Annotated in this window: 95 protein-coding genes and 2 tRNA genes (1 of these 97 running past the window's edge); 31 read left to right on the forward strand and 66 right to left on the reverse strand. The window is 52.8% G+C overall.

The window, feature by feature from the left end:
* The first annotated feature begins 263 nt into the window (after nucleotides 1-263).
* From Q0418_RS09905 to Q0418_RS09930, 6 genes are all read left to right on the forward strand, one after another.
* A complete protein-coding gene (locus tag Q0418_RS09905) occupies nucleotides 264-449 on the forward strand; it encodes a hypothetical protein (protein WP_298483975.1) in 186 nt (61 codons plus the stop codon).
* Nucleotides 385-1,200, forward strand: a complete 816-nt coding sequence (recO, locus tag Q0418_RS09910) for a DNA repair protein RecO (RefSeq protein WP_298483976.1) — start codon at nucleotides 385-387, stop codon at nucleotides 1,198-1,200. Before Q0418_RS09905 ends, recO begins: the two co-directional genes overlap by 65 nt.
* Nucleotides 1,166-3,550, forward strand: coding sequence for an endonuclease MutS2 (locus Q0418_RS09915; RefSeq protein ID WP_298483977.1), 2,385 nt, complete (start codon nucleotides 1,166-1,168; stop codon nucleotides 3,548-3,550). The genes recO and Q0418_RS09915 overlap by 35 nt, the downstream gene beginning before the upstream one ends.
* Before the next feature lie 292 nt (nucleotides 3,551-3,842).
* Complete coding sequence (locus tag Q0418_RS09920; protein ID WP_298483978.1) at nucleotides 3,843-4,313, forward strand: pyridoxamine 5'-phosphate oxidase family protein; 471 nt, start codon at nucleotides 3,843-3,845, stop codon at nucleotides 4,311-4,313.
* Nucleotides 4,310-4,678 carry an MmcQ/YjbR family DNA-binding protein gene (locus Q0418_RS09925; RefSeq protein WP_298483979.1) on the forward strand — a complete coding sequence of 123 codons (369 nt, stop codon included), beginning with the start codon at nucleotides 4,310-4,312 and terminating at the stop codon, nucleotides 4,676-4,678. The genes Q0418_RS09920 and Q0418_RS09925 overlap by 4 nt, the downstream gene beginning before the upstream one ends.
* A 279-nt stretch (nucleotides 4,679-4,957) precedes the next feature.
* The gene (locus Q0418_RS09930) at nucleotides 4,958-6,109 is read left to right on the forward strand and encodes an amidohydrolase (RefSeq protein WP_298483980.1); all 1,152 of its coding nucleotides are present in this window, start codon (nucleotides 4,958-4,960) and stop codon (nucleotides 6,107-6,109) included.
* A 386-nt stretch (nucleotides 6,110-6,495) separates the two neighbouring features.
* Here the strand turns inward: Q0418_RS09930 and Q0418_RS09935 are convergent, their stop codons facing one another.
* The 7 genes from Q0418_RS09935 to rplU all read right to left on the reverse strand — a co-directional run bounded on the left by Q0418_RS09935 (nucleotide 6,496) and on the right by rplU (nucleotide 12,553).
* The gene (locus Q0418_RS09935) at nucleotides 6,496-8,217 is read right to left on the reverse strand and encodes a DEAD/DEAH box helicase (RefSeq protein WP_298483981.1); all 1,722 of its coding nucleotides are present in this window, start codon (nucleotides 8,215-8,217) and stop codon (nucleotides 6,496-6,498) included.
* A gap of 469 nt (nucleotides 8,218-8,686) precedes the next feature.
* Nucleotides 8,687-9,424: a YebC/PmpR family DNA-binding transcriptional regulator gene (locus tag Q0418_RS09940; RefSeq protein ID WP_298483982.1), complete on the reverse strand. Its 738-nt coding sequence runs from the start codon at nucleotides 9,422-9,424 to the stop codon at nucleotides 8,687-8,689.
* A 234-nt stretch (nucleotides 9,425-9,658) separates the two neighbouring features.
* The gene (locus Q0418_RS09945) at nucleotides 9,659-10,060 is read right to left on the reverse strand and encodes a Mini-ribonuclease 3 (RefSeq protein ID WP_298483983.1); all 402 of its coding nucleotides are present in this window, start codon (nucleotides 10,058-10,060) and stop codon (nucleotides 9,659-9,661) included.
* A gap of 15 nt (nucleotides 10,061-10,075) precedes the next feature.
* A complete protein-coding gene (obgE, locus tag Q0418_RS09950; protein WP_298483984.1) occupies nucleotides 10,076-11,347 on the reverse strand; it encodes a GTPase ObgE in 1,272 nt (423 codons plus the stop codon).
* A 282-nt stretch (nucleotides 11,348-11,629) separates the two neighbouring features.
* A complete protein-coding gene (gene rpmA, locus Q0418_RS09955) occupies nucleotides 11,630-11,911 on the reverse strand; it encodes a 50S ribosomal protein L27 (RefSeq protein ID WP_298483985.1) in 282 nt (93 codons plus the stop codon).
* Between the two features lie 4 nt (nucleotides 11,912-11,915).
* Nucleotides 11,916-12,242, reverse strand: coding sequence for a ribosomal-processing cysteine protease Prp (locus Q0418_RS09960; protein WP_298483986.1), 327 nt, complete (start codon nucleotides 12,240-12,242; stop codon nucleotides 11,916-11,918).
* Entirely contained in the window at nucleotides 12,242-12,553 is a 312-nt protein-coding gene (gene rplU, locus Q0418_RS09965; RefSeq protein ID WP_298483987.1) for a 50S ribosomal protein L21, read from the reverse strand. The genes Q0418_RS09960 and rplU overlap by 1 nt, the downstream gene beginning before the upstream one ends.
* 294 nt (nucleotides 12,554-12,847) lie before the next feature.
* Between rplU and Q0418_RS09970 the strand changes: the two genes are divergently transcribed.
* On the forward strand, nucleotides 12,848-14,539 hold the full coding sequence (locus tag Q0418_RS09970; protein ID WP_298483988.1) for a hypothetical protein: 1,692 nt from the start codon (nucleotides 12,848-12,850) through the stop codon (nucleotides 14,537-14,539).
* 221 nt (nucleotides 14,540-14,760) lie between these two features.
* Here the strand turns inward: Q0418_RS09970 and Q0418_RS09975 are convergent, their stop codons facing one another.
* Nucleotides 14,761-15,801, reverse strand: coding sequence for an RING finger protein (locus Q0418_RS09975; protein ID WP_298483989.1), 1,041 nt, complete (start codon nucleotides 15,799-15,801; stop codon nucleotides 14,761-14,763).
* Nucleotides 15,802-16,213: 412 nt separating this feature from the next.
* Between Q0418_RS09975 and prfB the strand changes: the two genes are divergently transcribed.
* A complete protein-coding gene (gene prfB / locus Q0418_RS09980; protein WP_298483990.1) occupies nucleotides 16,214-17,332 on the forward strand; it encodes a peptide chain release factor 2 in 1,119 nt (372 codons plus the stop codon).
* 522 nt (nucleotides 17,333-17,854) lie between these two features.
* On the opposite strand, the gene Q0418_RS09985 is transcribed toward prfB, so the two are convergent.
* From Q0418_RS09985 to Q0418_RS10040, 12 genes are all read right to left on the reverse strand, one after another.
* On the reverse strand, nucleotides 17,855-18,913 hold the full coding sequence (locus Q0418_RS09985) for a hypothetical protein (protein WP_298483991.1): 1,059 nt from the start codon (nucleotides 18,911-18,913) through the stop codon (nucleotides 17,855-17,857).
* Nucleotides 18,861-19,391 carry an RNA polymerase sigma factor gene (locus Q0418_RS09990; RefSeq protein ID WP_298483992.1) on the reverse strand — a complete coding sequence of 177 codons (531 nt, stop codon included), beginning with the start codon at nucleotides 19,389-19,391 and terminating at the stop codon, nucleotides 18,861-18,863. The genes Q0418_RS09985 and Q0418_RS09990 overlap by 53 nt, the downstream gene beginning before the upstream one ends.
* 252 nt (nucleotides 19,392-19,643) lie before the next feature.
* Complete coding sequence (locus Q0418_RS09995) at nucleotides 19,644-20,816, reverse strand: sugar MFS transporter (RefSeq protein WP_298483993.1); 1,173 nt, start codon at nucleotides 20,814-20,816, stop codon at nucleotides 19,644-19,646.
* Nucleotides 20,817-20,933: 117 nt separating this feature from the next.
* Complete coding sequence (locus Q0418_RS10000) at nucleotides 20,934-21,827, reverse strand: LysR family transcriptional regulator (RefSeq protein WP_298483994.1); 894 nt, start codon at nucleotides 21,825-21,827, stop codon at nucleotides 20,934-20,936.
* Nucleotides 21,828-21,969: 142 nt separating this feature from the next.
* On the reverse strand, nucleotides 21,970-22,971 hold the full coding sequence (locus Q0418_RS10005) for an NAD(P)H-dependent glycerol-3-phosphate dehydrogenase (RefSeq protein WP_298483995.1): 1,002 nt from the start codon (nucleotides 22,969-22,971) through the stop codon (nucleotides 21,970-21,972).
* Between the two features lie 16 nt (nucleotides 22,972-22,987).
* Nucleotides 22,988-23,665 carry a glycerol-3-phosphate 1-O-acyltransferase PlsY gene (plsY, locus tag Q0418_RS10010; RefSeq protein ID WP_298483996.1) on the reverse strand — a complete coding sequence of 226 codons (678 nt, stop codon included), beginning with the start codon at nucleotides 23,663-23,665 and terminating at the stop codon, nucleotides 22,988-22,990.
* Nucleotides 23,666-23,679: 14 nt separating this feature from the next.
* On the reverse strand, nucleotides 23,680-25,008 hold the full coding sequence (gene der, locus Q0418_RS10015; RefSeq protein ID WP_298483997.1) for a ribosome biogenesis GTPase Der: 1,329 nt from the start codon (nucleotides 25,006-25,008) through the stop codon (nucleotides 23,680-23,682).
* A 217-nt stretch (nucleotides 25,009-25,225) separates the two neighbouring features.
* Nucleotides 25,226-25,414, reverse strand: coding sequence for a 50S ribosomal protein L32 (rpmF, locus tag Q0418_RS10020; protein WP_295215703.1), 189 nt, complete (start codon nucleotides 25,412-25,414; stop codon nucleotides 25,226-25,228).
* Between the two features lie 16 nt (nucleotides 25,415-25,430).
* Nucleotides 25,431-25,886, reverse strand: a complete 456-nt coding sequence (locus Q0418_RS10025; protein WP_298483998.1) for a DUF177 domain-containing protein — start codon at nucleotides 25,884-25,886, stop codon at nucleotides 25,431-25,433.
* A gap of 104 nt (nucleotides 25,887-25,990) precedes the next feature.
* A complete protein-coding gene (locus Q0418_RS10030) occupies nucleotides 25,991-26,398 on the reverse strand; it encodes a hypothetical protein (RefSeq protein ID WP_298483999.1) in 408 nt (135 codons plus the stop codon).
* 213 nt (nucleotides 26,399-26,611) lie between these two features.
* Nucleotides 26,612-27,949, reverse strand: a complete 1,338-nt coding sequence (locus tag Q0418_RS10035; protein ID WP_298484084.1) for a glucose-6-phosphate isomerase — start codon at nucleotides 27,947-27,949, stop codon at nucleotides 26,612-26,614.
* A gap of 164 nt (nucleotides 27,950-28,113) precedes the next feature.
* On the reverse strand, nucleotides 28,114-29,253 hold the full coding sequence (locus Q0418_RS10040; RefSeq protein WP_298484000.1) for a D-alanyl-D-alanine carboxypeptidase family protein: 1,140 nt from the start codon (nucleotides 29,251-29,253) through the stop codon (nucleotides 28,114-28,116).
* A gap of 581 nt (nucleotides 29,254-29,834) precedes the next feature.
* Between Q0418_RS10040 and Q0418_RS10045 the strand changes: the two genes are divergently transcribed.
* The 7 genes from Q0418_RS10045 to Q0418_RS10075 all read left to right on the forward strand — a co-directional run bounded on the left by Q0418_RS10045 (nucleotide 29,835) and on the right by Q0418_RS10075 (nucleotide 39,933).
* Nucleotides 29,835-31,364 (forward strand): sialate O-acetylesterase, encoded by a 1,530-nt coding sequence (locus tag Q0418_RS10045; protein WP_298484001.1) that lies wholly within the window; start codon nucleotides 29,835-29,837, stop codon nucleotides 31,362-31,364.
* A 262-nt stretch (nucleotides 31,365-31,626) separates the two neighbouring features.
* Entirely contained in the window at nucleotides 31,627-31,875 is a 249-nt protein-coding gene (locus Q0418_RS10050) for a hypothetical protein (RefSeq protein ID WP_295216813.1), read from the forward strand.
* Between the two features lie 177 nt (nucleotides 31,876-32,052).
* Complete coding sequence (gene rlmB, locus Q0418_RS10055) at nucleotides 32,053-32,841, forward strand: 23S rRNA (guanosine(2251)-2'-O)-methyltransferase RlmB (RefSeq protein WP_298484002.1); 789 nt, start codon at nucleotides 32,053-32,055, stop codon at nucleotides 32,839-32,841.
* 44 nt (nucleotides 32,842-32,885) lie between these two features.
* Nucleotides 32,886-35,363, forward strand: a complete 2,478-nt coding sequence (locus tag Q0418_RS10060; protein ID WP_298484003.1) for a hypothetical protein — start codon at nucleotides 32,886-32,888, stop codon at nucleotides 35,361-35,363.
* A 69-nt stretch (nucleotides 35,364-35,432) separates the two neighbouring features.
* Nucleotides 35,433-36,977 carry an LCP family protein gene (locus Q0418_RS10065; protein ID WP_298484004.1) on the forward strand — a complete coding sequence of 515 codons (1,545 nt, stop codon included), beginning with the start codon at nucleotides 35,433-35,435 and terminating at the stop codon, nucleotides 36,975-36,977.
* 141 nt (nucleotides 36,978-37,118) lie between these two features.
* Complete coding sequence (gene trkA / locus Q0418_RS10070; RefSeq protein WP_298484005.1) at nucleotides 37,119-38,477, forward strand: Trk system potassium transporter TrkA; 1,359 nt, start codon at nucleotides 37,119-37,121, stop codon at nucleotides 38,475-38,477.
* A 10-nt stretch (nucleotides 38,478-38,487) separates the two neighbouring features.
* On the forward strand, nucleotides 38,488-39,933 hold the full coding sequence (locus tag Q0418_RS10075) for a TrkH family potassium uptake protein (RefSeq protein ID WP_298484006.1): 1,446 nt from the start codon (nucleotides 38,488-38,490) through the stop codon (nucleotides 39,931-39,933).
* Nucleotides 39,934-40,062: 129 nt separating this feature from the next.
* Here the strand turns inward: Q0418_RS10075 and Q0418_RS10080 are convergent, their stop codons facing one another.
* Both Q0418_RS10080 and mtaB read right to left on the reverse strand, forming a co-directional pair.
* Nucleotides 40,063-43,767 carry a phosphoribosylformylglycinamidine synthase gene (locus Q0418_RS10080; protein WP_298484007.1) on the reverse strand — a complete coding sequence of 1,235 codons (3,705 nt, stop codon included), beginning with the start codon at nucleotides 43,765-43,767 and terminating at the stop codon, nucleotides 40,063-40,065.
* 16 nt (nucleotides 43,768-43,783) lie between these two features.
* Nucleotides 43,784-45,100 (reverse strand): tRNA (N(6)-L-threonylcarbamoyladenosine(37)-C(2))-methylthiotransferase MtaB, encoded by a 1,317-nt coding sequence (gene mtaB / locus Q0418_RS10085; protein ID WP_298484008.1) that lies wholly within the window; start codon nucleotides 45,098-45,100, stop codon nucleotides 43,784-43,786.
* Between the two features lie 310 nt (nucleotides 45,101-45,410).
* Here mtaB and Q0418_RS10090 point away from each other — a divergent pair, with 310 nt between their 5' ends.
* The 11 genes from Q0418_RS10090 to Q0418_RS10140 all read left to right on the forward strand — a co-directional run bounded on the left by Q0418_RS10090 (nucleotide 45,411) and on the right by Q0418_RS10140 (nucleotide 58,422).
* Entirely contained in the window at nucleotides 45,411-45,641 is a 231-nt protein-coding gene (locus Q0418_RS10090) for an HPr family phosphocarrier protein (RefSeq protein WP_298484009.1), read from the forward strand.
* A gap of 352 nt (nucleotides 45,642-45,993) precedes the next feature.
* Nucleotides 45,994-46,590 carry a flavin reductase family protein gene (locus Q0418_RS10095; RefSeq protein WP_298484010.1) on the forward strand — a complete coding sequence of 199 codons (597 nt, stop codon included), beginning with the start codon at nucleotides 45,994-45,996 and terminating at the stop codon, nucleotides 46,588-46,590.
* Between the two features lie 526 nt (nucleotides 46,591-47,116).
* Nucleotides 47,117-47,854, forward strand: a complete 738-nt coding sequence (locus tag Q0418_RS10100; RefSeq protein ID WP_298484011.1) for a ClpP family protease — start codon at nucleotides 47,117-47,119, stop codon at nucleotides 47,852-47,854.
* A gap of 28 nt (nucleotides 47,855-47,882) precedes the next feature.
* Nucleotides 47,883-50,444: a DNA translocase FtsK gene (locus tag Q0418_RS10105; RefSeq protein WP_298484012.1), complete on the forward strand. Its 2,562-nt coding sequence runs from the start codon at nucleotides 47,883-47,885 to the stop codon at nucleotides 50,442-50,444.
* Nucleotides 50,445-50,506: 62 nt separating this feature from the next.
* The gene (locus tag Q0418_RS10110; protein ID WP_298484013.1) at nucleotides 50,507-52,393 is read left to right on the forward strand and encodes a YgiQ family radical SAM protein; all 1,887 of its coding nucleotides are present in this window, start codon (nucleotides 50,507-50,509) and stop codon (nucleotides 52,391-52,393) included.
* A gap of 56 nt (nucleotides 52,394-52,449) precedes the next feature.
* Nucleotides 52,450-53,292, forward strand: a complete 843-nt coding sequence (locus tag Q0418_RS10115; RefSeq protein WP_298484014.1) for a ComEC/Rec2 family competence protein — start codon at nucleotides 52,450-52,452, stop codon at nucleotides 53,290-53,292.
* A gap of 8 nt (nucleotides 53,293-53,300) precedes the next feature.
* Nucleotides 53,301-53,510: a DUF3006 domain-containing protein gene (locus Q0418_RS10120; RefSeq protein ID WP_298484015.1), complete on the forward strand. Its 210-nt coding sequence runs from the start codon at nucleotides 53,301-53,303 to the stop codon at nucleotides 53,508-53,510.
* Between the two features lie 6 nt (nucleotides 53,511-53,516).
* A complete protein-coding gene (locus Q0418_RS10125) occupies nucleotides 53,517-54,764 on the forward strand; it encodes an NAD(P)/FAD-dependent oxidoreductase (protein ID WP_298484016.1) in 1,248 nt (415 codons plus the stop codon).
* Between the two features lie 67 nt (nucleotides 54,765-54,831).
* Nucleotides 54,832-55,500, forward strand: coding sequence for a (d)CMP kinase (gene cmk / locus Q0418_RS10130; protein ID WP_298484017.1), 669 nt, complete (start codon nucleotides 54,832-54,834; stop codon nucleotides 55,498-55,500).
* A gap of 216 nt (nucleotides 55,501-55,716) precedes the next feature.
* The gene (locus tag Q0418_RS10135; protein WP_298484018.1) at nucleotides 55,717-56,466 is read left to right on the forward strand and encodes a 1-acyl-sn-glycerol-3-phosphate acyltransferase; all 750 of its coding nucleotides are present in this window, start codon (nucleotides 55,717-55,719) and stop codon (nucleotides 56,464-56,466) included.
* A 3-nt stretch (nucleotides 56,467-56,469) separates the two neighbouring features.
* The gene (locus Q0418_RS10140; RefSeq protein WP_298484019.1) at nucleotides 56,470-58,422 is read left to right on the forward strand and encodes a bifunctional 4-hydroxy-3-methylbut-2-enyl diphosphate reductase/30S ribosomal protein S1; all 1,953 of its coding nucleotides are present in this window, start codon (nucleotides 56,470-56,472) and stop codon (nucleotides 58,420-58,422) included.
* A gap of 141 nt (nucleotides 58,423-58,563) precedes the next feature.
* On the opposite strand, the gene Q0418_RS10145 is transcribed toward Q0418_RS10140, so the two are convergent.
* The 33 genes from Q0418_RS10145 to Q0418_RS10305 all read right to left on the reverse strand — a co-directional run bounded on the left by Q0418_RS10145 (nucleotide 58,564) and on the right by Q0418_RS10305 (nucleotide 95,982).
* Entirely contained in the window at nucleotides 58,564-59,088 is a 525-nt protein-coding gene (locus Q0418_RS10145) for a DNA-3-methyladenine glycosylase (protein WP_298484020.1), read from the reverse strand.
* Nucleotides 59,089-59,295: 207 nt separating this feature from the next.
* Nucleotides 59,296-61,032: an NFACT family protein gene (locus tag Q0418_RS10150; RefSeq protein WP_298484021.1), complete on the reverse strand. Its 1,737-nt coding sequence runs from the start codon at nucleotides 61,030-61,032 to the stop codon at nucleotides 59,296-59,298.
* Between the two features lie 41 nt (nucleotides 61,033-61,073).
* Entirely contained in the window at nucleotides 61,074-61,463 is a 390-nt protein-coding gene (locus tag Q0418_RS10155) for an HI0074 family nucleotidyltransferase substrate-binding subunit (protein WP_298484022.1), read from the reverse strand.
* A 45-nt stretch (nucleotides 61,464-61,508) separates the two neighbouring features.
* Nucleotides 61,509-62,342, reverse strand: a complete 834-nt coding sequence (locus Q0418_RS10160) for a putative RNA methyltransferase (RefSeq protein WP_298484023.1) — start codon at nucleotides 62,340-62,342, stop codon at nucleotides 61,509-61,511.
* Complete coding sequence (locus Q0418_RS10165) at nucleotides 62,339-63,139, reverse strand: Nif3-like dinuclear metal center hexameric protein (protein WP_298484024.1); 801 nt, start codon at nucleotides 63,137-63,139, stop codon at nucleotides 62,339-62,341. Before Q0418_RS10165 ends, Q0418_RS10160 begins: the two co-directional genes overlap by 4 nt.
* Nucleotides 63,133-63,810: a class I SAM-dependent methyltransferase gene (locus Q0418_RS10170; protein WP_298484025.1), complete on the reverse strand. Its 678-nt coding sequence runs from the start codon at nucleotides 63,808-63,810 to the stop codon at nucleotides 63,133-63,135. The genes Q0418_RS10165 and Q0418_RS10170 overlap by 7 nt, the downstream gene beginning before the upstream one ends.
* Nucleotides 63,811-63,974: 164 nt before the next feature.
* Nucleotides 63,975-64,187, reverse strand: a complete 213-nt coding sequence (locus Q0418_RS10175) for a DUF1858 domain-containing protein (RefSeq protein ID WP_295216757.1) — start codon at nucleotides 64,185-64,187, stop codon at nucleotides 63,975-63,977.
* Nucleotides 64,188-64,340: 153 nt separating this feature from the next.
* Nucleotides 64,341-64,622 carry a zinc-ribbon domain containing protein gene (locus Q0418_RS10180; protein WP_295216754.1) on the reverse strand — a complete coding sequence of 94 codons (282 nt, stop codon included), beginning with the start codon at nucleotides 64,620-64,622 and terminating at the stop codon, nucleotides 64,341-64,343.
* 94 nt (nucleotides 64,623-64,716) lie between these two features.
* Nucleotides 64,717-65,289 carry a sigma-70 family RNA polymerase sigma factor gene (locus tag Q0418_RS10185; protein ID WP_298484026.1) on the reverse strand — a complete coding sequence of 191 codons (573 nt, stop codon included), beginning with the start codon at nucleotides 65,287-65,289 and terminating at the stop codon, nucleotides 64,717-64,719.
* A 286-nt stretch (nucleotides 65,290-65,575) separates the two neighbouring features.
* A complete protein-coding gene (gene ftsZ / locus Q0418_RS10190) occupies nucleotides 65,576-66,706 on the reverse strand; it encodes a cell division protein FtsZ (RefSeq protein WP_298484027.1) in 1,131 nt (376 codons plus the stop codon).
* Nucleotides 66,707-66,958: 252 nt separating this feature from the next.
* A complete protein-coding gene (locus tag Q0418_RS10195; protein WP_298484028.1) occupies nucleotides 66,959-67,876 on the reverse strand; it encodes a cell division protein FtsQ/DivIB in 918 nt (305 codons plus the stop codon).
* A gap of 56 nt (nucleotides 67,877-67,932) precedes the next feature.
* Complete coding sequence (gene murA, locus Q0418_RS10200) at nucleotides 67,933-69,198, reverse strand: UDP-N-acetylglucosamine 1-carboxyvinyltransferase (protein WP_298484029.1); 1,266 nt, start codon at nucleotides 69,196-69,198, stop codon at nucleotides 67,933-67,935.
* 394 nt (nucleotides 69,199-69,592) lie between these two features.
* A complete protein-coding gene (murG, locus tag Q0418_RS10205; protein ID WP_298484030.1) occupies nucleotides 69,593-70,720 on the reverse strand; it encodes an undecaprenyldiphospho-muramoylpentapeptide beta-N-acetylglucosaminyltransferase in 1,128 nt (375 codons plus the stop codon).
* On the reverse strand, nucleotides 70,717-71,967 hold the full coding sequence (gene ftsW, locus Q0418_RS10210; protein ID WP_298484031.1) for a putative lipid II flippase FtsW: 1,251 nt from the start codon (nucleotides 71,965-71,967) through the stop codon (nucleotides 70,717-70,719). Before ftsW ends, murG begins: the two co-directional genes overlap by 4 nt.
* A 35-nt stretch (nucleotides 71,968-72,002) precedes the next feature.
* On the reverse strand, nucleotides 72,003-73,031 hold the full coding sequence (mraY, locus tag Q0418_RS10215) for a phospho-N-acetylmuramoyl-pentapeptide-transferase (RefSeq protein WP_298484032.1): 1,029 nt from the start codon (nucleotides 73,029-73,031) through the stop codon (nucleotides 72,003-72,005).
* The gene (murF, locus tag Q0418_RS10220) at nucleotides 73,015-74,397 is read right to left on the reverse strand and encodes a UDP-N-acetylmuramoyl-tripeptide--D-alanyl-D-alanine ligase (protein ID WP_298484033.1); all 1,383 of its coding nucleotides are present in this window, start codon (nucleotides 74,395-74,397) and stop codon (nucleotides 73,015-73,017) included. Before murF ends, mraY begins: the two co-directional genes overlap by 17 nt.
* A 37-nt stretch (nucleotides 74,398-74,434) precedes the next feature.
* On the reverse strand, nucleotides 74,435-75,877 hold the full coding sequence (locus Q0418_RS10225) for a UDP-N-acetylmuramoyl-L-alanyl-D-glutamate--2,6-diaminopimelate ligase (protein ID WP_298484034.1): 1,443 nt from the start codon (nucleotides 75,875-75,877) through the stop codon (nucleotides 74,435-74,437).
* A 32-nt stretch (nucleotides 75,878-75,909) separates the two neighbouring features.
* The gene (locus tag Q0418_RS10230) at nucleotides 75,910-78,261 is read right to left on the reverse strand and encodes a penicillin-binding transpeptidase domain-containing protein (protein WP_298484035.1); all 2,352 of its coding nucleotides are present in this window, start codon (nucleotides 78,259-78,261) and stop codon (nucleotides 75,910-75,912) included.
* A gap of 481 nt (nucleotides 78,262-78,742) precedes the next feature.
* Nucleotides 78,743-79,204: a hypothetical protein gene (locus tag Q0418_RS10235; RefSeq protein ID WP_298484036.1), complete on the reverse strand. Its 462-nt coding sequence runs from the start codon at nucleotides 79,202-79,204 to the stop codon at nucleotides 78,743-78,745.
* 6 nt (nucleotides 79,205-79,210) lie between these two features.
* On the reverse strand, nucleotides 79,211-80,137 hold the full coding sequence (gene rsmH, locus Q0418_RS10240; RefSeq protein ID WP_298484037.1) for a 16S rRNA (cytosine(1402)-N(4))-methyltransferase RsmH: 927 nt from the start codon (nucleotides 80,135-80,137) through the stop codon (nucleotides 79,211-79,213).
* 12 nt (nucleotides 80,138-80,149) lie between these two features.
* The gene (gene mraZ / locus Q0418_RS10245) at nucleotides 80,150-80,578 is read right to left on the reverse strand and encodes a division/cell wall cluster transcriptional repressor MraZ (RefSeq protein WP_298484038.1); all 429 of its coding nucleotides are present in this window, start codon (nucleotides 80,576-80,578) and stop codon (nucleotides 80,150-80,152) included.
* A 270-nt stretch (nucleotides 80,579-80,848) separates the two neighbouring features.
* Nucleotides 80,849-82,048 carry an elongation factor Tu gene (tuf, locus tag Q0418_RS10250; protein WP_298484039.1) on the reverse strand — a complete coding sequence of 400 codons (1,200 nt, stop codon included), beginning with the start codon at nucleotides 82,046-82,048 and terminating at the stop codon, nucleotides 80,849-80,851.
* A gap of 131 nt (nucleotides 82,049-82,179) precedes the next feature.
* A complete protein-coding gene (gene fusA / locus Q0418_RS10255; RefSeq protein WP_298484040.1) occupies nucleotides 82,180-84,255 on the reverse strand; it encodes an elongation factor G in 2,076 nt (691 codons plus the stop codon).
* Nucleotides 84,256-84,288: 33 nt separating this feature from the next.
* Entirely contained in the window at nucleotides 84,289-84,759 is a 471-nt protein-coding gene (gene rpsG, locus Q0418_RS10260) for a 30S ribosomal protein S7 (protein ID WP_298484041.1), read from the reverse strand.
* A gap of 221 nt (nucleotides 84,760-84,980) precedes the next feature.
* A complete protein-coding gene (gene rpsL / locus Q0418_RS10265) occupies nucleotides 84,981-85,403 on the reverse strand; it encodes a 30S ribosomal protein S12 (protein WP_295216697.1) in 423 nt (140 codons plus the stop codon).
* Between the two features lie 169 nt (nucleotides 85,404-85,572).
* Complete coding sequence (locus Q0418_RS10270) at nucleotides 85,573-88,323, reverse strand: leucine-rich repeat protein (RefSeq protein ID WP_298484042.1); 2,751 nt, start codon at nucleotides 88,321-88,323, stop codon at nucleotides 85,573-85,575.
* Nucleotides 88,324-88,590: 267 nt separating this feature from the next.
* The gene (locus Q0418_RS10275) at nucleotides 88,591-89,928 is read right to left on the reverse strand and encodes a leucine-rich repeat protein (RefSeq protein ID WP_298484043.1); all 1,338 of its coding nucleotides are present in this window, start codon (nucleotides 89,926-89,928) and stop codon (nucleotides 88,591-88,593) included.
* A 489-nt stretch (nucleotides 89,929-90,417) separates the two neighbouring features.
* Nucleotides 90,418-91,125, reverse strand: coding sequence for a sugar transferase (locus Q0418_RS10280; protein ID WP_298484044.1), 708 nt, complete (start codon nucleotides 91,123-91,125; stop codon nucleotides 90,418-90,420).
* 416 nt (nucleotides 91,126-91,541) lie between these two features.
* Nucleotides 91,542-91,784, reverse strand: coding sequence for an RNA-binding S4 domain-containing protein (locus tag Q0418_RS10285; protein ID WP_298484045.1), 243 nt, complete (start codon nucleotides 91,782-91,784; stop codon nucleotides 91,542-91,544).
* Complete coding sequence (mazG, locus tag Q0418_RS10290) at nucleotides 91,771-92,595, reverse strand: nucleoside triphosphate pyrophosphohydrolase (protein WP_298484046.1); 825 nt, start codon at nucleotides 92,593-92,595, stop codon at nucleotides 91,771-91,773. Before mazG ends, Q0418_RS10285 begins: the two co-directional genes overlap by 14 nt.
* Nucleotides 92,596-92,969: 374 nt before the next feature.
* Complete coding sequence (gene trpS, locus Q0418_RS10295) at nucleotides 92,970-93,977, reverse strand: tryptophan--tRNA ligase (protein ID WP_298484047.1); 1,008 nt, start codon at nucleotides 93,975-93,977, stop codon at nucleotides 92,970-92,972.
* A gap of 87 nt (nucleotides 93,978-94,064) precedes the next feature.
* Nucleotides 94,065-94,595 carry a hypothetical protein gene (locus tag Q0418_RS10300; RefSeq protein WP_298484048.1) on the reverse strand — a complete coding sequence of 177 codons (531 nt, stop codon included), beginning with the start codon at nucleotides 94,593-94,595 and terminating at the stop codon, nucleotides 94,065-94,067.
* 193 nt (nucleotides 94,596-94,788) lie between these two features.
* The gene (locus Q0418_RS10305) at nucleotides 94,789-95,982 is read right to left on the reverse strand and encodes a PLP-dependent aminotransferase family protein (RefSeq protein ID WP_298484049.1); all 1,194 of its coding nucleotides are present in this window, start codon (nucleotides 95,980-95,982) and stop codon (nucleotides 94,789-94,791) included.
* Between the two features lie 356 nt (nucleotides 95,983-96,338).
* On the opposite strand from Q0418_RS10305, the gene Q0418_RS10310 reads away from it, so the two are divergent.
* Together Q0418_RS10310 and Q0418_RS10315 are read left to right on the forward strand one after the other, a co-directional pair.
* Nucleotides 96,339-97,952, forward strand: coding sequence for a polysaccharide biosynthesis C-terminal domain-containing protein (locus tag Q0418_RS10310; RefSeq protein WP_298484050.1), 1,614 nt, complete (start codon nucleotides 96,339-96,341; stop codon nucleotides 97,950-97,952).
* Nucleotides 97,953-98,078: 126 nt separating this feature from the next.
* Nucleotides 98,079-98,154 (forward strand) — tRNA-Gln (locus Q0418_RS10315).
* Between the two features lie 195 nt (nucleotides 98,155-98,349).
* On the opposite strand, the gene Q0418_RS10320 is transcribed toward Q0418_RS10315, so the two are convergent.
* On the reverse strand, nucleotides 98,350-101,487 hold the full coding sequence (locus tag Q0418_RS10320) for a YfhO family protein (RefSeq protein WP_298484051.1): 3,138 nt from the start codon (nucleotides 101,485-101,487) through the stop codon (nucleotides 98,350-98,352).
* A 376-nt stretch (nucleotides 101,488-101,863) separates the two neighbouring features.
* Nucleotides 101,864-102,583 (reverse strand): 16S rRNA (uracil(1498)-N(3))-methyltransferase, encoded by a 720-nt coding sequence (locus Q0418_RS10325; protein ID WP_298484052.1) that lies wholly within the window; start codon nucleotides 102,581-102,583, stop codon nucleotides 101,864-101,866.
* Nucleotides 102,584-102,861: 278 nt separating this feature from the next.
* Between Q0418_RS10325 and Q0418_RS10330 the strand changes: the two genes are divergently transcribed.
* Entirely contained in the window at nucleotides 102,862-103,515 is a 654-nt protein-coding gene (locus tag Q0418_RS10330) for a hypothetical protein (protein WP_298484053.1), read from the forward strand.
* A gap of 9 nt (nucleotides 103,516-103,524) precedes the next feature.
* On the opposite strand, the gene Q0418_RS10335 is transcribed toward Q0418_RS10330, so the two are convergent.
* Nucleotides 103,525-103,716 carry a hypothetical protein gene (locus Q0418_RS10335; protein WP_298484054.1) on the reverse strand — a complete coding sequence of 64 codons (192 nt, stop codon included), beginning with the start codon at nucleotides 103,714-103,716 and terminating at the stop codon, nucleotides 103,525-103,527.
* Between the two features lie 581 nt (nucleotides 103,717-104,297).
* Here Q0418_RS10335 and Q0418_RS10340 point away from each other — a divergent pair.
* Together Q0418_RS10340 and Q0418_RS10345 are read left to right on the forward strand one after the other, a co-directional pair.
* Nucleotides 104,298-104,666 carry a hypothetical protein gene (locus Q0418_RS10340; protein ID WP_298484055.1) on the forward strand — a complete coding sequence of 123 codons (369 nt, stop codon included), beginning with the start codon at nucleotides 104,298-104,300 and terminating at the stop codon, nucleotides 104,664-104,666.
* A gap of 78 nt (nucleotides 104,667-104,744) precedes the next feature.
* Nucleotides 104,745-104,820 (forward strand) — tRNA-Ala (locus Q0418_RS10345).
* Between the two features lie 145 nt (nucleotides 104,821-104,965).
* On the opposite strand, the gene Q0418_RS10350 is transcribed toward Q0418_RS10345, so the two are convergent.
* From Q0418_RS10350 to secG, 8 genes are all read right to left on the reverse strand, one after another.
* Nucleotides 104,966-105,418, reverse strand: coding sequence for an N-acetyltransferase (locus Q0418_RS10350; RefSeq protein ID WP_298484056.1), 453 nt, complete (start codon nucleotides 105,416-105,418; stop codon nucleotides 104,966-104,968).
* Complete coding sequence (locus tag Q0418_RS10355; RefSeq protein ID WP_298484057.1) at nucleotides 105,415-106,329, reverse strand: hypothetical protein; 915 nt, start codon at nucleotides 106,327-106,329, stop codon at nucleotides 105,415-105,417. Before Q0418_RS10355 ends, Q0418_RS10350 begins: the two co-directional genes overlap by 4 nt.
* Complete coding sequence (locus Q0418_RS10360) at nucleotides 106,326-107,411, reverse strand: hypothetical protein (protein WP_298484058.1); 1,086 nt, start codon at nucleotides 107,409-107,411, stop codon at nucleotides 106,326-106,328. Before Q0418_RS10360 ends, Q0418_RS10355 begins: the two co-directional genes overlap by 4 nt.
* 286 nt (nucleotides 107,412-107,697) lie before the next feature.
* Nucleotides 107,698-108,969, reverse strand: a complete 1,272-nt coding sequence (locus Q0418_RS10365) for an SPFH domain-containing protein (protein ID WP_298484059.1) — start codon at nucleotides 108,967-108,969, stop codon at nucleotides 107,698-107,700.
* Nucleotides 108,970-109,201: 232 nt separating this feature from the next.
* Nucleotides 109,202-109,705: a hypothetical protein gene (locus Q0418_RS10370; RefSeq protein ID WP_298484060.1), complete on the reverse strand. Its 504-nt coding sequence runs from the start codon at nucleotides 109,703-109,705 to the stop codon at nucleotides 109,202-109,204.
* A 177-nt stretch (nucleotides 109,706-109,882) separates the two neighbouring features.
* Complete coding sequence (locus Q0418_RS10375; protein WP_298484061.1) at nucleotides 109,883-112,279, reverse strand: GH36-type glycosyl hydrolase domain-containing protein; 2,397 nt, start codon at nucleotides 112,277-112,279, stop codon at nucleotides 109,883-109,885.
* A 441-nt stretch (nucleotides 112,280-112,720) separates the two neighbouring features.
* A complete protein-coding gene (rnr, locus tag Q0418_RS10380) occupies nucleotides 112,721-114,877 on the reverse strand; it encodes a ribonuclease R (protein ID WP_298484062.1) in 2,157 nt (718 codons plus the stop codon).
* A gap of 334 nt (nucleotides 114,878-115,211) precedes the next feature.
* Nucleotides 115,212-115,343, reverse strand: the 3' portion of a protein-coding gene (secG, locus tag Q0418_RS10385) for a preprotein translocase subunit SecG (protein ID WP_298484063.1). It continues 126 nt past the right edge of the window; 132 of the gene's 258 nt are visible here — the last part of the coding sequence; the start codon falls outside the window, past its right edge; its stop codon occupies nucleotides 115,212-115,214.

The following is a 115,343-nucleotide window of genomic DNA, read 5'->3' on the forward strand; positions in this document are numbered from 1 at the left end:
GGATGATATCCGCCCCTACAAAGGGTTCTCCTTAGGTTCTTTGGGAACGGCGGGAGCAAGCCCCCGCCTTACGCTTCTGGTTTCCAGACAAGAAGTAAAATTTTAAGCGTTACAATGTACTACGGGCGAACACAGTTCGCCCCTACAGAAAAATCCACCCTGTGTTCGGACATAACATTACACATCACCCCAATCATTTCCACCCATAAATCAACCCATCCGGCGCATCCTAATCCTATCCCCAAAACAGGAGGTATGACACAATGGATGCTTGGGATATTTTTTGTCTGACCGGACACGTGGACGACTATCTGCACTATCGTCAGGCACAGGGACTGGCACAGCCGCATGCCGATCCGGCGACAACAAAGGAGAAAAAACCGCATGGAAACATACCGAGGACTGGTGCTGGCACAGCGGACAGCGGGCGACCGTGGGAAGTTCATTGATATCCTCACCGAAAAAAACACCTTGCAGGAGGTCTATGTGCGTGGTGCCAAAAAAGCCTCTGCTTCGGGCACTTCCACTACCCAGCTGTTTTCCTATGCCACTTTCAGTGTGCAGCAGCGGCAGAACCGGTTCTATCTGGACAGCGCCGAGCCCATTCGTATTTTCTACCGGCTCCGGGAATCCCTGTCCCGGCTGAGCCTTGCCATGTATTTCAGCGAACTGCTGCGGCAGAGTGTCCGGGAACATCAAAACCCCGGCGAGAACTGCGAGGTCATGCGTCTGGCACTCAACACCCTGCACTATCTGGAAAACGGTCAGCGGGAGGAAGGCTTTCTGAAGCCCGTTTTTGAACTGCGCCTTATGACAGAGCTGGGTATGATGCCCGATCTGCTCATGTGCCGCTGCTGCGGCGAATTTTTACCAAAACGGCTCTATTTCTCCGTGGAAGAGGGCTGTTTTTCTTGTCAGGACTGCGGAGCACCCAAAACGGCATATGCACCCATCCTGCTCCGTGCACCGGCTTTGCAGGCAATGCGGCATATGGTGTTCGCCGATTTCACCCGGCTGTACAACTTCCGCCTGGGTGCGGAAAACCTTGCCGCCGTCCAGCTGTGCGCCGAACGCTTCGTGCGCTATCATCTGGATGTGCGGCTGGATACATTGGAATTTTACCACAAGATCACAACACCACCTCAGCTTATGGAGGAAACAACTCATGAACCAACATTATCAGATACTGGAATTTCATAAAATACTGGATATGCTGGCGAACCTGTCCGCCAACGATATCACACGGGAAAAAGTCAGGGCAATCACCCCTACCTCTGATCTTGCAGAAGCACGTGCCGAAATGGAGAAAACCAGTGATGCACTGGGTCTCTCCATTCAGTTCGGCGCACCGCCTTTCCACGCCTTTCAGGATATGCGCATGGGACTGCGGCGTGCCAAATCCGGCGCACGGCTCTCACTGAAAGATCTGCTGGAAATTGCCACTGTCCTGCGGCAGGTGCAGTCCCTCAGTGACTGGTATGACCGCTGTGCCGGGGTGGAATCTTCCCTGGACGACTTGTTCACCCAGCTGGCACCAGTTCCCTTTCTGCTGGAAAAATTAGACCGCTCTATTCTCTCCGAAGAGGAAATTGCCGATGCCGCAAGTCCGGCGCTGGCGGAGATTCGCCGGAAGATCGGACGTTCCCGGCAGAAACTCCGGGACACCCTGGACAATATGATGCGGCGGCAGGAGATTCAGGAATGCTTACAGGACAACCGTGTCACACTCCGTGACGGCAGATTTGTATTGCCTGTCCGTGCGGAACACCGGGGGAAAATTCCCGGACTGGTACATGACACCTCGGCAACGGGGCAGACCTTATTTATTGAACCCATCGCCGTGGTAGACGCCAACAACGACATCCGTCTGCTGGAAATCCAGGAGACAGAGGAAATCGAGCGCATTATTGAGGAACTGTGCACCGAATGCGGCACCTGGGCAGACGCCATAATCCGTGACCACGAGGTCTGTGCAGAGCTGAATCTGTACTTTGCAAAGGCACGGCTGGCGGAACAGATGCACGCCTTTGCACCGACGCTGACAGATGACGGCGTGATCATCCTGAAAAAGGCACGCCATCCCCTGATCCCCTATAAAAAAGCTGTCCCCATCAGCTTCACTCTGGGTGACCCTTACCGTGCGCTTATTATCACCGGTCCCAATACCGGCGGTAAGACCGTTGCCCTGAAAACCTGCGGTCTGCTGACCCTTATGGCAATGAGCGGTATGCTGATTCCGGCGGCTGAGGGAAGTCAGATTTCCGTCTTTGATCATGTGCTGGCGGATATCGGCGATACCCAGAGCATTGAGCAGAATCTTTCCACGTTCTCGGCGCATATGAGCAGTGTTATCCGCATTCTGGAACAGGCGGACGAACATTCCCTGGTACTGCTGGACGAACTGGGTTCGGGCACTGACCCTGTAGAAGGTGCGGCTCTGGCGGAGGCAATCATTGCCCGGCTGAAAGACAACGGCGCAAAGCTTATGGTTTCCACCCACTATCAGGAATTGAAGCTCTATGCCACCCAGCAGCCAGACGTGGAAAATGCATCCTGTGAGTTTGACATTGAAACACTCCGTCCCACCTATCGGCTCATTCTCGGTTCCCCCGGGAAGTCCAACGCTTTTGCCATCAGCGAGGGGCTGGGTATGGCAAAAGAGATCATTACCCAGGCAGAAACGTTGGTCAGCGAGGAAAATACCCGGTTTGAACAGGCTGTGGCAAAGCTGGAGGAGACCCGGAAAGAACTGGAGCACGACCGGGATGCCCTGCGGTTATCCCTACAGCAGGCGGAGGAAAATGAGGCTAAGCTCCGGGAGGAACTGGAGCGTACCCAAAAAGACCGGGAAAATATTATGGAACAGGCTCGACTGGAGGCAATGCGTATTGTGGAAACCACAAAGGCACAGTCCAACGAAATGCTGACGGAACTGGAACAGCTGCGCAAGGAAAAAGAAAAAGCATCCTTTGCGGAGGATGTGATCGGCGCAAAGGGACATGTGAAGCGTGGATTCCGGAAGATGTACGAAACGGCGAATCCGGTGACGGATACGGCAGATGAGGACTATGTACTCCCCAGAGAATTACAGGTGGGCGACACAGTGCTTATGGCGGATACAAAGCAAAAGGCAGTCGTCGCCGGAAAGCCCGACAAAAACGGCATGGTATTCCTGCAAATGGGCGCTATGCGCACCAAGGCACCAGTAGGCAAGCTGCGTTTGGTTGCCGGCGTAGAAGAAAAGCAGAAAAGTCAGCAGAAACAGCGCAGCTCCGCCGGACGTGTTTCCGCACAGGCGGCACGGCGTGGTACCATGGAACTGGATATCCGGGGCTGCACCTGTGACGAAGGTGTTTATCAGATGGACGCTTTTCTTGACCGGGCAGTGATGTCCCATATTGCCACAGTGACGATCATTCACGGCAAGGGCACGGGACAGCTGCGCAAAGCCATTCACCAGCGGCTGAAACAGCTGAAATATGTGAAATCCTTCCGACTGGGCACATTCGGCGAGGGTGAGGACGGCGTGACAATTGTCAGCCTGGAATAAGAATAATTCCCGATAGCAAAGAAAAATCCTTTTGACATGAAAAACCGGACATACGCAGTCCAGGGCGCGTTTAGCCCTGGCAGAGTCCAGGGACAGCGTCCCTGGTCGCCGCCCGCAGGCGGCGAAACACCCTGCGCCGTACTTTCGGCGCGCGGAGAGGGTGGTGAGAAAAAGCGACAGCTTTTTCGAGGCGGGGCGAACAAGACCGCCCCGCCTTGTGAAACCGTACAAGCAAAGGAACGCCTTGCAAACTTCCCGGTGGGACGTTTGCAACAAAACAAGGAGGCACACCATGCGCAGAACCGACCGGGAAATCACTGCATTTCCAGAACTGATCGCAATCCTGAAAAAATGCGACGTATGCCGTCTGGCATTCCACGACGAGCCATACCCCTACATCCTGCCCCTGAATTTCGGTATGACTGTGGATGGCACGCAGCTGACACTGTATTTTCACGGGGCAACCGAGGGTAAAAAATACGACCTCATGGCAAAAAATTCCCTGGTCAGCTTCGAAGCAGACTGTAGTCACCAGCTAATCATCAACGAACAGGCATGCAGCTGTACCATGGCATATGAAAGCGTCATCGGACAGGGCAAAGTTGAAATTGTTTCAGATGAGGAAAAACTTGACGCACTGATAGAAATTATGCGGCACTATCACCGGGAGGACTTTGCATTCAACCGGGATGTCATACCGCATACAACTGTTTTCAAGCTGGTTGTCACTGCAATGACCGGAAAACGGAGGAATGCAAAATGACACCCGACCTGCATTTGCGAAAGTTTCTGTTCCAATATGCAATGGATACTTACGGCACGCAGCCGGAATACCTATGGGAAAAATCACCGGACAACGCCATCCTGCGGCATAAAGAAAACGGCAAGTGGTACGCAGTCGTTCTGGATGTCCATGAAAAAAAGCTGGGACTGCCCGGCGACGGAACAGTGGATGTGCTGAATGTCAAATGTGATCCTCTGGAAATCGGATCACTGCTGCGGAAAAAGGGATTTTTCCCGGCATATCACATGAATAAGAATCACTGGATCTCCATTTTGCTGGACGGGTCTGTGCCGGAAGAGGAAATCTTGTATTTTCTGGATGAGAGTTATGGGCTGACGGGATGAGGGCAATAGGATTCCTCAAATACTATTCAGGATAACCCCTCCACCATTGCGCCGCAGATGACGGGTGAGCGGGTTTTTAGAGGTGACCTTGTGTTTCCCCGGCGAAAATCACTTGACACAGCCCATGAAATCTGCTATAATAAAAAAAGAAAGAGCATACCGGTAAGACGGTCGCTCCCAATGTAAAAGGATTCTAACGAAGTAGTCGCCTTATGTGGAAGTGGGGCGGCTATTTCCGTTTGTACTCTATATGGATATAGAAAAGAAAGAGGTATCCCCATGAAGATCTGGAACGCAGCCATACACACGCAGACCGCAGCCGGTATCATTGAAAACGGCTATGTCTCCGTGGAAAACGGCAAAATCACAGAAGTATCATCTGGTACGCCAGAAACCATTACACCAGAGGACATTGACGCCGGGGGTTCGATGCTCCTGCCGGGCTTTATTGACGCCCACACCCATCTGGGGATTATCGAAAACGGCATTGCCTTTGAGGGAGATGACTGCAACGAAGCCACCGATCCCTTTACACCCCATCTGCGTGTCATTGACGGCGTGAATCCTCTGGATCGCTGCTTTGAGGAGGCACGTGCTGCCGGCGTGACCACAGTCATGACTTCTCCGGGCAGTGCTAACACCTGCGGCGGCACCATGGCAATTCTCAAGACAGCCGGGCGTATGACAGACCGGATGCTGATCGGTACGGGCATGAAATTTGCTCTGGGAGAGAATCCCAAAAGCGTCTACAATGACCGGGACGAAACGCCCATCACACGCATGGCAACAGCGGCGATGATCCGGGAGGGACTGTCCAAAGCCCAGCGATATCAGCAGGAACTGGACTTTGCAGAAAGCGATCCGGACGAGCATATGCCGGACTATGATGCCAAATCCGAGGCATTGCTGCCTGTGCTGGAACGGGATGTGAAAGCCCATTTCCACTGCCATCGGGCGGATGATATTTGCACAGCCATCCGCATTGCAAAGGAATTCCACCTGGATTATGTCATTGTGCACGGCACAGAGGGCTATGAGATCGCAGACATTCTGGCGGAGGAACAGGTGCCTGTGATTGCCGGGCCGACCCTCTGCGACCGGTGCAAGCCGGAGATGCAGAAGCTTACTATTCAGAACCCGGCACTGCTGCATAATGCCGGCGTAAAAGTGGCACTTTGCACAGACCACCCGGTGATACCAATCCAGTATCTGTCCACCACGGCGGCGCTTGCGGTGAAAGGCGGCATGTCCCGGGAGGACGCCATCTATGCCATTACCGCCGGTGCTGCGGAAATTCTCGGCGTAGAGGAGCGTGTGGGCAGCATTGCCGTGGGCATGGATGCGGATTTGCAGCTGTACCGGGGCGATCCCCTGGATCTCCTGTGCGACCCCTGGCTGGTCATGATTGACGGAAAGATTTGCGTGCAATAAACGGAATCAGATATGGAAAACCGGCTTTCTCCTGTTTCGGGGGAAGCCGGTTTTGGTTTGACATCTGTCAGAATTTGTGATAAAATAGAATGCAGAGAGCATACCATACAGCGGTAGGCGGTCAATCCACGCTCCCGGAAGGGAGTGATTGTTATGACATGGATGGAGTTTCTCACTCTGTTGATGGTCGTTTGTCAAGTCATTGTGATTTTTCAAAACAGCAATAAAAGGAAATAACCGCCCCAGCTTGCCAACGTGAGCGGTTATTTCTAAACTACTTAACTTGGGAGCGACCGCCTATCGGTGTGCTCTCTTCTCTTATAGTATAGCTGATTTTGATGGGGTTGTCAAGTGGTTATCATAGTTTTTCATGGATATCCTTCAGCTTACCCCTTCCGCCGCTTCCGGTTATACCCACCGTTCCAGGGACTCTGGGTATATCCATGCCGGGACGAACGCCGCTGACCGCCATTTCTGCCCCGGTTCCGGGAATCCTCCCGGCGATAACCATAGCCGCTGTCACGTTCCTCATACTTCCGCACAGCCACCTGCTTGCCGTTGATCTTCTCATTTTGCATGGCATCCACTACAAAGTCCAATTCTGCCTCAGGCACTTCCACCGTGGTGAACTGATCGTGAATGTCGATTTTCCCGAACTCGTTGCCTGCCATACCTGTAGCTTCCACCAGTGCGCCCAGGATAAAATTGGGCGCCATCCGGTCTTTTCGTCCGGCATTGATGTGCACACGCACAGTCTTTGCTCCGGCACGCTTACCCTTGCGGATGGGCTTCGGCACATCGAAAGTGGGCAGATTTTTCGTTGCCTCTTCCAGGCGCTGCTGTACCATTGCCGCCAGAATATGCTTTGCGGAATCCCCCTGCTCCAGCAGTGTTTCCGTCAATGCCATAGCCTCTTCGGAAACCTCCGTCTCCGACAATGCCAGCAGTCTCTCCCGTTCTGAATCCACTGCCAGCGCCCGCAGTTCCTTGGAAGTGGGCACGGCAATTTCCGTGATATCCGCCTTGGTATAGCGGGAAATGTCACGCAGTTCCATCTCCTGCTTACGACCACTGAGAATATTGTACGCCGTACCAGTCTTTCCGGCACGTCCCGTTCTGCCGATGCGGTGGATATAGTACTCGTGATCCTGGGGCAGGTCGTAGTTGAACACGGCATCTACGCCCTTGACATCAATACCACGTGCTGCCACATCCGTTGCGATCAGAATGGTACTTCTGCCACTTTTGAAACCGTTCATGACCTGGGTACGCTGGAGCTGTTTCATATCCCCATGGAGTCCCACCGCCGGAAATCCCCGGAGACACAGGGCTTCTGTCAGCTCGTCCACAGTCTTTTTCGTATTGCAGAAAATCATGGTGGAATTGGGCTGCTTCGCCAGCAGGAGCAGCTGTAAGGCATCGGTTTTGCGTCCCATAGGTACGCTGACATAGTACTGGGCGATGGCATCCACCGTCCGGTGTGCACTCTGGATCTGTACCAGCACCGGGTCTTTCTGGTATTGTTTGGTGATTGCCAGAATCGCCGGGGGCATGGTTGCGGAAAACAGCACCGTCTGGCGCTGCTCGGGAACCTGCGCCAGTACCGCTTCGATATCCTCCCGGAAACCCATGTTCAGCATTTCGTCCGCCTCGTCCAGCACGATGGTTTGCAGCTGATCCAGCTTCAGTGTACGGCGGCGGAGGTGATCCAGCACACGTCCCGGCGTACCCACTACCAGATTTGCACCGTTTTTCAACTGGTGAATCTGTCTGTCCATACTGGCACCGCCATAGACGGCAACCGGGCGCACGTGCTTTTTGAACCGGGCAAATTTCCGGATCTCATCACACGCCTGCATGGCAAGTTCTCTGGTGGGACAGAGAATCAGAGCGCAGACATGATCGCAGTCCTTCGGCTGCATCTGCTCCAGAATGGGAATGCTGAATGCGGCGGTTTTCCCGGTACCGGTGTTGGATTTGCCGATGACATCCTTGCCCTCCAGCAGCAGCGGGATGGTTTTTTCCTGAATCTCTGTCATTTCTGTAAAGTCCAGCTGCGCCACTGCCTCCAGCAGCGGTGCGGATAGGTTTAGTTCTTGAAATTGCATGTTACTCCCTTTCTACGATTTCTTCCTCGTCAAATAACAGCTCTTGTGTTCTGCTATAACGTCATACTTTTCTCTATTGCTTTTCTTTTTATTTTTGTTTCACCCAGTAGTGGATACTGCCTTCGTCCGCAGATTTTCGAAAATCATCTAACCGGCGAACACAGTTCGCCCCTACAATTTCCTTGAAAACAGAAGTTTTTCATCTGAACCCCAATAGGTCACCTCTAAAAACCCGCTCACCCGTCATCTGCGGCACATTTTTACGCCATCTTCCCTTGCGAAAAAACTTGAAATACATCGAGTATTCCTGCGTTTTTTCGAAAGGGAATCTGTCGCAAATCTGCACCACATCTGACGGATTCGGGGTTTTTAGAGATGCCCAATATTCAAAAAATATCTCCCGACAAAAAAGCGCACCCAGCGCCGCCCGTGGCGAAACCGGATACGCCCATCCCACTGTCAGATGCCATTAGTCCTCTTCCGGCATATTCCAGTTATGATATACATTCTGTACGTCGTCATTGTCCTCCAGCTGTTCCAGCAGAAGGTTCATCTTCTTGATGGCATCCTCATCCTCCAGGGTGGTATACGTTGCCGGAATCTGCATGACTTCCGCAGAAAGCACATTGTAGCCCTTTGCAGTCAGACCCTCACGCAGTCCGCTCAGTGCAGAGGGTGCGCAGGATACCTCGATCACGTCCTCGTCCTCCATAGAGAAATCGTCTGCATCAAACTCGAAGCAGTCCTCCATGACCTGATCCTCGTCCAGACCGGTATTTTCCAGTACTACCATACCTTTTTCGCTGAACATGAAAGATACGCAGCCCGGTGTGCCCAGATTGCCGCCGAACTTGTCGAAATAATGGCGTACATCGCCGGCAGTCCGGTTCTTGTTGTCGGTCAGGCACTCTACGATCACAGCCACGCCGCTGGGACCATATCCCTCATAGACGATGGTTTCGTAGTTGTTCTTGTCACCCTCGCCTGCCGCTTTCTTGATGACACGCTCAATGTTGTCGTTGGGCACATTGTTGGACTTTGCCTTTGCAATGAGATCCCGCAGCTTGGAATTGGTGTTGGGATCCGGGCCGCCCTCTTTCACGCAGACGGTGATCTCTCTGCCGATCTTTGTGAAGATCTTTCCCTTTGCGGCATCGGTCGCCTCTTTTTTCCGCTTGATATTATTCCACTTCGAATGTCCTGACATATTGCAAACACTCCTCTTTTTCAGTTACATCCATATCGTTTCTTTCAACAAGATAACTTGCAATAACGGGCGAACACGGTTCGCACCTACTACGCAGTCTCAACTAAAACTTTATATTGTTATAAACTGGAGGTTTCAGATAAATCCGGCGGGAGCAAGCCCCCGCCCTACGTTTCTGATTTCCAGACAGAAAGTAAAGCTTTAGGCGTGACAATGCACTACATTGCGCTTTCCTTATATGGATGACATCGCATCTTCTATACACACAGCAAACAGTTCCGCAAGCCGCTGCTCTGCGCCCATCAGGTGCAGATAACCGAACAGTGCTTCCAGTCCTGTTGCCTTATGATAATCCTGCGCCGCTGTATGGCGCGGAACCGTATTGTTGGCATTTCTGCCTCGCTTGTACACCCCAAGCTCATCCTCCGTCAGCCGGGACAGAATACGGTCGGCTGCCTGCGCCTGGAATTCCGCACAGACCAGCTGCACCTTTTTCACGTGCAGCTTTGCCGCCGGCTGGTTCGCCTCCAGCAAGAGCCGTTCCCGCACCATGACCTCATAGACGCTGTCCCCCAGAAACGCCAATGCCAGGGGACTGTATTGTCTCGCCTGAGACGCTGTGATACCAGGCTGCATCAATGTTCAGCCTCCTTACGGCACAAAGTCGAATTCGAATCCCAGGATATCGACGCCATCGCCCTCCTGGATTCCCTTTTCCTCCAGCGCATCAATGATACCGCTGCTGCGGAGTACACGCTGGAAGTACTGCAAAGACGAATAGTCGTCCATGTTGACTGTCCGCAGAATGGGTTCCAGCCAGGGCGCATGGACATAGTACACACCGTCTTCCACTTCAATCTCGAACTGACCGTGGGCATTTTCCGCCAGTTCCTCCTGGGTGGGCGCCTCCGGTTCGTATTGCAGAATAGGCGGCAGCGTTTGCAGCATTGCTGCCGTTGCCTGTACCAGTTCTGCTGTACCGGCTGTAGTCGCCGCAGAGATCTCATAGAAGGGCAGTCCCTTTTCCTCAATATAGCTGCGGAACCGTTCGATCTGTTCCGGCTCTGCCATATCGCACTTATTCGCCACCACGATCTGGGGACGCTCTGCCAGTTCCGTCCGGAACTGTTCCAGTTCACCCTGAATGGTCTCGTAATCCTGGATGGGGTCACGTCCCTCAGAGCCGGAGACATCCACCACATGCAGAATCAGCCGGCAGCGCTCCACATGGCGCAGGAAATCGTGTCCCAGTCCTACACCGTCGCTGGCGCCCTCGATCAGACCGGGGATATCCGCCATGACAAAAGACTGCTCCTCCGCCACACGCACCATGCCCAATACCGGAGTCAGGGTGGTGAAGTGATAGTTGGCAATCTTGGGTTTTGCAGCACTGACGACAGAAATCAGCGTGGATTTTCCCACATTGGGGAAGCCCACCAGTCCCACGTCTGCCAAGAGCTTTAGTTCCAGGGTCACGTCAAAGCTTTCGCCCGGAAAGCCCGGCTTTGCGAACCGTGGGATCTGCCGTGTGGAAGTGGCAAAGTGAATATTGCCCTTGCCGCCTCTGCCGCCCTTGGCGAGGATCTGGGGTTCATCGGTGGAGAGATCCGCCATGATGCGGCCGGTCTTTGTTTCACGTACCACAGTACCCCGGGGCACACGGATAATGAGATCCGGTGCGCTTTTTCCGGTGCAGTTGCGTGCGCCGCCGTTTTCGCCGCGCTGGGCGGTATACTTCCGCTTATAGCGAAAATCAATCAGCGTAGAGAAGTTATCGTCCACCTGAAAGACGATATCGCCGCCCTTTCCGCCGTCACCGCCGTCGGGGCCGCCGGCTGCCACATATTTTTCCCGGTGAAACGATACGGCACCGTCACCGCCGTCACCTGCTTTGATGGTAATGCGAGCCTGATCCACAAACATAGCTTTTCGTCTCCTTCCTGTTTTCGGCATTCATAAAATTCTGGGCATCTCTGAAAAACCCCGAATCCGTCAGATGCGGTGCAGATTCGCGACAGATCCCCTTGTGAAAAAACGCAGGAATACTCGATGTATTTCAAGTTTTTTCGCAAGGAAAGATGGCGTAAAGATGCGCCGCAGATGACGGGTGAGCGGGTTTTTAGAGGTGACCTTCTATCAAAAAATCCCAAGCGTGCGGCTCGGGATTTCCTGTCGTTCTTCACGTAAAACAGCAAAAGCTGTCAGTTACTGAGCAGCGTATACGCTGACCTTCTTGCGGTCACGGCCAACACGCTCAAACTTTACGGTACCATCTACCATAGCGAACAGTGTGTCATCAGAACCGATGCCAACGCCCTCACCCGGATGAATGTGGGTACCTCTCTGGCGAACCAGAATGTTGCCAGCCTTTACAAACTGACCGTCTGCACGCTTTACGCCCAGACGCTTGGACTCAGAATCACGGCCGTTCTTAGTAGAACCGGAACCTTTCTTATGTGCAAAAAACTGCATACTAATGCGCAACATAACTTTACACCTCCATGTGTTTCAATTGGATATACGCGGGATAAGCCTCTGCAAGCAGCTGGAACTGTAATTCCAGTCCAGCAAAGAGCCGGTCTGCATTTCCGGAAACATCCGGTTTGTCCAGCCGGAGTACAATTGCCGCTGTTTTCTCCTCTTCCTCTGCGGAAACCGGGAGATGATATATCTCCGTCATGAGATTGGCAACTGTCTGCACTGCGGAAGAAACGCTTGCACAGACAATGTCTGCACCTTCTTCTGCATAGCCCGCATGTCCCTCAACGGAACAGCCCGTGCAGTGCTCCCCTGCATAGAAAAAACGTGCGGAAATCATTATGCCTCGATGGCTTCGATCTGCACCTGGGTATAGGGCTGTCTGTGACCCTGCTTCTTCTTCTCGCCCTTCTTCGGCTTGTAGGTCATAACTGTGATCTTCTTTGCCTTGCCATTCTTGATGACCTTGGCACGAACAGAAGCACCGTCTACATACGGATTACCGATCTTCAGACCGTCCTCGCCGCCAACTGCAACAACCTTGTCAAATACAATGCTGTCCTCTGCCTCTACGTTCAGCTTTTCGATAAAGAGCGTGTCGTTTGCCTTTACCTGATACTGCTTTCCGCCGGTTTCAATTACTGCGTACATGATATCTGGCACCTGCCTTTTACAAAAACTCGCTGCGATGGGTGCATCAAAATGCTTTTTGACCCGGACGCATGCGGCTTTTTTATTGTATCATATTTCCGGTGGCTTGTCAAGATTTTTCTGAAAAAATTTTTTCGTGTCAGGACGTTTTTTCTTTGGCAGTCTGTACAAAAGCCTGGGATAGTTCTTGTGCATCACTCTGAATTTCTGAAAGAATTGCAACATTTCTGCCGTCTCCATTGTATCCTTTATAAAGAGACATTTTTCCAAACCAATTCAAAGGAGGTAATTCTTATGAAAAAACTGATATCCATCTCACTTGCACTGAGTCTGCTCCTGGGCAGTACTGCTGTGAGCCTGCCGACTTCGGCGGAGGAAAGCATTCCCATCATCCTGACAGCAAACCGGTATGAATTTCTTCAGATCGATTCCTACCCCGGTTCGGATGCGCTAATCCTTCGGGTGGAAACCGACCAGAAACCAGATGAAATTATGCTTATGGACGGCGACACCGGCGAACAGATCGGCGTTCTGCGTGATGACGGTGCCTACACCAACAGCGGCGACAATCTCGCCGGAGACGGCATCTATTCCTATCGCACTGTCATTTCAACAACAGAACCTGCGGTATACTCTTATTATGTCATTGCAGACGGCGTACAATCCAACACAGTGCGTATTCTCGTTGCTGATGATTATACGAACGACGAACTGAACGAGATCAGCGAAGTCAATATGCAAATTGATACACTCCTGGATGACAGCACATATCAGGCAAAAGACACTGCTGCACGAAAAGAAGCCATTTTTGCTCTGCTGAACGATCTGGCTGAAAATGGGACTGCGGATTTTCCCTACAGCCTGATTGATCCGGATTCTATTGTTTTTGACGAAACGACTCAGACATTTTTCTTTGTTTATCGCTGCGGCGAATGGAGCAACGGCTATTTTGGTGCTTTCTATGATCTTGATCAGTGGAACGAAGTCCCCATTGCCTCTGTCAGCATGGAATCCAGGTATCATTTTGACAATTTCACACGCTTTATCATGGAATTGCCGGAACGACAGGATATTCTCGCTGTGCCAAGTTCATACAATCCCAACAGGATCCTCGCATTGGATCACCAGGGGTATGATGAAATTTATATTACTGCAAACCGCTATCGCATTACCCTGGAAGAGGGTTATACCATTGATGACAGTGTATATGAACAGCTGTCCGGTCTCATCACCCAAAAAAAGAACAACGCCGCAGCAACGGTGGAAAAGAATCCGAATTTCGACACCATGTATTATTATTATGCCGGATCAGCCTATCTGATCCAGGATAAAGAAGCCGAGGGAAACACCTGGCTGTTCGCTTGCGGCGAAGCACTCAATTATGATGAAGAAGCGGTTTTGCAGATACTCCATGCACTGCCGGGATTTCAGCATATCGACTACGCCAAAGCCGGCTATTTTATTTCGGAATCTCCCAACCTGCTCACCCTGACAAATTTGACTGTCACCTGCCCTACTCCAGAAGGCAGTGCGCTGACCAAAGAGGACTTCGCACCCTACCTGGAATTAAATTCCCTGAAACAGTCCACAGATGATCCGACCTCATATACCATCAGCCTGAATGGCAATTCCGTAAACTGGTATGATTCCATTCGCACCCTGATGGAACACGGACTGGTGCAGTCCGTGGACAATTACTCGTACATGATAACAGAGCTTGCCTATGATGAAACAGTTCTCATCCATGACGACCCCATCCGCTATCTCCAGAACGGTGATGTCAACAACGACAGCATCATCAACGCCGACGATGCATACGAGACATTGACCTCTTATGCAAGCTGTTCCGTAGGAAAAGAGGATCCGCTCCAGCCGGTACAGCGTGTGGCTGCGGACTATGATCTGAATGGGCAGGTAGACGCCAACGATGCCTATGAGATGCTTCTGACTTATGCAAGCAATTCCGTAGGAAAAGAAACGGATTAAACTTCAGGCAGCACCGCACAAAAGGGTTGCTGCAAGGACAGCAAAATCCTGATTCACGGGTCGATGTGGGCATCGACCCCTACAAAACGTTACGAAATTCGTGGTGATTGTAGGGTGCGATACCCACATCGCACCGTTTTCTTGTTGGATTTTGATGCTTGTCAGCCTCTAGGAAAGCATATCAACGAAAATAAGGGACTGCTGCAGACAGTCCCTTATTTTTACATCATTAGAATTGCAAATAAAACCAAAAACAGCACGCCAGTGAGAAGATACTGCAAAGCGACCATGCCCACAATGAGCCAGCCATTTGTACCGCCCTGGGCACGCAGCCGGTGACGGCGCATTTCTTTGGACAGATCTTCCTGTGCGATCTGGTGTACCTGGCGCAGCACAAAACGGTAGTACAGCCAGTTTCCGAAAAGTCCCAGAACAATGGTCATGCCAACTTCCAGGTAGTTGCAGATCACCGCTGCATTATACACAAGGGTCTCACAGTTTTCCAGCCGTTCCAGCATCCCCTGCATCACCTGCTGTATGTTGGGATACATTTCTGCCAGCGCACTTCCCTCAGAACTCTTTATCATCTGGAGCATATCCGGCAGTGACGTTTGCAGCATCATTGCCATCTGAGGCAGATGGAGCAGCGTCAGAACGGCAATCAATATAATAGAAAACAGCCACATTTTCCGGTTTGCAAAATAAAACTGGGGAAAAATCAGGCAGGGAAAATTCAGGGAGATCCTATGTCCCTCATGGAACCGCCGGAATTTCGGCAGATAGTACAGAGTGTTGTTGCCCACGAAATCCGCCACATCCTCCAGGCGTTCTCCGCCGATAACATCGTCCCGGTTCATGCCGCAGCAGGGATCGTCCATTCCCATCATCTCTGCTGTCCTGCGCATCCGTTCCCGGAAGGAATCCCGTTGGGGCGGCACATCGCTGTCCCCGTTTTCCTCCCAGGACGGCATCTGCGGCGGTTCTGCCATAGATGCACCGCAGTTCTGACACCGCTGGGCTGCCTGATCATTGGCAGTGCCGCAATTGGGGCAGATCTGCTCCGGCTTCTGCTCTTCCTCTTTTTGTCGTTCTGATTTCCAGGTCTCCCCGGACTGATGCAGTTCTATATTGATGCACTTGTTGTTCTTTGTCCAGCATTCCCGATGATAGGGTGTGCCGCACTCCGGGCAGACTACCACATCATCCTTTTCCTGCAATTTCTTTCCGCAGCCGAAGCACGGGTCTCCTGTATGCAGCCCCATATGCCATCCCTCTTTCCTTTGGGTACTTTCGTCAACACCGCACAAAGAGCGCCTGACGGCTTTGCGCGGTATTGCCTTTCTTCTTATTATACCACATGGGAAAAATTTTTTCAATATCCAAAGAAAATATTTGCATCTCAGACGATTTTGTAGTATAATAAGAAAGATACGAGGAATCACAGGAAGTTTCAAGGCAATACCGCGCAAAGATTGTGCGGCAGATGCGCCGTCAGATTTTTCGTCAGATGAAACAAAAAGCGCAGTGAATACTCTATGTATTCACGAGCATTTTTGTGAAATATGACGGAAAATATGCAAGCATATGACGTGCAAAGCCGGCAGGCGCTCTTTGTGCGGTGTTGCCTCAACTATTTTGATCCTGAAAATCACTACGACATAAAGGAGAATACCCATGATTTTATTAGATGAACTGCGCGTCACCATGAGCGACTACCGAAAGGAACTGGAAGAACTGTATGAGGTTCTGGGCATTGAAGCCGCACAGGCACGCTATGACGAACTGCAAAAGCAGGTAGCCGAACCGGGCTTCTGGGATGATCTGGAGAATTCCCAGAAGGTACTCCAGGAATCCAAGGCACTGGAGAACAAGATCAACAAGTACAAGAAAATGGAAGAGTCCCTGGAGGACATCCTGACGCTCATTGAACTGACCATGGAAGAGGGCGAGGAGGAATCCAACGCCGAACTGAACGAAGAGGCAGACAACTTTGTGAAGGAACTGGAATCCCTGAAGCTGGCATCCCTGCTGACCGGCGAGTATGACAGTTCCAACGCCATCCTCACATTCCACGCCGGTGCCGGCGGTACTGAGGCGCAGGACTGGGCGGAAATGCTCTATCGTATGTACAACCGCTGGGCAGAGCGCCACAACTACAAAGTAGAACTGCTGGACTATCTGGACGGTGACGAAGCCGGCATGAAGAGTGCGTCCATTCTGATCTCCGGCGACAATGCTTACGGCTTTTTGAAGTCAGAATCCGGTGTACACCGTCTGGTGCGTGTATCGCCCTTTGACTCCTCCGGACGCCGCCACACCTCCTTTGCGGCGCTGGAAGTGATGCCGGAAATCGACGACTCCATGGAAGTAGACATCCGTCCTGAGGACATCAAAATGGACGTATTCCGTTCCAGCGGTGCCGGCGGTCAGCATATCAACAAGACAAGCTCCGCTGTCCGTCTGACCCACCTGCCCACAGGCATTGTGGTATCTTGCCAGACCCAGCGCAGCCAGTTCCAGAACAAGGACTACGCCATGAAAATGCTCCGTGCAAAGCTGGTAGAAATCAAGGAACGAGAGCATCTGGACAAGATCGCTGACATCAAGGGCGTCCAGAAGGAGATCGCATGGGGTGCACAGATCCGTTCCTATGTGTTCATGCCCTATACCCTGGCGAAGGATCACCGCACTGGCTTTGAAAACGGCAATATCCAGGCAGTCATGGACGGCGATCTGGACGGCTTCATCAATGCCTATTTGAAAGCACTTTCCAGCGGCACTCTGCAAAAGTAATATGTTCCATTCAAACGAAAAATAGAACAGAAAAAAACAGCGTTATCCCTTTTGTGGGTAACGCTGTTTCTGTATAACGCTGACTTGCAGTTTCTTCATAAAACGGAAATAGCCGCCTGACTTCCACATAAGGCGGCTATTTCTATTGTAGGGGCGACCATTGGTCGCCCGTTGCGGTTTGCCTGGGGCAACACCGCACAAAGAGCGCCTGACGGCTTTGCACGTCATATGCTTGCATATTTTCCGTCATATTTCACAAAAATGCTCGTGAATACACAAAGTATTCACTCCGCTTTTTGTTTCATCTGACGAAAAATCTGACGGCGCATCTGACGCACAATCTTTGTGCGGTATTACCCTGGATTTTTGGCGGGCGACCAATGGTCGCCCCTACATAAAATGATTCATTTTACAGCATATAATTTTAAAATTGATTTGCGTGCGCAAAAGCAAAACCGGATGCAGCTATGTGAATCGCTGCACCCGGTTTTTTGGAGAGTTGTATGTGAAAACGGGAAATGGTTAATTGAGAGGAACCATATTGTCACCCAGCTGCACGGAAACCACATCCGCCGGGTCAATGGGCTTTTCCAGACGGCATTCGAAATCCCAGTCTCCGCCATCGTGATAATACGAAGCACCTATGACAATACCGGACAGTGTGCTGCCGTCTGTCAGAGTCAGAACCACCGGCGTCAAAGCATATTCAGGACTCTGCGGACTTCCCTGACTTGTGCCGGAAGCTGTCAGCGTAAATCCTTGCATCCCCAGCTGTTCCAGATATGCTGTTCCGCTGATGGATTCGATGCATACTGGCTCCTTAAAAGTATACGAACGTGCTTCCAACGGTTCTCCCAGATGCAGGGTTGCTGAGATCATCCCCAGCAGTTCCATTTGTCCGGATTCGATATAACCGTCCTGTTCTTTCAGCAAGTCCGTAACATCCGACAGTGCGATCTCCACATCCAGCGTATCTGCATCAAAGGGTTCCTGGAATTTCAGCTCATATTCAAATTGATATGAGCCATCCCCTAGTGCGGTCAGTTCTGGGCCTCGTCCGCCTCCTGCCAATGCAAAAGGTTCGCCATCTTCTTTCCAGCCGCTTTCGCCGTTGATTTTCGGATATTGCAGTCCATTCTGAGATGGTACCCTATATTCCATGAGCATCCTGTTTTCCAGATCGATGCCCTCATCCGGCACCACATCGAAAAGCAGATAAATGGTTCTGGCATCATGCACAACTGCTGACGGTGTAATGGTCATGCCCTCCATGCCTGTCACCGTGAAATTCTCCATGGTGCCATACAGGTTCACAGCGGATTCCGGTACTTCTTCCACTGTCATTTCCGGGAAGAGCAATTGCAGCACGCTGACATGCTGTGCCGCTGCCACAGAGCAGACGCTAACCACACTGACACACGCCGCTGCCGCAATGGCAATGGCAGCTTTCTTTTTCCATGTTACACGGGGCTTTGCGGAAACAGGCTGTTCCCCCTTCTGCACTGCCGCCAGGATCTTCTGCTCGCAGTCATCCGACATGCGAATCTGTTCCATAACTCGTTTGTATTGCCGTTTGTCCATAGTGAAACCCACCTTTCTGTTCCAACAGTGCCTTCAATTTCTTTCGGGCACGCTCCAGCTGCGTCTGAATGGTCGAGGGATTCCGCCCGGTGATCTGAGAGATCTCCTTCACGGAATATTCCTCATAGTAATACAACAGGATCACTACCCGATACTTCTCCGGCAGAGAAAATACCGCTGCATACAGGGCATTTTCTGACGGCTCTGCAAAGGCATCCGCCAACTCGTCCGGCAGTTCTGCCCGGTTTTTGTGCCACGCCGAACGGCACAGATCGTGACAGGCGTTGATGGTAACCCGAATGAGCCATGCCTTTTCCATTCCCTCGTCCGGAAATGGTTCTTTGTGCATAAAGAATTTCAGGAATGTCTCCTGCGCCACGTCCTCTGCATCCGCCTTGTTCCGGAGATAGGTATAAGCGATCCGGTAAACTGTGTCTTTGTATTGTTTCAGCTTCTGCTGAAATTCCAGTTCTTCCATTCAGTCCACCTCCTTCGGCATTTCTTTTTGAAGCGCTTCACCCCTATAACGATCGGGATGGGCAAAATATCTCACTTCTCAAAAATTTTTCACCGTGAAACAGAAAAACTTCCGCACGAAAATGCGGAAGGGACATAAAGATATGACCCGGGAAGAATGGATAGCCTTCCCGGATCATTTTTCGGTTACTTCCATTGTGTCCATCCAGAGCAGAAAGGACAATGCCGTACTTTTCCTGCACACCGCCACAGATTATACCGCAATTTTATCGGGATTCGTATGGCATGCCTTTTCGGTTTTTGCAATCATAACAAGCAGAAGAATCATAAAAAATGCAAGATACACGGGCATGAGTTTCAAGCTTATGTGATTTGCGATGAGACCAAAAATGGGCGGCATAAAGGTTGAACCAACATAGGCGCTTGCCATCTGAATGCCGATAATGCCCTGTGAATGCTCTGCGCCGAAGTTTTTGGGCGTGGAATGAATAATACACGGATAAACCGGCGCACGCCCCAGACCGATTATGATAAATCCTATCACAGATGTGATTTTGAACGGGAGTGTGATAAAGCACACACCAAATAATGCAATGCCTGTGCCAAGGCGGATCATTCTATTGTCTCCCAATTTATCCGACAAAAAGCCTGATAAAAATCTTCCCACTGTGATTCCGATAAAGAACAGCGAACCGAATGCAGCAGCTTCTTCCTTTGCTGCACCTCTCGTCCCCTCCAGATAACTGCTTGCCCAGAGCATGGCTGTGGCTTCTGCCGCACAATAGGACAAAAAACCCACCAGAAGATACGGCACGCCTTCGATTTTCAGAGCACCTTTTATGCCAAGAATTTCAGTGTTATTTTCTTTCACAGCGGCGGACTTGTTGACTTTCCACAAGGGCAGCGTAAACAACAGCACCGCAGCAATACCGAATTGCAAGTAAGAAACCATGCGATAGCCGTTTGTCCATGCAGCATGCGTAAGGGCATAACTCATAATATAGGGACTGATGATCGTTCCCACGCCCCAGAAACAGTGCAGCCAGCTCATGTGTCTGGAGTTATAATGCAGCGCAACATAGTTATTCAATGCTGCATCGATGGCACCTGCGCCAAATCCATAGGGTATGCCCCATAAACACATCTGATAGAACTCTGTTGCAGTAGAGAATCCCCACAAAGCGACTGCGGTGAGAAAAACGCTCACGATCGTCACAGCTCTTGTTCCAAATTTTTTTGTAAGTCGTTCTGACATCAGCCCGGAAATAATGGTGCCGCCTGAAATGATCATAGAGATCCATCCCATGTAGGACAACGGCACTCCAAATTCCGTCCGGATGGTAGGCCATGCGGAACCCAGCAGCGAATCCGGCAATCCGAGACTGATAAATGCAAGATATATAACCGCCAATAACAGTAAATACATTTTTATCCCTCTTTCATACTCGTCATAGGAGAAATCCAAGCATTGGTACTGCCAAAGTCAAGGCATGAACAAAACACGAATCCGCTTTTGATACATAGCATCGAAAAGCGGATCATTTTACTTCTGTGGCAATACCGCAGCGGCAAGGGCATCACGAAGCCGTACAAGGGGTTCCTGTTCCAGCCGTTCCCGCATGGAAACAAAATATATTGTGCCGTACATGGACGGCGTGTCAATATAGATGCGCTTCAGGTCATGCTCTGCCCGTTCTCTTGCCACGGTGGACTCAAACAGAAATGCAATGCCGTCTCCCTGGCGCAGCTGTTCCTTGAGGATGGTGAACGAATCCACCTCCAGCACATCCGCAAAGTCATAGAGGGAAATCCCCCGGCTGCTCAGATTCTGTTGTACCAATGTCCGCAGACCGCAGCCCGATTCCATGAGGATCAGGGGCTGGTGCATGAGCTGTTGCCAGGTACAGCCATAGAGCTGTTCTGCCAGGGCAGGACAGGTGGCGGCAATGATTTTCTCCCGGTGGAGCTCTGTCGCCTCTACCAGCATGTCGGGGATATCCCCTTCCACGATCACAGCATCCAGCATACCGTTCTGCATCCGCCGCAGCAGCTGGCGTGTGTCTGCCACATGAAGTTTCACTCTGGGATCAGCAGCCGTGTGCATATAAGGGCACAGGGGCTTCAGCAACGGCGAAAATGCCACCGTGGGCGTCAGCCCGATGTCAAGGGGCACGTCTTCCTCCAGGCGATTCAGACGTTTCCGGATCTCCGCATCCCGGGCACGCTGGAGAATCATCTTGTCTTGCAGATACTGTCCGGCTTCTGTCAGTTCCACCCGTCTGCCGTCGTAGCGAAACAGCTGGCACTGATAAAATTGCTCCAGATACTTGATATGCTGTGTCACCGATGGCTGGGTCAGATGCAGACACTCTGCTGTCCGGGTATAGCTTTTTGTCTCACAAAGGGAGAGAAACGTATCCATTCGATAATCCAGCATATAGCTTCCTCCTTGCAATTATTTCGCAGCTGCCATAACATAACAGCAAAAATCATTCCCTTCCCCTTTTCCACAAGTAAAACCTTGTAAACGTCCCGGTGGGACGTTTACAACAAAACCAACTTTCAAACAACACTCTCAATCAGGACAAAATATCCTCATATTCCCGCTTTTTCGGACGGTTCATGAGATTCTGCACTGCCTGGGCTGCACTTGCGCCGTCAAACAGCACATGGTACAGCTGTTCCGTAATGGGCATACTCACATGGTGCACCTGTGCAAGCTTCCACGCCGCATGACAGCAATAGTAGCCTTCCACCGTGCCCACCTGCTTTACCGCCTCTTCAGGCGAAACGCCCTCGCCGATGAGGATACCTGCACGGCGGTTGCGGCTGTGCATACTGCAACAGGTGACGATGAGATCGCCGATACCGGACAGACCGCTGAACGTTTCCGGCTTTCCGCCCATTTTCACGCCCAGATTGGTGATCTCATGAATACCGCGCGTCATCAGGGCAGCCTTGGTATTATCGCCGCATTTCAACCCGTCACAGACGCCTGCTGCCAGTGCAATGATATTTTTCAGCGCACCGCCGATCTCACAGCCCACCGGATCAGTATTGATGTAAATCCGCAGGGTGTGACTGGAGAACATATCCTGTATCATTGCCGCAGCCGCTTCGTTTTTCGACGCTGCAACTACCGTGGTGGGAACGCCCCGCCCCACTTCCTCGGCATGGGACGGCCCGGTGATCACGCCTACCGCATTGTCGGGATATTCCGACTGAATCACCTGGCTCATTGTCAAAAAGGTGTCTTCTTCCAGTCCCTTGCTGGCATTGACCAGCACCATCTGAGGCGTAATATAGGGCTTCAGCCGCTGTGCCACAGAGCGAATGAACTGGGACGGCACAACGAATACAATGAGATCGCTGCCCTCCATGCACTGGGGATCGCAGGTGAACCCGATCTCTTTCGGAATCGGTACGCCGGGCAGCTTTGTCTTATGCTCCCCGTCCCGGAGAATTGCCTGGACAATCTCCTCTGAAATATCCCAGACCGTCACCGCATGGTGGTTCTGATTTGCAATGATCGCAAGACTTACGCCGAATCCCCCGGCACCAATGATGGTTACTTTTGCCATAATTACCCTCCTTCTGTCACTCGTGGGTCTTGGATGAATGGAATGAGAATTTATTTTCGTTTCCGGCTCTCAGCCGCTGGATATTGCTTCGGTGCATCCAGATGACCCATGCCGCCATCAGGGCAGAGAGTCCGGTGTTCAGCCAGATATACCACATGGGAAGATCGCCCCGCTGCCACATCTGAAACAGGAATGTGATCACCGGGCAAAAAGCCGAAGCGATGATAGAACCCAGGGAAACGTATCGGGAAATTGCCAGAACAACAATAAAAATCAGGATCAGGCACAAAAAGACTTTCCAGTCGATGCCCAGAAATACTGATACGCCCACCAGAACACCCTTTCCGCCTTTGAAATGATAATAAATGGGGAACACATGCCCCAGAATGGCGAAGATGCCGGCGATATAGCCGATAAAATGCACATCCTGCTGGGCTGTCAGCCCAGTATCCAGGAGCACACAGATGCCCCGGCTCAGCCACACGGCAATAATGCCCTTCGCCAGATCGCCCAGCAAGGTCAAAGCAGCGCAGCCCTTTCCGAAACAGCGCAGGGTATTGGTCAGACCGGCGTTATGGCTGCCATAGTCCCGGATATCCTTGTGTTTCAGCAGACGCACCACCAGTATGGCACTGTTGAAGCTGCCCAGCAAGTAGGACAGCACTGCCGATAAAACAATTGCCAAAATCAGCATAACTGCAACCTCCGTTATTTCTCATCTCTGGCACGTTCCCGTACCACAAACCGCACAGGCGTTCCCGTCAGCCCGAAGGTGGAGCGAATCTGGTTTTCAATATACCGCTGATAGGAGAAGTGGAACAAGTCGGCACGGTTCACGAAAATGACAAACGTAGGCGGCTTGGTGCTCGCCTGGGTCATATAATAAATCTTCAGGCGGCGTCCCTTATCCGACGGCGGCTGGACACGAGTGGTGGCATATGCCAGCACATCGTTGAGCATACCTGTGGAGATGCGCATGCTGTTCTGCATGTGGACTTCCTGAATCTTCTCGAACAGCTTCTGTACACGCTGTCCTGTCTTTGCGGAAATGAACATGAACGGCGCATAGGACATGAAGCTGAAATCATTTTTCAGCTTTTCCTCATATTCCTTCATGGTGTTCCCGTCTTTTTCGATGAGATCCCACTTGTTCACCACAATGATGGACGCCTTGCCCTGTTCGTGGGCATAGCCGGCAACCTTGGAATCCTGTTCCGTAAAGCCCTCTGCCGCATCAATGAGAATCAGACACACGTCCGCACGATCTACCGCCATATAGGCACGCAGTACGCTGTAATGCTCAATTCGCTCGGTAACACGTGCTTTTTTCCGTATACCGGCAGTGTCGATGAGGACAAACTTACCATTTTCATTTTCCACCGTGGTGTCCGTTGCGTCACGAGTCGTTCCAGCAACGTTGGACACAATGGCACGGTCTTCTCCGGCAATGCGGTTCACCAGAGAGGATTTTCCCACATTTGGCTTGCCGATAATGGCGACCTTGATGGCATCCTCGTCCTCTTCCAGTGCATCCTCCGGCGGCAGAAGATCATACACTGCATCCAGCATATCACCGGTGCCGTGACCGTGCGCCGCAGAGATGGGATAGGGATCGCCAATGCCCAGATTGTAGAACTCGTACAGTTCCAGGGGCGGTTCGCCGATGGAATCGCATTTATTGACAGCCAGCACCACAGGCTTGCCGCTTTTCTGGAGCATACTTGCCACAGCGCTGTCGTCAGCCGTGACACCACAGCGCACATCTGTGACCAGAACGATCACATCGGCACGCTCAATGGCAAGCTCCGCCTGGCGGCGCATCTGTTTCAGGATCACGTCATCGGTGACTGTTTCGATGCCGCCGGTATCCACCAGCATAAACTGCCGGTTTCGCCATTCGCCCTTGGCATAGATCCGGTCACGTGTTACGCCCGGCGTGTCCTCGACAATGGACAGCCGCTGACCGATCAGCTTATTAAACAGGGTAGATTTTCCCACATTGGGACGCCCTACCACCGCAACAACTGGTAATGCCATAAATTTGTCATCTCCTTTTTTGTTATTTATCCTGTTTTTGCGTTATATATCCTGTTTTTACGTTTCGTTGTGCACGGGCGAACACAGTTCGCCCCTACAATATTGCGCCATATCATAGAAAACATCCAGAATTCCCCGCAATTCTACAGCAAACAAAAAAGAGAGACGGCACAGGCCGCCTCTCCTCCTCGTACAAAATACTACATTTTGTCAGCGCTTATTCTGCATCGTCCATCTTCAGAACAGCAACGCCCTTGTAAAATCCGCAGTTCTTGCAAACCTTGTGCGGAGCCTTAAATGCGCCGCAGTTGTCGCATGTGCTCATTGCAGGTGCATCGAGCTTCCAAACAGCAGAACGTCTCTTGTCACGTCTTGCCTTGGAGACCTTATTCTTCGGTACAGCCATGTTTTGGCACCTCCTTCTACTTTCGACAGTCGCAGGTGCCCTCGTTCAGATCGCACCCACAGATATCGCACAGACCCTTACAGTCCTCCCGGCAAAGCATCTTTGTCGGCAGCATCAGCAAAAGATCTGAGATTGCTGTCTCATTCATATCAATGCTGTCGTGTTGTGCCACCAGGTATGTGTCATACACGTCCCCTTCGCTTTGCAGCGACTGTACAACTGTGTGAGAAAAGTCATACGAATAGTCACGCGTCAGCTCTTTGAGGCAGCGGTCACAGACCACATGCAGCGTACAGGAGACGGTGTAATCCAGTGTCACAATGCCGGCACGGTTCCGAATGGAACCCGATACCGTCACTGGTGCATCAAACTGATATCCACGTACATCGGCAAGCTCCTCCGGTGTGATCTCATACTCCACCGGCATCCGCATACCCTCAATCTGAAAAAGCTCCCGCAGCTGTAAAACCATACCTGCTTCCTTTCACGCATTGCATTCCCTATTATAGCAAATTTTTGCCCGGCTTGTCAAGCCCTTTTTCAAAAAATCCGAAAAAGTGCTGGTTTCAGCCTTTCTTAGTCCATGTACTTTGTCACAGAAGCCGGCAGTTCAGCGGCATCTGCAGAAACGGTGAAAGTCACGGAAGAATCGTCGCCGGTCAGCTTGTCCAGCTTTTCCAGCATACGGCCCAGTGCCTCGAAATCAGCACCAGCGATCTTCAGGATACCGTCAACATAGATCTCCTTGATGTCATAGTTGCCAGCCAGCATACCTGCAACGAAGCCATAGAATGCGTCGAAGCTGTCGATGTTGAACTGCTCTGCATCACACCATCTTACCTTGTAGCTGATAGAACGGCGCAGGGTCTCACCTTTTTCGATGCAAACGAGACAGCCGTTGGTATCCTTGACTGCTGCGTTGATTTTATCGATAATGATCTTGGTCTTTCCGGTGCCTTTTTTTCCTGTAATCAGTTGAATCATAATTTTACTCCTTTCGTGCCGGAATCCGGCATGGCTTTTAGAACCTGCCGAAACAGATTCTTATGGCAATATCGTACAAAAACTGCACGATACTGCCTTATCAGTTACAGCCGCTTTGCAGCTGTGAAACTCATCAGGGCATCTCTAAAACCCCCGAATCCGTCAAATGCGCCGCAGATGACGGGTGAGCGGGTTTTTAGAGGTGACCATCATTTACTTGGCGAGCAGTGCCTCCAGAGCTGCCTTCTGATCCTCATAGCCCGGCTTGCCCAGCAGTGCGAACATGTTGCGCTTGTAGCTTTCCACGCCCGGCTGGTTGAAGGGATTGACACCCAGCAGATAACCGGAAACTGCACATGCCTTTTCGAAGAAATAGATCAGATAGCCCAGGCTCTTCTCCGAAACATCCTCGACTTCCAGGATCATATTCGGAACGCCGCCGTCGGTGTGTGCCAGGATAACGCCTTCCAGTGCCTTGCGGTTTACAACAGACATATTCTGACCAGTCAGGAAGTTCAGACCGTCCAGATTCTCTGCGTCCGGCTCCAGATAGAAGTCCTGCTTCGGCTGCTTGATATCCACAACAGTCTCAAACAGAATGCGGCTGCCTTCCTGGATATACTGCCCCATGGAGTGCAGATCGGTGGAGAATACGCCGGATGCCGGGAAAATGCCCTTGTTATCCTTGCCCTCGCTCTCGCCGAACAGCTGCTTGTACCACTCGGACATCATAACGAAGCTGGGATCATAGGAAACCAGCATTTCCACGCTCTTGCCTTTGCGGTAGAGAATATTCCGCAGCGCTGCATACTTGTAGCAGTCGTTGTTGTCGAAATCTGCTGTCAGATCTTTCTGTGCCTGTGCAGCACCTTCCATCAGTGCGGCAATATCGCAGCCTGCCACAGCAATCGGCAGCAGACCTACTGCGGTCAGTACAGAGAAACGTCCGCCTACATCATCCGGTACCACAAAGGTCTCATAGCCCTCTGCATCGGATAGTTCCTTCAGCGTACCCTTTGCCTTGTCGGTAGTTGCAAAGATATGATCCTTTGCGCCATCCTTGCCGTACTTCTTTTCCACCAGCTGCTTGAACACACGGAATGCAAGCGCCGGCTCAGTTGTTGTACCGGACTTGGAAATGACATTCACAGAGAAATCTCTGCCCTCACAGATGGAGATCACTTCGTTCAGATAGGTGGGGTTGATGTTGTTTCCCACATAGTAGATGTCCGGTGTATCCTTCTTCAGATTATTATAGAACGGCGATTTCAGAAATTCGATAGCAGCACGTGCGCCCAGATAGGAGCCGCCGATACCGATCACAACCAGAACCTCAGAGTTGCTCTGGATCTTCTTTGCAGCCGCCTGGATGCGTGCGAATTCTTCCTTGTCGTAATCCGTCGGCAGGGTCAGCCAGCCCAGATAATCCGAGCCCAGACCGGTCTTGTTGTGCAGCATTTCCGCAGACGCCTCTACCTGATGACGAATTCCGTTCAGCTCATCATCGCCAACAAAATTTGCCAGATATTTTGTATTCAGCTTGACAGACATAATACGATTCCCTCCACTTTCTAAAAGGCTATAGCAGCCATACAGCGCACCGTTTTCGGAGCGCAGGGTATTGCTCAACCACTTTACCATATCTATCATACTATATTCTGCGCCCGATTGCAAGGGGAATCCAGATTCTTGTATAATCTGTACAACTTAAACAATTATAATTTTAGCATTTTGACGGTGATTTTTTGTAACGCATCCCAGAAATTTCGTGCCCGGACGGATTCTGCGGCGACAACTGTCGTTTCAAAGAGCAAGGTATCACCCTGGTAGAAAGCAGCATCTCCCAGCTTTTGTCCCCGGCGCACAGGCGCTTCCACATACCGGGGCAGAACCAGCACAGTTTCCAGTTCACTACATGATTTCGGCACCACAAGCCCCTGCAATTCCCCCGGTTCCACCAGAACTGCCTGATCCACACCGCCACGGACTTTTACCGGGTAGAGGAATTCTGCGGAAAAGCCCGGCTGCACCACTTTCCACCCGGCAAAGCCCCGGCGCAGGAGCAATTTCGCCAGAGCAAATCGGTCGTCATCCGTCTGACAGCCCAGCACTACGGCAATGCACTTCATATGCTGCCGTTCCGCTCCGGCGGCAATGCTCCAGCCGTCTGTCTCCGTGTGGCATGCCTTGAAGCCGATGCTGGTATCATCTGTCCGTGCCAGCACGTTTTCATTGACCAACTCTGTGGCTTCGCCCCGGAGAAAATCACGCCACGTCTGGAAATACGGCGTCAGCACATCGTATCGGGACAGGGCTGCACACAACAGGGCAAGGTCTCTCGCCGTGGTATACTGTCCCTCTTCATGATTTCCCTGAGGGCTGTTGAAACGTGTATTGTGCATCCCCAGATCAAAGGCACGGGCATTCATGTCCATGACAAAGCTTTCCGTATCGCCGCTGACGCCCACTGCCAGTGCAACGGCGGCATCGTTGGCGTTGCCGATAATCAGACCTTTCAGCAGGTCGCCCACTGTCATGGTCTCTCCCGGCACCAGCCAGATGACGGCACCCTTGATGCCGCTGACGGCTTCATTGGCAGTCAGCTCTGTTTCCAGTGTCCAGCGTCCCGACTCCAGCTGTTCCGCCGTCAGGAGTGCTGTCATAAGCTTCGCCATCATGCCGCAGGAAAGCTGTGTATCTGCACCCGATTCCAGCAGAACCGTACCCGTCTCCGCCTCCATGAGTACATACGCCGCCGCTGCTATTTCCGGTTCCTCCGCAGCAAGTACACCATTGCGTCCCAGCAGGATGAAACTGCAAAGCACTGCCAGCATCGCCGCCATCATCCGTTTCATGGCATTCACCTCCGAAACAGTTTATGCGGCGGTCTGTGAAAATATCAGTCCTGTTTGTCGCCGCCGTATTTCCGTTTCAGCTTGCGGAATGGGTGTTCCAATGCCCGGTGCATCTCTGCATACCCGATCTTGCTGGGATATTCCGTCCACAGATGTTCGTAGCATGCACATGTGCAGTATGTTTCTTTCTTATGTTTCTTTTTATTGTTTCTTTCTTGGTCAACCGTATGGGAGATACTGATCTCTCCTGCATGGGATACACCTGTATCTGCTGTAGAGGAAATACACCGTACAGGAGATACCCAACGCTGCCAATCTTTTTATGCGGTGTTGCCCCAGGCAAACCGAAACAGGCGACAGCCTGCCTGCGGACGTTTTCCTTGATCAGCGAATGCCTGTCGGCGTATCTTTTCATGGAACTGATCAGAGATTAGTACAAGGGGAGCGGGGGAAAAAGAAAACCGTAGCAAAAAAATCGTACCACAGATAGACAAACCGTTTTTTGCAAGATGCCGCCTTGACATCCCCTGAAAATCTGAGTATAATGGTTTCATCTAACATATAGAAAGGCAGATCTGAAAATGATTCATTGTGCTCCAATTTTTTCTGACCATATGATCCTGCAGCGTGACAAAAACATTGCCGTGTTCGGCACGGGAACGCCCGGCGAGACTGTGACCGTATCTGTACCGGAGCGCAGCCGCTCCGCCACCGGAACAGTTGCCCCGGACGGAACATGGCGTGTAACTCTGCCGCCTGCCAGCGGCGGTACAGACTGTACCCTGACAGTCAACGACCGCACTTTCACAGACGTGGCATTCGGCGAGGTCTGGCTTGCCGGGGGACAGTCCAACATGGAATTTATGCTGAAAGATGCCAAGGGCGGAGCGGAGGAACTGAAACACTGTGCAGATTCCGGCGTGCGCTGTTTCCAGGTGCCCCGGAATACCTTTGTGGATGCAGCCTATGAAAAAGAATTCCAGAACAGCTGCTGGCAGACGGCTTCGCCGGAAACCTGTGGCACCTGGTCGGCTGTGGCATACCTGGCGGCAAAGGAACTGGTGCGGAAGCTGGGTGTTCCTGTGGGCATTATCGGCTGTAACTTCGGCGGTTCTTCCGTGAGCTGCTGGATGCCGGAGACGGATCTGCAGGCACACGCCGCAGGTCATGCCTATCTGGACGATTACCGTGAAGCCGTTCAGGGCAAGACCGATGCCGAAATGATTGCCGCCTATGACGAATATGTGGAATATCACACCGCCTGGACAAAGCGCATGGAACAGTGCTACCAGGAGGACGGCAATATGAAGTGGGACGAAGTTATCCGCCGCTGCGGTGAAAACCGCTGGCCGGGGCCTATGGGTGTGAAAAGCCCCTATCGTCCGTCCGGTATGTATCACACCATGCTCAAGCGTGTGGCACCCTATACCCTCCGTGGCTTTTTCTATTATCAGGGCGAAAATGATGACCACCGTCCCGATACTTACGCCACACTGCTGACTGTCATGATCTCTCGCTGGCGGCAGGACTTTGAGGACGATTCCCTGCCCTTCCTGCTGGTGCAGCTGCCCATGTTCGCCTATGAGGATGCCCCGGAAAACGGCACCTGGAGCAAACTCCGGGAGGCGCAGATGCGTGTTTACCGCACGGTGAAAAATACTGGCATTGCAGTGATTCTGGACTGCGGCGAGCTTGGGAATATCCATCCCACGGACAAGCATCCGGTGGGACACCGCCTGGCGTTGCTGGCACGGCATCTGGTGTACGGTGAACGGGATCTGGCAGCGTTTGGTCCTATGTACCGCAGCAGTGCAGTCTCCGGGGATACCATGACCGTCTGGTTTGACCATGCCCAGCAGGGCATGGAGTGGCACGGCGACCCCACAGGCTTTGAGCTTGCCGGTGGGGATGGGGTATATCATCCGGCACAGGCGGTGCTGGACGGCAACGCAGTACACCTGACCTGCGATGCAGTTCCGGCGCCCTGCTTCGTGCGCTATAACTGGGTGAATTATGGTGCCGTGACACTTTTCGGCACAAACGGCATTCCGGCAGCACCTTTCCGGACAGATACTCTTGCCATGCCTCTGACAGCACTTAAATTTGAATAAAATATGATATCCCACCGGAATCGTTCCACAGGATTCCACAAGGGGAAAGGGATTGGAAAATACAATGGATTTTCCACTGTTTCCACAGAGTTTTCCACAACTATCGCCGTCGAAAAACCGCTTTTTGTGGAAAATCAGGTTTTTCCTGTTTGAAGCTTTCACAAAGTGCACATACTCCTACTGAAATCTAAGGCAATACCGTGCAAAGCCGATAGGCGCTCTTTGTGTGGTGTTGCCCTAAGGCAAACAGGAGGAAGTGCATATGGTAAAGGGCGTGCAGAAGAAGATCATCGAAGTGAATCATCCGGACAGCCTGTACTTTGAACGGGCGGTCTTTTATCTCAAGCCGGGCATCACCCAGCTGCCCCAGCAGCTGTCCCAGGCGGATGCAGATGCACTGCTCATGGAGGCGGCTCCGGCAAGATCCGGCAGGCGTGCCTGGCTGCGCTCTCTGCTGCTGGTGCTGCTCAGCTGTGTGGGAACAGCAGTGGTCTGCTTCTTGGTGCGATAATGGAAATAAGGCAACACCGCACAATCTTTGTGCGGTGTTGCCATAAAATTGATTTCTGTGAGATACGTCAAATTGCGCTTGTTTTTTTGCGAAAGTCATGCTATAATGGAAAAGAACGTCCGGGAAAGCAGATCTTTTGCGGAATCGGACAGCATGAATGAACCCAGGAGGAAGGCAATGAGTCAGAAAAAATCACAGAAACACCGGGCACCCCGTCCCCAGGAAGCGTCCGAAAACGAACGGATCGCCGGACGCAATCCCGTGATGGAAGCACTGCGCAGCGGTGCGGCGGTGGATACCATATATGTCAGCCAGGAAAGCGGCGGTCTGCAGGAGATCATTTCCCTTGCCAGAGACCGGGGCATTCCCGTGAAGATGGTCACAGATGCAAAGCTGTCCCAGCTCACCGGCGGTGCGGTACACCAGGGCGTTGCGGCTGAGGGTGCCTGCGGACAGTATGTCTCCCTGGAGGAACTGCTCCAGAATGCCGCAGACCGGGGTGAACCGCCGCTGCTGGTACTCTGCGACGGCATCCAGGATCCCCACAATCTGGGAGCAATTATCCGTACCGCAGAAGCGGCTGGGGCTCACGGCGTCATTATCCCGAAACGCCGCAGCGCATCCCTGACCCTGACCGTGGGAAAGACCTCTGCCGGCGCAGCAAGCTGGCTCCCGGTGGCACGTGTTCCCAATCTGGTGGCAGCAATGGAGACACTCAAGGAACACGGCGTCTGGATCTACGGGACAGACGCCGCCGGCACGTCCTATACAGAGACCGATTTCACCGGCGGTACAGCCTTTGTCATCGGCTCAGAGGGCTTTGGTATGAGCCGGCTGGTCAGCGAGACATGCGATGGAATGCTGAGCCTGCCCATGCGCGGAAAGGTCAATTCCCTGAATGCCTCTGTGGCGGCAGGTATCTTTTTGTATGAAGCAGTGCGCCAGCGAATGGCGCCGGGTACATAAGAGCCGATTTTCTTTTTCAGAAAACTGACTCAACAGGAGAAACTATGGCAGATCGTAAATTTACATTGGAAGAGATCCTCAACGAATACAGCGCCGACGGAAAACGCTCCGGCATCCGTCGGACAGAGGAACAGCCCCTTTCTCACGGCACGCTGGAGACAGAAAAGCTGGTGGCAGCGGCAACTTCCAGCCGTCCCCTGCATCAGGCAAATGCCGGCTATCGTGCAGTGATTCCGGAAGAACCCCAGGAGGGGCAGGAGGAACTGGTGGATATCAAGTCCACCATTTCCCACATCAAGGCAAACAAGGCGGCGCAGGCGGCGCGGTATGAATCGGCGTCACCGGTGCTCCGGGAGCGCTTTCCCACACAGCAGCTGCGCCGGGAAAATGTGTCCTTTGTCAATGCCGCCGGGGCGAAAAATTATAACACCGCCTATCCGGAGAGCAGTGACGAAGCCTATGACGGCGCTGTGAAGCTTCTGGAACCGGAGGAAGAAACGCCCTTTGATGGGGAAAAGCATCGTCCCAGCATCCGGCAGATGCAGGACTCCACCCGTGCCAAGGAAAAAAGCCGGAAGAGACGGCGCAGAACGGCAGACGCATCCTACGCCAAGGAATCTGTGACCGGTGAATTTCAGCGGATCAGCGAATTCCGCACCGGCGAACAGGCGCCTTCTTCCCGGCGACACTGGGAAGAGGATCAGGGGTATTATTATCAGGAAAAACAGGAGACGGGAAAGTTCCGTGCCATTCGCCAGCGTGTGCGCAGCCACGCCTTCGGCGAGGATGCCCAGGGGCAGAAGCCAGACGATGTGGAATCCATACGGAAGGAACTGGACAGCCTGCGGAATGTGGTATTTTTCCGTTTTCTCGCCCTGTTGCTTCTGACCATTCTCAGCGGTATCATGGCGCTGAGCGAGACCATTGGCGGCGGTGCACTGACCCAGCTGCTGACACCCCGGGGCTATGCCGTCACGGAACTGCTCTTAGCTGCAATGGGTCTGGGCGTGGCATTTCCCACAGTCAAAAACGGGCTGTGGAATTTTCTGCGTTTTCATGCAGACAGTGACAGCATGGCAGTACTGCCGCTCCTGCCGGCAATGGCAGGGGCGATCTGCGCAGTGATTTCGCCATCGGTACTGGCGGAGGAGACGGTGCATCTCTATGTGCCCTGTGCACTGCTGGCGCTGTTCTGCAACGCCATCGGACGGCTTCTGGTGGTGCGGCGTGCCCTGCGCAATTGCAACGTGATCTCCCGTTCCGGGCAGAAGCGTGTGCTCTCCTATGTTTCTCAGGAGGAAACGGCGGAGCTGCTGACGCGGGGCGTGCTCAACGATTTCCCCATTGTGACGGCGGTACGCAAGGCAGATTCTCTCTGCGATATTCTGCGCTATACATATTCCACAGATATGGCAGATGCCCTGTGCCGTCCCATGACGCCGGTCTGTGCCGGGTTCGCACTGGTAGTGGCAGTGGGCATGACCCTGATCCGCATGGGAACGTCATTCAGTATGCTCTGGCTGAGCTTTCTGTTCTCGGTACTGACCATGCTCATGACAGCCGGCTGCTGTGTTGCCAGCGCATTGGTGGTCAATCTCCCCCTGGAACGGGAATCCAAAATGGCAGCGGCCTCTGACAGCGCCATGCTGGGGTACCAGAGTGTGGATGATTTCTTTGATACCAACGCCATGCTGGTGGAGGCGACCGACTTGTTCCCCAAGGGCTCGGTGCAGATCCAGGGAATGAAGGTGTTCTCCGGTGCCAAAATGGATGATGTCCTGCTGGATGCCGCCAGTCTGGTGGATCATGCAGAAAGTATACTGCAAAGCGCATTTTCAGAGATGATTCCCGATCATGAGGCACTGCGCAAAGTCGAGGAATTCGTCTGCGAGGACGGACTGGGGCTGTGCGGCTGGATCGCCAACCGCCGGGTACTCTTCGGCGGCAGGGAAATGATGGCGAATCACAATATTGAGGGACTTCCCACTAAGACGAGGGAAACAGAGCTTGCAGAGGGCAACGGCGATGTGCTGTATCTCTCTGTCAGCGGTGTGCTTTCCGCCATGTTTTCCATCCGCATCACTGCCGACCCCATGGTACGCCGGCAGATGCAGGCACTGCGCCAGGAACGCATTGCGCTGGTGATCCGCAGTGTGGACAGCTCCGTCTCCCTGCGCCGTCTGGCATCGCTGTTCGATTTCCCGGAGCATCTCATGAAGATCATTCCCACGTCTATGCACAATCTCTTCCAGCGGGAGACAGCCGATCTGGGCTGTGTCAGTGCTTCTATGACCGTGGGTGGCAAGGGCTTTGGTGCGGCAAGACTGCTGCTGGGTGCACGCCGGGTGAGACGCGCGGCAGTGATCGGTGTGATTTTGCAGATCGTATCGGCACTTCTGGGCTTGTCCCTGGCGATGATACATATTGTCACCGGAGCCTATGGTGAGATGACAGCGCAGTTTTTCTTTGCGTATCATCTGATCCTTACGGCAATCACGGCGCTTGCGGTGCGGATTCGATGAAATAAAAAAGGCAGAAAATATTTTCCGAATTTGTCTGAACGAAACTGACCCACGGAAAGGAGTCTGAATATGGACAAATATCACAAAAACGGAGACAACACAGACGGAGAAGAAACCATGTTTTTCCGTGCGGCAGAATCCGGAAAGCCCACGGATCAGTACGATACACAGCAGCTGAACGCCAGATCGGTACGGCGTCAGGCAGGACAGAATGGGTATCCACAAAACGGTTACCCTCAGAACGGATACCCCCAGAATGGTTATCCGCAAAACGGCTATCCGCAACAGCCATACCCCCAGAACGGCTATGGACAAGGCGGTTATCCTCAGGGGAAGCGTCCCCGACAGAGTGCCCCCGGCGGCTATGGACAGCAGAGCCGTCCGGCACAGGGAAATCATCCTCGCTCCAGCAATGCGCCCCATCCCCAGTACCGCCAGCCGGCACCGGGACAGAGACCGCCCCAGCAAAACCGGTCTGCCGCCGGACAGCGTCCGCCGCAGCAGAGACAATCGGCACCGTCCGGCTATCGCCAGCCCCAGAGACAGAGCCAGCCCGCCGGACGGTCTGCTCCCCCGAGACAGAGCCCGCCGCCAAGACAGCCCCGGCAAAGTGCACCGGAGCCTGTACCCCGGCAGAGAAGCGCACCTCGCCGCCGGCAGAAAACATCCCTGCTAGGACGTATTGTGAAGCTTGTGCTCACCCTGATCGTGGCGCTGTTTCTGCTGTATTCGGCAATCGCTATGGTGGGCATTCTGGGAATGAACCGTGTCTCCACCGGAGAACGCAGTGTCACAAGCGGCAGTCTGGACGCCTCCTATGTGAAAAATGTGTTGGTCATCGGCACGGATACAAGAGATCCGGAACAGGAACGAGGACGGTCGGATTCCATGATCCTGGTCTCCATGAATTCCAGAACCAAGGAGATCTACATGACGTCTTTTATGCGTGATGCCTATGTGGATATTCCCGGAAACGGCGGCGGAAAGCTGAATGCGGCATATTCCTACGGCGGCCCGGAACTGCTCATGGATACCCTGGAATCCAACTATGATGTACACATTGACGATTATGTCATGATCACCTTTGCCGCCTGTGCGGAGATGATCGACGCTGTGGGCGGCGTGGAGCTGACGATTTCCGACGAAGAAGCCCAGGCGGTCAATGAGATCCTCATCAGCGAGGTCAATGAGATCATGGGCGACGACCGGGAGGACGATCTGCTGGACAGCGGCGGCACACTGACGCTGGACGGCAAACAGGCGCTGTCCTACAGCCGTATCCGCTATGTGGGAAATGCAGACTTTGAACGTACCGAGCGCCAGCGGACGGTGATGCAGCAGGTCATGGAAAAGGCAAAAAAGAATCCCCTGCGGCTGGCATCCATCTGTATGTCGGCACTGCCGAAAATGACCACCAATCTCTCTGTGGGCGCACTGTATGGATACGCTGTAACAACGCCATTCAAGCTGATCAGCTATGACATGGCGCAGCAGCGTATCCCCGCAGACGGCACCTTCAGTCCTGCGGATATCGGCGGCGAATCGGTATTGCAGGTGGATTTTGCAGCGGCACAGCAGCAGCTTAGAGATACCGTTTTTTCGGACAAGTCGTAAATACATCAAAAAACGCATCCACGTGGCAGAATGGATGCGTTTTTCTGTCAATATGATTGACTTTTTTTGCTGAGCATGCTATAATAGGCATTGAAAATATGTCGAAAAAATGATGTTGCAATGATGTAGGGTGAAATGATTATGAAAATCGTGATTATCGGAAACGGAAAGGTCGGCAGCAACCTGTCCTCTGCCCTGGTGCGGGAAGGGCATGATGTTACTGTTGTTGACAATGCAGAAGCACCTTTACGCAAATCACAGAACATGCTGGATGTCATGTGCATTGAGGGAAACGGTGCGACCTCGGAGACGCAGATGGAGGCAGGTATCAATAAAGCAGGGCTTCTGATCGCCGCGACACCCTATGACGAACTGAATATCCTCTGCTGTCTCATCGGGAAACGCCTGGGCGCAAAAAAGACCATTTCCCGTGTGCGGATGCCGGAGTATTACCAGCAGATGCACCTCATCCGGGAGGATCTGGGCTTGTCCATGGTCATTAACCCGGAATTTGCCACAGCAGATGAGATCATGCGTGTGTTGGTGTTCCCGTCTGCGGCAAAGGTGGAGGTTTTCGGAAAGGGTAAGCTGGAACTGGTGGAATATCGTCTGCCCCAGTTTCAGTGGCTGGACGGGCTGAGCTTTCAGGAACTGTACAAAAAAGTCAAGACGAAATTCCTGATCTGTGCGGTACAGCGTGAAGATGAAGTTTATATCCCGGGCGGTGACTTCTCCCTGCGTCCCGGCGACCGGATCCATGTGGCAGCTTCTCACAGAAATATCGAGCGCTTTTTCCGTGCCAGCGGTTTTATGAAAAACAAGGTCAAGACCGTTATGATCGTAGGCGGCGGCAGTGTGTGCTATTATCTGTCAAGACAGCTGCTGAATATGGGCATGAAGGTGAAGATCGTGGAAAAAGACCGCCAGCGCAGCATGAAGCTGGCAGAGCTGCTGCCCAGAGCCATTGTCATCTGCGGCGATGGCACCGACCAGGATCTGCTGGTGGAAGAGGGCGTGCAGGATGTGGACGCTTTTGTGGCACTCACAGGCATCGATGAGGAAAACATGGTCATTTCCCTGTTCGCAAAGGACTGCACCAACGCAAAGGTCGTGACAAAGATCAACCGGGATAATTACGTTGCCCTTGCGTCAGAGCTGGGGCTGGACTGTGTGATCTCTCCGAAATATCTGACCACCAGCAATGTGGTGAGCTATGTGCGCTCTCTGGCAAATGCCGCCGGCAGCGAGATCGAATCTCTGTATCATCTGGTGGGAAACCAGGTGGAGGCAATCGAATTCCGTGTCAAAGACCGGATTCCCGGTCTGGTGGGCGTGCCCCTTCATGCGGTACAGCTGAAGAAAAATATTCTCCTCTGTGCCATTATCCGGAAACGTGAAATTATCATACCGGACGGCAACGATGCCATTGAAATGGGCGACTCTGTTGTCATTGTCTCCAAAGGACATCGGTTCTCTGGTCTCAAGGATATTTTGAATTAGGCGGTACGAGATGAACAAAGGGATTGTATTTCATTACTTATCCAGGGCAATGCTGATCGGCTCGGCACTGTTTCTGATACCGGCAGCAGTGAGCCTCTATTTCCGGGAATATTTCTGTGCCGGCGTTTTTTTGCTTGTGGGCATCTGTGTGGCGGCGGTTTCCCTGCCCTTTTCGCTGATTCGCCCCAAAAATAAAAACATGTTCGCCCGGGAGGGCATGGTCATTGCAGCACTGTTGTGGGTACTGTTCTCCGTTGCAGGAGGACTCCCCTTCTATCTGAGCGGCTGTATTCCCAGCTTCTGCGATGCAGTGTTCGAAAGCGTTTCCGGCTTCACCACAACCGGCTCCACCATTCTGACGGACATTGAAGCCCTGCCGAAGGGCATGCTGTTCTGGCGCAGCTTTACCCACTGGGTAGGCGGCATGGGGGTTCTTGTGCTTGCCATTGCCATTATGCCGTCCTCCAGCCACGCCCTCTATCTCATGCGTGCGGAATGCCCCGGTCCCCAGGTGAGCAAGCTTGTGCCAAAGGGAAAAAATTCGGCAATGTATCTGTATCTGATCTATACAGGGCTGACCATTGTGACCACGATACTCCTGGCAGTCGGCGGAATGCCCCTCTTTGACAGCGTTTGCCACGCCATGGGCATTGCCGGAACAGGCGGCTTCAGCATCAAAAACGATGGCATTGCCTTCTACAATTCCCCTTATCTGGAAGGCGTTGCAACAGTAACCATGCTGCTCTTCGGCGTGAATTTCAGCTTGTATTACTTCATCCTCATCCGGCGTTTCCGGGAAGTGCGCAAAAATACAGAACTGAAAGTGTATCTGGGCATCTTTGCCGTTTTCACCCTGCTGATCATGGCAAATACCCACTCGCTCTACCAGACTATCGGAAAGACCTTCCGGTATGCAGTCTTTCAGGTGGCATCCATTATGACCTCCACCGGCTTTGCCACGGCGGATTATAACCAGTGGCCTATGTTCTCCCAGATGCTGCTGCTGATCCTGATGTATATCGGTGCCTGCGGCGGTTCCACCGGCGGCGGATTCAAGGTGCAGCGGTTCGTGATCCTCTGCAAAAGCGGCGCTCTGTCCATGCGGAAGATGCTCCACCCCAACTCCGTCAGCCTTGTAAAATCCGACGACAAGACCATGAATGAGGAAACTGTGTATGGCGTTGTCCATTATCTGATCCTGTATCTGGGCATTGTACTGGCATCCATGCTCCTGCTGTCCCTGAACGATCTGGATTTCGGGACAACGATCTCGGCAGTTTCCACCTGTGTGAACAACATCGGCCCCGGCATGAACCAGGTGGGACCCATGGAGAATTTTTCTTTCCTATCGGATTTTTCCAAGGTCGTACTGACGGCAGACATGCTCCTGGGTCGTCTGGAATGTCTGCCTCTGCTGATTCTGCTTGCACCCTCTGTCTGGCGGAAAAATTTTTAAGCGAAAATCGTGTTGCCTTAAATCAGCAATATAAAAAACGGACAGGCTTACTCCTTTTTCGGAGTTTGCCTGTCCGTTTTTATTTGAGACAACAACGTACAATCTTTGTGCGGTATTGCCTTGATCATTTTACTGGAAGTAAGCTACGCCGCTTTCGAAGATCTTCTGATCCTTTTCGCCCGGCACGTTCCGGTACAGATTCTGTCCGATACGTTCGCTGTGACCCATCTTGCCCAGAACTCTGCCGTCCGGCGAGGTGATACCCTCGATTGCCATCATGGAAGTGTTGGGGTTGAAGTGGATATCCATAGACGGATTGCCGTCCAGATCTACATACTGAGTCGCAATCTGTCCGTTCTTCACCAGATCTGCCAGCAGCTCCGGCGGCGCCACAAAGCGTCCCTCACCGTGGGAAATAGCAACGGTGTGCACATCGCCCACCTCTGTGCCGTACAGCCACGGGGACTTGTTGGATGCAATGCGTGTATTCACCAGCATGGACTGATGGCGTGCAATGGTGTTGAATGTCAGTGTGGGCGAAACATCCGTCATATCCATGATTTCGCCGAAAGGTACCAGACCCAGCTTTACCAGTGCCTGGAAACCGTTGCAGATACCCAGCATCAGACCGTCCCGGTTCTTGAGCAGCTCGTGAACAGCGTCTTTGATGCGGGGATTGCGGAAGAATGCGGTGATGAACTTACCGCTGCCCTCCGGCTCATCGCCGCCGCTGAAGCCGCCGGGAATCATGATGATCTGTGCCTGCTTGATCATTGCTGCAAAGGTGGTGATGGAATCCTCCATTGCCGATGCGGAGAGGTTCCGTACCACAAAGGTCTGAGGACGTGCGCCGGCACGCTCAAAGACACGTGCGGTGTCGTATTCGCAGTTTGTGCCCGGGAATACAGGGATCAGGACACGAGGCTGCGCCGCCTTGACAGAAGCGGAAAGGGTCGTCTTTCTGGGATAGGACAGCTTTTCCGGTACCTCTGTCGTTGTCTTGATGCGGCAGGGGAATACCGGCTCCAGCTTGCGCTCCCAGACGGAGAGCAGCTTGTCCAGCTGGAGCGTGTACTTCGGGCAGACGATCTCCGGCTTTTCGGCAGTGGTACCGATAACATCCTCGCCGTCCTGTGCCTCACCGTTCAGTTCCAGGAGGAAACCGCCGCAGCAGGGCTGGAACAGCTCTGCATCTGTCAGCTGGCGAGAGAATGTGAAGCCGATGCCGTTGCCGAAGCACATCTTTGCGATACCCTCGGCTGCACCGCCGTAGTCGATGACCCAGCCTGCACGGACACGTCCGGCAGCGATCATTTCCTCTACCTTGTCGAATGTGGCACGGATGCTGTCAAAGTCCGGAATACCGTTTCCATCCACTGCGGGACGGAGCATCACTACCTTGTCCCCTGCTGCCTTGAATTCTGTAGATACCACCTTGTCTGCCATGGCGGTGGAAACAGCAAAGGAGACCAGCGTGGGCGGCACGTCGATATTCTCGAATGTACCGGACATGGAGTCCTTGCCGCCGATAGAGCCGCAGGACAGTTCCAGCTGTGCCTTGAATGCGCCCAGCAGTGCCGCCATAGGCTTGCCCCAGCGCTTGGGGTCGTTCTGGGTGCGTTCGAAATATTCCTGGAACGTCAGCCAGCAGTGATGCCAGCTGCCGCCTGCTGCAACGACCTTTGCAATAGAGGTAATTACAGCGTCCATGGCGCCCAGATAGGGGTTGCGTTCACTGGTGGTGGGATTATAGCCCCATGCCATGAGGGAACAGGTATTTGTCTCGCCCTTGAGTACCGGGATCTTCGCCGCCATTGCCTGAGAGGGAGACAGCTGGTATACACCGCCGAAGGGCATGAGCACAGTACCTGCACCGATGGTGGAGTCGAACTTTTCAATGAGACCCTTCTGAGAGCAGATGTTCAGGCTGGACAGCAGTTCTGTCCAGGCATCGGCACTGTCCGTGAGGGTGGATTCTGCTTCCGGCTGGGGTTCTGTAATGGCAATGTCCGTATGCTTTGCCGCACCGTTGGAGTTGAGGAATTCACGGGACAGATCAACGATGGTGTTGCCGTTCCAGTGCATCCGCAGACGAGGCTCTGCCTGTACAGTTGCCACAATGGTTGCCTCCAGGTTTTCCCGGCTGGCTTCCTTGATGAACTTCTCTGCATCTTCAGCGGCAACCACAACTGCCATACGCTCCTGAGATTCGCTGATGGCGATCTCTGTGCCGTCCAGACCGTCATACTTCTTGGGTACAGCGTTCAGGTCGATTTCCAGACCGTCTGTCAGCTCGCCGATGGCAACGGATACACCGCCTGCACCGAAGTCGTTGCAGCGCTTGATCATACGTGTCACAACAGGATTGCGGAACAGACGCTGGAGCTTACGCTCTTCCGGTGCATTACCCTTCTGTACCTCTGCGCCGCAGTGTCCCAGGGATTCAATGGTGTGGGACTTGGAAGAACCTGTTGCACCGCCGCAGCCGTCACGTCCGGTCTTGCCGCCCAGGAGAATGACAATGTCTCCCGGCACCGGTGCTTCCCGGCGGATGTTGGATGCCGGTGCAGCACCCAGAACGGCGCCGATCTCCATGCGCTTTGCCATATAGCCCGGATGGTATACCTCGGCAACATGTCCGGTGGCAAGACCGATCTGGTTGCCGTAGGAGCTGTAGCCGTTTGCCGCACCCAGGGTGATCTTTCTCTGGGGCAGCTTTCCTGCAATGGTATCCTCTACCGGTACCAGGGGATTTGCCGCACCGGTGACACGCATTGCCTGATAAACATAGGAACGTCCGGACAGCGGGTCACGGATCGCACCGCCGAGACAGGTTGCCGCACCGCCGAACGGTTCGATTTCGGTGGGGTGGTTGTGTGTCTCGTTCTTGAACATGAGGATCCAGTCCTCTTCCTTGCCGGCAACATCTACCTTGATCTTCACAGAGCAAGCGTTGATCTCTTCGCTTTCGTCCAGATCCTGGAGCTTGCCGTCTGCTTTCAGCTTTCGTGCGGCAATGGTAGCCAGATCCATAAGGGTCATGGGCTTTTCGCCCCGTCCCAGTTCCTGGCGTACCTTGCAGTATGCGTCATAGGTCTCTTTGATATAGTCCGTAGGAATGTCTACATCGGAGATCTGGGTCAGGAAGGTGGTGTGGCGGCAGTGATCCGACCAGTAAGTGTCGATCATGCGTACTTCGGTAATGGTGGGGTCACGGTGCTCCGTGTCACGGAAATAGCTCTGACAGAACTGGATATCTCCCAGATCCATTGCCAGACCATAGTCGGCAATGAACTGCTTCAACTCGTCCTCTGACAGCCCGATAAAGCCCGTCAGAGTCTCCACAGTGGTGGGGATGGTATAGTTGGCATCCAGTGTCTCCGGCAGTTCCATGGCAGCTTCACGGCGCTCTACGGGGTTGATGAGATAGGATTTCAGACGGTCAAACTCTGCATCGGTGAGATTGCCGGTGACAACATAGACATCTGCTGTGCGGACACGGCAGCGTTCACCCTGGAGCAGAATCTGGATACACTGCTCGCAGCTGTCGGCACGCTGGTCAAACTGTCCCGGCAGATATTCTGTTGCAAACATCCGCTGGTTGTCCTCCAGTGCCGGCACCTCGGTGTAGATATGGTCTACTGCAGGTTCGGAAAAGACCGTGGGTACGGCACGCTGAAAAGCGGCTTCTGTGAGATGATCTGCATCATAGCGATGGAAGATCCGGACATCGGTCACATTCAGACGCAGTGCAGTTTGCAGGTCGCTCAGTACCGAGCGTGCCTCTACTGCGAATTCCGGTTTTTTCTCCACATAAATACGAAAAACAGACATGGTAATACTCCTTCTATCATGAATTTGCGTCTGCCGTCACAGGGGTGCCGTAGCAGCAGTCCGCATCACTCTCTTCTATTCTAACATAAAAAATCTGATTACGCAAACTTTTTTTTGGATTTTTTGCAGAAATTCGCACAACCGTCCCATTCGGGGCATGTCCTACGTGAAAACCGTCGCCCCGTTCCCGTTCAAAAAGTACCGGAACAGTCTGCCCGATCTGGGTGCGCAGAAAGGCGGATCTCATGGATTTTGCGGCAGATTGGGCAATCTCCATGCGCTGGGTCTTGGTCTGGCTGCTGATCTTATCCGGAAATTCCGCCGCACGTGTGCCGGGTCTGGGAGAATAGCGGAACACGTGCATAGCGGCAAAGCCGATACGCTCTGCAAATGCCAGGGAATCGGCAAAATCCTCGTCTGTTTCTCCGGGAAAGCCCACCATGAAATCCGTGGTAATGGCACAATGGGGGAACAGTGCCCGGATGTTGGCACAGATCGCTTCGTATTCCGCTGCTGTATACCGGCGGTTCATGCGTTTCAGTGTATTGTCGCAGCCGCTCTGGAGAGACAGGTGGAACTGGGGACAGAATTTCGGCAGTGCGGCAAGGCGTTTCAGCTCTGGTTCAGTCAGGCGTTCCGGCTCCAGGGAACCCAACCGGATGCGTTGGATACCGGGTACGGCGGCGCAGGCTTCCACAGCGTCCGCCAGTGTGCCGTCCCATTCCATGCCGTAGAAACCCAGATTGATGCCGCACAGCACGATCTCGCGATAGCCGTTTTCGGCAAAGGCGGCGGCACTGTGCCGGATCTCCTCCAGCGGCAGGCTCCGGCAGCGTCCTCTTGCATAGGGAATGATGCAATAGCTGCAAAAGCAGTTGCAGCCGTCCTGGATCTTCAGAAAGGCACGGGTGTTGTCCGGCATGGTGTCGCAAGGCAGGACTTCGAAAGGATCATCGGCAGTATAGCTGTCCACAGCGTTCCGCCGGGAATGGCTGCGGCACAGTTCGTCCAGCAGTGCCGGAAGCCGGCTGCGGTTTTTGGTGCCGATGACCAGGTCGGCTTCGGGAACAGCCGCCGCCTGTTCGGGATATGCCTGGGCATAGCAGCCCGTGAGGACAAGCAGGGCATGGGGACAGGTCTGCCGCATTTTCCGCATGGCGGTGCGCAGACGGCTGTCACCGGACGAGGTGACGGTGCAGGAATTGAACAGGATCACGTCTGCCTGCGCCGGCTCCTGGACAATGGTATGGCCTGCTTTTTGCAGAACAGACTGCATTCCGGCAGTTTCACAGGTGTTGACTTTGCAGCCAAACGTCAGAAAATAGCAATTCAATGGTATTTCTCCTTTGGTAATACGGCGTTTTTTCGACAGGAATTTCGTGGAATTTTCACGTGATTTACATAAATTTTATCGTCGCCGTCAAAAATAGGTGTTGTATTTCCACTCCTATTATACTATATCAACGAAAATGATGCAATCGTCTTGACAAGAAAATTTTTTCGTGGTATGCTATAGACACAGAACAAGTGAAAGTCAGAAGCAGTATGCACGTGACTGGTTTATGACAATGACTTTGAGTTCTGTGTATTTTGCGGACACCATGGAAAGATCAATCAGGAATCTTTCAGAGGAGGTAATTGTTATGTATGAGACAACAATTCAATTGAATGCAATTAATGACGTGAAGGAATTTGTCAACACCGTGATGCTGTTTGATTATGACATCGACCTGGTTTCTGGTCGTTATGCCATCGACGCAAAGTCCATCATGGGTATCTTCAGCCTGGATCTGTCCAAGCCGATTCAGCTTCAGGCACACACAGACGATGCAGATGCGCTGGTAAAGGCTATCGGTAAATATATCGTCAAGTGAGCACATTGATCACACATCTTTCAAAGATTGAGTAGAATAGTAAGAGGGAAAAGCGGCGCTTCGGAAACGGGGCGCCGCTTTTCTGTCCGCCGGCTGTTCCCGGCAGGTTGACATTCTCCCCTGTGCATGGTACAATATTCACAGACAGTACCGGAAAAGTCCCTGTGCACGGTCGGAATGTGAAACAGACTCTGAATACAGGGCAATACCGCACAAAGATTGTGCGTCAGATGCGCCGTCAGATTTTTTTTGAAATATGACGAAAAATATGCAAGCATATGACGTGCAAAGCCGATAGGCGCTCTTTGTGCGGTATTGCCGTAAGATTTTCCCGGAGAAAGGTTTTGAAACTATGGCAAAACAACATTGGAAGGGCAGCGTTCTGCTGGCACCTGTACCGCCCACACTGGTCACCTGCGGCACCATGGAATCCCACAACGTTCTGACAGTGGCATGGACAGGCGTTCTGGCGACCCATCCGCCCATGACATATATTTCTGTCCGCCCCACCCGATATTCCTACGATATCATCATGAAGCACCGGGAATTTGTCATCAATCTCCCCACCTCTGCCATGATGCAAGCAACGGATTTCTGCGGCGTGCGCAGCGGCAAGGATGTGGACAAATTTGCAGTCTGCCACCTGACCCCGGAGCCGGCGCAGACGGTTCAGGCGCCGCTGATCGCAGAGTGCCCCGTGAATCTGGAATGCCGTGTGACAGACACAAAGGAAATGGGCACCCATACGGTGTTCGAGGCGGAGATCACCGGAGTCAATGTGGACGAAAAATACCTTGACAGCAAGGGCAAGCTGAACCTACAGCAGTGCGGTCTCATGGCGTATGCCCACGGGGAATATTTTGCTCTGGGACGAAAGCTGGGGAATTTCGGGGATTCGGTGCGGAAAAAGAAGAAAAAAAGCACAAATCCCCAGCGGAAGAAAAAATGAGGGCAATACCGCACAAAGATTGTGCGTCAGATGTACTCTACGAGCATAAACTTTGTCAGATTTTTCGTCAGATGAAGCAAAAAGCGCAGTGAATACTTTGTGTATTCACGAGCATTTTTGTGAAATATGACGGAAAATATGCAAGCATATGACGTGCAAAGCCGGCAGGCGCTCTTTGTGCGGTATTGCCATGAGGAAACAATTCTGGCAGACCATAGGGTCTGCCGTTTTTATGTCTGGAATCGTATTTCAACCCCTCCACCATTGCTGCGCAATGGTTCCCCTCCCCTTTCAGGGGAGGCAAATTAGGCTCCCCTGAAAGGGGAGCTGGCACGGCGCAGCCGTGACTGAGGGGTTAATTCTTATATAAATCCATTTGCATATTTCCATCACGCCGCTCCCTTGACTTTTTCCGCAGTTGTGTTATAATATAGAAGTATGCTGGAAGTATTGTCTCTTGTTTCGCATAACTTTTGTTCTGACGGGCAAACTGATTTTAAAATCAGTTGCAAAGGAGCGAATCCCTATGTCAGAAAAAAACAAGCGCAATACTTCCGATTCCAAGTCCAACACCGATGAGCAGCTGGATCAGGCACAGCTCATCGAAGAGACCGGTGCCGTCCGCACCCAGAACGCAAAGCATCTCATCCACTGTCTGACCGTGATCGGACAGGTGGAAGGGCACAATATCCTGCCGGACGACACCAAAACCACCAAATATGAGCACATTCTCCCGGCACTGGTCGCCATTGAACAGGATCGCAATGTGGAGGGACTATTGGTTGTCCTGAACACCATGGGCGGCGATGTAGAGGCTGGTCTTGCCATTGCAGAGATGATCTCCGGCATGAAAACGCCTACGGTCTCTCTGGTCATCGGCGGCGGTCACTCCATTGGCATCCCCATGGCAGTGAGCGCAGACATTTCCATGATCGTCCCGTCCGCTTCCATGACCGTGCATCCTGTCCGCACAAGCGGACTGGTACTGGGAGTACCGCAGACCGTGGTCTATTTTGAAAAAATCCAGGAGCGCATCACCGGCTTTATCACCCGGAACAGTTCCATTGACCCCAAGACCCTGGAACAAATGATGATGAACACCCAGGAGCTTGCCACCGATATCGGCACTGTGATCTCCGGGGAAGAAGCTGTTGCCTGCGGTCTCATCGACCGGCTTGGCACACTCCACGATGCCATAGAAGCGCTCTATCATCTGATCGAAACCCGGGAGCCGAGATATCCCGACGCACTGCCGCCGGCATGATCGGCTTCTGCACAGAAAGGCAAACGAATTGGCACAGAAATCCGCTTCCACCAAAAAGAAAAAACCGGCGGCGAAAAAAAAGCCTGCCGCAAAAAAGACAAATGATAATACAGCACGCACTGCAAAAGAAGAGGCTCTGGAAAAACTGAACCGACAGCAAAACGGCAACACCAAATTTCAGTCTGTGATCTTATTTGCAAGCGCAGTGCTGTTTTTCCTCATTGCATTCATTCAGGGTAGCGCCGGCTGGTATGTCCTCCACCGGTTTGTCCGGGGGCTGTTCGGCTTTTCCATTATCCTGGTACCCATTATCCTGCTGGTGTCCGCCTATTATACAGAAAAGCGCACGGGCATGTCTCTCCCAAAACGGCTGATCTTCAGCCTGGGACTGACCATTCTGACCAGCAGCTTTGTACAGATCCTCTTTGTCGGCGAGATCGAGAAAAAATCCTTTTTCCGTGCTGTCGGCTACTTATACGAAACCGGCGCCGAGGACGCTTTTCAGAGCGGCGGCGTCATCAGTGCAGTCCTCGCCTATCCCCTCATCCGGATCCTCGGCACAACGGGAGCACGCATTCTCATTGTGGTTCTCCTCTTTGTCGCAATCATGTGGATGCTGGATCTGAGTATGCGCCAGCTGTTTCAATACATTCTTCTGCCCTTCCGCAAACTGCGGGAACTCTGGCGGCGTGAACCGGACTGGGCAGATGATATCGATGAAAATGACATTCCCCCGGAAGAGCCGGAGTTTTTCCTCCCGCCGGAGGAATCCCCCAGAAAACGCCGCCGCAGAGAAAAAGCAGAACCCCAGCCGGAACCCATCCCGTCCGCTGTACCAGAAGTACCGGACTTTATACAGGACAGCTCTCCCCTGCCGCCGGATCTGGAGGCAATGATACATGACAGCTATGGTCAGCCTGAACCGTCAGAGCCATATACGCCGGCATATGATATGGATGTTGACATCCCCCTGCCCCCGGACGGCAGCGGAAATACTGCCATCGTATCCCCGGAAGAGCTGCTGACAGACCCGCCGGAGCTGTTTCAGCCGCAGGATGAATTCCCGGCACAGGCAGCGCCACCGGTACCGCCGGTACGTCCCTATCAGATACCGCCTCTGGACTTTTTGCAGACAGGCATCAGCCGTGCAGGGGACCCGGCTGCGGAACAGGAACTGAAAGAAAATGCCGGCATTCTGGCAGACACACTGAAAAGCTTCGGTGTGACCGTGCGGATCACAGGCATTTCACGGGGTCCTTCTGTCACACGCTATGAGATCCAGCCTGCCGCCGGCATCAAGGTTTCCAAGATCACCGGTCTGGCAGATGACATTGCCCTTTCTCTGGCGGCACAGGGTGTCCGCATGGAAGCCCCCATACCGGGAAAGCCTGCCATCGGCATCGAGGTGCCCAACAATCACAAGGATACCGTTTCTCTCCGGGAGATCCTGGAGAGCGACAATTTCAAAAATTCCAAGAGCAAACTGACCTTTGCCGTAGGACGGGACATTGCCGGAAATGCCATTGTGGGAGACATTGCACGTCTGCCCCATATGATCATTGCCGGTGCTACCGGTTCCGGTAAATCCGTCTGCACCAATTCCATTATTATGAGCATTCTGTACCACGCCACACCGGACGAGGTAAAGCTTATCCTCATTGACCCGAAGATCGTCGAATTCACAGTATACGAGGGCATTCCCCACCTGCTGATCCCGGTGGTCACCGACCCGAAAAAGGCTGCCGGTGCCCTGAACTGGGCAGTGCAGGAAATGCAGCGGCGGTACAATCTCTTTGCGGAGCACAGCGTCCGTGACCTGGGAGATTACAACGCCGCAGCGGCACAGCCGGGCAGTGAACTGGAACCCATGCCCCAGATCGTGGTGATCATTGACGAGCTGGCAGACCTGATGATGACCACTTCCAAAGAAGTGGAAGATGCCATCTGCCGCCTGGCGCAGAAAGCACGTGCGGCAGGCATGCACCTGATCATTGCCACCCAGAGACCGACGACAGACATTATCACCGGTCTGATTAAGGCGAATATTCCAAGCCGTATCGCCCTTTCTGTTATGTCACAGATCGACTCCAGAACCATTCTGGACACCGGCGGTGCAGAAAAACTGCTGGGACACGGCGACATGCTCTATCTGCCCAACGGCAAGATCAAGCCGGTTCGTGTCCAGGGCTGTTTCACTTCCACCAAGGAAATTGAAAAAGTGGTGGAATTCATCAAGGCACAGACACAGAGCAATTACAGTGACGAGATTATGGAACAGGTAGAACAGAACATTCCTGTCACCAAGGCGGAGCAGAAGGAAATGAAAGCTGCCGCTGAGGCAAACGCCGCACCAGAGCCGGGCAGCGATGAGGATGTCCTGGAGCGTGCCATTGAAGTGGTTGTGGAAGCCGGACAAGCGTCCACCTCTGCACTCCAGCGGCGGCTGAAGCTGGGCTATGCCCGCGCCGCACGGATGATGGACGAACTGGAGCAAATGGGCGTCATCGGTCCCTATGAGGGGGCAAAGCCCAGAAAGGTACTCATGACCAAGGAACAGCTGGCGGAACGGAAAATGCGGAGATTGCAGTGATGTTCCGTATGCGGCAAAATCATTATTCCAATAATTATAAAATACAAAAGGAGGTGCACCCCATGACCAATTTTCTCCCCGTCACAAAACAGGAACTCCTGGAAACCGGCGTATCCCAGCCGGATTTCGTCTACATCACCGGTGATGCCTATGTGGATCATCCCAGCTTCGGTGCGGCGATCATTACACGGCTGCTCCAGTCCCAGGGCTACAGCGTGGCTGTCATTGCCCAGCCGGACTGGCACACCACACAGGATTTCCAACGTTTCGGCGAACCGAAGCTTGCCTTTCTTGTGACCGGCGGCAATATTGATTCCATGGTGGCGCACTACACTTCTGCCAAGCGCCGCCGGAGCAATGACATGTACTCTCCCGGCGGCAAGGCAGGACTTCGTCCGGATCGTGCCGTGATCACCTATTGTCAGCAGATCCGGAAAGCATATCCTCATGTGGCGATTGCCATCGGCGGTCTGGAGGCATCCCTCCGGCGGTTCGCCCACTATGACTACTGGGATGATGCCGTGCGCCCGTCCATTCTCGTGGACAGCGGCGCTGACCTGCTCATGTACGGCATGGGAGAACATCAGATCACAGAACTGGCACAGCAGCTGGCAAACGGTGTGCCCATTGCGGAGATCACCGGCATCCGGGGTACATGCTATCTCACTGACCCGGTAAATACCCCATGGGGTGCGGTGCAGTGCCCGGATTACGCCCAGGTCTGCCGGGACAAAAAAGCCTATGCCAAAGCGACCCGGCAGCAGTATGACCAGCAGGACGAGATCACCGGCAAAACGGTAATCCAGCGCCACGGAGATAAAATGCTGGTGCAGAATCCGCCGGCGCTGAGCCTGACCCAGGAAGAACTAGACGCTGTTTATGCCCTGCCCTACCAGCGCCGTCCCCACCCCATGTACGATGCGCAAGGCGGCGTGCCGGGAATCGAGGAAGTACAGTTTTCCATTGCCCATAACCGGGGCTGTTTCGGTTACTGCAATTTCTGCTCCATTGCCCTCCACCAAGGACGGCGTATTACCTGCCGCAGTGAGGCATCCATCCTGGAGGAAGCAAAAAAAATCATTGCCATGCCCGGTTTCAAGGGCTATATCCACGATGTAGGCGGTCCTACGGCAAATTTCCGGCTGCCGTCCTGTAAGAAGCAGGAGAAAGCCGGCATGTGCGTGGGGAAGAAATGCCTTGCGCCAAAGCCCTGCAAGGCATTGCAGGTAGATCATTCGGAATATCTCCATATTCTGCGGAAACTCCGTGCCCTGCCCGGTGTGAAACGTGTGTTCATCCGTTCGGGCATCCGCTTTGACTATGTCATGGCAGACCCGGATGATACCTTTTTCAAGGAACTGGTGGCGGAGCATGTCAGCGGTCAGCTGAAGGTGGCACCGGAGCACGTCAGCAATGTGGTACTGGATAAAATGGGCAAGCCCCACATCGAATGCTACGAGGCATTCCAGAAGCGATTTTATGAGATCACCAAGAGCATGGGCAAGAAACAATACCTGGTGCCCTATCTCATGTCCTCCCATCCGGGGAGCACGCTGCAGGAAGCTGTGAAGCTTTCCCTGTTTCTCCGGGATCATGGGATGCATCCGGAACAAGTCCAGGACTTCTACCCCACACCGGGAACCATCTCCACCTGCATGTATTACACGGAATTAGACCCCTATACCATGGAACCAGTTTACGTTCCGAAAACACCTCAGGAAAAAGCCATGCAGCGTGCATTGCTGCAATATTATCTGCCCCAGAACAAGCAGCTGGTACTGACTGCACTGCGGCAGGCAGGACGGCAGGATCTCATCGGCACAAAGCCGGGCTGCCTTGTGGCACCGGATGCCAAGCCCCGTTCTGCATCCCATTCAAAACAGCACAAAGGAGGTGCATCCCCACGAAATCCAAAGCAATCATCCCGAAAAAAATCACGGCGCTCCTGACTGCATTTGCAGCACTTCTCCTGCCCGGCTGTACGCTGGAGGATATTGAGGCATATATGACCGATACCATTGACCAGGCATTCGGCGGCGAGGAAACTGCCGGAGAGGGCAGCTGTTCCGTCTATTTTCTGGACGTGGGACAGGGCGACAGTTCACTCATTGTGACGGATACTGCCGCCGTCCTCATTGATGCCGGGGAACAGAGTGCCGGAGACGATGTCCTCGCCGATCTGCAGCAATACGGCGTCACCACCCTGGACTGGATCATCGGCACCCATCCCCATTCCGACCATATCGGCGGATTCCCGAAAATTCTGGAATATGCCGCAGCATATGACGATCTGACTGTTGCAAATGTCATGACCCCGGCACTGCCGGACAGCCAGATCCCCACCACCAGAATCTATGAAAGCTTTCTGGACGGCGTGGAGGCAAACGGGCTGGAACTGACCGAAGCCGTCTCCATGACCATTGATCTGGGAAGTGCTTCTCTGGAGATCATTCCCTCGCCGGGAGACGATTACAGTTCCCTCAATGACTACTCCATCTGCGCCTACTTAACCTGCGGCGAAACCGGATTTTTCTTTACCGGTGACGCCTCCAAGCCAGAGGAAACGGACCTGCTGGAATCCGGTGCTCTGGATCATGTCCAGGCGGATGTCCTGAAAGTGGGACATCACGGCAGCCGGGAGTCCTCCACCGATGATTTTCTCTATGCCATCAATCCCAGCTATGGAGTGATCTCCTGCGGCTATGACAATTCCTATGGGCATCCCCACAGCGAAGCCATAGCACGGCTCACCAAATTCTGCGGCGAACAGATCTGGCGGACAGACGAAAACGGCACAGTCTGCATTCAGTCCGACGGACAGCAGCTGACTGTGACAACAGAAAAGTGAGGGACATTATGATCATCATTGACCGATTCGAAGGCGATCTTGCCGTACTGGAAACAGACAGCGGCATGATACAGGCAGCACGCAGTCTGCTGCCGGAAAATGCACGGGAGGGGGATATTCTCACCCAGACAGCAGATGGCTATGCAGTGGATGCAGAAGCCACCCAGGCACGGCGGGAAAAGCTCCTTGCCCGTATGAAACGGATAAAGAAACAGTGAGGTAATATGGAAACAGACCACTTATGTATCGGCGGCGGTCCCGGGGGCATGTTTGCAGCCCTGACTGCCGCCGGCAGCGGAAAACACTGCATCATTCTGGAACAAAACGAACAGCTGGGACGAAAGCTGCGTATCACCGGAAAGGGGCGCTGCAATCTGACCAACAACTGCGACAGAGAGACGCTCCTTGCCAATATTCCCGGCAACGGAAAATTCCTGTACAGCGCCTTTTCCCGGTGTATGCCCCAGGATGTCATGGCATATTTTGAATCCCTGGGCGTGCCTCTGAAAACAGAACGTGGAAACCGTGTGTTCCCTGTCAGCGACCGTGCGGAGGATATTGTACAGGCACTTCAGAAAGCCATCCGCCGTGCCGGGATTCCGGTAATACGCGGCGAGGCGGCGCATCTCATTCTGGAGGATAACCGCTGCTGCGGTATACGTACCACAGACGGCAGAGAATTCCGGGCAGGAACAACACTTCTCGCCACTGGCGGCGTGTCCTATCCCAAGACCGGTTCCACGGGAACAGGGTATCAGCTGGCAGAAGAAGCCGGGCACAGCATTGTACCGCCCATGCCCTCTCTTGTACCCTTAGTGACACAGGAGACATGGTGCCGGGATGCCATGGGATTGTCCCTGCGGAACGTCACACTTCGGCTGTACCGGGGAGACAAATGCGTATTTGAGGAACTGGGGGAAATGCTCTTCACCCACTTCGGTGTATCAGGCCCTCTGGTACTCAGCGCCAGCGCTGTGATGCGCAAGGGACAGCCGCAGGATTACCGCATGGAAATTGACCTGAAACCGGGACTGACACCGGAACAGCTGGACAAGCGTATCCAGCGTGACCTGACGGACAGCCCCAACCGGGATCTGGGGAATATTCTCCACGCACTGCTACCGGCAAAGCTGATTCTTCCGGTACTGAGACTCTGCCGGATACCGCCGGACACCAAAGCCAACAGCATGACACGGGAACAGCGGCTGACACTGGGTAAGCTGGTAAAAGCCGTACCCCTTCAGGTCAGGGCGTTCCGTCCCATTGAGGAAGCCATTATCACAAGAGGCGGCGTTTCTGTCCGGGAGGTCAACGCCAAGACCATGGAATCCAAGTGCTGTCCGGGACTGTATTTCGCCGGAGAGATTCTAGACGTGGACGGCTATACCGGCGGCTTCAATCTCCAAATTGCTTTTGCAACCGCATACAGTGCCGGGCTTGCCATGAGCGAAGCAGATCAGGTATCATTTTAAGGCAGGAGAAGCACCTGTCACCCAAGTTTTGGTTCAATATTGAAATTATACATAAAGGAGTTACCTTATGAAAACGATTAACATTGCCATCGACGGCCCTGCCGGTGCCGGGAAAAGCAGCATTGCCAGAGAGGTGGCATCTGAGCTGGGATTTGTCTATGTGGACACCGGTGCGCTGTACCGTGCCATTGCCCTGTTCTCCACGGAATATGCCTCCCGCCGGGAATTTCTGAACGCACTGGAAGACGACTGCCATCTGGAGATGAAATATTTCGGCGGCACCCAGTGCATTTTCCTGAACGGCGACAATGTCACCGACAAGATACGCACGCCGGAAATTTCCATGAAGGCATCAGAAGTTTCTGCCCTGCCGGAGGTACGGGAATTCCTGCTGGAAACACAGAAGGACATTGCACGGGAGTACAATGTCATTATGGATGGCAGAGACATCGGCACGGTAGTGCTGCCGGATGCCGATCTGAAAATCTATCTGACGGCTTCTGCGGAAGAACGTGCCAGCCGCCGGTATCTGGAACTGGAGGACAAGCCCGATGCGCCGTCCTATGAGCAGCTTCTGGAAGAGATCAAACAGCGGGATTATAATGACATGCACCGTGCCGTTTCGCCCTTGAAGCAGGCGAAGGATGCCGTGCTCATTGACAGTACAACCATGGGATTCCATGAGGTGTGCGAGGAGATTCTGGATCTCATTGAGGAACGGTTGGATTTGGAGTAAGCTTTCCGAGTCCATCCCATAGGTAAAAAAGTTCCCTTACCATACCCAAATGCGCAGCGGAGAAAATAAGTCAAACCTTGAGAACAACTCTTGGGGAACAAAGCTTGCGGGCGGATAATATCCGCCCCTACAGTTACCATTCAATTTCACAAATACACCCCCTGCGGGCGAACACAGTTCGCCCCTACACAATCTGCTTGAAAAGGAGGTCATCTTTTGCCTTATCCCATTGTCGTATTTTTCTATCGCATCGCCTATTACATCGTGCGGTTTCTGTTCCTGTTCTACTACCGTATTCAATTCGAGGGACGGGAAAATGTACCCCAAAAAACCGCCGTTATCTTCGCCTCCAACCACCGCAGTTACCTCGACCCGGTGCTCGTGGCAATGGCAGCGCCCCATCCCTTCAACTATATCGCAAAAGAACCGCTGTTCAAAAACCCCATATTCGGCGGCTTCATCCGGTTCATGGGCGCATTCCCCACTTCCAACAGCAAGGATCCGTCCTATGACATGCTCTCTGAGGCAACACGCCGTCTGGAAAAACGCCGCCATCTGACCATTTTTCCGGAGGGTACACGTCATACAGACGGCAAAGTGGGCAGAGGAAAAAGCGGTGTCTGTGTCCTGGCAGCACGCAGTGGTAAACCGGTCGTTCCCGTGGGACTGATTTTCGATTCCAACAATCTCCACTTCCGCAGCCGCATCTGCGTCCGGGTGGGTAAACCAATCTATGCCGCTGACTACGGACTGGACGAAAATTCCACACCCCACGATATGCACGCCATGCGCAAGGATATTATGGACGCCATCCGGGAAATGGTGGAGGAAAATCCGCCCTTCCCCATTCTCCACGACGAACCGAAAAAGCGCACGTCTATCGAAATTGCTCAGGAACAGCGCCGTGCCGAACTGAAACAGAAAAAACAGGCAGAAGCATCTGCCCCTGAAAAAACGGAGGACTAAACCATGGCTCAGATCACTGTTGCCGACTCTGCCGGATTCTGCTTCGGCGTAGACCGTGCCGTAAAGCTCTGCTACCAGGCACTGGAACAGCATAAATCCGTGGCTACGCTTGGACCCATTATCCACAACCAGAATGTGGTGGATGACCTGACACGGAAAGGCGCCCGCATTGTCAATTCCATTTCCGAACTCCGTCCCGGCGAATGCGTGGTCATTCGCTCCCACGGCGTCAGCGCCGATGTCTATGCAGAACTGGAACGTGCCGGAAATCCCTATGTGGATGCCACCTGCCCCTTTGTTGCCAAGATCCACCGCATTGTGGAAAAACACACCGCAGACGGGGATTTTGTCCTCATTGCCGGAGATGCAAATCATCCGGAGGTCGCTGCCATCGTTGGACATTGCAAAGATAATTGCTTTGTTTTCGAAAGTGAAGAAGCTCTAAACAATTTTTTTCAAAAAAATTTAGCGAATTCTTATAAAAAGCTTGCAATTGTTGCGCAAACAACGTATAATATATTAGTATGGGAAAAGTGTTTAGAAGCTCTTCCCAAGGACAACCCGAATATTATGGTTTACGATACAATCTGCCACGCAACCCAAGTGCGGCAGTCCGACGCAGACAAACTCTCTCGCAAGTCAGATTTAATGATTATTGTGGGCGGCAGGCACAGCTCCAATACCGTAAAGCTGTATCATGTCTGCAACAGAAACTGTAGGTCTTATCATATTGAAAATTCGGATGAGCTTTACACTTTAGACCTATGTAATGCCGAGAAAATCGGGATTACAGCCGGCGCGTCCACACCGGCACATATCATTAAGGAGGTTCAACAAACTATGACTGAAATTATGGATAACAACACCATGGAGGAGGACATCAACTTCGCCGAAGCACTGGATCAGTCCTTCAAAAAAATACATACAGGGGAAAAGGTTAAGGGTACCGTCTGCTCACTGAACAACACGGAAGCAATCGTGGACGTGGGCACAAAGCACACCGGCTATGTGCCGCTGAGCGAACTGACAGACGATCCTTCCAAGAAGCCTGCTGATGTTGTTGCCATCGGCGACGAGCTGGATCTGATCGTAACCAAGATCAACGACCAGGAGGGTATTGTGACCCTGTCCAAGAAGAAGGTCGATGAGATGAAGGGCTTCGAGGAGATCATCAAGGCAAAGGATGAGGGTGCCGTTCTGGAAGGCACTGTAAACGCAGCTGTCAAGGGCGGTGTGATCATCACTTATGCTGGTGTTCGTGTATTTATTCCGGCATCCCAGAGCGGTCTGCCGAGAGGCGCAGAGATGGATTCTCTGGTAAAGACCACCCAGCGTTTCACCATCCTGGAAGTCAACGAGCACCGCAGAAGAGCTGTCGGCTCCATCAAGGCTGTTCTGAAGGCAGAAAAGGATGCAGCAAAGGAAGCATTCTGGGAAACTGCTGAAGTTGGCAAGGTATACAAGGGCGAAGTCAAGTCCCTGACCAGCTACGGCGCATTCGTAGATCTGGGCGGCATCGACGGTATGGTTCATATCTCCGAGCTGTCCTGGAAGCGCATCAAGCACCCCAGCGAAGTTGTCAACGTTGGTGACTACATCGAAGTATTCATCAAGGAACTGGATCGTGAAAACAACCGCATTTCTCTGGGCTACAAAAAGCCGGAGGACAACCCGTGGGAGAAGTTCAAGGCAAACTACAGCGTTGGCGATGTGATCCCGGCTACTATCGTATCCATCACACCTTTCGGCGCATTTGCACAGATCATTGACGGCGTGGATGGTCTGATCCACATTTCTCAGCTGGCTGACAAGCGTGTTGAAAACGTCAAGGACATCGTTTCCGTTGGCGATACAGTTGATGTTAAGATCATTGACATCGACATTGAGAACAAGCGCATCTCCATCTCCATGCGTGCTCTGCTGGAGGATGAGGACGTTGCTGAGGATGAGGAATAATTCCAGTCCGGAAGTTCTCTTTTGACAAGGTAAAATAAAAGCGGCAGTGTGGCTTTTGGCTGCACTGCCGCTTTTTTTATTTATAATACGAATAACCGCCCCAAGTTTCCAGCCCGGACGGTTATTCTTTAGAGGTGCCCTTTATTTTTTCACATCGGCGATCCACCGCCAGGGCATATTCTTCCAATATACCCCGGCATAATCAATGCCCACACGCACATCGGTGCGCAATTCCGGGCGGAATCCATCGTCTGCGATCCACAGATCCGGGCAGGTGACAAAGCTGTCCCCGTTCAACGACTTGTCGATTTGCAGATATTTCGTCAGCTTCGCTGGACCATTGTGCACTGCTCCGGCACGGAGGAGCACCCCCTGGGGCTGTTCTGGCTCGCCTGTAATGACGTTCATCAGCCAGTGCATGCCGTAGCACAGGTAAATATAGATCACGCCGCTTTCCCGGTAGAGCAATTCTGTCCGGGGTGTTCTGCCCTTGGAGGCATGGCATCCCAGATCTTCCTCACCCCGGTATGCCTCTGTCTCGGCAATGCGCTCCTGCAAGATCGTCCCATCCGGCAGCCGGCGCAGAAGCAGTTTCCCCACCAGATCCGGAGCAACCTCCAGACAGTCCCGGTGAAAAAAGGATTCGTTCAGTCGGATAGGCTGCATGGTATCTCCCCTTTCCTCGTATGATCTGTGCTTAGGCAACACCGCACAAAGAGCGCCTGGCGGCTTTGCACGTCATATGCTTGCATATTTCTCGTCATATTTCACAAAAATGCTCGTGAATACACAAAGTATTCACTGCGCTTTTTGTTTCATCTGACGAAAAATCTGACGGCGTATCTGACGCACAATCTTTGTGCGGTATTGCCCTTATTCTTGTTCCATCTGTTTCGGTGTCACATACAGCGTATGCTGGTTGGAGAAGATCACCATTCCCGGCTTTGCCCCTGCCGGTTTTTTCACGAACCGCACCGGGCAATAATCTACCGGAACCTGTGCGGAATCCCTTGCCTTGCTGTGATATGCCGCCAGCTGTGCCGCCTCCTCCAATACCTGCTGGGATGGCTCTTTTCCTCCGGTCTCCAAAATCACGTGAGAACCGGGAATGTTCTGGGTATGCAGCCAGATGTCGTTTTTATTTGCCGTTTTCAGCGTCAGCTGGTCATTCTGACGATTATTGCGTCCCACCAGAATCCGTGTGCCGTCCGAAGCGGTAAACGCCATGGGCGGCAGAGACTTCGGCGGCTTGCCCTTACGCCGCAGGAGCCGCAGATAGCCCTGTTCCGCAAGCTCCGTGCGCAGCTGTTCCAGATCGTTTTCCGTTTCCGCACGGCTCAGCGCATCCAGCACGCTGTCCAGATATGCCAGTTCTTCCCTGCCCTTTGCGATCTGCTCGGTCAGGATCTTTTCCGCCGTACATGCCTTTTTGTATGCCTGATAGTATTTCTGAGCATTCTGGGGCGGCGTCAGACGAGCGTCCAATTCAATGTTAACTGTGGGACACGCCGGGTCGTAGAAGTCCTCCAGTTCCGCCGTAGTATCTCCCTTGTGCAGTCGATAGAGATTCGCTGAGATCAGGTCCGCCTTATGCCGCAGGGCATCCTTTTCCTCACAGGCATCCAGTTCCTCCGACTGGGAAACAATACGCCGCTGGATACGCTCTGTGGCATGGAGCAGCAGATGGAACAGATCGTTGGCTCGCTGTTTCAGTCTTGCCGCATGGTCACGGCTGGCGAAGAATTCGTCCAGCAGTTCGCACGCAGAAGGCATGGTTTTCGTCACCATAAGGGTGCCATACTGGTGCAGGGGCAGGAAAGAAAAGTCCTTGGGCTGTCCTTCCCGGGTGCTGACCATGGTGTAGACCTCCGTGCCCTGCTCCAGCATTTCCCGGGAGCGACGAATGGTGTAGCACAGACGGTCGCTCTGATCGCCTGTAAGCGCCTCTGCACGGCACGCTGTGCCCTGCCCGGTGTAATATGCCCACTCCCGGACAAGCACCGGAGAAACGCCCTCAAAGGTCTGTAGGAGTGCCTTGGACAGTTCTGCATTTTTCGAAGCAACTGCGGCACGTATCTCCCCATCAGAAGCGGTCAGGAAATTCAGGCGGTCGTCCCGGGGCGGCATTTCATAGGCAACCCCCGGCAACACCAATCGCTTGCTGGACATGGTGGCATCCACACGCTTCATACTGTCGATGACAACGCCTTTTTCGTCAATGAGAATCAGGTTGGAGTAGCGCCCCATGATTTCACAGGCAAGAGTCAGCTGTACCACGTCTCCCAGTTCGTTGACGCAAGAGAAGTCGAAGTATAGCACACGCTCCAGACCGTCCTGGCGGATATCCAGCAGCTTGCCGTTGCCCAGGCGTTTCCGCAGGAGCATACAGAACATGGGCGGCGTTTTCGGGTTTTCCACTGCCACCTGGGTCAGGTGCACCCGTGCCCGGTCTGCGGCGCAGGAGATGAGGATCTTTGCCCCACCGGTACGGCTGCGAAGTGCCAGAATCAGTTCTTCCCGTGCCGGCTGGTGAATTTTTTCAATGCGGGAATCCATGAGCGGCAGAAGTTCCTGCCGCACTGCGTGTAAATATGCACCGTCTAATGCCATGTGTTTTCATCCTTTCTTTTTGAGGATTACAGCGATATGATTCAAATCCATTTTTCCGCAAGTTCCTGTTTTAATGCTTCAAATAGTCCAATAAAATCTGCCTTTGTCTTGCGAATGATATTCAGTGCAATTTCTTCATTATAAGAATGTGCCACCTCATTTCGTGCTTCTAATGCACTCAGCCATTTCTCATCATCATGAATCATACCAGCTTGATACGCAACTTTTATCACCATTTTGGGCGATCCCGTTTTGCTTTCCTCATATCCATGTTCATGCAGACATGCTTTCATGGCTTGACACGCCTGTCCCAGGCAAATCCGAAAAAGCTGAACAATCCCAGTTCGGACCACTAGATCATATGGTTTCTCATATGCTTTACACATTTTCAAATTTTCCAGAGTCTTGCAAAAAATAGTAAATTCCTCCATGTGCAGTCCGCCTTTTTCATATCGCAATATTCTTTGCTTACTGTCTCATTCTCCGGCATCCACCACCCGATACTGCAAAACCTCAAAAGAAATCTGCGTGGACAAGCTTTGCAGCTGTTCCAGCCGGGCATGTTCTTCCCGTCCGGTCTTATAATAATAGGGCGTCATCTGGAATAGATTCTGAATATCCTCCGGGGTGTCCAGCTTCATCCAGCTATCCACATACTCTGCCTGTATCAGCTCGAAGCCCTCCAGGGCATAATCCCGGACGGCATTGGGATATGGCACATCGTAAATTGCCTCTTTCAGCCCCCACAGGTGCTGCTGACCGGGAATCACCATCATCATCACCCCGTTTTTCCGCAGTACCCGGCGGTATTCCTCGCCGCAATAAGGCGCAAAAATGGTCATGAGCAGATCACAGCAGTGGTCAGTTACCGGCAGATGGTAGACACTCCCCACGGCAAAATGCCCATCGGGACAGCGTTTGGATGCCGCATCCGCAGCACTTTTGGAAATATCCACACCGTAGATCTGCATGGGCATATTCCCCTGTTCCAGTGCCTTCGCCACGCCCTCTGTATAATACCCCTCGCCGCAGCCGGCATCCAGCAGTACCCCTCCGGCTCTGCCGTAGCGCAGCGCTGCCTGTTCCAGGGCATTGCGCAGCGGTGCATAGTGTCCGGCATCCAGAAACTTCCGCCGGGCACGCATCATCACCGCATTGTCTCCGGGATTCTTTGCATGCTTGCGGTTCGCCGGAAGCAGATTCACATAGCCGCTCCGTGCCATATCGAAGGTATGCCCCTTGGTACAACTCCAGCACCGTCCACGATGCTGCATAAACGCACCGCAGACCGGGCATTTCCAAACGCTCATTGCAACACACCTCCTGCCAGAACTGCCGCCGGATCGGCACCGGGCATACAGAATATCTCTACATCCGGATATGCCGCCCGGAGCTTGTCATGGAGAATCTGTGCAGCGATCTGCTCTGTACCGTAGTGACCGCAGTCGAACAGTGACAGCCCCAGGAATTCCGCCGCATACCAGCGGTCATGCTTGATATCCCCGGTAATCAGGGCATCGCAGCCCTGCGCTGCTGCCAGTTCCAGCAGGGACGCACTGGAGCCGGAACTGAATGCAATTTTCCGGACCGGCTGATTCCCATTGGAAAAGCGCACTGCCGGACAGCTGAACGCCGCCTGCAATTGCTCTGCCAGTTCCTCCGGCATCCACTCTCTCCGGCTGGTATCCACCCAGCCGAAACCACGTCCGTCTTTCCAGGTGGGTTCCAGTACTGCCGGATTTCCCTCCAGCAGCAAGGCATCTTTCAGCTGCCTATGAGCGTACATGTTCAAGCCCTCCGGCGCAATATCCAGGGGCGTATGGACGCAGATTGCGGCAATGCCATGGGCTGCCAGCTGATATACCGGGCTGGAAACCGGCAGCGCTTTCAGGGGCGAAAAAATCACCGGATGGTGTGCCACAATGAGCTGCACTTCCCGCTGTACTGCCTCTGAGATCACTTCCGCCGAAATATCCAGGGTGGTCAGAATCCGCTGTGCCGGCTGGCACATGCTGCCCACAAGGAGACCGGAATTGTCCCAGGATTCCTGGGATGCAAAGGGTGCGAATGTATCAATGGCTTCATAGATGTTTCCGACTGTCAGCATTTGGATTCCTCCCATGTATGTTCCATTTGTTCCAGCTGTGCCGCAGCTGCTTTCCATTTCTGTGCATCGGGCTGCCCTGCCGTCTCCAGCTGCTGTGCCAGTTTCTGAAAACGTACTCGCTTCCAGCTGGCATAACGCTGTGCCGTTTTCTCCGTCCAATCCGGACAGCCCACTTCCTGTTCCAGAATACTCAAAGTACGTGGCGTACCGTCATACCAGGCATCCAGAATCACGTAGAATTTCTCTCCCTCTGCAATCACATGCTCTTTCCAGCCGAAGCCCTGTGCCGCCAGCCACTGCCGCAGGGTGGGAATCTTTGTCATGGGCTGCAAGATCAGGTGCACCGCATTTTTCCACGGGCATTGTTCCAGAATGTGAACAATCGTCTCGCCGCCCATGCCGGCAATGACCACATCGGTGATGCCCTCCGGCTGTACCTGTTCCAGTCCATCGCAGAGGCGCAGTTCCGTCTGCGCCAGCACGCCGGCTTCGCTGAGGGTACGGCGTGCGGCATCCAAAGGCCCCTGGTGGATATCCGTGGCAACAGCACGGGTACAGATCCCCTTTTGCAGCAGTTCTGCGGTGAGATAGGCGTGATCTGTTCCCACATCGCAGACAACACCGCCCTTTGTCACCAGTGCCGCACAGGCGGCGAGACGTTTGGTCAGCATGTGATTTGTCTCCTTTCTACGAGCAAGTTCGCATAATGTGTCACGTAGGGGCAAACAGCGTTCGCCCCTACAAGCACCACCAGCGAACAAAAATTGCTCCGCCGTCAAAATCCACCATCCGAAGGGGCAGAATTCACACGGGGAGCAATCTGAAAAAAACGATTTTACTTGACATCACCGGCTGCGATCTGCTTGTTCAGCTCTTCCAGCAGCTCATCCGGATCAATGCCGTGCACCATGCAGGCCTCTTCCACAGTCTCTCCACGAGAAGCCGGGCAGCCCAGACAGTGCATACCGATTGCCATAAACAGCGGAGCCGTCTGGGGCGCAATGTCCAGAATATCACCGATGATGGTTTCCTTAGTAATCATTGCCATATTCTAACACCTCCTGTCTGTGCATCATACAGCGCTTTGCTGCATCTGCAAAAATAGCGTACCCGGAATCGGGTTCTGCTATGCAGACAAAAAGAACAGCGTAACTGTTATACAGTCATATACAGTCACAATACCGCATCATTGGAGTGGGGTTTATGCCTCTTCCTTCATTTTGGCATAGCATGCACTGCAATAGATCGGACGACCCTCACGAGGCTGGAACGGAACTCTTGCCTCGCCGCCGCAGGAATCGCAGACAGCAGTGAACATTTCACGCTCCGGTCTCGGTGCATTGCCCCGCTTTGCATCACGGCACGCCTTGCAGCGCTTCGGCTCATTTACAAAGCCTCTTTCTGCGTAAAATTCCTGCTCGCCGGCAGTGAAAACGAATTCTGCTCCGCAGTCCTTGCATACCAAAGTCTTGTCTTCGTACATAGTGTAACCTTACCTTTCCCGAGGCATCCCTTTTGCGGTTCCTCGTGCCGGAATGCTCCGGCAATTCAATTAAAAATATTCCCGGTGCAATTCATCACACCGTGTCCTCCGCCGCCGCACGAAGCTTCCGGCGTGCACGTTGCAACGCATTATCCACTGATTTGACGGACATGTGCAGTTTCTGCGCAGCCTGCGCATAGGAAGCACCGCCATAGATCAGCATGCAAACCTGATATTCCCGCCGGGACAAGCGGTTCACCATGGCACAAATCATTGCCGCAGTCTGGGTCCGGCTCTGTACCACAGAGTCCGGCGACCGTGACGGATCCTGTACCTGAGAGAGCGGCGGCATATCCGACGCCCCCACAGGAAGCGGCAGATTGCGGCATCGCCGCAAGGCAGATACAATGCTGTTTGTCACACATTTCCCCGCATAGGCAGAAAACGGCACGCCCCGTATGCGTTCATACCGGCATGCCGCAGAGATCAGACCCAAAAAGCCCTCCTGTGCGAGATCCTCAGCATCGGAATTCCCCTGATATTGCCGTACCTGACGCCACACGAGACCAGTGTATCGTGTGATCAGGACTTCCATCGCCTGCCGGTTCTGTCTCGCCAGAAGCACAAGCTCCTCATCCGGTAATTGCTCAAAAGGTACCGGCTTCAACACTCATTCCCCTATCAATCCGTGAAATTGTTCAGTTTGCTATTGCTCAGGAAGTGCAGCATGTACCGCATCGCACAGCACATTCCACACTTTTTATATTATATCGGAAAAACAGAAAATTGTCAATAACATTCCTGCGAATTCTCTGACCTGTCCGCAAAACTGGCATTTCTCCCAGTTTTTCAATCGGTTTTTCCAGCAATATGCACAGATTCATGCGCTTGCCCCTGTGAACAAAAAAGCCCCGGCACATAATCGTACCAGGGCTGTCATTTTTTACAAAAACTTATTTCCGATCCAGAATATTGAAGATTGCCATAAGATCATCATCCACCGCCGATGTCTGGGTCTGGGGCTGTGCCGGAGCGGCATTCTGTGCACCGCTGACCTTCACGTCCTTTACCAGAGGATTGTCCACCGGAATGGGCTCTTCCTGTTGTTCCAGTTCGTCCGAGTCAACCATATCGAAGCCGGCAGCGATCACCGTAATGGTCATCTCATCCTGCATATCTTCCTTGAAAGCGGTACCGAAGATGAACTCTACATCGTCGGCTGCCTTGTCAGTGATCATCTTGGTTGCAACATCCACGTCGGAAGAGAGAATATCCTCGCTCATAGCGATATTGATGAGCAGTCGTCTTGCACCGGCAATGGAAGTCTCCAGCAGCGGGCTTGCGATGACTGCGTTTGCAGCTTCCTTTGCCTTGTCCTTGCCGGAACCGTGACCGATTGCCATGTGTGCATAGCCTGCACCCTTCATGATAGTGGAAACGTCTGCGAAGTCCAGGTTGATATAACCCTCTTCTACGATCAGGTCGGAAATGCTCTTGACACCGGTCTTGAGCACATCGTCAGCCAGTGCGAAAGATTCCCGCATGGTCAAAGGCTTGTCCAGACCTTCCAGCAGCTTTTCGTTGGGGATCACGATCAGGGAATCCACATACTTGCGCAGTTCTGCAATGCCGTTTTCTGCCTGGATCATCTTCTGTTCCCGTTCAAAGGCAAAGGGCTTTGTGACAACAGCCACTGTCAGGATGCCAGCTTCCTGTGCCAGACGAGCCACAACAGGTGCTGCACCAGTACCGGTACCGCCGCCCATACCGGCAGTGATGAATACCATATCAGCGCCCTTCAGTGCTGCCTCGATCTCATCCCGGTTCTCTTCTGCGCTGTTTTTGCCCACCTCTGGCTTATTGCCGGCACCACGGCCCTTTGTGAGCTTTGCACCGATCTGGATCTTGGTGGTTGCCTTTGAATTGTTCAATGCCTTTGCATCGGTATTGACTGCAATATACTCAATATCATTTACATCGGAAGATGCCATGCAATTGAGCGCATTTCCGCCGCCGCCGCCGACACCGATCACCTTGATATTTACATCGGGATCAAACGCATCTTCATAGATAAAATCAGTCATCTCAACATTTCCTCCTACAAGAACTTCTATCACAAGCTGTATATTACCCGTATTGTCATTCCGCAAACACGGATTTCTTTCTCTGGAAATACACTTATTATCTTAACACATTTCTGCAAACATTGCAAGCCTTTTTTTGAAATAAATTATGTTTTTCCTTTTCCCACAAGATTTTACCGGGAATAAAGGCAGATTTTCACAATTTTACACAGATTTTTGAAAAAAGCTGTCGCATGAGAGACAGAAAAATCGTTACTGCCAGTCATTTTCCACTGCTGTGGTCTCAGTTGTCGTGGAGATGGGGTCGCCGTTTTCGTCAGTTTCCACCACAGGATCGCCGTTTTCATCTGTTGCCAGAGTGGTCATAGGCGCCGTCGTTTGCCGTTCCACCGACTCCTTGTCCCGATAGGAACACTGGTGGTCGCCCACCATGGAGAGATAGCCCACTTTGTCAGACGAAAGCTTTGTGAGAACAGTTTCCGCCAGAGTTATCTTATACTCCAGATCGCTCCAGTTTCCCAGAGAGAATTCCACCCGATTGTCGAAGGTCAGCACAATGTCATATTTATCCGTCAGGTCAATGGCAGTAATGGGACAATCCAGCCCCTTCGCCATAAGCTTTGTCAAGGTCTGAAAGATCTTATCTTTCTGGCTGTCCTTTGAGGCGAGCATTTGTCCGGCTTCCCGCACCTGTGCTTCAAATCCCGTAATGGTAGGCAGTGCAGCATCTGTTTCCGGGCTATTTTTCAAGATCTTTCCGGCAGCATTTACCTGAAGCGTTCCGCTGTTATCCACCACATTATACGCTGACACACTGGGCGAAACTGTGATCACGAGTTCGTCCGGGAACTCCTTTTTCACGGTGACATTCTCCACATAATAGCACTCACTGAGCACATTCTGCTTCACCTCATCTGCGTTCACCCGCATGAGATTATCGCCGGTATGCACACCAGATGCATGGGCAATATCATCCTTGGAATACTGGGGTGCATCCCCATCGATCACAATTGTCTGAATGTTAAAAAACACAGTCCTGGAAAGCGCAACGCCGATGAACACCACCAGAACCGCAACGACCAGCCCATACAAAGGGCGCATCCGGTTCCGGCGGCGCATCCGCCGGGCATTATTATGACGCTGGATTTCTGTTTTTTCCACATCCTGCATCGCTGAATCCTCCCTGCCCGGAACGCAGAAGCCATAGGGCATTTCTCTTCGTCCGGTTAATTATCATCATCCACCCGTGTGACACGGCCGCCCACGCTGCGGAGTACTGTTTCGATTGTCTCATATCCACGGTCAATATGGGAGATCTGCCGGATCTCCGTTCGTCCCTGTGCCGCCAGTCCGGCGAGCACCATTGCCGCACCGCCCCGGAGATCCGTGGCTGCAACGGACGCACCGCTGAGGGAACGTACACCGGTGACAACAGCAATTCTGCCGGAGACGTGAATCTTTGCACCCATTTTCACAAGAGCGTCCACATGGCGGTAGCGGTTCTCAAAAATATTTTCCTCCAGGACGCTGACGCCGTCTGCCAGGCTGAGCATTGCCATAAAAATCGCCTGGGCATCTGTGGGAAAGCCCGGATGGGGCATTGTCCGGATCAGGGGCACAGCACGCAGCCGTCTGGGTGCCAGCAGATGCATCCGATCCGGTTCCGGGTACACCCGGCAGCCGGCCTGTTCCAGAACCGGGAGCATGTTTTCCAGGGGACGGGCACTGATACCCCGGAGACAGACCGTACCGCCGGTAATTGCCGCCGCACCCAGATAAGTCACCCCGGCGATCCGGTCGGGCAGAATGGAATACGTACCGCCCCGGAGCTTTTCCACGCCGTCTATGACAATGGTACTCTCGCCGTCACCGGAAATTTTTGCGCCGCAGGTACGCAGGAACGAAGCCAGGTCGCAGATCTCCGGTTCTCTTGCTGCATTGTGCAGCACCGTCCGCCCCTGCGCCAGAGTCGCCGCCAGCATGACATTTTCCGTAGCACCCACGGACGGAAAAGGCAGATGGATCTTCGCACCATGCAGTCCCTCGGGTGCGGTACAATCCAGCTGACCGCCGTGAATGGTAAAATGCGCACCCATCTGGCGGAGTGCGTCCAGGTGCATATCAATGGGTCTGGGACCCAGTTCACAGCCGCCGGGATAGGACACATGGCACGCTCCGGTACGACCCAGTACCGCCCCCAGAAAGATAATGGACGAGCGCATTTCCTGCATAAGTGCCTCCGGAATGGTATCCGACCGCAGGTCACACACACGCACAGTCACCGTATGTTCCTGTATCATACAGCGGCACCCCAAATGGGTCAAAATCCGGCAGGCGGCAAAGACATCCGTCAGCCGGGGACAATTCTCCAGGACGGTCTCGCCGTCGCACAACAGTACGCCCGCAAGGATCGGAAGTGCGCTGTTTTTTGCGCCATGTAAGAAAATATCCCCTTCCAGCGGAACGCCGCCCTCGATCACCAGTTTTTGCAATCCGCATCACCTCTTTTTATTTTCAGTGTATGCGGAGTCGGGAAAATTGGTGAGAATCATACAGATTCTAAGTCGAGTTGTGCTGAGATATGGAAAGTTCATCTCGTTGCAAACGTCCCACCGGGACGTTTGCAAGGCTTCACTGGAGAAAATGGCTTTACAAGGCGGGGCGGTCTTATTCGCCCCGCCTCGAAAAAGCTGTCGCTTTTTCTCACCACCCTCTCCGCGGCGCAGAAGAATGCGCCGGGGTGTTTCGCCGCCTGCGGGCGGCGACCAGGGCTTCTCGCCCTGGACCTCGCCAGCATTTTTGAAAAATTGCTGGACCAAAAAACTTCATTGCCAGGCAGCCCTTTTAAAAACGGAAAAAAACATCTCGTTCTTTTACTTTGCCGCCTTATTTCTTCTTCTGCACCAAGCCCTCAATCACCTTCCAGATACGTTCTTCTGTATCCGGAATCTCCAATCCCTTTGCCTTCTGTCCCATCTGTGTCAGGCGGTCACGGTCATGATACAGTCTCTCCACCTCCTGGATGATCCGCTGTGGCGAAGCGTCTTTCTGTTCAATGACAATGGCAGCCCCGGCATCCCCAAGCACATTGGCATTATGCAGCTGGTGATTGCCTGTCACAATGGGGGACGGAATGAGAATAGAACCTCTCCCCACAGCCTCCAGTTCTGCCAGCGTAGACGCACCGGAACGGCAGATGACCAGATCTGCCGCCGCCAGGCATACATCCATATCATTGATGTACTCCGTAATCCGCAAACGGTCGCTCTCCATGGGAATCCCTGCCTGCTGCATCGCCGCCGGGAATGTCTCCTTTCCCATACCGCCATAGCCGTGAATGTGGTTGATCGCCAGCCCCTTTTTCACGTGCCACGGAATCAGTTCTGCCATGGCTTCGTTGATACATCCTGCCCCCAGACTGCCGCCAAAAGAGAGGATGCATAGTCCATCATCAAAGCCCAGCTTTTTCCGTGCAGCAGCTTTGTCCGGGTGGGAAATACCGCCGCGCACCGGAAGTCCTGTCACAGTATAAGCACAGTCCGGGTGGAGATACTCCAGCGCCTTTTCCACCGTCAGCATGACGTGGTCTACTTCTTTTGCCAGCATTTTGTTAGTCACACCAGGAAAGGCATTCTGCTCATGAATGGCGCAGGGCACGCCCAGATGAGCCGCCGCATGAAGAATGGGACCTGCCACATAGCCGCCGGTGCCGATGGCAACGTCCGGCTGGAACTGCTTCACGATCTTCCGGGCACGGGGCTGGGATGTGGCGAGATAATATGCCGCTTTCACATTGCGCCCCATGTTTTTCAGGGTCAGTTTCCGCTGAAACCCTGCCACATGCATGGTCTCCATGCGATAGCCTGCCTGGGGCACAAGACGTGCCTCCATGCCGTTGGGCGTTCCCACAAAGAGGAATTCTGCCGAAGGGTCGTGCTGTTTGATAATGGAGGCAATGGCAAGTGCCGGGTTGATGTGACCGCCCGTGCCGCCTCCTGCCAATAATACTTTCATAGGTTACCTCCCTGCCGGGGCTGTGTCCGTTCCATGACCCCAGTGTCCGCCGGCTTCTGTTTTTCCACACGATAACGCACACGGGAAATATTCAAAACAATTCCCATTTCTGCCAGCTGTAAGATCAGCGCCGTGCCGCCGTAGCTGAAGAAGGGCAGACTGATACCCGTATTGGGAATCAGGTTGCTGACTACGGCAATGTTGAAAAACGCCTGCAATCCGATGTGGGAAGTGAGCCCAATGGCAACCAGCATCCCGAATTTATCCCTGGCGTGCATGGCAATGTGGAATCCGCGGATCACCAGCATCGCAAACAGCAGCAGCACGGTCACTGCGCCCACAAAGCCCAGTTCTTCACAGACAATGGAAAACACAAAGTCATTTTTGGTTTCCGGCAGGTATAGATATTTCTGCCGGGATTCTCCCAGACCCAGTCCGAACAGTCCGCCGGAACCAATGGCGATCAGAGACTGGCAGGTCTGCCAGGTATCGCCCAGGCTGTCGGCAAACGGATCCAGCCAGGAATTGATACGCTTTCCGATATACTCATAGCTGTCGGACATGAGAAAGCCGATGAGCAGCGCAGCACCCACTGCGGCAATACCGATCATCAGAAATTGTTTCAGATCTGCACCGCCCACGAAAATCAGAATGATGCACATGAGCACAATGAGCACTGTGGCAGAAAGGTGCGGTTCCTTGATGAGGAGTGCCGCCGGGATCGCCATAAACAGCAGCAGCGGCAGCATTCCCTTGCGGAACGACCGCATATTGTCGTAGTTCTTTTCAATGACATAGGACAGGAAAACGACAATGCCGATCTTCATCAGCTCTGACGGCTGAAAGTTAAAGCCGCCGATGGCGATCCATCGTGTGGCACCGCCTTCCGTAACGCCGATTCCCGGGACAAATACCATGACCAGCAGCACCAGAGGGATGATATAGGCACCTACTGCGATCATGGGCTTCTGAAATATGTGATAATCCACCGTGCAGAGCACACACATGATCACCAGTCCCACAATGGCATTTTTGATCTGATTTGCCGCATAGAACGTACCATCCTCACCCTCGGCAATGGCCCAGGCATAGCTGGCTGAGAACATCATAATAATGCCGATAACCAGCAGTGCAATGACGATCAGGAAAAAGGCAAGATCTACCTCGCCGTAACGCACATTGCGCTGCCACAGGGGCAGATTGAAGCGACTTTTTTTTCGTGTTCCGGCAGCAATTTGTTCCGCCATATGCAACCTCCTTGGGGGTTCGGACATCGTTGCCCTTAGAATATCACAAGCAGCAGTCCGCACAGTCCGGCAATGAGACCGAACAGAGAAAATGTAATGACAATCTTATATTCACTGAAGCCGCTCATCTCAAAATGATGGTGGATGGGCGTCATTTTAAAGATACGGCGACCCTCGCCGTACTTCTTTTTCGTATACTTAAAATAGGTCACCTGGATCATAACGGAAAGTGCCTCCAGGATGTATACCAGCGCTACCAGCACCAGCACCAGATGCTGGTGGGTGGCTAGCCCCACTGCGGCAACTGCCGCACCCAGGAACATAGAGCCGGTGTCGCCCATAAAGCACTTTGCCGGGTGGAGATTCCACACCAGAAAGCCCAGGCATCCGCCGGCAAGCGCCATGGTGAACAGGGTGTATGTGTGCATCTGAAGTCTGCTGCAAATGAGCGTGAAGATCAGCATTGCCACCAGCGTCACAGTGCCGCAGAGGCCGTCTACACCGTCTGTCAGATTCACCGCATTGGTCAGGTACAGGATCACCAGCACCATAAGGGGATAATAGAACCACTTGATATCAAACTGCACAAACGCCAGGTCAATGACGGTGTTCCGGTCGCCCAGGAAGTACATTGCACCCAGCCACAACACTGCTGCCACTACCTGCAAAATGATCTTCTGCATGGGCGTCAGACCCTCATTCTGTTTCTTCGCCACCTTTGCGAAGTCGTCAATAAAGCCGATAACGCCGAACAGAATGCAGAACAGCACACAGCTCAGTACCCGGAGTGCTTCCCGGTCGCCGCCGATGGAAACGGCATCCGTTGTACCGAAAAAACGGTACAGAGCATAGCCAACAGCCGTGCCCACAACGCTGCCCACAATGAACAGAATACCGCCCATGGTAGGCGTCCCCTGCTTTCCGGCGTGCCACTTCGGCCCGAAATCGACTTTGATGGGCTGCCCGAATTTCAGCTTGTGCAGCCACGGAATCAGGGCTTTTCCGCCCAGTGCTGCCACGGCAAATGCCAGCAGTCCCACTGCAATGTTAATCCAGAACGGCATCTTCTGCATCCTCCTCCTGCTCAAATATCACGTCAATACAATCCTCCAGGTGCATGCCCCGGCTCGCCTTGAACAATACCACATCATCCGGCCTCAAATACTGGCGGATCACACGGCAAAGCTCCCGGCGATCCTCGGTGTGATACACCGAAACCTCCTGCATGGCAGCTCGCTGTGCCAGGTAGAAGGATTCCTTTCCGAAGCAGAACAGCGCATCCACTTCGCTTGCCGCTGCCATTTCGCCCACCAGGGTGTGCAGCTGACGGGACATTTCCCCCAGCTCCAGCATATCCCCCAGCACAGCCACTCGTCTGCCCTTACAAGGCAGATCATGGAGTACAGTCAGTGCTGCTTTCATGGAATCCGGGCTGGCATTATAACAGTCTGCAATAATGGTATATGCGCCCCGGCGGTAAATATTCTGCCGCAGACCCACGGTCTGATACTGTCCCAGAGCACGACAGATCTGTTCCGGCGCAATGCCGGCAAGTCTGCCTACGCAGAATGCTGCCAGGGCATTCATGACATTATGGTCTCCGGCACAGGGCAGTACCACCGGATACTTCTCACCGTCCTGGGCGAGAATGAAGAATTCCGTGGACTGTGCCTTGCGCACGATATCCACCGCACGGACATCTGCCTTGGGAGACTGCATACCATAGGTCACCACCGGACGGGACAGATCCCGTTTGAGCGGTGCCAGGAGTGCATCATCTCCGTTCACCACAAGGGGTGCATCCGGTGCCATGCCGTCCTGGATCTCCAGCTTTGCCTGTAAGATGCCTTCCTGGGTCTTGAGATTTTCGATATGGGAATAACCGATGTTGGTGATAACACCCATGGATGGCTGTGCCGTCCGGGAAAGGCGGCTGATCTCGCCGAAGTGGGACATACCCATTTCAATGACAGCAGCCTCGTGGGAATCCTCCAGCTGGAGCAAGGTCTTGGGGAGACCGATCTCGTTGTTCAGGTTGCCCTGGGTTTTCAGGGTGCAGAACTGGGATTCCAGTACACAGGCGATCATTTCCTTGGTGGTTGTCTTTCCCACACTGCCGGTGATACCCACCAGTACCGGGGAGAATTTATGCCGGTAAAAGCCAGCAATGCGCAGCAGTGCCCTGCCCGTATCCTTTACCACCAGACAAGGGCAGTCCGCAATGGGATACTCCGTCACAGCGGCAACCGCACCGGCTTCTATTGCCTGCTTTACAAAATTGTGTCCGTCAAAGCGTGCACCCCGCAGTGCCACAAAGAGACATCCCTCCGGCAGGTCACGGGTATCGGTGCTCACGCAGGTGATCTCCGCTTCACACGGAATCGGGCACTGCAATATTTCTTTCAATTCTGACAACATCCAAGGCTTCATCTGTCAATCCCCCAGCATTTATTTTTGGAACACTTTCTCAGCGTTTCGGTACGAGCGGCAGGCATTCACGCACAATTTCCCGTTCGTCCATATGAATGTGCACGCCGCCCGGCAGCACCTGATAGTCCTCATGACCCTTTCCGGCGAGCACGATCACATCGCCGGGCTGTGCCAGCTGCATACTCCGCAGAATGGCTTCCTTCCGGTCTACCACCACTTCATAGGGCACTTCGCTGCCCTCCAGTCCCGTGAGGATATCTGCAATGATGGCCTCGGGGTCCTCATCTCTGGGATTATCCGAAGTGACCATGAGAAAGTCCGCATATTTCGCCGCAGCCTGTGCCATTTTCGGGCGCTTTGTGGCATCCCGGTTGCCGCCGCAGCCGAAGAGACAGATCAGTCTGCCTTTGGTGTATTCCTTCACGCTCCGCAGGATATTTTCCACAGCGTCCGGCGTGTGGGCATAATCACAGATCACTGTGAAATCCCGGTCAGTGGGGATCACCTCGCATCTGCCACGGACGCCGGTGCATGTCTCTAGCGCCGACAGGATCCGTCCCAGAGGCATTCCCAGTGCATGACATGCCGCAACTGCCGCAAGGGCATTGGACACGTTGAACATTCCCGTCAGGTGCAGATTTACCGGATAGGACTTTCCGCCGCAACAAAGCCAGAAGCTGGTGCCATCGGCACGGAGCTTTATGGCATCGGCATAGAAATCCGCCTGATTACTGCTGCCGTAGGAGATGCCGGGACATGCGATCTCGCCGAAGAGCCGTTCACCGTAGCTGTCATCTGTATCAATAACCGCCTGGTCACAGCGGAAGAACAGAAGTTTCTTCGCCTGATAATACTGTTCCATGGTGCCGTGATAATCCAGGTGATCCTGTGTCAGATTCGTAAATACTGCCGCATCAAAGTGGGTATCGCCGATACGCTGCTGTACCAGTCCGAAGGAGGAAACCTCCATGACCACATAATCACAGCCGGCATCTGCCATTTTCCGATAAAGCGCCATGAGGTCGTAGACAAAGGGCGTGGTATTGTCCGTATGCACCACCTGGCTGCCGATCTCATTCTGGATGGTTCCGATGAGTCCCACAGTATGGCCGTTTTTCGTCAGAATATGTTTGATGAGATTGGTGATGGTGGTCTTTCCATTTGTGCCGGTGACGCCCACAAAGTGCATCTTCCGTTCCGGATGCCCGAACCATGCGGCACAGAGCTTTCCGTACAGGGCACGGGTATCCTCCGTCAGAATCTGGCGGTCACCCAGTCCCAGATCATGATCTACCAGTACCGCAGCTGCACCACGCTCCAGCATTTCTGCCGCAGCATTGTGTCCATCGAAGTGCTCTCCCCGAATGCAGGCAAACACCATACCCGGCTGTATCTTCCGGGAATCGTCTGTGAGACCAGTGATCTCCTGGTCGGGCAGACTGGTCACTGCATTGTTCTCCAGCAGCTCATATAATTGCATGTTCCTCATCCTTTCTGACGGCATATACGCCGTTAATCGTTCACCTCGCCGGCAACCAGCGTCAGCGTGATAGACGTGCCTCGCTGTACCTGAGTACCCTCAGCTTCTGACTGGAACTGTACCAGTGCACCCTCGCTGCTTGCCGAAGCGCCCACAACGGCATAATTCAAGCCGTAATACGACAATGTTTCATTTGCCTGTGAGATCGTCATGCCCACCAGATTGGGCACAGTGACAAGATCTCTCGTGATATCACTTTCTGTATAGAGCAGCACTTTTCCGCCCTTGGCAATGCTCGTTCCGGTGGTAGGAGACTGGGATACAACTGTACTGCCCTCACCGACGATCTCATAGGTCAGCCCCAGCTGTTCCAGAGATGCCTTTGCACTTTCCAGAGATGCATCCTGGAGCAGCGGCACATTGACATTCATCTCCTGTGCCTCTTCGTCCGTATATTCCGGATAATAGCCCATATAGGGCAGGATCTCCTGCATCACTTCCCGTGCATAAGGCGTTACAACCCTAGAACCATAATAGCCGATCTCCGGATTCGGATAGTCCGCCTGGATCAGCAGAATGACCTCGGGATCATCCGCCGGTGCAAAGCAGCAGTACGATGCCACATAGTCGTCCTCAATGGCTGTGTTACGAATTTCCGCCGTACCGGACTTACCGCCGATGCGATAGCCCTGGATGTACGCATTATGGGAAGGATTGTTGTCCACAACTGCCTGAAGCTGTTCCCGTACAGTCTGAGAAGTTTCCTCCGAAATGATCTGCCGCTTCACCTTTCTACTGTTTTGCAGCGCCATATTGCCGTTGCTGTCCACAATATGATCCACCACATAGGGCGTCACCAGATAGCCGCCGTTGATGGCAGCAGAATAGGCGGTGATCAGTTCCAGCGTAGTCAGCTCATTTGTCTGACCAAATGCACTGGACGCCAGGTCAACCTGGGACATGTCATCCTTTTCCACATAGGCACCGGATACTTCGCCGGGCAGGTCGATGCCCGTCTTTTCCGACAGTCCGAAACCGTGGAAATAATAGCTGAATTTATCCACACCCAGACGCAGACCGATCTCCATAAACGCCGGGTTACAGGAATTGGTCAGTGCCTGTGTGAACGTCTGGGCACCGTGACCGGTACGCTTGGAACAGCCGATCTTTGCGTCCTGCACCTGCAAATAGCCCTGACAGAAGAAGCTGTCACTGTCCAGGTCGATGAGATCTTCCTCGAAAGCCGAAGCTGTGGTCACGATCTTAAACGTCGAGCCAGGGGGATTGATCTCGCTGATCGCCTTGTTCCGCCACTGGGTCTCCCGGGCTTCCAGATAGGCGTCCTGATACTCCGCTTCCGGCAGTTCCGCCAGAGCGTTTGCCGTCTTGGTATCATAAATTTCCGATGGATTGTTCAGATCAAAGGACGGATAGGTCGCCATGGCATAGATCTCGCCGGTTTTTGGGTTCATAAGAATGCCCGTGGCACGATCCTGCACCTCATACTCCTGCACCATTTCCGAAAGTGCCTTTTCCAGATAATACTGCATGGTCGTATCCAGAGTCAGGTAAAGGGACGCACCATCCTCCGCTTCATAGGTGGTGGAATAACGATAGGGCATTTCCTCACCGTTGGCAGCCTGTGCCGAAATGACACGGCCGTCTACACCTGCCAGATATTCATCATACTGATATTCCAGACCATACTGACCATCGCCGTCACCATTGGTGAAGCCGATCACAGCCGCAGCCAGCTCATTCTGCGGATAATAGCGGCGTGTAGTTGCCTCTGTGCCGATAAAAGAAAGGTTCAGCGTGTCAAAATAGGCTACGATCTCGTCTGCAATATCCTTTTCCACCTGGGTCTGCAAAACATAGTATCTGCCGGATTTTGCGAAGGATTCCTCCACCTTTTGCGGTGTGATCTCCAGCTTTTCCGACAGGAAGGTCACGATGGAGTCATGAAGCTGATCCGTATCCACCAGATTTGCCGCTTCTTCTCCGTCCTCCTCGGCAGCTGCCTGCTTCTTCGCATTGGATTTTTCGATAGAATCCATTTCTTCCTGATAGAGCTTCGGGTCTATGTACACATTATACACCGTTGCACTCCAGGCAAGGGCAGTTCCGTTGGCATCATAAATGGCGCCGCGGCTGGCGTCCAGTGTCATGGTACCGAAATGATAGTTATTGGCAAGGGTTTCATACTTGGCATTGTCCATCACAGAGACCTTGAACAATTTTCCGGCAACTGCAATGCACATGATCATGAGCACCGCCATACTCACCTTCGAACGCCGCCGCATCCGCGTGGATGCCGAGCGTGATGGTTTTTTCTGCGAATTCTCCCCTTGTTTTTCCTTCTCTTTTTCTCCCATATGCATCATCAGCCACACCTCCGGTTTCCATGCGGGCAATCGGTTTCTCATAAAATTGCTGTCAGGCAATACCGTGTAAAACCCACTGGCGTCTCTGTCGGTCTTGCTTTTATAATAGAATCAGGCAGGGAATCGTAGTCATTACCCCGCCTGTTTCAACCGTCATTCCTTGAGATCGATCCACACGCTGCATAACATGCAGCGAAGCCTGGACACCTCAAAAGACGGGAATCTCCAATTTTGCGGCAAACGATTACCTTGCCGCAAAACGTATGTCGGAATCAAAACCAACCTTGCTGCGCCATCTGTCCGATGGTCTTTTTGTGCGCCCGGTCAGATTCAACTCCAGATCCGACACCCGAATATTATCTCTTTCCTCTGTATGTCTATACTAACGGCATATTTTCTGTATGAATTCCGCTGTACAGCGGCGCCGATAGACAGCAAAATAAATCTGGAGAACATCTCATGTCACCATATTCTATGCAGCTTAGCCACGCAGGTATGCCACAATGTCTTCAAACTTATGCTTGATCCGGACAAAGATGTTCTGTTCTCCCTCTTCGATCACGACCTCATCATCGGTCTGTATCTCAATATATTGAATCTGAGATTTATCCAGCTTCTGGAGCCCCAGATGCTGCTCTGCATACTCTTTGATATTACTGATGGAAGCCTTTCCCTCCAATTCCGTCTGCATCCGCACATTTTCGCTGCGCAGGATGTTGAGTTCTGCATTGGCAGAAGAAATCTCAGAATAAACTTCGTTTAATTGTACATAGCTGTTAATGACCACGCTGAACAGCAGCAGCGCCAAAACCCCGGCAATAAACACTTTCAAGGCAGCGCCTCGTTTGCTGGGATCGATCCGAAAGACGAAAATACCGCTGGAGGGTGCTTTGATTTCCTCCGGTTCCGCCGGCTTCGGTACAGATGATTTCTGCTTCGACATAAGCGTTCAGCGGCTCCTTTCCAAAACACGAAGCTTTGCACTCCGGCTCCGGCTGTTCCGGGACAATTCCTCTTCGCTAGGTGCAATAGGCTTTCTTGTGACCAGCTTTGCCTCCGGTACTCTGCCACAGACGCACTGCGGAAAGTCCGGCGGACAGACACAGCCCTGACACCAAGCGGCAAACTGTCGTTTCACCATCCGGTCCTCCAAGGAGTGAAATGTAATCACCGCAAGACGTCCGCCGGGCTTCAGCACCGAAAATGCAGCCTGGAGACCTGCCTCCAGGTGCTCAAACTCTCCATTGACAGCGATACGAATCGCCTGGAAAGACTTTTTACATGGATTTTTCAGACGGCGCACCTTCGGCGGCACACTGCTTTTAATAAGTTCCGCCAGTTCCGATGTGGTATGGATGGGCTTTTCCCCTCTGGCACGCACAATATTTCTCGCAATACTGCGGGCAAAGGATTCCTCTCCATAGGTGTAGAGAATGCGGGAAAGCTCCGCCTCGGAGGCGGTATTCACCAGTTCCTCCGCCGTCATTCCGGTCTGGCTCATGCGCATATCCAGAGGCGCATCCCCATGGTAAGAAAACCCACGGGATTCCTCATCCAGCTGATGGGACGAAACGCCCAGATCCAACAGGACACCGTCCACCGGTGCTGCGCCCATTTCCGTCAGAACCGTCTGCATTTCATCATAATTGTGATGCACTACCTCCGCCGGATATGGTGCAAGGCGTTCCGTGGCTACCGCAACTGCGTCCGGGTCCCGGTCGAATCCGATGAGATGACCGCCTGCTGTCAGGCGCTTTGCGATTTCCACTGCATGACCGGCGCCGCCCACTGTGCCGTCCACATATGTGCCGTCGGGGCGAATTGCCAGACCATCCAGCACTTCCTGTAACAAAACAGGAATATGAACAAATTCCATGGGCGCCTCCTTTTAGAATCCCAGTTCCTCCAGTGTTTCCAGCATCTGCTTTGCATCAAAAGCGGCATTGAGGGCATCCCATCTGGCTCTGTCCCAGATCTCCGCCTTGTTGTTGGCACCGATCACCACCACGTCCTTTTCCAGTCCGGCAAACATCCGCAGATCCTGGGGGATCAGCACACGTCCCTGTTTATCGGGCGTAAGAATCCCGGCACCGGAAAAGAGCCAGCGTTTGATCTGGCTGCCCTTGGCTTCGGGAATGAGCGCCACCTTTGCAGAAAGGCGATCCCATTCCTCTTCGGAATACACCGTCAGACACGGCTGGTCCAATCCCTTTGTGACATAGAACGACGCACCTAAAATTTCACGGAGCTTCGTCGGAAAATTCAGGCGTCCCTTTACATCAATATTGTGGTAATAGGTGCCCATAAGGGAAGCCACATTCGCCGCCGCCTTTCCACAAAAGAATCAGACAGACTGTGGGAGTGGTGCCCCACTTTTAGGGAATCCGCCCCACTTTTCACCGCCATGTTATTATTATACCGTATCTCCGACAAAATTGCAAGAATGCAACAACAGAAAGGTACAAAAAATATGTCTGAAAAATTTTCTTTTTTTTATACAGGTTGCACAAAGTGAACCATACATGTAACACAAAAGGGACGAGCCGAAGCTCGTCCCTCATGGAATTCACAAAAAATGCAAATTGAATTATTCGTTGATTGCAGTTACAACGCCGGAGCCTACAGTTCTGCCGCCCTCACGGATAGCGAAACGCAGACCTTCTTCGATAGCGATCGGGGAGATCAGCTCAACGTCCATCTCTACGTTATCGCCCGGTGTGCACATTTCAACGTCAGCCGGCAGAGTGATGATACCGGTAACGTCAGTTGTTCTGAAATAGAACTGCGGTCTGTAGTTGTTGAAGAACGGTGTGTGACGGCCGCCTTCTTCCTTCTTCAGAACGTAAACCTGACCCTTGAACTTGGTGTGCGGGTGAATGGAGCCCGGCTTGCAGAGAACCTGACCACGCTCAACCTGGTCACGGGTGATACCACGGAGCAGTGCACCAACGTTATCGCCTGCTTCTGCAAAGTCCAGAGACTTACGGAACATTTCCAGACCGGTAACAACGGTGTTCAGCTTTTCTTCAGACAGACCAACGATTTCAACCGGCTCGTTTACGTTCAGCTTTCCGCGCTCTACACGACCGGTAACAACGGTACCACGGCCAGAGATGGTCATAGTATCCTCGATCGGCATCAGGAACGGCTTTGCATCGTCACGTTCCGGAGTCGGGATATACTCGTCAACAGCGTTCATCAGATCGATGATCGGCTGATATGCCGGATCGCTCAGATCGTCCGGAGCTTCCAGAGCAGCCAGAGCAGAACCAGTGATGATCGGAGTGTCATCACCCGGGAAGTCATACTCGCTCAGGGTGTCACGGATATCCATCTCAACCAGTTCCAGCAGTTCCGGATCGTCAACCTGGTCAGCCTTGTTCATGAATACAACGATTGCCGGTACGCCTACCTGACGAGCCAACAGGATGTGCTCCTTAGTCTGAGCCATCGGGCCGTCAGAAGCAGCAACTACCAGGATAGCGCCGTCCATCTGAGCTGCACCGGTGATCATGTTCTTAACGTAGTCAGCGTGACCCGGGCAGTCAACGTGTGCATAGTGACGTGCATCGGTCTCATACTCTACGTGAGCAGTATTGATTGTGATACCACGCTCTCTCTCCTCCGGAGCCTTATCGATCATATCGTAAGCCTCATACTGCGCCTGACCCTTCAGAGCCAGAGTCTTTGTGATCGCAGCAGTCAGAGTGGTCTTACCATGGTCAACGTGACCGATGGTACCAATGTTTACATGCGGTTTGGTTCTTTCAAATTTAGCCTTTGCCATTGGAATAATCCTCCTCAATGAAAAAATTTCAGCGTAAGGCACTTAACGAGAAGTGTTACGTATATTGTAGCAGATTCCGAGAAAAATTGCAAGTGTTTTTTGAAAAAATCATTGGATTTTTCAAAAAAACTTTATTTCTTTCTGGAAGACATGATTTTTTCGGCGATATTCTTCGGAACTTCCTGATAGCTGTGGGGTTCCATGGAATACTGACCACGGCCCTGTGTGTTGGAACGCAAGTCGCTGGTATAGCCGAACATTTCGGACAGCGGCACCAGAGCGTCAACCTGTACAGTACCTGTACGGGATTCCTGACCCTGGATCTGTCCACGACGGGAACTCAGGTCGCCGATAACAGTACCGGTGTAATCGTCCGGAACGGTAACGGAAACCTTCATGATCGGTTCCATGAGGATGGGCTGTGCCTGCTTCATTGCTTCCTTGAATGCAATAGAACCAGCGATCTTGAATGCCATTTCCGAAGAGTCAACTTCGTGATAGGATCCATCGTACAGCTCAACCTTTACGTCAACGACCTCATAGCCTGCCAGGATACCTGCCTGCATTGCGCCGCGGATACCTGCATCGACAGCCGGAATATATTCCTTCGGGATGGCACCGCCGACAACCTTGTTGGTGAACTCATAGCCTTTACCGGACTCGTTAGGCTCAACACGGATCTTAACGTGACCGTACTGACCGGAACCACCAGACTGCTTCTTGTACTTGTAGTCCACATCGGCATTGCCCTTGATGGTTTCCTTGTAGGATACCTGGGGTGCACCAACGTTTGCTTCTACCTTGAACTCACGGAGCAGACGGTCTACGATGATATCCAGGTGCAGCTCGCCCATGCCGGCGATAATGGTCTGACCGGTTTCCTCGTCTGTCCAGGTACGGAAGGTCGGGTCTTCTTCTGCCAGCTTTGCCAGCGCAATCCCCATCTTGTCCTGACCAGCCTTGGTCTTCGGCTCGATCGCCAGCTGGATAACCGGCTCCGGGAATTCCATGGATTCCAGGATAACCGGGTGCTTTTCGTCACAGAGTGTATCACCGGTGGTGGTATTCTTCAGACCAACAACGGCAGCGATATCGCCTGCGTAAACAGTTTCGATATCCTTTCTGTGGTTTGCGTGCATCTGTACGATACGACCCATACGCTCCTTGTTGTCCTTGGTAGCGTTCAGAACGGTATCGCCGGCATTTACGGTACCGGAATATACACGGAAGAAGCACAGCTTACCTACGAAGGGGTCAGTTGCGATCTTGAATGCCAGAGCGGAGAACGGCTCGTCATCGGAAGAGTGGCGCTCGCACTCTTCGCCTGTCTCAGCGTCAACGCCCTTGATTGCGGGAACGTCCAGCGGAGACGGCATATAATCCACAACAGCGTCCAGGAGCTTCTGTACGCCCTTGTTGCGGTAAGAGGTACCGCATACAACCGGTACCATGGTGTTTGCGATAGTAGACTTACGGATGCAGGCCTTGATCTCGTCGATGGTGATCTCTTCGTCAGCGAAGAACTTCTCCATGAGCTCGTCATCCTGTTCAGCCACATGCTCCATCAGGTTCTGACGATATTCCTCAGCCTTTTCCTTCATATCCTCCGGAATTTCTTCCACGCGGATATCCTTGCCCAGGTCATCATAGTATACATATGCCTTCATTTCAACCAGGTCGATGATGCCCTTAAACTCGTCCTCAGCACCGATAGGCAGCTGGATCGGAACAGCATTACACTTCAGTCTGTCGTGCATCATGTCTACAACGCGGTAGAAATCGGCACCCATGATGTCCATCTTATTGACATATGCCATGCGGGGAACCTGATACTTATCAGCCTGACGCCATACGGTTTCAGACTGGGGTTCTACGCCGCCCTTTGCGCAAAATACGGTAACAGAGCCGTCCAGTACACGCAGGGAACGCTCTACCTCAACGGTAAAGTCCACGTGACCCGGGGTATCAATGATGTTGATTCTGTGACCTGCCCAGTATGCGGTGGTTGCAGCGGATGTGATAGTGATACCACGCTCCTGCTCCTGTGCCATCCAGTCCATAGTAGCAGCACCCTCGTGGGTCTCGCCGATCTTATGGTTGATACCGGTGTAGAACAGAATACGCTCTGTTGTAGTGGTCTTACCGGCATCGATGTGCGCCATGATACCGATATTTCTGGTTTTTTCCAGGGAACAATCTCTAGCCATAGATGATCCTCCTTTTCCCGAAGCGCAGTGCGCTTACCAGCGGTAGTGTGCAAACGCCTTGTTTGCCTCTGCCATCTTGTGTGTATCGTCACGCTTCTTGCAGGCACCGCCGGTGTTGTTCAGTGCGTCGAGGATCTCTCCTGCCAGACGCTCCTTCATTGTCTTCTCGTTACGCAGTCTGGAATACTTGGTGATCCAGCGCAGACCGAGAGTCTGACGGCGTTCCGGACGGACTTCCATCGGAACCTGGTAGGTGGCACCGCCCATACGGCGAGCCTTTACTTCCAGAACCGGCATTACGTTTTCCATTGCCTGCTGGAACATTTCAAGTGCATCCTTGCCGGTCTTTTCAGCGACAATATCAAATGCACCGTAAACAATCTTCTGGGCAACGCCCTTTTTACCGTCGATCATCACATTGTTGATGAGACGGGTTACGAGCTTGGAGTTATAAATCGGATCCTCCAGCACGTCACGTTTTGCGATCTTACCTCTTCTTGGCATTTTCGCTTCCCTCCTTCACATGATTCATGAATTCACAGGTACTCAATCGGGCGGCAGCGCCGCCGACCGTCAGGGCCAATGGAGAGGAATACGCACGGCGCATATACGCCATCTATATTCATATCTCCACAGTTCCCGTGGTGATCTATAAAGCTTCCTGTTTCACCGGAGCAAAGCTGCTCCTGTTCGAATGGTTTGACCGAAGTATCTGCTTTTAGAAATTACTTCTTGCCAGCCTTCGGCTTCTTAGCGCCGTACTTCGAGCGAGCCTGCATTCTGTTTGCAACGCCCTGTGCATCGAGAGTACCGCGGATGATGTGGTAACGCACACCAGGCAGGTCCTTTACACGGCCGCCACGAATCAGAACAACGCTGTGTTCCTGCAGATTATGGCCGATACCCGGAATGTACGAAGTAACCTCATAGCCGTTTGTCAGCTTAACTCTGGCAATCTTTCTCATAGCGGAGTTCGGCTTCTTCGGGGTCGCAGTACGAACTGCGGTGCAGACGCCTCTCTTCTGCGGAGAACTCTGATTTGTGGTCACTTTCTTCTTGGCATTATAGCCCTTCTGCAGTGCCGGAGCGGTAGACTTGTACTGCTGTACCTTTCTTCCTTTCCGAACCAACTGATTAAACGTAGGCATAATTTTCCTCCTTTGCAAAAAAATGAATTGACAGCGACAGCACATGACCGCCGCATGCCTTCCTATTGTAGCACAAAGCGCCGCCTATGTCAACGTGTTTTCAAAAAATTTACATTTACAAATAAAAAAAGCAGACGGAACTGCATATGCCGTCCCGTCTGCGTGTTTACTATATTATGATGCGCCGAATCTGTTCCAGCCACTGGGAAACATCCATGGGCATTCCCACAGACTGCATGGCATAGAACCACAAGATCTGATAGGCATCGTCCGGTGAAACCTCGCCGTCCTGATCCACATCCATCCGATACAATGTCGGCTCATCCGCTGTCACATCCATACCCACAGAAAGCTGTGCATAAATCACAAGTGCCAGATAAGCATCGTCTGCATCGATCCTGCCGTCTCCGTTGGCATCGCCCTTCGATAGTTCGCCGGAGGCATTGGTTTCCGATGTGACTGTCGTCTGTGTCATAGAAAGCGTCGTATCTGTTGCTGCCGTCGTGGCAACAGAAGTGGTGGTGAAAGTTTCAGCCGTTGTGAGCCGTATGGTCGTTGTAACTGTTGTTTCGGTCATGGTCGACTGCACAGCAGTTGTGGTATCCGAAGCGGTAGATTCCGTTATTATGGTAGCCTCTGTACCGGTGTTTTCCGTGGTCACGGTCTGGGACATTGTGGTATCCAGGGTCTCCTCTGTTCTGGAAACAGCCGTGGTGCTCTGCCATGTTTCATCCGTTGTGGTCTCTGCGGCAGAACTCGATCTTTCTGCTGTTTCCTGTGTGGTATTTGTCGTTGTAGTGGTCGTTGTGGCGGTGAAGGAATCTCCTGTAATAAACGGCGGCATGGTGACAGAGGAGGTGGTTGTCGTAACAGATGCCGTATCCGCTTCTGTCTCTGTTTGCCGTATTGTTGTTGTCATAACAGCCGTACTGGTTACAGTTGTCGTAGCAGAAGTTGTTTCCGAAGCTCCATTCAGCAGGGTGAACTGGCGGTCAAATTTCTGTGCATACTGCTGGATGGTAGAGTCCTCATACCCCTGCAAAGGACAGCTTGCAGGAAACGTGGATTCCTCCATGGGGATCACTGTATCCTGGCTCAGAAATGCAAAAGTAACGCCGTCACAGCCTGTAAAGGAATCCGCCCGTATCGAAGTCAGTGTTGCCGGCAGGATCAGTGCACCCAGGCTGCAGCAATTTGCAAAAACCTCTGAGCCGATCTCTGTCAGGCACGTGTTTTCCGTCTGAAGATTATCCTGTTTTTTCTCCAGAGATGTGCATCCATAAAAGGCTCTGTCCCCTATGGTGGCGAGTGTAGCAGGCAGCTGGACGATTTTCAGACTGGTGCAGTCCCGGAAGGCGTCTGTCCCGATGGTCACAAGTCCAGCCGGCAGGGTGATTTCCCGCAGTGCCGTACAACCCTGAAATGCGCCATCGCCGATGGTTTCCACAGCGGTCATGCCTGTAATGGTCTGGAGTGCAGTGCAATCCTGAAAAGCACCGTTTTCGATGCTGGTGACAGTGGCAGAAAAATCCACCTGCCGGATGGTCTCACAGCCCAGAAATGCATCGGCATTGACATTCGTCATACCTGATGGCAATACCACGCGCACCACGTTGGAATGGTTTGCCAGAAAGCCGCTGCCGATGGTGTGCACATCCTGGGGAATGACGATCATTTCTGCATTGCCCCGGTACTCCAGAAGTACGCCGCCGCAGATCACCCAGGTGCCCTCCTGCTGTTCCATCCAGCCTGTCTTAAAGAATGCGTCCTTCCCCACCGTGCGCACCGAATCGGGCAGTTCCAGATCTATGAGACTGGTACACATGGAAAAGGCATAGGAACCGATCTCGCTGAGATTCTCCGGCATATTGATGACACGGAGACTGGTGCAGTCATTAAAAGCATAGTCACCGATGATCTGCACACTGTCTGCCAGGGCAGCATATTCCAGCATTTTACACCCGGAGAACGCACACGCCGGGATCTTTTCCAGCTTTCCTGAAATCACCATCATATAAAGTGCTGTGCAGTTGGAGAACGCAAAAGACCCCATGCTTGTCAGCGAAGCAGGCAGCACCAGAAGCCGCAGGGCGGTACAGGATTCAAAAGTAGAATTGCCGATAGTGCGCAGTCCGCTGCCGAAGGAAACGGACTCCATGGCAGTACAGCCATAGAACGCCTGGTCGCCGATGGAGATCAGGGTGCTGGGAAAATCCGCCATTTCCAGTGATGTGCACTCATAGAATGCGTTGGAACGGATCTGGCGCAGACCGGAGGAAAAATGTACTTCTGACAATGCACTGCAATATGCAAAGCAGCTGCTTCCCACATACAAAACGCTTTTGGGCATTTCCACCTGCACCACAGTTTCATTTTCCTGAAACAGTCGGTCTGCAAGCACTTCCACACCAGTGGGTATCGTGACAGAAGCACGCTCACGGAGCACATCTACGGCGATCCTGCCGCCCAGCACTGCCAGATCGGTCTTGCAGGTATTCTGCCACTGGGTTCCCTCCAGAACTTCCTGTCCCACATAGATGGCAGAAGAAGCTCCCCCAACTTCTGCCAGATTGGAACAATCAGAAAACGCATGGTCGCCGATGGTTGTCACGCTGGAAGGAATATACACCGACTGAAGGGTTTCGTTTCCAGCAAACGCCTCCTGTGCGATCTCTGTGACCACATGCCCGTCAATGACCTCCGGAATCTCGATGGCTTCGCATGTCTCATCGCCGCCGGTGATCACTGCGTTTCCTAAAATATCAAGTGTGTAATAAACGGAATCATATGCCATAACAGCCGTTGTTTCAGACGAAGTTTCCTCTGCCTGTACGCATTCCGGCATCATGATCAAAGAAGTCATACTGACCACTGCTGCCATGAAAACAGCTTGCAGGCGTTTCCAGCTATTTTTCCGCATATGAACCACTCCTTTCAAAAATAATTTTCTTTCAGCAGCATTTGACTGCTGCCGCAATTCCCCAAAAACTTGTGGCAATACCGCACAAAGATTGTGCGTCAGATGTACTCTGCGAGCATAAACTTTGTCAGATTTTTTGTCAGATGAAACAAAAATCGCAGTGAATACTTTGTGTATTCACGAGCATTTTTGTGAAATATGACGCAAAAGATGCAAGCATATGACGTGCAAAGCCGTCAGGCGCTCTTTGTGCGGTGTTGCCTTGTCTTATTTCTCTTCTCCATTGGTCTGTACAGACACAGACTGCTTTGCATAAGTAACAAGGATCTCATAGGCATCTGTGCCGTCCACAATGCCGTTCTCGTCATAATCGGCAACATACAGCTGTATATCCGTCCATGCCGCCTCCGTTCCCACGGACATCTGTGCATACAGGAGCAATACCTCATAGGCATCCTGGGCAGTCAGTTTTCCATCGCCGTCCACGTCTCCTCTGATACGATCCATGGGTACGAATGCACGGGTATATTTCTGGGCGTAGACGTGGGCGGTGGACTCTGCCATGCCGTAGATATTCGCCGCCTTTTCTATGGTTCGCTCTGCATCATAAATACGGCACTGAGGATTCAGGATGGACAGTTTTTCCAATGCCGTACAGCCATCGAATACATTGGAGCCGATCTCTGTCACAGACGCCGGTATCTCCACATTTTTCAGTGCAGTGCAATTCTGAAAAGCATAGTTATAGATCACAGAAACGCTGTCCGGAATCTGTACGGAAACCAGACTGGAACAGCCCTGAAACAGCGTATTGTTGATCTGGGTCATGGCATTGGAAAGGGTCACCGTTTCCAATGCTTTGCAGAACTGAAAAGCATGACCGTCTACACTGCGGACACTGTCGGGCAGTTGAATTTCACGAAGGGAAATACACCAGTGGAACGCATATTCTCCAATGGTTTCCACACCATCAGGAATGGTGATCTGCCGCAGCCCCTTGCAGTTGTCAAAGGCAAAGGCATCAATGGAAACCAGCGTAGACGGCAGTGTGATCGTCTCCACCATATCGCAGGAATTGAAGGCATAGCCGCCAATGGCACGGACGCCCTCAGGTACTGTCACTTGCGCATCTGTGCCGGCATATGCCAGAAGAATGCCCTGTCCGGCAATGACAAAGTTTTCCTTTCGCTGTTTGAGCCAAAGCGTGCCCAGCACAGCGCCCCATCCGATCTCCCCTACTGTATCAGGTATGGTCAGATTTTCCAATCGCGTGCAGTCTTTAAAGGCAAAGGCACCGATTTTCTGTACCGTTTCTGGCAGTGTCACAGTGGTGAGCCGGGTACAGTCTTTAAAGGCATAGCTTGCGATCTCTGTCACAGGACAGCCGTCAATTTCCGCCGGGAGTACCGCTTCAGTCACAGATGCCCGGGCACTTTTGATGATCACTTCATTCCGCGGTGTTACAGCATAATAGATCATGTCCTGGTACAGCTGCCAGGAATCGTCCACAGCAGATACCGTCTGACAGCACGGCATCCAGAATTGTACAAACGCCAGCAACAGCAGCGTCAACAGACGCAGGCTGTGCCGCAGTATTTCACGCAACGGCACTCCCTCCTTTCTGCATTACCCTTAGGGTATAATTATCCTATTTTAAGTATAGCATATTCTGGTACAGTATGTCAAGGAAGAGTTATCAAATCACACGCAAATCAATTTTTAAGGCAATACCGCACAAAGATTGTGCGTCAGATGCGCCGTCAGATTTTTCGTCAGATGAAACAAAAAGCGGAGTGAATACTTTTTGTATTCACGAGCATTTTTGTGAAATATGACGGAAAATATGCAAGCATATGACGTGCAAAGCCGCTAGGCGCTCTTTGTGCGGTGTTGCCTTAAATTATATGCTGTAAAATGAATCATTTTATGTAGGGGCGAACATTGTTCGCCCGCCAAAAATCCAGGCAAACCGCAACGGGCGACCAATGGTCGCCCCTACAATAATCCATATTTCACAAAAATTGATTTGCGTGATCAAATCAACACAAAAAACAGCGCAGTGTAACCACCACGCTGTTCGCAATTTCTATGAATTTACGCCGCACCATCCCGGCGCAGCACAGCAACCACTGTTTTCCCCAGAATCTTGATATCTGTGGAAACAGAACGGTCACGAATGTACTTCAGATCCAGTTCTACCCATTCGTCAAACATAATGTTGCTTCTGCCGGAGCACTGCCAGTAACATGTGATACCGCCCTTTGCATCCAGCCGGTGCATCTGATAAGGGGTGTACTGCTCTACCTCACGAGGAAGAGGCGGGCGAGGTCCCACCAGGCTCATGGTGCCATTCAGTACATTAAAGAACTGGGGCAGCTCGTCCAGGCTGGTTTTCCGCAGGAATCTGCCGATGGGCGTCACACGGGGGTCTTTCTTCATCTTGAATACAGGACCGTCCGCTTCGTTCTGCTGGCGCAGTTCCTCCAGCTTCTGCTCTGCATCCACACACATGGTGCGGAACTTGTACATGGTAAAAAATCTGCCGTCCTTTGTGACACGCACCTGCTTGAACAGCGGACTGTGGAAGTCCTGTAAAAAAATCACCAGAGAGATCAGCAGCATGGGAATCGCCAGAATCACAATGGCAAACGACGATGCCACAACATCCATCAGCCGTTTCGTAAATAAGTATTTTTTTGAAACATTTTCCAGTTGAAGTGAACCAGGTCTGGTGCTTTCTGCACGCCGCTTCACTGTCTGCGGCATATCCTCATCTTGCAGCAAATAGCCTAAATTTTCCATAAATACCCTCCGAAGTTTCAACACACACATATCCGTCACGTACAAAAAACGCTCTGAGCACCGTCTGTCCCGGATAAACTGTCCCTTCTCCGTACGGCAAAATCGTCTTTATTCGCCGGTATACTTTCAGAGCAATTCTCTGTGCACGAATGCCCCCTCAAGCATTCGTCAAACTATATTAAAATTATATCATCTTTTGTAGCATTCTGTCAATGTACTATTCTCACAAGATTTCACAGAAAACAATGTGCATTTTATGCAAACTACTCATAGCATCCGGCAGCGCCATGAAAATTATCCCAGAACAGGAAGAAACTGCGAAACTGCGTGGAAAAATCTTACTGCGAAGAATACAGAAAAACTGCCGCCGAAGAGGGATAAATCCCCATTATCCGGTGGCAGTCTGATTTGTTTTTTCAGGAAAGAACGGCATACAATGCCGCCGCATCTTCCTTGCGCACCACGTCGGAAACCTGTTCCACACGTACTTTCAGTGCCTTTTGTCCCATCTGGATCTCGATGACATCACCCACCTTGACATCATAGGATGCCCGGGCAATCTTGTCGTTGACGAGAACCTTTCCGGCGTCGCATGCCTCATTGGCAACAGTACGGCGCTTAATGAGACGGGAAATTTTCAGATATTTATCCAGCCGCATGGTTGTTTTCCTCCTCCATAGAACGTTTGGATTTTTGCCAGAGCTCCACCCACTCGCTGCGGCTCAGGGATTCCAGAGGACGATCTTCCCGGACGCAAGCTTCTTCCACTGCACCGAAGCAGCGAATGAACTGGTTCGTGGTATCCGTCAGTGCCTGTTCCGCCTGGATACCCAGCTTCTGCGCCATACCGGCACAGCAGAACAGCAGTTCGCCCATGGCACGCTCGATCTGTGCCTGATCTTCCATATGCATGGCACGTTCCAGTGCATTTTTGCATTCTGTGACGCTGGCGAGGGCAAATTCATTGCACAAAAACTGGAGATCGTTTTTGACAGCACGCTTGTTGACCTTCTGGGCACGCATGAGCGCCGGCAATGTCTTTGCCACAGATTCCAGGGTCTGGGTGCGTGTGGTCTGGTGCTTGGATTCCTCCTTGATCGCCTCCCAGTTTTTGAGTACCTCTTCCGTGGTATCTGCCTGGGTGGTGCTGAACACGTGGGGATGGCGGAGAATCATCTTTTTGCAGATATCCGTGCACACATCGTCCAGGGTGAAGGAATTCTGTTCCTGTTCCAGTTGGGCGTGGAATACCACCTGCAACAGCAGATCCCCTAGTTCTTCCCGGAGCAGTTCGGGGTCTTTCTGGTCAATGGCTTCAATGACCTCATAGGTCTCTTCAATCAGACCGCTGCGGATGGACTCGTGGGTCTGTTCCTTGTCCCAGGGACAGCCGTCCTCACTGCGCAGGAGCATGACGATCTCCGCCAGGTCGTTTATGGTATAGCGGTCTTTCATTTCGTATGGTATCATATTGCACCTCCGAATGGGTTATGCTGATTTCTCACAGGAAAACTGTAGGGGCGGACTGTGTTCACCCGCAAATGGATGGAGATTCACCCACGGGCGAACAATGTTCACCCCTACTAGGCTATCCCACCTAAAGCTTTACTTTTGGTTTGAAAACCAGAAGCGTAGGGCGGGGGCTTGCTCCCGCCGTCCCCGAAGAATCTAAGAGAAACCCCATTGTAGGGGCGACCTTTGGTCGCCCGCACTTCCACTTTCTTCAAAAGGATAAGCCAACGGGCGAACAATGTTCGCCCCTACATTTGCACTGCATTGTACAATGTCGGGAATACGGCGGGCGGATGATATCCGCCCCTACAGTGGGATTGCATGTAATTCAATCAGTTTGCATCTACAAAGCCGACCTTCCGGTACACCTTGCGCACGATACGGGACGAATATGCCAGCGCCTTTGCATCGGATGCCGTGTAGCATTCCTTGAGATATGCCTTGTCTGCAATGAGTCTTGCATAGGTCTCCTGCATGGGACGCAGATGATCTGCCACGGCTTCGCCCACAGCCAGCTTGAAGTCACCATAACCCTTGCCCTCGAATTCCCGTTCGATGGCAGCGAAATCCTTGCCGGTCACGCTGGAGTAGATGGTCATGAGGTTGTTGATGCCGTCCTTGCCCTCTGCATAGCGCACCTCTGCTTCGCTGTCGGTGACAGCACGCTTGCACTTGCGGATAATGGTATCCTTGTCATCCAGAATGAGGATGCAGGCGTTGGGGTTGGTATCGGACTTGGACATCTTCTTCGTCGGTTCCTGGAGGGACATGATCTTTGCCCCCACCGGCGGAATGTACGGCTCCGGCAGGGTGAAGAATTCACCGTAGCGCTGGTTGAACCGCTGTGCAATGTCACGTGTCAGTTCCAGGTGCTGCTTCTGGTCTACGCCAACAGGCACCAGGTCTGCGTTATACGCAAGAATATCTGCCGCCATAAGTACGGGATAGGTAAAGAGACCAGCGTTGACATCATCGGGATGCTTCTGGCTCTTGTCTTTGAACTGTGTCATACGGGACAGCTCGCCGAACTGGGTATTGCAGCTGAGGATCCAGCTCAGTTCTGCATGGGTACGCACATGGCTCTGAATAAAGAGGATGGACTTTTCCAGGTCAATGCCGCACGCCAGCAGCAGGGCATATGCCTGTAAGCTGTTCTGGCGCAGCTTCACCGGATCCTGACGGACGGTGATAGCGTGCATATCTACCACGCAATAAACACAGCGGTATTCATCCTGGAGCGGTCCCCAGTTGCGGATGGCACCGATATAATTGCCCAGGGTAAAGGTACCCGTAGGCTGAATGCCGCTGAAAATCAGTTTTTTCGTTTCCTGTTCTGCCATAAATGGACTTCCTTTCTGAAAATGCACCATCACGGCGGGAGCAAGCCCCCGCCCTACGATGAGCACATTATTTTTGCATAATCCGTGTTATTTCTTCGCCTGTGCTGCGGCACGGTCTTTCAGCTGTGCGGAACGCAGTTCACGCATGACCTGCTGATACAGGAAGTATACTGCCTGCATATCTGCGCTTTCTTCCTTGATGGCAGTGGGCAGGACGGTCTTTTCATAGATACCGCCCTTTGTCAGCAGGTAGATATTATGGGGCTGACCAGTGGGCAGTGGGAACTTGTCGGTCTTTTCTGATTCAGCGAGGATACGGGGTGCATTTGCCACCAGAAGCCGTCCTGCCTGTACCACGGTCTGATACCGCTGGGATGCACCGGTATAGGAGCCGCCGTTGTTGAAATAGAGGTTGGCGGCGCCGTTGATGTATACCACCAGTGTGGAGAGGGTTCTCGGGTCAATGGGAATATCAATGACCATGCCGTAAACACTGTGCTCGTCCGTGATCATGTCCGAAAACTGCTTTGCGGGAAAGTGCAGTGCAGCACCTCTTGTCATCAAATAGGATTCTGTTACCAGATAATGTGTCTGTACGGGGTTCTTTTTCTGTGCCATGAGAATTTTCGATTCCTTTCTTGTTTGTCATTTTGATATTATTTTTTTGGGATATATTGCAGAGATAGATATCATCCATCAGTCTATCCGATCTGCAAATGATTTTTCACTGTTGTAGGGCGGGGGCTTGTTCCCGCCGTATTTTGCCATCGACCTGTTGCAGTGAAAATAAAACGATGGTTTTGTTCCGGCGTCAATCCAGCATTTCTCTTGTCATGCCGCCGAGAATCTCCGTGCCCTTGACGATCTGTTCATCTGTCGGCGTGGAGAAGTTCATGCGGAAAGACGATGTTTTCGCCGATTCATCCACCAGAAAAGCGTTTCCGGGAACCACTGCGATCTGATATTCCGAAACTGCCTTTTTGCAGAATGCAGGCATATCGCAGTCCTCCGGCAGGGTACACCAGAGGAACAGACCGCCCTCGGGCATTTCCCAGCGGACACGCTTGGAGAAATGCTGACGGATGCCATCTGCCATGAGGTTGCACTTCCGGCGGTATACAGCACGCAGCTTTTCCAGATAGGTGTCCATATCTGTCTGTTCCAGGAACTTGGCACAGACAGCCTGTGCCCAGATGTTGGTATGTACGTCAGAGACCTGCTTACACACCGTGATCTTGGAGACGATCTCCTTGGGTGCGCTCACATAACCCACACGAAGTCCCGGCGCCAGAATCTTGGAGAATGTGCCGGAGTAAATGACACGGTGCTCCGTATCCATGCTCTTGATAGACGGAATGGGCGTACCGGCAAAGCGGAGATCACCATAGGGGTTGTCCTCCAGAATGATCAGGTTGTACTTGCACGCCAGTTCATACAAACCCTTGCGCTTTTCCAGAGACATGACACGTCCCGTGGGGTTCTGGAAGTTGGGAATCACATACACCAGCTTGGGGTTGGGATTCTCCTGCACCGCCTGTTCCAGCGCATCGAGATTCATGCCGTCCTCTTCCAGTTCCACGCCCACCAGATTCACGCCGTAGGAGCGGAAGGCATTGAGAGAACCGATGAAGCTGGGGGATTCGCAGAACATGGTGTCCCCACGATTCAGCAGTACCTTGCAGGACAGTTCGTTCGCCTGCTGTGCGCCGGAAGTGGTGATAAGATCGTCAGCAGTTTCGTCAAAGCAATGCTGCTCTGCCATGCGTGCTTTCAGGACATCCCGCAATTCCGGAAAGCCCTCGGTGATGTTGTATTGCAGTGCCAGAATGGGGTCTTTTTCGAACAGCTCCGCAGAGATACGGCTGATCTCTTCCACCGGGAAAGCCTCCGGTGCCGGATTCCCGGCTGCAAAGGAGATCACACCGGGCATACCGGTGAACTTCAGGATTTCACGGATGGCGGACGGTTGCAGTGCATCGACATTTTCCGAAAATTTATATTGCATTTTCACTTCTCCTTTTCCAAAAACAGGATATGCCGCTGCCCAGAAGGACAAATTCCGGCATTACCCTCTTATTATAACACATATTTTCGATTTCGGCAACATAAATTTTTTTATCTGCACGCAAATCGAATTTTTATCATGGATTTACCCCTCAGTCACGGCTACGCCGTGCCAGCTCCCCTTTCAGGGGAGCCTAAGTTGCCTCCCCTGAAAGGGGAGGGGAACCATTGCGCAGCAATGGTGGAGGGGTTTTCGATGAAAAAATCATGTGTTGTATTTGCCGATGATTTTTGCGTATTAAAATGTAACTCCGGGCGGCTGACAGCCGTCCCTACAGGATTCAAAAGAGGTGCATGATGCTGAAAAAACAATCCTTCTGGAAAGGCTCTGCCATTCTGTTGGCATCGGCGATGCTGGCGAAGGTACTGGGCGCTTGCTTTAAAATCCCCCTTACCAATGTGCTGGGCGGTACGGGAATGGGCTATTTCAGCAGTGCATACGGGCTGCTGCTGCCCATTTATGCCCTTTCCGTAACGGGACTTTCTGCGGCAGTGGCACAGACGGTGTCACGTGCTGCTGCGCTGGAGCATTGGACAGAGGTGCGCCGTATCCGGCGTGTGGCACGGCTGGCGTGCGGTGTGCTGGGACTGGTGCTCAGCGCAGGAATGCTGCTTCTGGCGGAGCCCTTTGCGGTACTGGTGGCAGCCCAGCCCCATGCATTGTTTTCCCTGCTGGCAATTGCACCGGCGGCATTGTTCGGCTGTCTCACGGCAGTGGAGCGTGGCTACTGGGAGGGCTTGCAGACCATGACACCCACGGCGGTATCCCAGGCAGTGGAGGCTGTGGCGAAGCTGGGACTGGGACTGCTGCTGTGCCAGTGGGTGCTGGACAATCCGGGAATTGTCTGCGCCTGGGTATCCCCGGAAGTGCCCCTTTCCGCATTGGCGGCAGCCGGGGCAGTGCTGGGCGTGACGCTGTCCACCATGATGGGCTGGCTGTATTTTGTGGTGCGGAGCTGGTTCACTGGGACAAAGCTGCCCCGCAGTACGGAACAGGCGGCGCCTGCCGGAAAGATACTCCGGCGGCTACTGTATGTCATGATTCCTGTGGCGTTGGGTTCTCTGGTGACGAATCTCACCTCGCTGCTGGATCTGGTCACCATGATGCGCTGTCTCAGTCGTGCACAGCTGCTGCATCCGGACGAACTGGTGGAGAAATTCGGCGAAATTGCAGCCAGTCAGGATTTTCCGGCGTTTGTGTACGGTTCCTTTACGGGAATGGCGGTCACGGTGTTCAATCTGGTTCCCTCTGTGACCAATATGCTGGGGAAAAGCGCCCTGCCCTGTGCATCGGCTCTGTGGGCGAAACGGGATTGTACCGGTGTGGCAGCACATAGCCGATCTGTGGCAGCGGCGACAGCAGCCATGGTATTACCATCAGCCGGAGGATTGTGGGTATTGGCAGAGCCAGTCATGCATGTCCTCTACAGCGGCAGACCGGAAGAGGCGGCACTGGCGGCAATGGCACTGCGTTCGCTTCTGCCGGGAATGGTCTGCCTGTGTCTGACGTTTCCCTTGTGCAGTATTTTACAGGGCATCGGACGTGCGGCGATTCCGGTAGAGTGTATGCTGGTGGGCGTTGCCGTGAAACTGGTGGGCAATCTGCTGCTGATCCCGAACCCGGAATTCTGCATCATTGGTGCAGGGATATCCACCTCGGCGTGCTATCTGATACTGCTGGTGCTCATCGTGTGGAGTCTGCGCCGGGTACTGGGCGAACCCATCCGTCTGCTGCGGACACTCCTGCCCTTTGGCTTCGGTGCGGCAGTCTGTACGGCGGTGGTATGGCTCTGCCGCAGTGCGACCTTGACATGGAAAAGTTACTTCTCCGTGGCAGTCTGCGTCATTGCCGGCGGTGCTGCCTATCTGCTGGTGCTGTGGCTGGCAGGGTGTATGCGAAAGAAAGCGTGATTTTTCTGTGCGCAGCGGAACGTTACAACCGATAGTACAACCGATTTCATAAAACTGCCAGAGACCCCCTTGACATTTCCGCAGGATTGTGGTATACTAAAGCATGTCTTGTGCAGCATCCGCAACTGGGGTATAGCCAAGTGGTAAGGCAACGGACTTTGACTCCGTCATTCCGCTGGTTCGAATCCAGCTACTCCAACCAAATATGCACCCACGGCAAAACATCCCTTCCGGCATCATCCGGTGGGGATGTTTTTTTCATGGTATGATACTAATCCCTCAAACTCCAATCGCAATTTTATCTATTTCCATTTAAGGGATTAGTATAAAAAACGGTACCGCACCAGTGGAATCCCACAAAGTGCAGTACCGTTTTTATCTGTGCGAAAGGCTTCGCTTATGTTTCATCCTTTTTCTTCAGGATTGCCGCCTTTTTGGCTTCAAATTCCGCATCGGTCAGGATACCCTGATTGTGCAGAGTTTCCAGCTTTTCCAGCAGCTTTTCCGGTGTTTCCTCGTCAGAGGACTTGGACTTCAGCTTTGCACGCTTTTTCGCCTGCTGCCGTTCCCGTTCCTTTTCGGCTTCCAGTTCCACCAGCATTGCCGCATAGCGCTTCCGGTCACCGAACCAGAACAGCACGATGAGGATCAGTCCGCCGCCCAACAGTCCCATGCCGATCCACCAGCCCGGCGGTGTGTAGGTCATGGTCACCGTATGGGTACCCGGCTCCAGATTTACGCCGATGAGGGCATCTACGATCACAAGCTGATCCACCTTCTTGCCGTCCACCTTGACAGTCCAGCCCGGCTGATCCGGGATGGTGGTCATCATGAGCTGACCTTCTTCGGCAGTAATGGTACCTACCAGCTTCCGGTCGTTGCTCTTTTCTGCGTCGATCTGCCACTGATTCTTCTTGAGAATATCAATGTCCTCCTGGAACACGCTGGGATGGTAGGTGTAGAACAGGAAGTTCTTGACGATGGTGAATTTCTCCTGGTTTGCAACCGTCATTCGCAGGGTGATCTTTGTGCCCGGTGCAAAGGTGCCCAGACGCAGTGCGATGTAGTTGTCACCCTCGAAGTACTGTCCCATGGATTCAAAGCCGCCGTTGTCCTTTGCATAGTTGTCCGCGGCCGCCCAGGTAAAGTCACCTGTATTGTTTTCACGCCATGCAGCTTCGTTTTCGCTCCACTCTGTTTCATCCCAGGTGGACATCCAGAGGTTGACTTCCTTCTGGAACTCTGTCTTGAAGTAGATGTAAATGGGTTCTTCCGACTCTGCCACCAGGTGGAAATCCACAGTGGGGTCGCCGTCACCGGTAACATCATACTTGGTCTGTTCCCCATAAGGACTCGTGGTAATAGCATCGCTGACAATGGGGTTCTCTGCCAGATTCAGAGGTGTATAGTACTCATGCCATGATGAGAACTGACCGGCATCATCAAATGTGGTATTGCCGCTCATGGTACTCATGAAGATATTCTGGCTGTTGAAGGGATTGTCGTTGCCCAGATGGTCGATCTTTGTCACATCGCTGTCCACCATATAGCCGATGGAAAGGGCGTTGGTATTTTCATAGGCAGTGATGGTCTTGTCTGTACCGTTTTCGTTGGTATAGTCATATGCCCATCTTGCTTCATATGCAGGATTCAGACGGCGCTTCTGGTCATTGCTGTCCCCACGATCCAGGACATACTTGATGCCCAGAAGAGAGTCTGCGACCTCTGTGTTGCCGTCATAGCGTGTGTAATAGCTGTGCATGCAATAGCCCATGGTCTCAATGAAGTTGATGATACGGGTATTCATGACAGAGCTGGAGTGGGAAATACCGTTCAGTCCAAAGCCGGCGTTGTCGTTGACACAGCGGAAGAAGGTCTTTTCTGCACGGTAGAAGCCGTCGTCCTTTTCCTCCAGCATATCTGCTGCGGCACGGCCGTTCTGCATGTAATTCTGATAGGACTTTCTGGTAGAATATGCAACCTCTTCATCAATGTCCTTCATGGAATCAATAGCATTATAGGTTGCTTCGCCGCCCACCATAAAGAGCATCATGGTAGTCAGGGCAATGCTGACGCCCCGTTTTCCCTGGGTGAGCTTTCCGCCGGTCATAAAGTACAGCAGGATCAGATAAATGCCCATAATTGCCGCAGAGATCCAGACGGCGCCCTTTGCCATCTGCTCAAACTTCATGCCGGCAACAACGGCAATAAAGACGATCAGACCGATGGCAGTGCCCAGAAGATGCTTCTTCTTGATGCCCTCCAGATTGGCGAACGCCGTTGCCGCCATGGACAGGAATACGAAGGACAGCAGGAAGGAATAGCGGAAGGGCAGCCAGTTCGGCACCTGTCCGCCGTGCCACATCATATCCACGGGGGTGATGAGCATGCACATGATCATCACGAAGATCAGTGCAGAATAGCCGATCTTTTTCTTCCGGCTGATGTTCTTGTTCAGATAGAACAGGGGCAGGAGCACCACAGTCAGCAGACCGCAGTAGATCTCCGGCTTACCCTGGACATTGACCGAGTCGTACTGCGCCGGCAGCAGCTGGGGCAGCATGTCCAGCAGGTCGCACAGGAACACCAGCAGAGGCGAATCCTGGGCGCTTTCCAGGAGGGTCTTGCTCAGGGGGAAGGACTGGAACCGGAAGCTGTAGTCCGGGTCGGTGAACTCAAATTTACCCAGCTTCAGGGCATTGTACACCGGCAGGAGCATAAAGGCTGCACATGCCAGAGCAATGAGCGATGAATAGGCGATCCGTACAAAGGCGGTGAAATAGTCATAGCCCTTGCGCTTCTTGTCCGAACCCAGGAACAGGTAGAACAGGAAATAGAGGATCACGAAGAAGCAGATCATATAGCCGATGTAGAAGTTTGCCACACACATGATCGCCAGGGGAATGATATAGTGCAGCCGTCTGCCGTCATCCACCAGGTATTCGATACCCAGCATAATGAGGGGCAGGAACACGATTCCGTCCAGCCACATGGGGTCGATGAGCTGGATCACCGCATACGCCATCATCGCGTACATGGTGGAGAACAGCAGGGACGGATAGGGCTGTACACCCCGGCGCTTTTGCAGGAAATAGTTAAAGGTAACCCCTGCGGCGCCCAGCTTGCACAGCTGCATGATCAGCAGACTGCTCAGCATGAATTTTTCCGGGAGCAGCAGTACAATGAGCGTAAAGGGACTGGCGAGATAATAGCCGATGATGCCCATAAACTCACCGGAGAGGTTTCTCGACCAGTTGTAGAAAATGCTGCCGTCTCCCCAGAACGCATCACGCAGCGCTTCGAAGTAGTAGACGTACTGACCGTTCAGGTCGAGACAGAGCACGGACTCCTCGCCGAACGGATACAGCCCGAAAATGGCATAAGCCAGATAGGTCAGAGCCGCGGGTATCGCAAATGCAATGAGATAGACCCGGTTCCGGACGATCCAGTTTTTCAGGCCGGTCAGAATGCCGCCGATGCTGATGCTGCCCTTTGCCGGCAGGGCTGCGGCGGCTTTTGTCTTGGTAGTTGCCATGAAATTCCTCCTTAAAAATCGGATACCATACGGCGGTATCTGGAATAGAATACGAGTTCTTCTGGTGCATTTCCAGAAAAATCCGCGAAAAAGGTGTTCCGCCGTTCCCCCCCTGGACGGTCAGAACAACAGATAAAGACATTATACCATATTTTTTACACAGTTGCAAGTCTTTTTTTAAATTTAGATGAAAATAAGATACAAGCACCCCTCCACCATTGCCGTGCAATGGTTCCCCTCCCCTTTCATGGGAGGCAGCTAAGGCTCCCCTGAAAGGGGAGCTGGCACGGCGCAGCCGTGACTGAGGGGTTGATTCCGATCCTTCCACCATTGCCGTGCAATGGTTCCCTTCCCCTTTCATGGGAGGCTTGAAACATCACAAATTCCCCGTCAGGTGCATGAGGATAGAAATTGCTGCCAGAGGTGCTGTTTCGCAGCGCAGGATACGTTCCCCCAGCCACACCGGCACTGCCCCTTGTTCCTGTAATTTCCGGGCTTCTTCCGGGTCAAAGCCGCCCTCGCTCCCCACGATCAGGGCAATATTGCGGCAGTCCTGCAAATCCACCCCCGAAAAGCGCACGCCGCCGCCTTCGTACAGCAGAATCGCCTTGTCCGCCTTCTGGATCTCCTGACAGGCTTCGCCGAAAGAGCGCATGGGTGCGATCTCCGGGAGTATCCCCCGCCCTGCCTGTTTAGCGGCGGATTGGGATATTTTTTGCAGACGGGACAGCTTCTTTGTAAATTCCGCCGGCTTGGGACGGGAAATACATCGCCGTGTGAGCACCGGCACAATGCGCACCGCCCCCAGTTCCACAGCTTTCTGGATGATCTGCTCCAGCTTGTCCCCTTTTGGCATTGCCTGGTACAGGGTCACAGAAACCGTTGGCTCTGCTGCGCAGACGGTAGAGGAACACACCTCCAGATGCACCTCCTCCGGCGTAATGGAACGGATGCGGCAGTTGTAATCCCGCCCATAGGCGCAGACTGTCAGCATATCCCCCACACGCATCCGCAGGGAAAGCCCGATATGACGGGCATCGGGACCTGTGATGACAACATCCGATTCGTCCAGTTCTTCTAAAAAAAATCGCGGCATGGTTTTTTCTCCTTTTTGGTTCATTTCGGGATGTCACCCCTCCACCGCCTGGCGGCGGTTCCCCTCCCCTTTCAGGGGAGGCTTTTTTGGAGAGGGAGCGCGCTGCCTCCCCTGAAAGGGGAGGGGAACCAGCGAAGCTGGTGGAGGGGTCAATAGATCAAAATATGAAAAATAATTTCCATGACCCTTTGTGTGATATTGTTGACATTTTCGGAAAAATGTGATAAAGTAATAGTCAAAGCCATTTGGGCAGCTATGCCCGGAAAGGAACATGTGATATGGCACAAAAAACAACTTGGTTCCGCCCCATTCTCACCCTGGGACTGGCGGCGGCATTGATATGCACCTGCTTCGGCTGCGGTGCGCAGTCCGGCACAGACACAAACAACCCACAGGGCGAGGATGTGGCAATGGAAGACCTGGAATATGGCGCAACCATGCGAAAATCCACAGACTTTTCCGTTCCTGTGGAATATGACAAGCGCTTTCTGGAGGACGGCGAGCTGAAAACCCTGGCGGACTATTATGCATCCGTTCAGAATGAGGATCTGACCCTTTTCTCCAGCTGTGTGCTGGATTTCTATATGGAATCCCTCTATCAGAACGCATACGGCGGTCTCCTGGACGACAGCGCCTATCTGGCGCAGCAGCACGAGAAATTCCAGGAACAGATCGACGGAGATTTCACCTTTGCAAATATTTCCATCAACGAATGCAAGGAACAGGGCGACGCCGGCTCCGGCATCGAATATCTCACGGAAATGTTCAACGAATTAAAGGGAGACGACACCTACTGGGATACCCACGTACAGAGCTGCAAGGCACTGACGGTGCAGCCCATGCTATCCGACGGCGAGGACACCACTGTGGCTTGTGACGAAGTCCCTGTGTTCCTGGTGAATCTGGACGGCACATACTACGTCTGCGCATAAGCATTGTAATTATATGGTAAAATCATCCTCTTCCGCCAAGAGCTGTTCCTGTTTTGCGGCTTCTTCCGCTTCTCTGCATTCTCTCAGTTTCTCGCTGAGCTGACGCATGGCGATCCGATATCGCCAGAACAGCAGCACCATGGCTGCCAGATATAACACGGTCACCAAAATCAGCGCAATCGCCAGGGGATGTTCCAGCATGTTTCAGCGCTCCTTTCTGTCTCAAATGCTTTCCTTATTATAATACCGTGGGCTGGATTTGTCAACCGGGGTGGGATTTCCTACACGGAAATCAATTTTATAGGAATGAACCCCTCAGTCACGGCTGTGCCGTGCCAGCTCCCCTTTCAGGGGAGCCTTAGCTGCCTCCCATGAAAGGGGAGGGGGACCATTGCGCAGCAATGGTGGAGGGGTGATTGGATTGAAACATAAAATTGATTTCCGTGAATTTCCGAAAAGCCGAATGGGAAACCTCCGGAAATTTGCGGGCGAACGCTGTTCGCCCCTACAATGGGTTCCTTTTAGGTTCTGCGGGAACGGCGGGAGCAAGCCCCCGCCCTACGTTTCTGATTTCCAGACAGAAAGTAAAGCTTTAGGCGTGACAATGTACAGATGCACACGTCTCTGTAAAAAAATCTGCAAACATGGCAGAAAAGGACTTGTATTTTTTTTGAAAACATGGTATACTATGACTATGGTCGAAAGTTTTGCCGTTCCAGCCGCATACCGGGCCGCAGCTGGAATGCGATTGACAATGGGGCTTCGGAGAAAAGAGGTATCTTATGAAAGGCAGTACAATTGCTGCAATGGTATTGGCAGCTGCGGCAGCTTCCGCCGCAACGATTTTTGCGCTGAAGAAAGCACACGATAAGAAGCTGGAAAATGCTTGCAACTGCGACGATCTGCCCGAGGGCGGCTGCTGCTGTATGGATGATGAGACAGATGAGGCATGCTGCTGCACAGCGGACGATGCAGAGACTTGCTGCTGTGAGGCTGACGAAACAGCGGAAGAAAAAGCAGAGGATTGCTGCTGCGCCGATGGGGTCTGTTCCTTTGGCGAAGACGATGATGCCGCAGTAGACCAGCCGGCACAGATCCATATGCCGGAGAATCTGGACGAGGATGACGCGGATTCCACAGAAAAAGCGTGACCGGACGGACAAAATCTGCCGCTTTCTGTGAAAAGATCTATTGACAAGCTGCACCTGCTGTGCTATAATGAGCTTGTTGGGGCATTAGCGCAGCTGGGAGCGCATCACATTCGCATTGTGGGGGTCGGGAGTTCGAATCTCCTATGCTCCACCAGAGGAATACCACGTGGTTTCGGGAGTTTCCCGGGATTACGTGGTGTTTTTTGTACGATTTTTATCAATATGCCGCTTATACAGCAAAATCAAAAAATGCACCCGTTTCCGGATGCATTTTTAATACGAATCCCTTAAAGCAACACTCACAGCGTCTTGACCATCTGCAAATACCCCAAGGGTTCATAGCCAAGCCGCTGATACAACGCCCGTGCCCGTTCATTTTCCGGCTCTGTCTCCAGGCGAATCTCTGCGGCTTTCCCTTTGAGCTCCTGTTCCAGCCAGGTCATAAACCGGCTGCCCAGTCCCTGGGAACGATAGTCCGGACGGAGATACAGTTCCTCCACCCAAACCACCACGCCGCCCAGTTCATGCTGCATCATGCGGTTTGTCACAGCGAAGCCGGCTGCCTTTTCCCCATGGGCAAAGAGATAGCCCGACAAATAGCGGTCAGAGGTCATCATCTCCTGAAAAGCCGCCCGGTGCCGTTCCGGCGGAATGGGGTGGAGCACTGCCGGGGAATGATAAAATTCCTCCGCCATGACATAAAATTCCGATTCGTCCGCCGGACAGAGTGGACGGAAAAAGACTGTGCTCATCGGTGATTTCCGCCTCCTCCGTGGCTGCCGCCGCCGGAACTGTGGTGACTGCTGCCACCACCGCCGCCACCGCCGCCGGAACTGCTCTCGATTTTCGTCCGGGTGCGGTACTGCCGCAGAAACCGGTCTGCGCGGTTGGAATAGTGCACATTCCCCTGTTCCAGATGGTGCTGCATACTGCCTGGGCTTTTGAAGCGATAGCTGTGCTTGATTGTGAAGAATGCAATGCACCCTGCCGCCAGTCCCAGGAGCATCGACACCAGAATGATCATGCCCCAGCTTGCAAGTGCAGTATACTCCTCCGGCAGCTTGTTGACCTCCTGGACAACGCCGTCCTCCATGATGAGATAGGTTCCCGTGCCACTGTCATAGGTGTAATAGGTGTCGCTGGGCGCGCCCTTTTCTGCATAATATTTCAGATCGAAGCAGAACTTGTATACCGCCATGGGGACATCCTCTTCCCCACGTCCCAGATAGGGATTCATATCGCTGAAAATCTCGCTGATACGGTCATATTCCGAGGAGTTGGTATAGTAGAACTGCCCCTTGCCGCTGGTGGAGATATAGTCGAACAAGTCCGCCTCGCCGGACATATCCAGATAGAGGAACACGCCGTCCGTATTGATGCCGAAGCATTCATCATAGGTATCATCGCAGAAGGCAATGGTCTGGCTCTCCCCCATGGGTTCGCTGCCGATCCATACACCGATGTACATACCGGTTTCCGCCGCAGTTTCCTCCAGATCTTCCATTATTTCATCAAATTCCGAGTCCGTGAGCCAGCCGCCCTCATCGCAGAGATACACCGTATCCGTCTGATCCTCCGTCATGGCAGATGCCGGCAGCGCCGCCATGGTACTCAGAATGCCCAGGGACAGCACTGCCCCGGTGATTTTCCAGAAATGCTTCATCGGAACATTATCCCTCCCAACAGAAGTGAAATCAGCATTACCACGACCCCAAGCACGCCGCTGAATACCAGTGCTTTCGGCAGACTCAGGGGCGGTGTTCCCGCCTGGGTGCCCGTCTGTCCGTTTATGGCAAAGTTATAGTTCTTCCCCTGATACCGATAGTGCATGAACCACACCGGCAGCAGTACATAGTCATGCTGGACATTTTGCAGCACGGCACGCTTCTGAGTCAGCGCAACGGAAGAATAGCCCTTAATATCGTTCCGGAGCAAGCTGACGCTGGCTTCCTCCACACGCTGTTTTACACGGGGCAGCACCTGTTCATAGGTCACATCGTATTTCTGCGCCATAAAACCGCTGAGATACTGCATACTGAAGGGCTTCATCTTTCCATAGGGAAATGGCTCGATGGCATCCATCAGGGCGTCCTCGATCTTCTGGGAGCCGTCTGCCGGAACACCCCGATACGGAATCATGGCAGCACGTTCCACCAGATATTCCTGTGTCTCCGTAACACGATAATTTCCCTCTGTCCAGCTGCGCACACGCTTTGCAATACCGCTCACATAGGTATCTGCCTGGCAGTTGGTGAGCCAGAAGGACACATAGACGCCGGACATTTTTTCCAGCTGCTTTTGAGAAGTAAAGCTTCCCGGCAGAAACCAGCGCTTTTTGCACCACTTATGAAAATTGTCCAATGCCTTCTCACGATCCAGGGCAAAGGGCAGCACATATGCAGGGCAATACTCCCCTGTGAGCCGTCCGGCGAGCACCACTGGCGCATGGCAATAATAGCAGAAGGTGGCAGCGGTTTCTGTCTCGGCGATGATCTGTGCGCCGCAGTTTTGACAGGTATAGAGCCGTGTGCCCTCTTCAAACGCCTTTTCGTCCTTTTCGCTCTCCAGTGTATCTGCATCCGGGTCGGCATCTTTCTTTGCCTGCTGTTCCATCTGCTGATACAGCGCCTGCATCTCCGCTTCGGTATAGGTACTGTCGCAGTATTCACAGGAAAAGTTCTGGTGCGCCGGATCAAAGGTCAATTCTGCCCCGCAGTTGGGGCATTTGTATTGTACAGTATTCAATCCTGTACCCCTTTCTAATGAATCATTTATAATGCATAATGCATTTTTGCTTATGCAAACGCAAATCAATTTTATTTTATGATACGTTTACGCAGAATAAACCATGTGAGATCGTAGGGGCGAACAGTGTTCGCCCGCAAATCTCCGGAGATCTCCCAACGGGCGAACACAGTTCGCCCCTACATTTGCACAGAATTTGTGCAATTTGTAATTGTCGGGAATACGGCGGGCGGATGATATCCGCCCCTACAGTGGGCTTCTGTCATGTTCGGGGCAACAGCATCCCTTAATTTCTCGGTTTTCCGCAGTTGGTGCAGAATTTTCCGGTGTTGGATTCGCCGCAGCTGCAAGTCCAGCTCCCGGATGCCTCCGGCTTTTTGCTGCCGCAGTTGGTACAGAAATTGCCTGTATTGACAGCACCGCAGCTGCAAGTCCAGCCACCGGCAGGCGCCGGTTTTTTGCCGCCGCAGTTGGTACAGAAATTCCCCGTATTGGATGCACCGCAGCTGCAGGTCCAGGTGTCTGCTGCCGGCTGCTGTGCTGCACGGTTCTGCTGCATTTGCTGCATCTGCTGGGCGTTGGTTGCCGAAGCGCTTGCCATAAAGCCGCCTGCGCTCTGCATTCCCATGCCCATTGCCATAAACGCCTGACCTGCACCGGCAGTGTTGGAGCCGGCGTTCTGCAAGCCCTTTGCAATTGCCCCCTGGACATAGCCCTCCCGGATGGTGGGGTCGGACATCATAGCACCCTGGTTGCGCATATTGATGAGCGCCTTGCTCTCGTCGTCATAGCTGATGCTGGCGATACCCACGGAGCAGATATCCATACCACGAGCCTGTGTCCAGTCCTCATCCAGCACCGTTGCCATATACTTGGACAGTTCCATGCTCTTGGACGGCAGCGCCGAAATTCGCACACCGTCCACCGCCATCTGCCCGATGGCAGTCTGGAGCGCCGTCAAAAATTCCGCATTGAACTGGTCGCCCAGATCGCTGAAGTCCAGCCGTGTGGCATTGCGGGGTGCCACTTCCATATAGAATTTCAGTGGGTCGGTGATCTTCACAGAATAAGAGCCGTGACAGCGCACAAACAGCTCAGCATTATAGAAGCCGTCAAAATACTGGAGCGCATTGCGTGTACCGAACTTCACGCCCCGAATCTCCTGTAAATTGATGAAATACACCTGCTGGGACTTTCCCGGCTGACCGCCGAATTTGAAGCGTTCGAAGGTCTCCCGGACGGATTCTTTCAGCTCACCGTTGAACATAGAGGGGGCTGAGGAGAGATAGACCTCATAGCAGCCCTCTTCTGCGGTATAGTCCACGATCCTGCCGCTGTCCACCAGAATCATCATCTGATTGGGACCAACTTCGATGCGGGAGCCGTTGGAAATGATGTCCGGTGTTCCCTTTCGGTTGCTGCCACGCTTTCCCCGTGTCACCTGTACGCCCTTTGTCATGACGGTGGTGGGGCCCATGTCATCTGCTGTAATATATTCCAGCCAGGAATCTGCCAGAGAGCCGCCGACTGCGCCGGCAACAGCACGAATAATACCCATATGTAACCTCCTGTGATATACCATTTCATTTTTTCGCTTGATATTTTCATTACCGTGGAATTGCGGTAATGTTATCACAATTATACCATAAAAAAAACCATTTGGCAAGAAAAAAATGCAAATTGTCATATAAATTTCCCGTGTCATGGGGATGCACACGAAAAACCGCCCTTCCCCTTGTGTGCATCCAGGGAAAAGGCGGTTCTTTTCTTCATTTCAATTTTTGCAAACATCAGTCCACGATCTCGTCTGTGGTTGTACTGCGTTCCAGGATCGCCTGAATTTCCTCACAAAGCTGTTCTGCCTTACCGTTTCCGAAATAACCGATGGAATACAGCCGTGTACCTGTGTCTGTGGAATTGTCTATCGCCAGATCGCCGCCGTCTGTCAGGGTGATGCAGCAATCCCCGGCGGAAAGAATAATCGTGGTCGTCTGCCTGTCCATGGTGTAATTGCCCAGTGGAATCAGGCTTCTGAAATTGCGGTGATAGGTATATGCGTTCAGCAATGCGGTGATTTCCTCGAATTCCTGGGAATCCGGTGATACTTCGTAGGTTTCACTGGTCGCATCCGGTTTTCCCTTTTTCGTCACATGGGAGACAATGACAGCGGCGGAAAGTGCCTGGTTCTCCGAAATATGATCCCCCAGAGACATGGGGAAAGTCATGTAGACGCAGAAAAGAAGAAACAGTATCATCATAATAAAAATCCAGATATAACGGCGTTTTTTCTTCATGAGAACCTCCGGTGATTCTTTAGACGCTTCCGATTCTATTATAGCATAAAAAGCCTTGCATTGCATAACGATTTGGTTATTTTCACGTTATCTTCTTGTAAAACGAAAAACCGCCTTCCCCTTGTGTGCATCCAGGGAAAAGGCGGTTCTTTTCTTCATTTCAATTTGTTTCTGTGCTTAGCCCAATACAACCTCAACTTCGTTTGTCTCAGCCAGAGATGCAGCCGGAACATAGTCGCTGTCCAGTTTTGTGCCGTTCAGTGTCAGAGAAGCCACGCCGCTCTGGACATGGTTCGGGTTCTTCACCGTAATAGACAGCTTTTTGCCACGGAAGGTCTTTTCCATGGTGAAGCCGTCCCACGCTGCCGGGATAGACGGACAGATGTGCAGACCGTCTGCATCCGGACGCATGCCGCAGATACCCTCCACGCAGCCTACCATAACAGTAGATGCAGTACCTGTCAGCCAGTGTACGTGAGAACGTCCTGCATAAGGTGAAGCGGTGGACTCAGTGAACTGACCGTGAACATACGGCTCCAGCACACGCTGCTCTGCCTTGTCGTTCATGGATGCCGGCGAGCTTTCCTCGAAATAGCGGAATGCAGCGTCGCCGTGTCCCAGCAGGCTCTCTGCCAGAATGAGCCAGCCCTGGGACTGGGAGAAGATACCGCCGTTTTCCTTGGTATCCGGGTTGAAGATATGCATGAGTGCACCGTCGAAATAGTGGTCGATATACGGCGGATCCAGCAGCTTTGCGCCATAGGGTGTGTCCAGAATATCTGCAACAGACTGCATTGCCTTATCGCTCTGCTCCTTGGATGCGAAACCGGAAATGACGCTCCAGCTCTGGGGATTCAGCCACATAGAAGCCTCAGGGTCTTTCTTTGCACCTACCACAACGCCGTCCTCACGGATGCCGCGGATGAAGCGATCTTCATCCCAGCAGTCAGACAGGGTATCGCCCAGTGCCTTCTGTGCCTTGGTCAGGTATGCGATGTATTCCTCATCCTTACGCTCTGCGGCAAGCTCCAGCATCATGGACATTGCATAGTACAGCTGGAATGCCACGAAAGTGGATTCGCCCTTCTTGCCCAGACGCAGGCAGTCGTTCCAGTCTGCGTGGAGACCAGCAGGCATATTGTGATCGCCCAGACGCTCCATGGAGAAGCGGATGGCTCTCTTCAGGTGGTCATAGACCGTATCCTCGCCGCCGTTTGCATAGACAATGACTTCGTCATAGAATGCCTTGTTGCCGGATTCGCCCACATACTTGCGGATGGTGGGGAACAGCCACAGTGCATCGTCTGCACGATAGGACGGGTGACCCGTTTCCTTGACGTATTCCGGATCGTCCGGGGTATTCTCGTGACCGGCATTGTGGTCGAATTTTACCAGAGGCAGACCGCCGCCGTTGTCTACCTGTGCAGACAGCATAAAGCGGATCTTGTCCGCCGCAAGCTCCGGATCCAGGTGAATGATACCCTGGATATCCTGTACGGTATCACGATAGCCATAGCCGTTACGCAGACCGCAGTATACGAAGGATGCTGCACGGGACCAGATAAAGGTGATGAAGCACTGATAAGCGTTCCATACGTTGATCATGTTATTGAAGGACTCGGACGGTGTGTTTACCTGGAAGTTGTCCAGCTTGCCGTGCCAGAATGCCTTCAGTTCCTCCACTTCCTTATCCACCTTGCCGGCAGTCTCATAGGAAGCCAGGATCTCGTTTGCCTGGGTATTGTCCTTCTGACCCAGAACATAGATCAGTTCCTTGGACTCCCCGGGCTGGAGTACGATGTCACTCTGGAGTGCACCGCAGGCGTTGGCGTTATAGTTCATCTCGCCGGTGCACTTGCCCTGTTCCACCACAATGGGATTGGAATAGGTGCGGTACGGCCCGATGAAGCTGTCCAGATTGCCGTTATAGCCGGAGATGGGTGCGCCCACCATACCGAAGAAACGCTCTCTGTGGTTGGAACCAGTCTCATCCTTTCCGCTGTTCTCATTGATGTGCTGGAGGATCTTGTTGCCCTCGAAGCTGGTGCGGGTGATAAACAGGGTGTACTGGAGGTTCACCTGATCCTGTTCGTAGTTGTTATCGTTGGTGAATTCCACGAAGCCGAATGTGGAGAGGTTTCTGGGCTTGTCGCTGTTGTTGGTGATGACAGCACGCCATACCTCATAGGTTGCGCCGATGGGCACATAGTAGGTCACCTCAGAGGAAATACCGGCATATTCAGCGGAAATCACGGTATAAGCGGTACCGTGGCGGCAGACGCTCTTGTAGGCATCCAGGGGCTTGCCCACAGGCTGCCAGGATGCCGACCAATAATCCGCGGTGTCGTTGTCACGCAGATAGATGTAACGTCCCGGCAGTGCCATCATGGAATTGAAGCGGAACCGGCTGATTCTGCCGTTTGCGCCGGACTTCACGAAGCTGTAGCCAGCGGCGTTGTTGGAAATCATAGCGCCGTATTCCGGCGAGCCTAAGTAGTTGACCCAAGGTGCCGGGGTATCCGGGTGGTCAATGACGTATTCTTTGTTTTTGAGGTCAAAATAACCGTACTGCATGGGTAGAAATCTCCTTTGCATGTTTATTTTCAATAATTTATGTACGAAATGGTTATTATCAGAAATATCCTTGTCTTTCCGTACAAAAAAACAGCCGACAGCGGTATGCCGGCTGTACATGTTTATCATACCATAGAACGGATTTTTTTGCAAGGGGGTTTGTAAAAAAAATAGAGTTATGATATATTGTAGTAGATTTTGCAGGCGCAAGGACAGCAGAATTCCAATCTGCGGATCGATGTGGGCATCGACCCCTACAAAAGGTTATAGAATTCGTGGTGACTTGTAGGGTGAGATGCCCACATCGCACCGTTTTCCTGTTGGATTTTGACTGCTTGCAACAGTCCGCTTGTCTTGAAAGCAATATCGTCTTGCCCATGACGCAAAAACGGGCGGATGATAGCCGCCCGTACATGTTGCATATGCTGGATAACGCCGCAGTTACGCCGACTCATGTCCCTCTTCCACCAGAGCAAAGTCCACATTCCCGCTGTTCACGTCAATCTTCGTGCACTGTACCCGGACAGTATCGCCCAGACGATAGCACGCAGTGCCCTGTTCTTCCCGGAAGGCAATGCTGTCATCATTAATCCAGTCGCTCTCCGGCAGAGAAGCCACATGCACCAATCCCTCAACGGTGTTGGGCAGTGCCACATAAAAGCCGAAATCCGTCACGCCGGCAACGATGCCATCAAAGACCTCGCCCAGATGCTGCTGCATATACTCCGCCTTGTAGCAATCGTCGCAGTCACGCTCAATGGTAATAGCACGGACTTCCGTGTCGCTGGACTGAGCAGATGCCTGTACCACAAATGCCCCATAGCGTTCCTGAATTGCTTCGGCATCGGGATTCTCGCAGTAGCTGCTGAGGATACGGTGGATAGCAAGGTCAGGATACCGGCGAATGGGAGAGGTGAAATGAGCATAGTCCTTCAGCGCCAGACCAAAGTGTCCGATGGGCTCCGGCGCATAGGCTGCCTTTGCCATGGAACGCAGCACCATGACATTCAGTACCGGATACAGCTCTGTCCCCCGTGCGCCGTCCAGGATCTGTGCCAGATGTGCCGGTTTAACGTCGGTGAATACCGGAACCTCTACGCCCAGACGCAGGAGAATTTTCTCCAGATTCTCGATCTTTTCCGCATTGGGCTTGTCGTGGACACGATAGACAAAGGGCAGGTTCTTTTCCCGTGCCATTTTTGCCGCAGCCTCGTTTGCCAGAAGCATCATTTCCTCAATGACGCATTCGCTCTTGCCGCGTTCCCGTGCCACAACATCTACGCAGACGCCTTCTTCGTTCATGATAAGCTTTCCCTCGGCAGTTTCCAGCTCCGGTGCACCACGCAGCTTGCGTTCCCGGAGACGGATATCGCACAGCTCATCCATGAGGGGAATCATGTGCACAACGTCCTGATACTTGTCAAGCAGCTCCGGCGAAGCCGTGCCGTCCAGAATCTCATTGACTTCGCTGTAAACGCCCTTGACTGCCGAACGGATGACCGTCTTGCGGAAATCATACTTCACAATCTCGCCCTTTTTGTCCAATTCCATAAGAGCAGAAAAGGCAAGGCGATCCTCACAAGGGTTCAGGGAGCAAATGCCGTTGGACAGGCTCTTGGGCAGCATGGGAATGACGTGGTCAGCGTAGTAAATACTGGTGCCCCGGCGCAGTGCCTCCTCGTCCAGCGGTGTTTTCGGGCGGACATAGTGGGAGACATCGGCAATATGCACCCCCAGTTTGTAGCCTGTCTCCGTTTTTTCCAGAGAGACTGCATCGTCCAGGTCTTTGGAGTGGGCACTGTCAATGGTGAAAATCGGCGTATCACGCAGATCCAGGCGCTTTTTGTATTCCTCTTCCGGAATGGGTGCATTTGCAAGGGTATCCGCCTGCTGTACCACTTCTTCCGGGAATTCCTCCGTCACACCGTGGAGCGCCACCATAGCCTGTGCACAAACGCTGGCACGTGTGGAAGTACCGAAGCTGAACACGATCTTCACCTTGTGTTCCGCATGGCGCTGTCCACGATAGACTACCTCTGCCAGAACCTTTTCCCCTTCGTTGTACAGCACGCTGTCCTTGCGCTGAATCTGGATGGGCGTCTTGGACATAGTGTCCGCCCGGAACATCAGCCTGCCGTCCTCGTTGACGATAACGCCGGTGAGACGGTTGTCCGCTTCTTCCAGAATGGCAAGGACTTCGCCCTCAGGCTTGCCGCTCCGGGAGGGAATATTGCCGATGAGTACCCGATCTTTCGTCATCGCACCCTGTAAGAATTTTCCGGGGATGAATACATCCATTGCCCCCTCTTCTTCCGGCCGTGCGAAACCGAAGGTACGGCTCAGACGGACGATGGTTGCCGGGTAATAGCCCATATTGGCAGAGGAAACATAGCCCCGGCGGCGTTCGCAGATAGCACCCTCATGACGCAGTTCATCCACTGCCTTGCGGAAGTTTGCAGCACCGCCCCGATTTGTGCGGCACTTTGTGGCAAGCTCCCGGTCACTCAGGGGTGTCCGTCCGTTTTTCTTCAGAATAGTCATGATCTTCTTGCGGTAGCTTTCGACGCTCTCTGCGCCGCCCAATTGCGTGTTTGCCATACAATGGCTCCTTTCTCCTGCCGCCCATTGCGGCAGATCTCTTTTTCTCAAGCTTTACTTTATCAGGAAATCTTTGTTTGTGGACAACCCCTCCACCATTGCTGCGCAATGGTCCCCCTCCCCTTTCAGGGGAGGCTGGAATGTTCAGTTTTGGTAAAGTTTACAACAATGTCTCCCCTGAAAGGGGAGGGGGACCGCCGATAGGCGGTGGAGGGGTATTAACCAGCAAACAAAAATCACGCAGTCCATCATACACAAAAAAACATCCTGCGCCTCAGCAACCTTCCCGACAATCCGGGAAAACACCGAAGCACAGGACGAAGAGCCGCCTCGTTTACTTGGTGAGCAGCGGCATCACAATATCCATAAACAAAATCAGAACAAAGAATGCAACGGAACAAACGAATGTGATCTTCTTCAGACGTGCTTCCTTTGTGCGACCACGGTTTTTGTCATAGAACGAATC

Origin of the sequence: uncultured Ruminococcus sp. (genome assembly GCF_937915125.1) — a bacterium.
GTDB lineage: Bacteria > Bacillota > Clostridia > Oscillospirales > Ruminococcaceae > Ruminococcus_C.

Coding starts and splice junctions, on each gene's coding strand:
- Q0418_RS09935 (WP_298483981.1), bottom strand. CDS start 8,217: ATGCAATTTCAAGAACTAAACCTATCCGCACCGCTGCTGGAGGCAGTG.
- Q0418_RS10305 (WP_298484049.1), bottom strand. CDS start 95,982: ATGCAATATAAATTTTCGGAAAATGTCGATGCACTGCAACCGTCCGCC.
- Q0418_RS09905 (WP_298483975.1), top strand. CDS start 264: ATGGATGCTTGGGATATTTTTTGTCTGACCGGACACGTGGACGACTAT.
- Q0418_RS10125 (WP_298484016.1), top strand. CDS start 53,517: ATGGAAACAGACCACTTATGTATCGGCGGCGGTCCCGGGGGCATGTTT.
- Q0418_RS10095 (WP_298484010.1), top strand. CDS start 45,994: ATGGCAAAACAACATTGGAAGGGCAGCGTTCTGCTGGCACCTGTACCG.
- Q0418_RS10325 (WP_298484052.1), bottom strand. CDS start 102,583: ATGCCGCGATTTTTTTTAGAAGAACTGGACGAATCGGATGTTGTCATC.
- mazG (WP_298484046.1), bottom strand. CDS start 92,595: ATGATACCATACGAAATGAAAGACCGCTATACCATAAACGACCTGGCG.
- Q0418_RS10270 (WP_298484042.1), bottom strand. CDS start 88,323: ATGCGGAAAAATAGCTGGAAACGCCTGCAAGCTGTTTTCATGGCAGCA.
- Q0418_RS09930 (WP_298483980.1), top strand. CDS start 4,958: ATGAAGATCTGGAACGCAGCCATACACACGCAGACCGCAGCCGGTATC.
- Q0418_RS10115 (WP_298484014.1), top strand. CDS start 52,450: ATGACCGATACCATTGACCAGGCATTCGGCGGCGAGGAAACTGCCGGA.
- Q0418_RS09990 (WP_298483992.1), bottom strand. CDS start 19,391: ATGGAAGAACTGGAATTTCAGCAGAAGCTGAAACAATACAAAGACACA.
- Q0418_RS10120 (WP_298484015.1), top strand. CDS start 53,301: ATGATCATCATTGACCGATTCGAAGGCGATCTTGCCGTACTGGAAACA.
- prfB (WP_298483990.1), top strand. CDS start 16,214: ATGATTTTATTAGATGAACTGCGCGTCACCATGAGCGACTACCGAAAG.
- rpmF (WP_295215703.1), bottom strand. CDS start 25,414: ATGGCTGTACCGAAGAATAAGGTCTCCAAGGCAAGACGTGACAAGAGA.
- murG (WP_298484030.1), bottom strand. CDS start 70,720: ATGAAAGTATTATTGGCAGGAGGCGGCACGGGCGGTCACATCAACCCG.
- rpsG (WP_298484041.1), bottom strand. CDS start 84,759: ATGCCAAGAAGAGGTAAGATCGCAAAACGTGACGTGCTGGAGGATCCG.
- Q0418_RS10285 (WP_298484045.1), bottom strand. CDS start 91,784: ATGCGGCTGGATAAATATCTGAAAATTTCCCGTCTCATTAAGCGCCGT.
- ftsZ (WP_298484027.1), bottom strand. CDS start 66,706: ATGACTGATTTTATCTATGAAGATGCGTTTGATCCCGATGTAAATATC.
- Q0418_RS10165 (WP_298484024.1), bottom strand. CDS start 63,139: ATGCTGACAGTCGGAAACATCTATGAAGCCATTGATACATTCGCACCC.
- Q0418_RS10050 (WP_295216813.1), top strand. CDS start 31,627: ATGGTAAAGGGCGTGCAGAAGAAGATCATCGAAGTGAATCATCCGGAC.
- rsmH (WP_298484037.1), bottom strand. CDS start 80,137: ATGGAATTTGTTCATATTCCTGTTTTGTTACAGGAAGTGCTGGATGGT.
- recO (WP_298483976.1), top strand. CDS start 385: ATGGAAACATACCGAGGACTGGTGCTGGCACAGCGGACAGCGGGCGAC.
- fusA (WP_298484040.1), bottom strand. CDS start 84,255: ATGGCTAGAGATTGTTCCCTGGAAAAAACCAGAAATATCGGTATCATG.
- Q0418_RS10225 (WP_298484034.1), bottom strand. CDS start 75,877: ATGCAATTATATGAGCTGCTGGAGAACAATGCAGTGACCAGTCTGCCC.
- Q0418_RS09975 (WP_298483989.1), bottom strand. CDS start 15,801: ATGGGGCTGCATACAGGAGACCCGTGCTTCGGCTGCGGAAAGAAATTG.
- Q0418_RS10110 (WP_298484013.1), top strand. CDS start 50,507: ATGACCAATTTTCTCCCCGTCACAAAACAGGAACTCCTGGAAACCGGC.
- Q0418_RS10005 (WP_298483995.1), bottom strand. CDS start 22,971: ATGGCAAAAGTAACCATCATTGGTGCCGGGGGATTCGGCGTAAGTCTT.
- Q0418_RS10310 (WP_298484050.1), top strand. CDS start 96,339: ATGCTGAAAAAACAATCCTTCTGGAAAGGCTCTGCCATTCTGTTGGCA.
- Q0418_RS10180 (WP_295216754.1), bottom strand. CDS start 64,622: ATGTACGAAGACAAGACTTTGGTATGCAAGGACTGCGGAGCAGAATTC.
- Q0418_RS10140 (WP_298484019.1), top strand. CDS start 56,470: ATGGCTCAGATCACTGTTGCCGACTCTGCCGGATTCTGCTTCGGCGTA.
- ftsW (WP_298484031.1), bottom strand. CDS start 71,967: ATGGCGGAACAAATTGCTGCCGGAACACGAAAAAAAAGTCGCTTCAAT.
- Q0418_RS10025 (WP_298483998.1), bottom strand. CDS start 25,886: ATGGTTTTACAGCTGCGGGAGCTTTTTCAGATTGAGGGTATGCGGATG.
- rplU (WP_298483987.1), bottom strand. CDS start 12,553: ATGTACGCAGTAATTGAAACCGGCGGAAAGCAGTATCAGGTAAAGGCA.
- cmk (WP_298484017.1), top strand. CDS start 54,832: ATGAAAACGATTAACATTGCCATCGACGGCCCTGCCGGTGCCGGGAAA.
- Q0418_RS10340 (WP_298484055.1), top strand. CDS start 104,298: ATGAAAGGCAGTACAATTGCTGCAATGGTATTGGCAGCTGCGGCAGCT.
- Q0418_RS09960 (WP_298483986.1), bottom strand. CDS start 12,242: ATGATTTCCGCACGTTTTTTCTATGCAGGGGAGCACTGCACGGGCTGT.
- Q0418_RS10150 (WP_298484021.1), bottom strand. CDS start 61,032: ATGGCATTAGACGGTGCATATTTACACGCAGTGCGGCAGGAACTTCTG.
- Q0418_RS10300 (WP_298484048.1), bottom strand. CDS start 94,595: ATGGCACAGAAAAAGAACCCCGTACAGACACATTATCTGGTAACAGAA.
- trkA (WP_298484005.1), top strand. CDS start 37,119: ATGAAAATCGTGATTATCGGAAACGGAAAGGTCGGCAGCAACCTGTCC.
- obgE (WP_298483984.1), bottom strand. CDS start 11,347: ATGTTTGTGGATCAGGCTCGCATTACCATCAAAGCAGGTGACGGCGGT.
- Q0418_RS10335 (WP_298484054.1), bottom strand. CDS start 103,716: ATGCTGGAACATCCCCTGGCGATTGCGCTGATTTTGGTGACCGTGTTA.
- Q0418_RS10040 (WP_298484000.1), bottom strand. CDS start 29,253: ATGAAACGGATGATGGCGGCGATGCTGGCAGTGCTTTGCAGTTTCATC.
- Q0418_RS09920 (WP_298483978.1), top strand. CDS start 3,843: ATGCGCAGAACCGACCGGGAAATCACTGCATTTCCAGAACTGATCGCA.
- Q0418_RS09970 (WP_298483988.1), top strand. CDS start 12,848: ATGAAAAAACTGATATCCATCTCACTTGCACTGAGTCTGCTCCTGGGC.
- Q0418_RS09985 (WP_298483991.1), bottom strand. CDS start 18,913: ATGGACAAACGGCAATACAAACGAGTTATGGAACAGATTCGCATGTCG.
- Q0418_RS10355 (WP_298484057.1), bottom strand. CDS start 106,329: ATGAAGCATTTCTGGAAAATCACCGGGGCAGTGCTGTCCCTGGGCATT.
- trpS (WP_298484047.1), bottom strand. CDS start 93,977: ATGGCAGAACAGGAAACGAAAAAACTGATTTTCAGCGGCATTCAGCCT.
- Q0418_RS09995 (WP_298483993.1), bottom strand. CDS start 20,816: ATGTATTTACTGTTATTGGCGGTTATATATCTTGCATTTATCAGTCTC.
- Q0418_RS10065 (WP_298484004.1), top strand. CDS start 35,433: ATGGACAAATATCACAAAAACGGAGACAACACAGACGGAGAAGAAACC.
- plsY (WP_298483996.1), bottom strand. CDS start 23,665: ATGCTGATTTTGGCAATTGTTTTATCGGCAGTGCTGTCCTACTTGCTG.
- Q0418_RS10155 (WP_298484022.1), bottom strand. CDS start 61,463: ATGGAGGAATTTACTATTTTTTGCAAGACTCTGGAAAATTTGAAAATG.
- Q0418_RS10175 (WP_295216757.1), bottom strand. CDS start 64,187: ATGGCAATGATTACTAAGGAAACCATCATCGGTGATATTCTGGACATT.
- Q0418_RS10195 (WP_298484028.1), bottom strand. CDS start 67,876: ATGCAGGATGTGGAAAAAACAGAAATCCAGCGTCATAATAATGCCCGG.
- Q0418_RS09915 (WP_298483977.1), top strand. CDS start 1,166: ATGAACCAACATTATCAGATACTGGAATTTCATAAAATACTGGATATG.
- Q0418_RS10170 (WP_298484025.1), bottom strand. CDS start 63,810: ATGCTGACCAAACGTCTCGCCGCCTGTGCGGCACTGGTGACAAAGGGC.
- Q0418_RS10350 (WP_298484056.1), bottom strand. CDS start 105,418: ATGAGCACAGTCTTTTTCCGTCCACTCTGTCCGGCGGACGAATCGGAA.
- Q0418_RS09925 (WP_298483979.1), top strand. CDS start 4,310: ATGACACCCGACCTGCATTTGCGAAAGTTTCTGTTCCAATATGCAATG.
- Q0418_RS10060 (WP_298484003.1), top strand. CDS start 32,886: ATGGCAGATCGTAAATTTACATTGGAAGAGATCCTCAACGAATACAGC.
- der (WP_298483997.1), bottom strand. CDS start 25,008: ATGGCATTACCAGTTGTTGCGGTGGTAGGGCGTCCCAATGTGGGAAAA.
- rlmB (WP_298484002.1), top strand. CDS start 32,053: ATGAGTCAGAAAAAATCACAGAAACACCGGGCACCCCGTCCCCAGGAA.
- Q0418_RS10370 (WP_298484060.1), bottom strand. CDS start 109,705: ATGAAGAAAAAACGCCGTTATATCTGGATTTTTATTATGATGATACTG.
- Q0418_RS10030 (WP_298483999.1), bottom strand. CDS start 26,398: ATGATTCAACTGATTACAGGAAAAAAAGGCACCGGAAAGACCAAGATC.
- Q0418_RS10280 (WP_298484044.1), bottom strand. CDS start 91,125: ATGGAAAATTTAGGCTATTTGCTGCAAGATGAGGATATGCCGCAGACA.
- Q0418_RS10160 (WP_298484023.1), bottom strand. CDS start 62,342: ATGAGCGTTTGGAAATGCCCGGTCTGCGGTGCGTTTATGCAGCATCGT.
- Q0418_RS10045 (WP_298484001.1), top strand. CDS start 29,835: ATGATTCATTGTGCTCCAATTTTTTCTGACCATATGATCCTGCAGCGT.
- Q0418_RS10075 (WP_298484006.1), top strand. CDS start 38,488: ATGAACAAAGGGATTGTATTTCATTACTTATCCAGGGCAATGCTGATC.
- mraY (WP_298484032.1), bottom strand. CDS start 73,031: ATGCCGTTCTGGATTAACATTGCAGTGGGACTGCTGGCATTTGCCGTG.
- Q0418_RS10145 (WP_298484020.1), bottom strand. CDS start 59,088: ATGCAGCCTATCCGACTGAACGAATCCTTTTTTCACCGGGACTGTCTG.
- Q0418_RS10375 (WP_298484061.1), bottom strand. CDS start 112,279: ATGCAGTACGGTTATTTTGACCTCAAAAACAAAGAATACGTCATTGAC.
- murF (WP_298484033.1), bottom strand. CDS start 74,397: ATGAAGCCTTGGATGTTGTCAGAATTGAAAGAAATATTGCAGTGCCCG.
- Q0418_RS10100 (WP_298484011.1), top strand. CDS start 47,117: ATGTCAGAAAAAAACAAGCGCAATACTTCCGATTCCAAGTCCAACACC.
- Q0418_RS10320 (WP_298484051.1), bottom strand. CDS start 101,487: ATGGCAACTACCAAGACAAAAGCCGCCGCAGCCCTGCCGGCAAAGGGC.
- Q0418_RS10330 (WP_298484053.1), top strand. CDS start 102,862: ATGGCACAAAAAACAACTTGGTTCCGCCCCATTCTCACCCTGGGACTG.
- Q0418_RS09940 (WP_298483982.1), bottom strand. CDS start 9,424: ATGTCAGGACATTCGAAGTGGAATAATATCAAGCGGAAAAAAGAGGCG.
- Q0418_RS10080 (WP_298484007.1), bottom strand. CDS start 43,767: ATGTCTGTTTTTCGTATTTATGTGGAGAAAAAACCGGAATTCGCAGTA.
- Q0418_RS10035 (WP_298484084.1), bottom strand. CDS start 27,949: ATGTCTGTCAAGCTGAATACAAAATATCTGGCAAATTTTGTTGGCGAT.
- Q0418_RS10090 (WP_298484009.1), top strand. CDS start 45,411: ATGTATGAGACAACAATTCAATTGAATGCAATTAATGACGTGAAGGAA.
- Q0418_RS10235 (WP_298484036.1), bottom strand. CDS start 79,204: ATGTCGAAGCAGAAATCATCTGTACCGAAGCCGGCGGAACCGGAGGAA.
- tuf (WP_298484039.1), bottom strand. CDS start 82,048: ATGGCAAAGGCTAAATTTGAAAGAACCAAACCGCATGTAAACATTGGT.
- rpmA (WP_298483985.1), bottom strand. CDS start 11,911: ATGTTGCGCATTAGTATGCAGTTTTTTGCACATAAGAAAGGTTCCGGT.
- Q0418_RS09945 (WP_298483983.1), bottom strand. CDS start 10,060: ATGCAGCCTGGTATCACAGCGTCTCAGGCGAGACAATACAGTCCCCTG.
- Q0418_RS10365 (WP_298484059.1), bottom strand. CDS start 108,969: ATGGGTATTATTCGTGCTGTTGCCGGCGCAGTCGGCGGCTCTCTGGCA.
- rnr (WP_298484062.1), bottom strand. CDS start 114,877: ATGGCAAACACGCAATTGGGCGGCGCAGAGAGCGTCGAAAGCTACCGC.
- rpsL (WP_295216697.1), bottom strand. CDS start 85,403: ATGCCTACGTTTAATCAGTTGGTTCGGAAAGGAAGAAAGGTACAGCAG.
- Q0418_RS10230 (WP_298484035.1), bottom strand. CDS start 78,261: ATGATGCATATGGGAGAAAAAGAGAAGGAAAAACAAGGGGAGAATTCG.
- Q0418_RS10000 (WP_298483994.1), bottom strand. CDS start 21,827: ATGCTGGATTATCGAATGGATACGTTTCTCTCCCTTTGTGAGACAAAA.